The 115,343-nt window shown below is 32.6% G+C and carries 102 protein-coding genes and 1 tRNA gene (2 of these 103 cut by a window edge); 38 read left to right on the top strand and 65 right to left on the bottom strand.

The window, feature by feature from the left end; all coding sequences use genetic code 11:
* A protein-coding gene (locus tag RH82_RS16275; RefSeq protein WP_034062367.1) for a hypothetical protein crosses the window boundary here: on the top strand, nucleotides 1-200 show its 3' portion. The gene continues 289 nt to the left of window position 1, outside the view; only the last 200 of its 489 coding nucleotides appear in the window; its start codon lies off the left edge, out of view; its stop codon occupies nucleotides 198-200.
* An 80-nt stretch (nucleotides 201-280) separates the two neighbouring features.
* On the opposite strand, the gene RH82_RS16280 is transcribed toward RH82_RS16275, so the two are convergent.
* A complete protein-coding gene (locus RH82_RS16280; protein ID WP_034062368.1) occupies nucleotides 281-1,825 on the bottom strand; it encodes a hypothetical protein in 1,545 nt (514 codons plus the stop codon).
* 149 nt (nucleotides 1,826-1,974) lie between these two features.
* Here RH82_RS16280 and RH82_RS16285 point away from each other — a divergent pair, with 149 nt between their 5' ends.
* From RH82_RS16285 to RH82_RS16305, 5 genes are all read left to right on the top strand, one after another.
* The gene (locus RH82_RS16285; RefSeq protein ID WP_081979285.1) at nucleotides 1,975-3,150 is read left to right on the top strand and encodes a 2-isopropylmalate synthase; all 1,176 of its coding nucleotides are present in this window, start codon (nucleotides 1,975-1,977) and stop codon (nucleotides 3,148-3,150) included.
* Nucleotide 3,151: 1 nt separating this feature from the next.
* Nucleotides 3,152-4,552 (top strand): 3-isopropylmalate dehydratase large subunit, encoded by a 1,401-nt coding sequence (leuC, locus tag RH82_RS16290; protein ID WP_034062369.1) that lies wholly within the window; start codon nucleotides 3,152-3,154, stop codon nucleotides 4,550-4,552.
* Nucleotide 4,553: 1 nt separating this feature from the next.
* Entirely contained in the window at nucleotides 4,554-5,135 is a 582-nt protein-coding gene (gene leuD / locus RH82_RS16295; protein WP_034062374.1) for a 3-isopropylmalate dehydratase small subunit, read from the top strand.
* Between the two features lie 164 nt (nucleotides 5,136-5,299).
* Complete coding sequence (gene leuB, locus RH82_RS16300; protein WP_034062375.1) at nucleotides 5,300-6,418, top strand: 3-isopropylmalate dehydrogenase; 1,119 nt, start codon at nucleotides 5,300-5,302, stop codon at nucleotides 6,416-6,418.
* Nucleotides 6,418-8,997, top strand: coding sequence for a phosphoenolpyruvate carboxylase (locus RH82_RS16305; RefSeq protein WP_034062377.1), 2,580 nt, complete (start codon nucleotides 6,418-6,420; stop codon nucleotides 8,995-8,997). Before leuB ends, RH82_RS16305 begins: the two co-directional genes overlap by 1 nt.
* A gap of 138 nt (nucleotides 8,998-9,135) precedes the next feature.
* Here the strand turns inward: RH82_RS16305 and RH82_RS16310 are convergent, their stop codons facing one another.
* The 3 genes from RH82_RS16310 to RH82_RS16320 all read right to left on the bottom strand — a co-directional run bounded on the left by RH82_RS16310 (nucleotide 9,136) and on the right by RH82_RS16320 (nucleotide 11,807).
* Nucleotides 9,136-10,377, bottom strand: coding sequence for an ammonium transporter (locus RH82_RS16310; protein WP_034062379.1), 1,242 nt, complete (start codon nucleotides 10,375-10,377; stop codon nucleotides 9,136-9,138).
* A 5-nt stretch (nucleotides 10,378-10,382) separates the two neighbouring features.
* Nucleotides 10,383-10,721 carry a P-II family nitrogen regulator gene (locus tag RH82_RS16315; protein ID WP_034062380.1) on the bottom strand — a complete coding sequence of 113 codons (339 nt, stop codon included), beginning with the start codon at nucleotides 10,719-10,721 and terminating at the stop codon, nucleotides 10,383-10,385.
* A gap of 102 nt (nucleotides 10,722-10,823) precedes the next feature.
* Nucleotides 10,824-11,807, bottom strand: a complete 984-nt coding sequence (locus tag RH82_RS16320; RefSeq protein WP_034062383.1) for an outer membrane beta-barrel protein — start codon at nucleotides 11,805-11,807, stop codon at nucleotides 10,824-10,826.
* 441 nt (nucleotides 11,808-12,248) lie between these two features.
* Between RH82_RS16320 and gltB the strand changes: the two genes are divergently transcribed.
* Both gltB and RH82_RS16330 read left to right on the top strand, forming a co-directional pair.
* The gene (gene gltB, locus RH82_RS16325) at nucleotides 12,249-16,748 is read left to right on the top strand and encodes a glutamate synthase large subunit (RefSeq protein WP_034062386.1); all 4,500 of its coding nucleotides are present in this window, start codon (nucleotides 12,249-12,251) and stop codon (nucleotides 16,746-16,748) included.
* Nucleotides 16,749-16,751: 3 nt separating this feature from the next.
* Nucleotides 16,752-18,218, top strand: a complete 1,467-nt coding sequence (locus RH82_RS16330) for a glutamate synthase subunit beta (protein ID WP_034062387.1) — start codon at nucleotides 16,752-16,754, stop codon at nucleotides 18,216-18,218.
* Nucleotides 18,219-18,304: 86 nt separating this feature from the next.
* Here RH82_RS16330 and RH82_RS16335 read toward each other — a convergent pair whose 3' ends face one another.
* The 7 genes from RH82_RS16335 to ilvD all read right to left on the bottom strand — a co-directional run bounded on the left by RH82_RS16335 (nucleotide 18,305) and on the right by ilvD (nucleotide 27,732).
* Nucleotides 18,305-19,774 carry a hypothetical protein gene (locus RH82_RS16335; protein WP_034062388.1) on the bottom strand — a complete coding sequence of 490 codons (1,470 nt, stop codon included), beginning with the start codon at nucleotides 19,772-19,774 and terminating at the stop codon, nucleotides 18,305-18,307.
* Nucleotides 19,775-19,926: 152 nt separating this feature from the next.
* On the bottom strand, nucleotides 19,927-20,724 hold the full coding sequence (gene proC, locus RH82_RS16340; protein ID WP_034062391.1) for a pyrroline-5-carboxylate reductase: 798 nt from the start codon (nucleotides 20,722-20,724) through the stop codon (nucleotides 19,927-19,929).
* A 105-nt stretch (nucleotides 20,725-20,829) separates the two neighbouring features.
* On the bottom strand, nucleotides 20,830-22,098 hold the full coding sequence (gene ilvA / locus RH82_RS16345; RefSeq protein WP_034062392.1) for a threonine ammonia-lyase IlvA: 1,269 nt from the start codon (nucleotides 22,096-22,098) through the stop codon (nucleotides 20,830-20,832).
* Nucleotides 22,099-22,141: 43 nt separating this feature from the next.
* On the bottom strand, nucleotides 22,142-23,641 hold the full coding sequence (gene ilvC, locus RH82_RS16350) for a ketol-acid reductoisomerase (protein WP_034062393.1): 1,500 nt from the start codon (nucleotides 23,639-23,641) through the stop codon (nucleotides 22,142-22,144).
* 13 nt (nucleotides 23,642-23,654) lie between these two features.
* Nucleotides 23,655-24,185, bottom strand: a complete 531-nt coding sequence (gene ilvN, locus RH82_RS16355; RefSeq protein ID WP_034062394.1) for an acetolactate synthase small subunit — start codon at nucleotides 24,183-24,185, stop codon at nucleotides 23,655-23,657.
* Nucleotides 24,186-24,300: 115 nt separating this feature from the next.
* The gene (gene ilvB / locus RH82_RS16360; protein WP_034062396.1) at nucleotides 24,301-26,037 is read right to left on the bottom strand and encodes a biosynthetic-type acetolactate synthase large subunit; all 1,737 of its coding nucleotides are present in this window, start codon (nucleotides 26,035-26,037) and stop codon (nucleotides 24,301-24,303) included.
* 15 nt (nucleotides 26,038-26,052) lie between these two features.
* Nucleotides 26,053-27,732: a dihydroxy-acid dehydratase gene (ilvD, locus tag RH82_RS16365; protein WP_034062398.1), complete on the bottom strand. Its 1,680-nt coding sequence runs from the start codon at nucleotides 27,730-27,732 to the stop codon at nucleotides 26,053-26,055.
* A gap of 283 nt (nucleotides 27,733-28,015) precedes the next feature.
* Here ilvD and RH82_RS16370 point away from each other — a divergent pair, with 283 nt between their 5' ends.
* The 3 genes from RH82_RS16370 to RH82_RS16380 all read left to right on the top strand — a co-directional run bounded on the left by RH82_RS16370 (nucleotide 28,016) and on the right by RH82_RS16380 (nucleotide 32,260).
* Nucleotides 28,016-29,425, top strand: coding sequence for an FAD binding domain-containing protein (locus RH82_RS16370; protein WP_034062399.1), 1,410 nt, complete (start codon nucleotides 28,016-28,018; stop codon nucleotides 29,423-29,425).
* Nucleotides 29,418-31,742, top strand: a complete 2,325-nt coding sequence (locus tag RH82_RS16375; RefSeq protein WP_081979286.1) for a xanthine dehydrogenase molybdopterin binding subunit — start codon at nucleotides 29,418-29,420, stop codon at nucleotides 31,740-31,742. Before RH82_RS16370 ends, RH82_RS16375 begins: the two co-directional genes overlap by 8 nt.
* Nucleotides 31,743-31,885: 143 nt before the next feature.
* Nucleotides 31,886-32,260: a hypothetical protein gene (locus RH82_RS16380; RefSeq protein ID WP_206420439.1), complete on the top strand. Its 375-nt coding sequence runs from the start codon at nucleotides 31,886-31,888 to the stop codon at nucleotides 32,258-32,260.
* 122 nt (nucleotides 32,261-32,382) lie between these two features.
* Here the strand turns inward: RH82_RS16380 and RH82_RS16385 are convergent, their stop codons facing one another.
* The 4 genes from RH82_RS16385 to RH82_RS16400 are packed head-to-tail and all read right to left on the bottom strand — an operon-like array spanning nucleotide 32,383 to nucleotide 35,924.
* Nucleotides 32,383-32,868: a nucleoside-triphosphatase gene (locus RH82_RS16385; RefSeq protein WP_034062405.1), complete on the bottom strand. Its 486-nt coding sequence runs from the start codon at nucleotides 32,866-32,868 to the stop codon at nucleotides 32,383-32,385.
* A complete protein-coding gene (locus tag RH82_RS16390; RefSeq protein WP_034062406.1) occupies nucleotides 32,865-33,872 on the bottom strand; it encodes a hypothetical protein in 1,008 nt (335 codons plus the stop codon). Before RH82_RS16390 ends, RH82_RS16385 begins: the two co-directional genes overlap by 4 nt.
* Before the next feature lie 25 nt (nucleotides 33,873-33,897).
* Nucleotides 33,898-34,677 (bottom strand): xanthine dehydrogenase accessory protein XdhC, encoded by a 780-nt coding sequence (gene xdhC / locus RH82_RS16395; RefSeq protein WP_052158398.1) that lies wholly within the window; start codon nucleotides 34,675-34,677, stop codon nucleotides 33,898-33,900.
* Nucleotides 34,678-34,682: 5 nt separating this feature from the next.
* Entirely contained in the window at nucleotides 34,683-35,924 is a 1,242-nt protein-coding gene (locus RH82_RS16400) for a cation:proton antiporter (protein WP_034062408.1), read from the bottom strand.
* 380 nt (nucleotides 35,925-36,304) lie between these two features.
* On the opposite strand from RH82_RS16400, the gene RH82_RS16405 reads away from it, so the two are divergent.
* From RH82_RS16405 to arsM, 7 genes are all read left to right on the top strand, one after another.
* Nucleotides 36,305-36,529, top strand: a complete 225-nt coding sequence (locus tag RH82_RS16405) for a hypothetical protein (protein WP_034062409.1) — start codon at nucleotides 36,305-36,307, stop codon at nucleotides 36,527-36,529.
* Nucleotides 36,530-36,660: 131 nt separating this feature from the next.
* Nucleotides 36,661-36,996, top strand: coding sequence for an arsenosugar biosynthesis-associated peroxidase-like protein (locus RH82_RS16410; RefSeq protein WP_034062410.1), 336 nt, complete (start codon nucleotides 36,661-36,663; stop codon nucleotides 36,994-36,996).
* A 148-nt stretch (nucleotides 36,997-37,144) separates the two neighbouring features.
* Nucleotides 37,145-38,212, top strand: a complete 1,068-nt coding sequence (gene arsS / locus RH82_RS16415) for an arsenosugar biosynthesis radical SAM (seleno)protein ArsS (RefSeq protein ID WP_034062413.1) — start codon at nucleotides 37,145-37,147, stop codon at nucleotides 38,210-38,212.
* A 16-nt stretch (nucleotides 38,213-38,228) separates the two neighbouring features.
* A complete protein-coding gene (locus RH82_RS16420; RefSeq protein ID WP_034062414.1) occupies nucleotides 38,229-38,771 on the top strand; it encodes a rhodanese-like domain-containing protein in 543 nt (180 codons plus the stop codon).
* Between the two features lie 52 nt (nucleotides 38,772-38,823).
* Complete coding sequence (locus tag RH82_RS16425; RefSeq protein WP_034062416.1) at nucleotides 38,824-39,438, top strand: TIGR04282 family arsenosugar biosynthesis glycosyltransferase; 615 nt, start codon at nucleotides 38,824-38,826, stop codon at nucleotides 39,436-39,438.
* Nucleotides 39,431-40,243, top strand: coding sequence for a purine-nucleoside phosphorylase (locus RH82_RS16430; protein ID WP_034062417.1), 813 nt, complete (start codon nucleotides 39,431-39,433; stop codon nucleotides 40,241-40,243). The genes RH82_RS16425 and RH82_RS16430 overlap by 8 nt, the downstream gene beginning before the upstream one ends.
* 79 nt (nucleotides 40,244-40,322) lie before the next feature.
* On the top strand, nucleotides 40,323-41,291 hold the full coding sequence (gene arsM / locus RH82_RS16435; RefSeq protein WP_034062418.1) for an arsenosugar biosynthesis arsenite methyltransferase ArsM: 969 nt from the start codon (nucleotides 40,323-40,325) through the stop codon (nucleotides 41,289-41,291).
* A gap of 75 nt (nucleotides 41,292-41,366) precedes the next feature.
* Here arsM and RH82_RS16440 read toward each other — a convergent pair whose 3' ends face one another.
* A complete protein-coding gene (locus tag RH82_RS16440; protein ID WP_034062419.1) occupies nucleotides 41,367-41,852 on the bottom strand; it encodes an Mpo1 family 2-hydroxy fatty acid dioxygenase in 486 nt (161 codons plus the stop codon).
* Nucleotides 41,853-41,940: 88 nt separating this feature from the next.
* On the opposite strand from RH82_RS16440, the gene RH82_RS16445 reads away from it, so the two are divergent.
* From RH82_RS16445 to RH82_RS16455, 3 genes are all read left to right on the top strand, one after another.
* On the top strand, nucleotides 41,941-42,840 hold the full coding sequence (locus RH82_RS16445) for a sterol desaturase family protein (RefSeq protein WP_034062420.1): 900 nt from the start codon (nucleotides 41,941-41,943) through the stop codon (nucleotides 42,838-42,840).
* 14 nt (nucleotides 42,841-42,854) lie between these two features.
* A complete protein-coding gene (locus RH82_RS16450; protein ID WP_034062421.1) occupies nucleotides 42,855-43,730 on the top strand; it encodes a DUF547 domain-containing protein in 876 nt (291 codons plus the stop codon).
* Between the two features lie 92 nt (nucleotides 43,731-43,822).
* On the top strand, nucleotides 43,823-44,512 hold the full coding sequence (locus tag RH82_RS16455) for a TIGR04283 family arsenosugar biosynthesis glycosyltransferase (RefSeq protein ID WP_034062422.1): 690 nt from the start codon (nucleotides 43,823-43,825) through the stop codon (nucleotides 44,510-44,512).
* 101 nt (nucleotides 44,513-44,613) lie between these two features.
* Here RH82_RS16455 and RH82_RS16460 read toward each other — a convergent pair whose 3' ends face one another.
* The 5 genes from RH82_RS16460 to RH82_RS16480 are packed head-to-tail and all read right to left on the bottom strand — an operon-like array spanning nucleotide 44,614 to nucleotide 49,349.
* A complete protein-coding gene (locus RH82_RS16460) occupies nucleotides 44,614-45,876 on the bottom strand; it encodes a BamA/TamA family outer membrane protein (RefSeq protein ID WP_034062423.1) in 1,263 nt (420 codons plus the stop codon).
* Nucleotides 45,876-46,604, bottom strand: coding sequence for a hypothetical protein (locus RH82_RS16465; RefSeq protein ID WP_052158399.1), 729 nt, complete (start codon nucleotides 46,602-46,604; stop codon nucleotides 45,876-45,878). The genes RH82_RS16460 and RH82_RS16465 overlap by 1 nt, the downstream gene beginning before the upstream one ends.
* On the bottom strand, nucleotides 46,601-47,608 hold the full coding sequence (locus RH82_RS16470; protein ID WP_034062557.1) for a glycoside hydrolase family 113: 1,008 nt from the start codon (nucleotides 47,606-47,608) through the stop codon (nucleotides 46,601-46,603). Before RH82_RS16470 ends, RH82_RS16465 begins: the two co-directional genes overlap by 4 nt.
* Nucleotides 47,609-47,654: 46 nt before the next feature.
* Nucleotides 47,655-48,578 carry a hypothetical protein gene (locus RH82_RS16475; protein WP_034062424.1) on the bottom strand — a complete coding sequence of 308 codons (924 nt, stop codon included), beginning with the start codon at nucleotides 48,576-48,578 and terminating at the stop codon, nucleotides 47,655-47,657.
* Between the two features lie 54 nt (nucleotides 48,579-48,632).
* Nucleotides 48,633-49,349, bottom strand: coding sequence for a DUF547 domain-containing protein (locus RH82_RS16480; RefSeq protein ID WP_034062426.1), 717 nt, complete (start codon nucleotides 49,347-49,349; stop codon nucleotides 48,633-48,635).
* Between the two features lie 245 nt (nucleotides 49,350-49,594).
* Between RH82_RS16480 and RH82_RS16485 the strand changes: the two genes are divergently transcribed.
* The 9 genes from RH82_RS16485 (at nucleotide 49,595) to RH82_RS16525 (ending at nucleotide 60,232) form a co-directional block, all read left to right on the top strand.
* The gene (locus RH82_RS16485; protein WP_034062429.1) at nucleotides 49,595-50,938 is read left to right on the top strand and encodes an NAD(P)/FAD-dependent oxidoreductase; all 1,344 of its coding nucleotides are present in this window, start codon (nucleotides 49,595-49,597) and stop codon (nucleotides 50,936-50,938) included.
* A 65-nt stretch (nucleotides 50,939-51,003) separates the two neighbouring features.
* Nucleotides 51,004-52,626 carry a 4Fe-4S binding protein gene (locus RH82_RS16490; RefSeq protein ID WP_034062430.1) on the top strand — a complete coding sequence of 541 codons (1,623 nt, stop codon included), beginning with the start codon at nucleotides 51,004-51,006 and terminating at the stop codon, nucleotides 52,624-52,626.
* Between the two features lie 156 nt (nucleotides 52,627-52,782).
* Complete coding sequence (locus tag RH82_RS18490) at nucleotides 52,783-53,763, top strand: toxin-antitoxin system YwqK family antitoxin (RefSeq protein WP_052158400.1); 981 nt, start codon at nucleotides 52,783-52,785, stop codon at nucleotides 53,761-53,763.
* A complete protein-coding gene (locus RH82_RS16500; protein WP_034062431.1) occupies nucleotides 53,760-54,452 on the top strand; it encodes a glycosyltransferase family 2 protein in 693 nt (230 codons plus the stop codon). Before RH82_RS18490 ends, RH82_RS16500 begins: the two co-directional genes overlap by 4 nt.
* A gap of 56 nt (nucleotides 54,453-54,508) precedes the next feature.
* A complete protein-coding gene (locus tag RH82_RS16505; RefSeq protein ID WP_052158401.1) occupies nucleotides 54,509-55,942 on the top strand; it encodes a cellulose synthase family protein in 1,434 nt (477 codons plus the stop codon).
* A gap of 138 nt (nucleotides 55,943-56,080) precedes the next feature.
* Nucleotides 56,081-57,508, top strand: coding sequence for a mannosyltransferase (locus RH82_RS16510; protein WP_034062432.1), 1,428 nt, complete (start codon nucleotides 56,081-56,083; stop codon nucleotides 57,506-57,508).
* A gap of 409 nt (nucleotides 57,509-57,917) precedes the next feature.
* On the top strand, nucleotides 57,918-58,547 hold the full coding sequence (locus tag RH82_RS16515) for an acyl-CoA thioester hydrolase/BAAT C-terminal domain-containing protein (protein WP_052158402.1): 630 nt from the start codon (nucleotides 57,918-57,920) through the stop codon (nucleotides 58,545-58,547).
* A 316-nt stretch (nucleotides 58,548-58,863) separates the two neighbouring features.
* Nucleotides 58,864-58,989, top strand: coding sequence for a hypothetical protein (locus tag RH82_RS19035; RefSeq protein WP_262494888.1), 126 nt, complete (start codon nucleotides 58,864-58,866; stop codon nucleotides 58,987-58,989).
* A 244-nt stretch (nucleotides 58,990-59,233) separates the two neighbouring features.
* A complete protein-coding gene (locus tag RH82_RS16525) occupies nucleotides 59,234-60,232 on the top strand; it encodes an SAM-dependent methyltransferase (protein ID WP_034062435.1) in 999 nt (332 codons plus the stop codon).
* Between the two features lie 109 nt (nucleotides 60,233-60,341).
* Here the strand turns inward: RH82_RS16525 and RH82_RS16530 are convergent, their stop codons facing one another.
* The 7 genes from RH82_RS16530 to RH82_RS16560 form a co-directional block, all read right to left on the bottom strand.
* On the bottom strand, nucleotides 60,342-61,196 hold the full coding sequence (locus tag RH82_RS16530; protein ID WP_034062436.1) for a pseudouridine synthase: 855 nt from the start codon (nucleotides 61,194-61,196) through the stop codon (nucleotides 60,342-60,344).
* A gap of 122 nt (nucleotides 61,197-61,318) precedes the next feature.
* Nucleotides 61,319-62,269 (bottom strand): carbon-nitrogen hydrolase family protein, encoded by a 951-nt coding sequence (locus RH82_RS16535; RefSeq protein WP_034062437.1) that lies wholly within the window; start codon nucleotides 62,267-62,269, stop codon nucleotides 61,319-61,321.
* On the bottom strand, nucleotides 62,269-63,174 hold the full coding sequence (locus RH82_RS16540) for a geranylgeranylglycerol-phosphate geranylgeranyltransferase (RefSeq protein WP_034062440.1): 906 nt from the start codon (nucleotides 63,172-63,174) through the stop codon (nucleotides 62,269-62,271). The genes RH82_RS16535 and RH82_RS16540 overlap by 1 nt, the downstream gene beginning before the upstream one ends.
* 65 nt (nucleotides 63,175-63,239) lie before the next feature.
* On the bottom strand, nucleotides 63,240-64,169 hold the full coding sequence (locus RH82_RS16545; RefSeq protein ID WP_034062441.1) for a mevalonate kinase family protein: 930 nt from the start codon (nucleotides 64,167-64,169) through the stop codon (nucleotides 63,240-63,242).
* 29 nt (nucleotides 64,170-64,198) lie between these two features.
* Entirely contained in the window at nucleotides 64,199-65,281 is a 1,083-nt protein-coding gene (locus RH82_RS16550) for a diphosphomevalonate/mevalonate 3,5-bisphosphate decarboxylase family protein (protein ID WP_034062443.1), read from the bottom strand.
* Between the two features lie 308 nt (nucleotides 65,282-65,589).
* A complete protein-coding gene (locus RH82_RS16555; RefSeq protein ID WP_034062444.1) occupies nucleotides 65,590-66,126 on the bottom strand; it encodes a DUF1697 domain-containing protein in 537 nt (178 codons plus the stop codon).
* A gap of 91 nt (nucleotides 66,127-66,217) precedes the next feature.
* Entirely contained in the window at nucleotides 66,218-67,426 is a 1,209-nt protein-coding gene (locus tag RH82_RS16560; protein ID WP_034062447.1) for a BaiN/RdsA family NAD(P)/FAD-dependent oxidoreductase, read from the bottom strand.
* Nucleotides 67,427-67,649: 223 nt separating this feature from the next.
* Here RH82_RS16560 and RH82_RS16565 point away from each other — a divergent pair, with 223 nt between their 5' ends.
* Nucleotides 67,650-68,456 carry a hypothetical protein gene (locus RH82_RS16565; RefSeq protein WP_034062448.1) on the top strand — a complete coding sequence of 269 codons (807 nt, stop codon included), beginning with the start codon at nucleotides 67,650-67,652 and terminating at the stop codon, nucleotides 68,454-68,456.
* A 280-nt stretch (nucleotides 68,457-68,736) separates the two neighbouring features.
* Here the strand turns inward: RH82_RS16565 and RH82_RS16570 are convergent, their stop codons facing one another.
* From RH82_RS16570 to msrB, 6 genes are read right to left on the bottom strand one after another with little or no spacing between them, the layout of a single operon-like run.
* Nucleotides 68,737-69,954, bottom strand: a complete 1,218-nt coding sequence (locus RH82_RS16570) for a bifunctional alpha/beta hydrolase/OsmC family protein (protein WP_034062449.1) — start codon at nucleotides 69,952-69,954, stop codon at nucleotides 68,737-68,739.
* A gap of 9 nt (nucleotides 69,955-69,963) precedes the next feature.
* Nucleotides 69,964-70,500, bottom strand: a complete 537-nt coding sequence (locus RH82_RS16575) for a peptide-methionine (S)-S-oxide reductase (RefSeq protein ID WP_034062450.1) — start codon at nucleotides 70,498-70,500, stop codon at nucleotides 69,964-69,966.
* A complete protein-coding gene (locus RH82_RS16580; RefSeq protein ID WP_034062453.1) occupies nucleotides 70,479-70,727 on the bottom strand; it encodes a glutaredoxin family protein in 249 nt (82 codons plus the stop codon). The genes RH82_RS16575 and RH82_RS16580 overlap by 22 nt, the downstream gene beginning before the upstream one ends.
* Nucleotides 70,727-71,218 (bottom strand): peroxiredoxin family protein, encoded by a 492-nt coding sequence (locus RH82_RS16585; protein WP_034062454.1) that lies wholly within the window; start codon nucleotides 71,216-71,218, stop codon nucleotides 70,727-70,729. Before RH82_RS16585 ends, RH82_RS16580 begins: the two co-directional genes overlap by 1 nt.
* A gap of 29 nt (nucleotides 71,219-71,247) precedes the next feature.
* A complete protein-coding gene (gene msrA, locus RH82_RS16590) occupies nucleotides 71,248-71,790 on the bottom strand; it encodes a peptide-methionine (S)-S-oxide reductase MsrA (protein ID WP_034062456.1) in 543 nt (180 codons plus the stop codon).
* A complete protein-coding gene (gene msrB, locus RH82_RS16595; protein ID WP_034062458.1) occupies nucleotides 71,780-72,241 on the bottom strand; it encodes a peptide-methionine (R)-S-oxide reductase MsrB in 462 nt (153 codons plus the stop codon). The genes msrA and msrB overlap by 11 nt, the downstream gene beginning before the upstream one ends.
* A 179-nt stretch (nucleotides 72,242-72,420) precedes the next feature.
* On the opposite strand from msrB, the gene RH82_RS16600 reads away from it, so the two are divergent.
* Entirely contained in the window at nucleotides 72,421-73,611 is a 1,191-nt protein-coding gene (locus tag RH82_RS16600; RefSeq protein ID WP_034062459.1) for a Pycsar system effector family protein, read from the top strand.
* A gap of 22 nt (nucleotides 73,612-73,633) precedes the next feature.
* Here RH82_RS16600 and RH82_RS16605 read toward each other — a convergent pair whose 3' ends face one another.
* From RH82_RS16605 to RH82_RS16615, 3 genes are all read right to left on the bottom strand, one after another.
* On the bottom strand, nucleotides 73,634-76,006 hold the full coding sequence (locus RH82_RS16605; RefSeq protein ID WP_034062461.1) for a GAF domain-containing protein: 2,373 nt from the start codon (nucleotides 76,004-76,006) through the stop codon (nucleotides 73,634-73,636).
* 150 nt (nucleotides 76,007-76,156) lie between these two features.
* A complete protein-coding gene (locus tag RH82_RS16610) occupies nucleotides 76,157-76,351 on the bottom strand; it encodes a hypothetical protein (protein WP_034062463.1) in 195 nt (64 codons plus the stop codon).
* Nucleotides 76,352-77,511: 1,160 nt separating this feature from the next.
* Nucleotides 77,512-77,997 carry a YybH family protein gene (locus tag RH82_RS16615; RefSeq protein WP_034062561.1) on the bottom strand — a complete coding sequence of 162 codons (486 nt, stop codon included), beginning with the start codon at nucleotides 77,995-77,997 and terminating at the stop codon, nucleotides 77,512-77,514.
* A 566-nt stretch (nucleotides 77,998-78,563) separates the two neighbouring features.
* Between RH82_RS16615 and RH82_RS16620 the strand changes: the two genes are divergently transcribed.
* Entirely contained in the window at nucleotides 78,564-79,607 is a 1,044-nt protein-coding gene (locus RH82_RS16620; protein WP_034062464.1) for a hypothetical protein, read from the top strand.
* Nucleotides 79,608-80,187: 580 nt separating this feature from the next.
* Here RH82_RS16620 and RH82_RS16625 read toward each other — a convergent pair.
* From RH82_RS16625 to RH82_RS16725, 21 genes are all read right to left on the bottom strand, one after another.
* Nucleotides 80,188-80,373, bottom strand: a complete 186-nt coding sequence (locus tag RH82_RS16625; RefSeq protein ID WP_034062466.1) for a hypothetical protein — start codon at nucleotides 80,371-80,373, stop codon at nucleotides 80,188-80,190.
* Between the two features lie 687 nt (nucleotides 80,374-81,060).
* Nucleotides 81,061-82,101 carry a DUF481 domain-containing protein gene (locus RH82_RS16635; RefSeq protein WP_162182469.1) on the bottom strand — a complete coding sequence of 347 codons (1,041 nt, stop codon included), beginning with the start codon at nucleotides 82,099-82,101 and terminating at the stop codon, nucleotides 81,061-81,063.
* A gap of 168 nt (nucleotides 82,102-82,269) precedes the next feature.
* Nucleotides 82,270-82,962 carry a hypothetical protein gene (locus RH82_RS16640; protein ID WP_034062469.1) on the bottom strand — a complete coding sequence of 231 codons (693 nt, stop codon included), beginning with the start codon at nucleotides 82,960-82,962 and terminating at the stop codon, nucleotides 82,270-82,272.
* 1,969 nt (nucleotides 82,963-84,931) lie between these two features.
* Nucleotides 84,932-85,987, bottom strand: a complete 1,056-nt coding sequence (locus tag RH82_RS16645; protein WP_034062470.1) for a formylglycine-generating enzyme family protein — start codon at nucleotides 85,985-85,987, stop codon at nucleotides 84,932-84,934.
* Nucleotides 85,988-86,106: 119 nt separating this feature from the next.
* Nucleotides 86,107-86,268, bottom strand: coding sequence for a hypothetical protein (locus tag RH82_RS18495; RefSeq protein ID WP_156112519.1), 162 nt, complete (start codon nucleotides 86,266-86,268; stop codon nucleotides 86,107-86,109).
* Nucleotides 86,269-86,518: 250 nt separating this feature from the next.
* Complete coding sequence (locus tag RH82_RS16650) at nucleotides 86,519-87,250, bottom strand: porin family protein (RefSeq protein WP_034062471.1); 732 nt, start codon at nucleotides 87,248-87,250, stop codon at nucleotides 86,519-86,521.
* Between the two features lie 200 nt (nucleotides 87,251-87,450).
* Nucleotides 87,451-88,260: a hypothetical protein gene (locus tag RH82_RS16655; RefSeq protein WP_206420440.1), complete on the bottom strand. Its 810-nt coding sequence runs from the start codon at nucleotides 88,258-88,260 to the stop codon at nucleotides 87,451-87,453.
* 100 nt (nucleotides 88,261-88,360) lie between these two features.
* Nucleotides 88,361-88,483: a hypothetical protein gene (locus RH82_RS19040; protein ID WP_262494889.1), complete on the bottom strand. Its 123-nt coding sequence runs from the start codon at nucleotides 88,481-88,483 to the stop codon at nucleotides 88,361-88,363.
* Nucleotides 88,484-89,021: 538 nt separating this feature from the next.
* Nucleotides 89,022-90,368 carry a BatD family protein gene (locus RH82_RS16660; RefSeq protein WP_034062474.1) on the bottom strand — a complete coding sequence of 449 codons (1,347 nt, stop codon included), beginning with the start codon at nucleotides 90,366-90,368 and terminating at the stop codon, nucleotides 89,022-89,024.
* Nucleotides 90,362-92,065, bottom strand: coding sequence for a VWA domain-containing protein (locus RH82_RS16665; RefSeq protein WP_052158405.1), 1,704 nt, complete (start codon nucleotides 92,063-92,065; stop codon nucleotides 90,362-90,364). The genes RH82_RS16660 and RH82_RS16665 overlap by 7 nt, the downstream gene beginning before the upstream one ends.
* Nucleotides 92,062-93,057, bottom strand: a complete 996-nt coding sequence (locus tag RH82_RS16670) for a vWA domain-containing protein (RefSeq protein ID WP_034062475.1) — start codon at nucleotides 93,055-93,057, stop codon at nucleotides 92,062-92,064. The genes RH82_RS16665 and RH82_RS16670 overlap by 4 nt, the downstream gene beginning before the upstream one ends.
* Entirely contained in the window at nucleotides 93,050-93,541 is a 492-nt protein-coding gene (locus RH82_RS16675; RefSeq protein ID WP_034062477.1) for a DUF4381 domain-containing protein, read from the bottom strand. Before RH82_RS16675 ends, RH82_RS16670 begins: the two co-directional genes overlap by 8 nt.
* Nucleotides 93,542-94,474, bottom strand: a complete 933-nt coding sequence (locus RH82_RS16680; RefSeq protein ID WP_034062479.1) for a DUF58 domain-containing protein — start codon at nucleotides 94,472-94,474, stop codon at nucleotides 93,542-93,544.
* 29 nt (nucleotides 94,475-94,503) lie between these two features.
* Nucleotides 94,504-95,472: an AAA family ATPase gene (locus RH82_RS16685; RefSeq protein WP_034062480.1), complete on the bottom strand. Its 969-nt coding sequence runs from the start codon at nucleotides 95,470-95,472 to the stop codon at nucleotides 94,504-94,506.
* A gap of 240 nt (nucleotides 95,473-95,712) precedes the next feature.
* Nucleotides 95,713-96,219 (bottom strand): hypothetical protein, encoded by a 507-nt coding sequence (locus RH82_RS16690; protein ID WP_156112520.1) that lies wholly within the window; start codon nucleotides 96,217-96,219, stop codon nucleotides 95,713-95,715.
* A 326-nt stretch (nucleotides 96,220-96,545) separates the two neighbouring features.
* The gene (locus RH82_RS16700) at nucleotides 96,546-97,571 is read right to left on the bottom strand and encodes an HAD family hydrolase (RefSeq protein WP_034062485.1); all 1,026 of its coding nucleotides are present in this window, start codon (nucleotides 97,569-97,571) and stop codon (nucleotides 96,546-96,548) included.
* Nucleotides 97,572-97,641: 70 nt separating this feature from the next.
* A complete protein-coding gene (locus tag RH82_RS16705; RefSeq protein WP_034062487.1) occupies nucleotides 97,642-98,274 on the bottom strand; it encodes an outer membrane beta-barrel protein in 633 nt (210 codons plus the stop codon).
* A gap of 88 nt (nucleotides 98,275-98,362) precedes the next feature.
* The gene (locus tag RH82_RS16710; protein ID WP_034062489.1) at nucleotides 98,363-99,910 is read right to left on the bottom strand and encodes an arylsulfatase; all 1,548 of its coding nucleotides are present in this window, start codon (nucleotides 99,908-99,910) and stop codon (nucleotides 98,363-98,365) included.
* Between the two features lie 166 nt (nucleotides 99,911-100,076).
* Entirely contained in the window at nucleotides 100,077-100,742 is a 666-nt protein-coding gene (locus RH82_RS16715; protein ID WP_034062491.1) for a hypothetical protein, read from the bottom strand.
* A gap of 293 nt (nucleotides 100,743-101,035) precedes the next feature.
* Nucleotides 101,036-101,773 (bottom strand): DUF3575 domain-containing protein, encoded by a 738-nt coding sequence (locus RH82_RS16720; protein WP_034062494.1) that lies wholly within the window; start codon nucleotides 101,771-101,773, stop codon nucleotides 101,036-101,038.
* Nucleotides 101,774-102,314: 541 nt separating this feature from the next.
* Nucleotides 102,315-102,396 (bottom strand) — tRNA-Leu (locus tag RH82_RS16725).
* Between the two features lie 102 nt (nucleotides 102,397-102,498).
* Here RH82_RS16725 and RH82_RS16730 point away from each other — a divergent pair.
* The 5 genes from RH82_RS16730 (at nucleotide 102,499) to RH82_RS16750 (ending at nucleotide 109,642) form a co-directional block, all read left to right on the top strand.
* Nucleotides 102,499-103,887, top strand: coding sequence for a dipeptidase (locus RH82_RS16730; protein WP_034062495.1), 1,389 nt, complete (start codon nucleotides 102,499-102,501; stop codon nucleotides 103,885-103,887).
* Nucleotides 103,888-103,983: 96 nt separating this feature from the next.
* On the top strand, nucleotides 103,984-104,877 hold the full coding sequence (locus tag RH82_RS16735; RefSeq protein ID WP_052158406.1) for a DMT family transporter: 894 nt from the start codon (nucleotides 103,984-103,986) through the stop codon (nucleotides 104,875-104,877).
* An 86-nt stretch (nucleotides 104,878-104,963) separates the two neighbouring features.
* Complete coding sequence (locus RH82_RS16740) at nucleotides 104,964-105,335, top strand: BlaI/MecI/CopY family transcriptional regulator (protein ID WP_034062497.1); 372 nt, start codon at nucleotides 104,964-104,966, stop codon at nucleotides 105,333-105,335.
* A gap of 89 nt (nucleotides 105,336-105,424) precedes the next feature.
* Nucleotides 105,425-108,397, top strand: a complete 2,973-nt coding sequence (locus RH82_RS16745) for a M56 family metallopeptidase (protein WP_081979288.1) — start codon at nucleotides 105,425-105,427, stop codon at nucleotides 108,395-108,397.
* 144 nt (nucleotides 108,398-108,541) lie between these two features.
* Nucleotides 108,542-109,642 carry a DUF4407 domain-containing protein gene (locus RH82_RS16750; RefSeq protein WP_034062499.1) on the top strand — a complete coding sequence of 367 codons (1,101 nt, stop codon included), beginning with the start codon at nucleotides 108,542-108,544 and terminating at the stop codon, nucleotides 109,640-109,642.
* A 51-nt stretch (nucleotides 109,643-109,693) separates the two neighbouring features.
* Here the strand turns inward: RH82_RS16750 and RH82_RS16755 are convergent, their stop codons facing one another.
* The 7 genes from RH82_RS16755 to RH82_RS16790 all read right to left on the bottom strand — a co-directional run.
* Nucleotides 109,694-110,272, bottom strand: coding sequence for a PhnA domain-containing protein (locus RH82_RS16755; RefSeq protein WP_034062502.1), 579 nt, complete (start codon nucleotides 110,270-110,272; stop codon nucleotides 109,694-109,696).
* Between the two features lie 62 nt (nucleotides 110,273-110,334).
* Entirely contained in the window at nucleotides 110,335-110,700 is a 366-nt protein-coding gene (locus RH82_RS16760; RefSeq protein ID WP_034062504.1) for an MmcQ/YjbR family DNA-binding protein, read from the bottom strand.
* Between the two features lie 390 nt (nucleotides 110,701-111,090).
* Nucleotides 111,091-111,705, bottom strand: a complete 615-nt coding sequence (locus tag RH82_RS16770; protein WP_034062506.1) for a DUF4230 domain-containing protein — start codon at nucleotides 111,703-111,705, stop codon at nucleotides 111,091-111,093.
* A complete protein-coding gene (locus tag RH82_RS16775; RefSeq protein ID WP_034062507.1) occupies nucleotides 111,705-112,451 on the bottom strand; it encodes a cyclase family protein in 747 nt (248 codons plus the stop codon). Before RH82_RS16775 ends, RH82_RS16770 begins: the two co-directional genes overlap by 1 nt.
* 344 nt (nucleotides 112,452-112,795) lie before the next feature.
* Nucleotides 112,796-113,923 carry a radical SAM family heme chaperone HemW gene (gene hemW, locus RH82_RS16780; protein ID WP_034062571.1) on the bottom strand — a complete coding sequence of 376 codons (1,128 nt, stop codon included), beginning with the start codon at nucleotides 113,921-113,923 and terminating at the stop codon, nucleotides 112,796-112,798.
* Nucleotides 113,924-113,938: 15 nt separating this feature from the next.
* Nucleotides 113,939-115,192 carry a hypothetical protein gene (locus RH82_RS16785; protein ID WP_034062510.1) on the bottom strand — a complete coding sequence of 418 codons (1,254 nt, stop codon included), beginning with the start codon at nucleotides 115,190-115,192 and terminating at the stop codon, nucleotides 113,939-113,941.
* Nucleotides 115,167-115,343: the end of a KAP family P-loop NTPase fold protein gene (locus RH82_RS16790; protein ID WP_034062511.1), read on the bottom strand. Its footprint extends 744 nt past the window's final position; only the last 177 of its 921 coding nucleotides appear in the window; its start codon lies beyond the right edge, outside the window; the stop codon is at nucleotides 115,167-115,169. Before RH82_RS16790 ends, RH82_RS16785 begins: the two co-directional genes overlap by 26 nt.

Raw genomic sequence — 115,343 nt, forward strand, 5'->3', positions numbered from 1 at the left:
TTTTCTTAGGAGCAGATTTAGGATACGGTTTCGCCAGATCTGGAGATGAAGATGACAATGGGTTTTATTATAGGCCTGAAATAGGTTATCACGATAATAATTGGAATATTTATGGTTTTTACCAAGGCATATCTTTAAATGAATTAAATCCATCTTCTATAGGAATTGGAATCAGTTTTAATATTGTTAGAGGTAGCTAATAAATATTAAATACTTAACAGAATGAAACAAAAACACAACTACAAAAAATGCATTTAAAATAAATCATATTTTTGTTCTATCATGTTTTTTTTGCTAAATATTTAGCTCTAATTATAGTGCTTACTGGCTTGTTTTCAATCTTACTTTCTAGCCAAGAAATAATATCCAAATACAAAAAAGCACGACGCTCGTATGGGTGATTTTCATATGTTTTCAAAGTATCGCGTAAGGCTTTAAATGCATTTTTTAAGTCTTGAGGATAAATATCCTGCAAACCTTTAATAAATTTTATCATTTCCTTTTGTACTTCATGAAGGTCATTCATCTTTATTAAAAACTTGTAAGTACTTCTTAGCAATGTGTCTAAATGATAATCTAATCCTGCTTCGTAATGCGCAACCAAATTCAATACTCTAGAAAAACATAACAAATCTTCACGCATGGAAAGCGATTTATTAGAAATAATTTTATCTAAATACTTTATACATTTTTTATTATTACCAACTCCAAAATGCAAACTTGCAAACTTGTAATAGAATATCATTTTATGATGCTCATCTACTCTACTTTCAAACTGGATTAAATCTTTTTCAATTTGTGGAATTAATGCTAGTCCATCTTCAAAACTGCCATCTATAAAATGCTGGTTAATGCCATGAAAATTAAGATATAGAAAAGATAACGACTGCACATTTTCGTCTTTTGGAAAATTTGAACCTTCAATTCTAGATTTCAATTTTGAATACGTTTCCAAAAATTTTGGTTTATTATTTACAAAAAAGATAGATTCAAGCAAATAGTTATTCCCTTTTAAAAAGAACACAGGATTCAAGTTGACCATATCTGGATACTGATAAAACAAATCCACCCATTTTGATGCATATTTATAACAATTTAAAAAATCTTGCATTAAAAAGTTGTACCATAAATGCGTTTTATAAAACCATAATTTCTCTCTAAAACCTACTTTAGACAGTTCAAATTCCGGTAATCTATCCTTAAAATATTTAGTTACTTCATTACTCTCTATTTCATTTTTTACATAACCAGTTTTTAATATTATACCATATAATTGAAGTGAAAGATTAGACAGTTTACTGGTAATCACATTTAGTTCGCTTAACTCTTTTGCTTGAATGGTAAGCTCATCTGCTCTAGTACTTATACTTCTAGTTATGTATTGTGCCTCAATAATTTTCTCTAACTCTACAATTTCAAAAGCTAGATTTTTTTCTTCATTCGTAATTGCAACATCTTTAGCTCTATCTAAAATTTTCAAGCTTTGCTTATAGAGTCCTTTATGATATAATATTGAAGCAAAATCTAATTGCTCTCTAATTTGCAATCTAATATTTTGATGAGAAGGGTTTAGTTTTAAACTAATAAGAATCTGCTTATACAAATGTGCTTTTACATTTGCTAACTGCTGCTTTTTAATTTGGGTTGACATTAATATAGAAACCTCATCGTAATTCTTGAGCTTATCCAAAACCGTAAATAGGTTTAAAAATTTAGAATCTGTGTTTACACCCAATCGACCAACGTACAATTTAAATTGGCGTTTTTCCGACTTGTTTAACGATTTAACTAAGGCGAATAAATTATCTTTTTGGTCTTTAGTCATCAACTAATGATTAGTTTAAATACTTGATTTTTAGATTTTTATGTCCAATTTCAAAGATTGAACATCGTAACACTTTAAATAGTGCTTACTAGTAACGAATAACCAAAGTATAAATTAGTCTTTCAATAGAAAAATAAAACACTCTTTAAATGTCAAATAATAACATACAAATTTTCGATACAACGCTTCGTGATGGAGAACAAGTTCCTGGTTGCAAATTAAATACTGAACAAAAAGTAATCATCGCAGCACAATTAGATTTATTGGGAGTGGATGTTATTGAAGCAGGTTTTCCAGTCTCTAGTCCAGGCGATTTTAAATCTGTTGAAGCTATTTCAAAAATAGTGAAAAATGCAACAGTTTGCGGATTAACAAGAGCTGTTGAAAATGATATAAAAGTCGCTTCGGAAGCATTAAAATATGCAAAAAAACCTAGAATACATACTGGAATTGGCACTTCAGACTCACATATTATACACAAATTCAAATCTAATAGAGAAACAATTATCGAACGTGCTTTTCAAGCCGTAAAATACGCTAAGTCCTTTGTTGAAGATGTAGAGTTTTATGCAGAAGATGCAGGACGTACAGACAACGAATATCTTGCTAGAGTTTGCGAAGCTGCTATAAAAGCTGGCGCCACAGTATTAAATATTCCAGATACAACCGGTTACTGTTTGCCTAGCGAATATGGTGCAAAAATTAAATACTTAAAAGAAAATGTAAAAGGCATTGAAAAAGCTATTTTATCTTGTCACTGCCATAACGATTTAGGTTTGGCAACTGCTAATTCTATTGAAGGCGTAATACATGGCGCAAGGCAAATAGAATGTACTATTAATGGTATTGGAGAACGCGCAGGAAACACCGCTCTAGAGGAAGTTGTAATGGTTTTAAAACAGCATCCTTATCTTAATTTAGATACTAATATCAAAACAGAAATGCTGTATGGAATGAGCCAATTGGTTTCAGAAAGCATGGGTATTTACACGCAGCCCAACAAAGCAATAGTAGGCGCAAATGCTTTTGCTCACAGTTCTGGGATTCACCAAGATGGTGTAATTAAAAATCGTGAAACATACGAAATTATAAACCCTAAAGATGTTGGTGTAACAGATTCTGCTATTGTACTAACCGCAAGAAGTGGTCGCGCTGCATTAGCTTACAGGGCTAAAAATGTAGGTTACGAATTAACCAAGCTGCAATTAGACGATGTCTATTCTAATTTTTTAAATTTTGCAGACAGAAAGAAAGAAGTAAACGATAAAGATATTCACCAAATTATCGAAACTAGTAATGTCTATAGACAAATAATAAGCGCATAGTATGAGTAAAAAAACATTATTCGATAAAGTTTGGGATGCACATGTGGTCGATAAAATAGAAAATGGTCCACAGATACTTTATATAGACAAACACTTAATACATGAGGTAACAAGTCCGCAAGCTTTTAATGAATTAGAAGATCGCGGAATTCCTGTTTATAGACCTAATCAAATTGTGGCGACTGCAGATCACAACACACCAACAGAAAATCAGCATTTACCAATTGCGGACTTACAGTCCAGAAATCAATTAGAACAACTCTCTACAAACTGTAAGAAAAACAATATTACACTATACGAATTAGGCCACAAATACAATGGTATTGTCCACGTTATGGCTCCAGAACTAGGCTTTACACAACCAGGAATGACAATGGTTTGTGGAGATAGTCACACCTCAACTCATGGCGCATTTGGCACTATAGCTTTTGGTATTGGAACAAGTCAAGTCGCACAGGTTTTTGCAAGCCAATGCCTATTACTTACAAAACCTAAAAGCTTAAGAGTTACGGTTAATGGCAACTTAAAAAATGGCGTACTACCAAAAGACGTTATTCTTTACATTATTTCAAAATTAGGCACCAATTCTGGAACTGGTTATTTTTGTGAATATGCAGGAGATGTGTTCGAAAACATGTCTATGGAAGGCAGAATGACCGTTTGTAATATGAGTATTGAAATGGGAGCTCGTGGTGGCATGATTGCTCCAGATCAAACTACTTTTGATTATGTTGAAGGAAGAGAATACGCTCCAAAAGGAGAAGCATTTAGCAAAAAAGTAGCCTATTGGAAAACGTTACCAACAGACGAAGGCGCAGCTTTTGATAAAGAATATACTTTCGAGGCTGAAGACATAGAACCGATGATTACCTACGGCACAAATCCGGGTATGGGAATTAAAGTTTCGGAGAATATTCCAAATAATAAAGATGCTTCATTTGTAAAGTCTTTAGAATATATGAATTTTGAAGCTGGCGAAAGCCTAATCAACAAACAAATAAACTATGTGTTTATTGGTAGTTGCACCAATTCTAGAATTGAAGATTTTAGAATTGCCGCCAAATATATAGAAGGCAGACAAAAAGCAGATAATGTAATTGCTTGGCTGGTTCCTGGAAGCAAACAAGTAGAAACTCAAATTATAGAAGAAGGCTTAAAGGACGTTTTTGATGCTGCTGGTTTTGAGTTGCGCCAGCCTGGTTGCTCAGCTTGTTTAGCAATGAACGACGATAAGATTCCGGAAGGCGAATATTGTGTGTCAACTTCGAATAGGAATTTTGAAGGCAGACAAGGTCAAGGCTCAAGAACCATTTTGGCAAGTCCGTTAGTAGCCGCTGCAACAGCAGTTGCTGGAAAAATAGTAGATGTAACAAAAAATATTGAAACATTAGAATTCTCATAATATGGAAAAATTTACAACATTAACATCAAGAGCAATTCCTTTAGATATTGCGAATGTAGATACAGACCAAATTATTCCTGCGCGTTTTTTAAAAGCAACTGATAAAAAAGGCTTTGGTAACAACGTGTTTAGAGATTGGCGTTATAACAAAGAAGGTTCTGAAAACACAGCCTTTGCTTTAAACAATAAAAATTATTATGGAAGCATATTAGTAGCTGGAGATAATTTTGGCTGTGGCTCTAGTCGTGAGCATGCTGCTTGGGCTTTAGTTGACTATGGTTTTAGAGTAATCGTTTCTAGTTTTTTTGCAGATATTTTTAAAGGCAATGCATTAAATAATGGTTTATTGCCTGTTCAGGTAACCGCACCTTTTCTAAATGAACTACTAAATACCATAAAAAATAATCCGGATACAAAAATTATCGTTAATTTAGAATTACAAACGATTTCTGCAGGTGATAAATCTGAATCTTTTGACATTGATTCATACAAAAAAACATGTATGATTAATGGTTACGACGATATAGATTACTTGCTAAGTAAAAAAACAGAAATTGAAGCCTTTGAAAACGCACTTGGCTAGTTAGCGCGTTAATGATAGAACGGTATGTTTGAGCTTCTCGAAGAGAGCGAGTAGAGAAAGCCTGACCTTTAGGTAACGCCCAAAAAATAAAATAAATATAAAGAGATTTCCATAATTTACACTGAGCGCAGTCGAAGTGCGGAAACAAAAAAAATAAGTATAAGATGAAATTAAATATTGCAGTTTTACCAGGTGATGGTATTGGTCCAGAGGTAACCAAACAAGCTATTAAGGTTTTAAAAGCGATTGCTTTAGAATTTGACCATACGTTTTTATTCAAGGAAGCTTTGGTTGGTGCAATTGCTATAGACACACATAATAACCCGTTACCAGACCAGACTTTAAAGTTGTGCAAAACGAGTGATGCCATCTTATTTGGTGCCATTGGCCACCCAAAATACGATAACGATCCTAGTGCAAAAGTAAGACCAGAACAGGGCTTACTAAAACTTAGAAAAGAACTAGGCTTATACGCAAATGTTAGACCTGTAAAGGCTTACGATACATTATTAGATAAGTCTCCTTTAAAAAGAGAAATTATTGAAGGCACAGATATTAGCATTTACAGAGAGCTTACTGGCGGTATTTATTTTGGCGAAAAGAAGCTTAGTGACGACGGAAATGTGGCTTCAGATTTATGCGAGTATTCTCGTGGAGAAATCGAACGCATTGCACATTTAGCATTTAAAGCTGCGCAAAGCAGAAGCAAGAAAGTGACATTAGTGGACAAAGCAAATGTTTTAGAAACTTCTCGCTTATGGCGAAAAGTAGTCACAGAATTAGGAACACAATATCCAGATGTTACGCTTGACTTTTTATTTGTAGATAATGCAGCCATGCAAATGATCTTAAATCCAAAACAGTTTGATGTTATTTTAACCGAAAACTTATTTGGCGATATTATTAGCGACGAAGCTAGTGTTATTGGTGGATCTATTGGCTTATTAGCTTCGGCTTCGGTTGGAGACAAGTATGCAATGTTCGAGCCCATTCATGGTTCTTATCCACAAGCTACAGGAAAAGGGATTGCCAATCCTGTTGCATCTATTTTAAGTGCTGCTATGCTATTGGAGCATTTTGAATTATTTGACGAAGCTGACTTAATTAAAGAAGCTGTAGACAAATCTTTAAAGCTTAATGTTATAACACCAGATTTGAATACAATTTACGATAACGTTTCTACTTCTAAAGTCGGTGATTTTATTGCAGATTTTATAAGCAACCCAAAAGATTCAAATCTTAATTTTACAAACATTCACTTAGGACAATCCACTATAATTTAATGCCTATACAACCCAAACTAAAACGTTTTAACCAAAATGTTTTATCGAAGTATCAAATATACAATAGTATATTTATGACACTACCTTTTGATACCATTACAAAAACAGGTACCCTTTTACCGCTTTTTCATGAGACTTGCAAAAAAGGATTTGCAAAGCAAGACAACCCAACAACTATTGTTGATACGTTTTTTAAAAAATACCAATCGAGTCGTTCTCAAGAAAGTCAGACCAATTTATTATTTAGATTTATTCAATATATAGAACGTCAGGTAGTGTTGTTTGATGCCATTGAAGATGCTGCTTTTCCCGTGGTTAATAATATGGATGGTATTGGAACATTGCGTAGTTTAAAAGAAAGCGCAACAGCAGAAAACAAACTAGAAACACTAAAAGAATATCTTGAAGAATTTAAAGTGCGAATTGTTCTAACTGCACATCCTACTCAGTTTTATCCTGGTTCGGTTTTAGGTATTATTACAGATTTAACCGCTGCCATTAAGGGAAACAATTTGCTTCAAATAAATGATTTGTTAGCGCAATTAGGAAAAACACCATTTTTTAAAGATAAAAAACCAACACCTTACGATGAAGCCGTAAGTTTGATTTGGTATTTAGAAAACGTGTTTTATAAATCCTTCGGAACAATTTACGATTACATTCAGCAAAATATTTTCGATGGAGAACACATCGATAACGACATTATAAATATTGGTTTTTGGCCAGGAGGAGACAGAGATGGAAATCCATTTGTTACTCCAGAGATTACACTTAAAGTTGCGAATAGATTACGTGAAACGATTATTAAAAACTACTATCGTGATGCCAGAAGATTGAGAAGAAAACTAACTTTTGAAGGTGTAGAACATCGTATTGTTGCTCTAGAAACAGAGCTATATAAAATTATTACTAACGAGAAATCAAGCTTAACTTTAGAGTCTTTCACCTCAGAATTAAAAAGTATCAAACAAACGATAATAGACAAACACCAATCGCTTTATGTCACTGAAGTGAATAGTCTATTAAACAAAGTACATCTCTTCGGATTTCATTTTGCAAATCTTGATATTCGTCAGGATAGCAGAAAACACGAACAGTTTTTTAATGATATGGTGAATACCATAATAGAAAATGGTAGCACTATATTCCCAAAGAACTATCATGATTTATCAGAAAACGAACAAGTGCAACTACTCTCTAAAGTTGAAGGTGAAGTGGATTTATCTTTAATTAAAGATGAAGAAACTTTGAAAGCTTTAAAAACGATGAAAGTTATAAAAACCATTCAAACTACAAATGGTGAGGTAGCTGCAAACCGTTATATAATTAGTAATAACCAAACAACTTTACATGTTATGCAGTTATTTGCAATGCTAAAATTAGTAGCCTTTCAAGATAAATTAACTATTGATATAGGCCCTTTATTTGAAACCATTACAGATTTAGAAAACGCACCTCAAGTCATGGAAGAGTTATATACTAATCCAGAATATGCTGCACATTTAAAATCTAGAGGAAATAAACAAACCATTATGCTTGGTTTTAGTGATGGCACAAAAGATGGTGGTTATTTAATGGCAAATTGGGCAATCTATAAAGCAAAAGAAAACCTTACAACCGTTTCTAGACAATACGGGATTACTGTTATTTTCTTCGATGGGCGTGGTGGACCTCCAGCACGTGGTGGTGGGAAAACACATAATTTTTATGCCTCTTTAGGCCCAACAATTGAAGACAAAGAAGTACAATTAACCATTCAAGGTCAAACAATTTCTTCTAATTTTGGAACCTTAGATTCGTCACAATATAACTTAGAGCAACTAGTTAGTTCTGGTATTTATAATAGTTTAAGCGATAAAAACTCAAACATGCTTGCAGAAAATCGAGAAGTAATGACAGATTTATCTGAACGTAGCTATAAAGCCTATTCAGCTTTTAAAGCGCATCCTAAATTCATTTCGTATTTAGAGCACATGAGTACTTTAAAATATTATGCAAAAACTAATATTGGTAGTCGTCCTTCTAAACGTGGAAAAGCAGAGGGCTTGGTTTTCGAAGATTTAAGAGCCATTCCATTTGTAGGCTCTTGGAGTCAATTAAAACAAAACGTCCCAGGATTTTTTGGTGTTGGTACAGCACTTAAACATTATGAAGATATTAACGAGTTTGAAAAAGTACAGCATTTATTTAAAACATCAGATTTCTTTAAAACACTAATTGAAAACAGTATGATGTCTTTATCTAAATCGTTTTTCGATTTAACAAAATACATGAGCGACGATCCTGAATATGGCGGATTTTGGAATGTTATTTATAAAGAATACGAAACTTCAAAACGCCTACTTTTAAAGCTAACTGGTTATACAGAACTCATGGAGGAAGAACCTGCTGGAAGAGCATCTATAGCTGTAAGAGAATCTATTGTTCTACCATTGATAACGATTCAGCAATATGCCTTAAAGAAAATTCAGGAGCTAGAAAAAGCACCCGTTAGAGATGATGCTCAGATTGCTATTTACGAGAAACTAGTAACACGCTCTTTGTTTGGAAATATTAATGCGAGTCGTAATTCGGCATAGAATACATACATCGTTTAACATTACGACCTGTCAATTTATAAAATCCGACAGGTCTTCTTATAAATAAAATTGAGATATTAACCAAAAAAACTTAAAGCCAAAGCCTTGAGGTTTCTCTAAATAAAAAATAATTATAAACTAATGTTCATTCAATCTAAAATCTGGATAAGCATCCATACCATGTTCATGAGCATCAAGACCTTCTAATTCCTCTCTTTCAGAAACTCTAATTCCTACTATTTTCTTCAATGTAAAAATGATTAAAAATGAAGATATTATGCAAAGTATCGCATAAGATACAACACCAATTAACTGGCTAAAAAATTGTGCGCCACTTGCCAATCCTCCAAAAACACCAACTGCTAATGTGCCCCAAATACCGCATACTAAATGCACAGCAATTGCTCCAACTGGATCGTCTAATTTTAATTTATCAATTAATGAAACGGCAAAAACAATAATTACTCCTGCAATTGCTCCAATAAGAATAGCATCTGTTGGACTCATTTGGTCTGCTCCTGCAGTAATACCAACTAATCCTCCTAAAATACCGTTTAAAAACATGGTTAAATCTAAGTTTTTATATTTTAAGAATGTAACCAATGCTGCAACCACACCTCCTGCTGCGGCAGCAAGGCAAGTTGTTACTAATGTTAATGATGTTAATCCTGGATCTGCAGACAATACAGAACCACCATTAAATCCAAACCAACCTAACCATAGTATTATAACTCCAGCAGTTGCTAAAGGAATATTATGTCCCGGAATGGCTTGAGGTTTTCCGTCTTTATATTTTCCAATTCTTGCACCAAGTAAACAAACTGCAACTAAAGCCGCCCATCCACCAACTGAATGTACTAATGTAGATCCTGCAAAATCGTAAAATGGTGTTTCTAATGTTTGTAAAAAACCGCCTCCCCATTTCCATGAGCCAGCTATTGGGTAAACTAATCCTACATAAATGATTGTGAAAACCATGAAAGGTCCTATTTTCATGCGCTCTGCAACTGCTCCCGAAACTATTGTCGCTGCAGTAGCTGCAAACATACCTTGGAATAAGAAATCTGTCCAATACGTATACCCTTCATTATAAGCTAAATCTAAACCTCCAGCTGCTGTAAGTGGTGCATCTAAACCGAATCCTGCGAATCCTAAAATCCCCCAATCTTCAGATTCAAAACCTGGATACATAAGATTAAAACCTACTAAACAGTATAATAATAAACCCACAGTTATTATAAATATGTTTTTAAATAATATGTTTATTGTGTTTTTTTGTCTTGTTAACCCAATTTCTAAAAGCGCAAATCCTAAGTGCATAAAGAAAACGAGTGCTGTACAGATCATCATCCATACATTATTTGTTGTAAGTAATTCCATGCTTGTTATTTTAAAGTGTTTCCTCCTTTTTCTCCTGTTCGTATTCTGTAAACTTCATCTATCTGTGAGACGAATATTTTACCATCTCCAACTTCACCTGTTGAGCCAGCTTCCAAAATGGCTTTTATGGTTACGGCTTCAAAATCGTCGTTTACAACAATCGACAAATAGCGTCTTTGTATATCGCTGGTGCTGTAAGACACACCTCTATAAACATGACCTTCTTTTTCGTTACCTAATCCCGTAACATCCCAATACGAGAAGAAATTAACACCTACTTCATGTAGTGCTTTTTTTACTCCAGAAAATTTAGATTTTCTGATAATTGCTTCAACTTTTTTCATGTGTTTATATTTATTGTTTATTTATGGTCACATGCTGTTCACAATTAATCATTTCCATTAGTGATTAAATGCTTCACATACTCGTTTCATAATTCGTTTTAGTTAAAATTTATATATAGCTGCAACTACAAAAGAACCTAAGCTCTTTGCAGCTATTAAATCTGTGTCAATAAATATATCCTCAGACCCACTGTCCAATCTTAATTCCGGCTTGATTATTAAATTATCTACTTTATAACTTCCTGTTAATGTCACTGCGAAAACACTTGTATCATCAACTACAAAATCACTCTGAGTTTGAAAGTATTCTCCTCTAAGTCCTAAACTAAAAGCTTCGCTTAAAGTATATTGCGGATAAAGATCTACTCCATAAAAACCTTCACTTTCGTTATTTGCATACGCGGCATTAATACCAATAAAGAAATCCTCAGTAGCATCAAAACCACCCGTATAATCTACCTCAAAACCTAATCCTGCGTCATCGTATAGTAAGTTGAAGTATTGATCACCATAACCTAACTGCGCTCCTACTGCGTAACTTCCATCTGGATTGAACTCGGTAACATCTGTTTGATTAAAGACTCCAAGCATTAAGCTAAAGTCTTCAGATAATGTAAAGTCTACTTTAATACCTGTGTGAGAAAAAGGCCCGCTTGAAAATAAATAAGACGTACTGTAATTAAAGTTTCCAACAGGAGAAATAACTTCATACCCTAAAAAGGTGTTGAATTTTCCAAAAGTTAGTTTTGTACTTTCACTAATATTATAAAAAGCGAATAACTGATTTAACACTGTAGTGCTTGCCGCTTCTCCTCTTGGGCCAAAAACTAAATCTGCAACTGCTCCAACTTTTCCTTTTTCGAAACACGCAATAATATTCCCCATACCTAATGAAAATCCTGCAGTATCTACAAACGAGGTTGCAGGAGCAATTTGATCTGTGTCATTTGGTGCAGTAAAATTGGAACGATGATATACATCTACACTACCTTCAAAGGCGAATTTCTTTTCTGGATTTTCGGCTGTATTTTGAGCGAAAATAAATGTCCATACTAATAACATAATAGTCAGTGAAATAGATTTCATAATTTGTTTGATTTTTGATTGATGATGAAGTCAAACCTATATTATATTATTTATAACCCTGTAAAAAATAGGGTGTAAATTGTAATTTTTATCATATTATATAATTATACCCTAAATAATTAAGGGTTAATATTTTTTATGGTATTTTTATAAACATTTAACAATCTAGCATTTCAATATTCTTCATTTTTTAAACAATTCAATGCATTATTTTTAACAAATATTACTTTTCGCAAACGTTTTCGTAATAATTATGCCATTATTAATAAAATATCCTTACTACCTATTATGCATTATTCTTCTTTATAATTGCTAAATTTTCTTTTAGAACAGCCTTAATTATCGATATCGAAAAAGTGTTTCCTTCTTTTTTTTTATCAAATTATTGCATCTATATTACAGATGTAATAAGGTGTAAAAAGCCTTTAAATTTTCTGAATTATGCTGAAGAAACAAGGATTATATTTGCCAGAATTTGAACACGATAATTGTGGTGCAGGCTTTATATGTAGTTTAACTGGAAAACGGTCGAATGATATCATACATAAGGCGCTCGAAATATTAGTGAAATTAGAACATCGAGGCGCTGTAAGTTCCGATGGCGTAACAGGTGATGGCGCAGGCATCTTAATTGACATTCCACACAAATTCTTTAAAATATTTTGCGAATTCGATTTACCTGAAGCTGGAGACTACGCAGTGAGTAATGTCTTTCTTCCTAAAAAAGAGAACCAACGTCAATATTGTATTGCTATTTTTGAAACTGAAATTAAAAAACAAGGTCTTAAACTTATAGGATGGAGAGATGCACCAGTTAATAACGAAGTATTAGGTCAAGTTGCCAAAGTGACTGAACCTTTTGTTAAGCAAATTTTTATAGGGAAGACTGACGAAAAACAAACTGACAGAGCATTTAACTTAAAATTATTTGCAGCTCGAAAAATTGCTGAACATACTATATACGATTCAAAATTATCTGAAGCACAGTTCTTTTACCTTCCCAGTCTATCAACCAAAATTATAATTTTTAAAGGGCTATTAAAACCAGAACATATTAATGAGTACTATCTGGATTTATTTAATTCGGCTTTAGATACGCGATTAGCATTGGTTCACCAACGTTTCTCTACTAACACATTTCCAACTTGGGATTTAGCCCAACCGTTTAGATACATTTGCCATAATGGCGAGATTAACACTTTAAGAGGTAATGTATCGCGTATGTTTTCTCGTGAAGAAATCATGGAAAGCCCATTATTTGGAGACGATATTAAAAAGATAATTCCAACAATTTTAAAAGGGAAATCGGATTCAGCAACCCTAGACATGGTTGTAGAGTCGTTATTAATGACAGGTCGTTCGCTTCCAGAAGCCATGATGATGCTCGTACCAGAAGCTTGGGAAAAAAACCCAAACATGTCTGATGCTAAACGTGCTTTTTATGAATTCAATTCTTGCCTTATGGAACCATGGGATGGACCGGCTTCAATCCCATTTACTGACGGTAATTTTATTGGTGCAGTTTTAGACAGAAACGGTTTACGTCCATCACGTTACACAGTAACTAAACAAGGTAATGTGATTATGTCTTCAGAAACTGGCGTAGTTGATATCGCTCCAGAAAACGTAGAGTACCATGGTCGTTTAGAGCCTGGTAAAATGTTTTTAGTAAACATGAGTGAAGGTAGAATTGTTAACGATGAAGAAATAAAAGAAGAGATTGCTTCAAGACATCCTTACGGAGAATGGTTAGATAAAAACTTAATACACCTTCGAGATCTAAAAGCAAAAAAAGGACCTATTAAATACCAGGAAGTTGAATTAAAAAAGCGTGAAGTTATTTTTGGATATACTCAAGAAGACCTAAACACTATTATTCGCCCAATGGCACAATTAGGCAAAGAGCCTATTGGGTCTATGGGAAGCGACACGCCTATTGCTATTCTATCTGAGCGACCACAATTAATTTACAACTACTTTAAACAATTATTCGCTCAAGTTACCAATCCACCTTTAGATGGAATTCGTGAAGAACTAATTACAGATATTAGTTTAACTCTAGGCAGCGATGTTAACTTATTCGACATTAATGCTGAGCATTGTAAGAAGCTAAAAATCCAGAACCCAGTTATTTCAAAACACGATTTAGATAAGATTAGAGATTACGATACTAATCCAGATTTTAATATTGAGTCTATTTCCATGTTATATGATGTAAATCGAGGTTTAAATGAATTGGAAGTTGCGCTTGAAAATTTAGTTACTAAAGCTTCGAAAGCTATTGATGATGGTGCAAACATTATTATTCTGTCAGATCGATTTGTAGATAAAGAGCATGCGCCAATTCCAGCACTATTAGCATGCTCCTATTTAAATCATGCGTTGCACAAATTAGAAAAACGCTCCCGCATAAGTTTAATTATAGAATCTGCCGAACCTCGAGAAGTACATCATTTTGCCTTATTATTTGGTTTTGGAGCAAGCGCAGTGAATCCTTATATAGTAAATGAAATAGTTCAGGAACAAATAAACAATTCAGACGTTACAGATTTAGAATATTTAGCCGCCATTAAAAATTACAATAAAGCGGTTGGAAAAGGCATCTTAAAAGTGATGAACAAAATCGGAATTTCAACATTAAATTCTTATCGCGGCTCACAACTATTTGAATGTATTGGCATCAACACGACAACAGTTAAAAAATATTTCCCAAATACACCAACTCGAATTCAAGGTATTGGTTTAAGAGAAATTGAACAAGAAATTGTAAAACGTCATAAAAGAGCATTTCAAGTAAATGAAGCAAATATAGATATTGAAATTGGCGGAGAATACAGATGGAGACGTGGTCAAGAAAAGCACATGTTTAACCCACTAACAGTTGCTAAACTTCAAGAATCTGTTCGCACTAATAAAGCGTCAACTTTTAAGGAGTATTCAGATTTGGTTAATAACCAATCTGAGCAATTAATGACAATAAGAGGATTATTTGAATTCGACCAATTCGACCCTATTCCTTTAGAAGAAGTAGAACCTTGGACAGAAATCGTGAAACGTTTCAAAACCGGAGCCATGTCTTATGGTTCAATTAGTAAAGAAGCACACGAAAATTTAGCAGTCGCAATGAATAGAATTGGAGGTAAATCTAATTCTGGTGAAGGTGGTGAAGATCAAGAACGATTTTATAAAAGCTCACAAGGCGATTGGAAAAATTCTGCAATCAAGCAAGTCGCTTCAGGTCGTTTTGGTGTAACATCAAACTACTTAACAAGTGCAAGTGAAATTCAGATAAAAATTGCACAAGGTGCTAAACCTGGTGAAGGAGGACAATTACCTGGACCAAAAGTAAATCCGGAAATTGCTAAAACCAGAAACTCTACACCTTATGTAGGTTTAATTTCACCTCCACCTCATCACGACATTTATTCTATTGAAGATTTATCCCAATTAATTTACGATGTAAAATCGGCTAATAGAGCTGCACGAATTAATGTGAAATTAGTATCAGAAATTGGAGTAGGAACTGTTGCAGCAGGAGTTGCAAAAGCAAAAGCAGATGTTATTTTAATAGCTGGATTTGATGGCGGAACAGGAGCAACGCCTTTAACCTCACAAAAACATTGCGGTTTACCGTGGGAATTAGGAATTGCTGAAGCGCAACAGACTTTAGTAATGAACGATTTAAGAAATAGAATCGTTTTAGAGTGCGATGGTCAATTAAAAACAGGCCGAGATGTTGCTATTGCTTGTTTATTAGGAGCAGAAGAATTTGGTTTCGCAACTGCACCTTTAGTCGCTTCCGGTTGTATTATGATGCGTGTTTGCCATTTAAATACCTGCCCAGTTGGTATTGCAACTCAGAATCCCGATTTACGTAAAAAATTTAAAGGCAAGCCAGAACACGTTGTTAACTACATGTATTTTGTAGCGCAAGAATTACGCGAAATCATGGCTAAACTTGGATTTAGAACTATCAATGAAATGGTAGGTCAATCTCAAAAATTAAATAGAAATAAAGCAATAGAACATTACAAAGCTTCAGGTCTAGATTTATCACCAATTCTTCATAAAGTGGATGTCGCAGACGATGTGAAATTATATAACACCTATTGTCAAGATCATAACTTGATTGTCCATTTAGATTTCAAGATTATTAAACAAGCACATCAAGCCTTATTTAGAAGACAAAAAACAAATCTAGAAATGCCTATCACAAATATAGATAGAGCAGTTGGCGCAATAGTAAGTAATGAAATTTCTAAAATTTATGGTGCTGAAGGCTTACCAGACGATACCATTAATATAGATTTTAATGGTTCTGCAGGACAAAGTTTTGGGGCCTTTGCAACCAAAGGGTTATCATTTACAGTGCACGGAAATACAAATGATTACCTAGGAAAAGGCTTATCGGGAGCGAAATTAATTATTAAAGTACCAAAAAAATGCACCATAGTTCCTGAAGATAACATCATTACAGGAAATGTAACATTGTACGGAGCAACAGCTGGAGAGGTTTATATAAATGGAAAAGCAGGTGAACGTTTTTGTGTTAGGAATTCCGGAGCAAAAGCAGTAGTAGAGGGTATTGGAGATCATGGTTGTGAATACATGACTGGTGGAATTGCAGTTATTCTTGGTGAAGTAGGCCGAAATTTTGGAGCTGGAATGAGTGGCGGAATCGCTTATGTGTTAGATAAAGACAGCAAGTTCGAACAAAACTGTAATGCTGATGATTTAAACATCGATCCAATAGACACTATAGACGATGGATTACAACTAGAACAACTTATAGACAATCATTTTCAAGCAACTGGTAGTCCATTAGCGAGACGCATTTTAGAGAATTGGAAAACCTATCTTCCAAAGTTTAAAAAAGTATTACCAGAAGAATACAGAAAAGCCTTAGTGAGATTAGAACAAGAACAATTAGAAACAGCTTAGATTATGGGAAAGATAACAGGGTTTTTAGAGCATAAGCGTCAAGACGAAAGCTATATAGCGCCAGAAAAGCGTATTGAAAATTACAAAGAATTTACAATACCGTTAAAAGAAGAAAAGCTAAAAGATCAAGGTGCGCGTTGTATGGATTGCGGCATTCCGTTTTGTCATAGTGGTTGTCCGCTTGGAAATTTTATTCCAGATTTTAATGATAAAGTTTATAAAGGCAAATGGAAAGAAGCTGCTGAAATATTACATAAAACCAATAATTTTCCAGAATTTACAGGTCGATTATGTCCAGCACCTTGCGAAGAAGCATGTGTGCTAGGTATTAATGAAGACCCAGTAACGATTGAGAATATTGAAAAAAACATAATCGAAACTGCTTTTAATGAAGGTTGGATTGTTGCAAATCTACCAAAAGTAAGAACAGAAAAAAAAGTTGCCGTTATTGGTTCTGGACCAGCAGGTTTAGCTACCGCACAACAATTAAATCGCGCAGGACATATTGTTACTGTTTTTGAACGAGATTCGAAAGTTGGTGGTTTATTACGTTACGGTATTCCCGATTTTAAAATGGAAAAAAACGTAATTGATAGACGTGTTAAAGTTTTAGAAGAAGAAGGTATCATTTTTAAAACCAACGCACATGTTGGGCATAATATTGAAGCCAATGCAATAAAAGAGGCGTTTGATGCCATTATATTATGTGGAGGCGCAACTGTTAGACGAAGTATTCCAATTCCTGGATCAGATTTAAAAGGCGTAACACAAGCCATGGATTTCTTAAAACTAAATAACCAATATGTTGATGGTTTAGTAGATTTTAAAGATGTGATATCAGCAGAAAACAAAAACGTGATCGTTATTGGTGGTGGAGATACAGGAAGTGATTGTATTGGAACCTCTAATCGCCATGGCGCAACATCAGTAACTAATTTCGAAATACTTAGCAAACCCTCTAAAGGTCGCCCAGCTAATCAACCTTGGCCTTATTGGCCTATGAAGTTAAAAACGACATCGTCGCATAAAGAAGGTGTGGAACGATTTTTTAGCGTATCAACCAAAGAATTTATTGGTGACAAAAAAGGAAACTTAACAGGTTTAAAAACGGTAGAAGTAGAATGGGTTTTTAAAGCTGGAGAACGACCGGAACTAAAAGAAGTTGAAGACTCAGAAAAGGAATGGAAATGTGATTTAGCACTACTAGCTTTAGGTTTTACCGGTGCTGAAAAAACCTTAGCAGACCAGCTCGGTTTAGATATGGATTTTAGAACAAATATTGAAGCGTCAACAAAAAATTATGCAACTAATATCCCTGGAATATTTGCTGCCGGAGATATGCGTCGTGGACAATCTTTGATTGTTTGGGCAATATCTGAAGGGCGACAAGCTGCACATCATGTCGATGTTTATTTAACGGGAGAATCGCACTTACCTTTAAAGGATGATAATGATTTACCAAGGGTCTAAAGATGAGAAACAGTCAATTTTTATTGATTTCAATCAATAAAAAAGCACCTTTCTCGAGGTGCTTTTTTATATGTCCGAAAGGACCTTTATTTTAATGATTTTATATAAGTAGCCATTTGTTTTTGCTGCTTATCTTTCAATGTATTAATTTCTACTTTAGTTTTACCTTCATTTTCAGATTTAATATAAGCATCAAAAATATGACTTATATATATTGGCGAATATGTTGCTGGACTTGAAAAACTACTTCCACTATGACAAGAAAAGCAATTTGCTAAATTACTTACGTTAATTTCTGAAATATCCGCGTTAAAAGTTTGTGTAAATGTTTCCATAGAGACATTAGCGTTATTTAAAGAACCTCTAGTTTTAGACCCTGATAGAGCACTACCAGTTTTACCTTTTTTTGCTAAATCTACAATAAGCTTTGCTTGCTGTTTTGGCGACATCTCATCTGTATCTAACCATATAGAACCATTGTAGAAATAGTTTGCCCAAACATCTTTTAAATTGCTAGCGACACTTTTATTTATTTCTTTAATATGATTAATGTTTGCAGGTTCAGATTGACTTGTTGCCATTGGAGTTCCTGTTGAATCTAATGGCACACCATACTGAAATAAGTCGTATGCTTTGTGTGGTGCCTTAGGGCCTACGTTTTTTGTATATGTAATTCCATTTAATCCCGTTGTACTCCCTTTGCTAAATAATAACTTTTCGGCTGTAGAAGTTGCTTCATTAGCTTTCCAATCATAATTTGGAGCGATATCGTTATGCTCGAAAGTTGCCCAAATAAATTCTGGATGATTTTCTACAACACCTACTACATGCATTCCTAATAATGCCACTGTAGTATTTGTATAGGTCTTTCCTCCATTATTACTTAATGCTCCCATGGTTGTATAATAATTTGCTCTTTTATTAGACGGAATCGCATTTACATCTACCCAAGAGACTTTCAATTCTAGAGACCCTACAGGAAAAGTTGCAAAATTATTTTCTTTTAATTTCCCAGATGCCAATGCTTCTTTGAATTCATCAGCCGCAGTTAACATCGTTTTACTAACATGTATTGAATAGTGCACTGTATACTCTTGATTAGTAATAGAGTTGTATTCTGGATTCGTTTTTAAAACCCCATTTACAAAGCCTGCTTGTACTGTATCTGTTAATACAACTTTTGCACCTGTTTGTTGGGCTACCACTTTCATATCATCGGCTACTTGTATAATTTGCGATTGATTCAGAAATAACGGCGTATCTCCATCTGGTTTAGTTACCCATAAAAACTTCTGCCAAGACCATTGGTGAAAAATGCAGTTTGTCGTTTCACTTACATCAAACGGACTCCCTTTTCCTTCATCAGGCGCTGGTGTTTGACTGTGCGGAAACCAACTCGATTCAGATAAACAAGGGACCACAGTTGCTGCTAGAACATTATAAGTAGTTTCTTTTTCAATTTCTGGAGTCTTACTTTCATTTTTACAAGACGTAAAACATAAAAATAATACAACCAGGGACACTAGGATTCCTAGAACTTTAGTTTGATTTTTCATTTTTTGTTGGTTTAATTAGTTTTGAGCTTAATGCACCAACAAATATGAAGATTAAAATGCTTAGATAATAGAGTACAAATACGTGATTATACTTAACAAAATAGAAAATCTACCCTTTTAAAGATACATTTTCCATTTTAATCTAATCTAGACTACGTTCTTTTCTTAATCCCATCAATTTTTTCAAATGAAGTAACCATTCCTCTAATAAGCGAAGAACTTAAACCTTGATGCTCCATTTCGTTTAAACCCTCAATAGTGCATCCCTTTGGCGTGGTTACTTTATCTATTTCTTGTTCTGGATGATTACCCGTTTTAATCAATAAACTCGCTGCACCTTCGGCTGTATGCATTGCTAATTGTTGTGCTTCTTTAGCATCGAATCCTAATTGTATTGCAGCTTGTGTAGTTGCTCGAATTAAACGCATCCAAAAGGCAATTCCACTAGCACAAACCACTGTTGCTGCTTGCATTTGTTTTTCTGGAATCACTAAAGTTGTGCCTAATAAATCGAAGATTTTTATTGCTGTATTTAATTTTAATTGTGCTTTTTCATTGCTACAAATACAAGTCATAGATTTTCCAACTGCAATGGCAGTATTTGGCATTGCACGAATAACTGAATTTTTATCACCAATAATGCCTTCAATTTTTTCTATAGAAAAACCTGTTATTGTTGAGATTAAAGTATGTTTTGGTGTAATAAATTGCATATTTTTTCTCAGTACTGCCGCTAAATGATTAGGCTGAACAGCAAAAATAATAACATCTGAATTTGAAATTGCCTCTCCATTATCATTCGTAATTATTACTTTTTTATCAGATTTTAAACCTTCTAATGAATTAATATGTCGTTTTGTTAAGTATAACGACGAAGTGATATTACTTGATAATAATCCTTTTGCTATAGACAATCCTAAATTCCCTACTCCTATTATTGCTATTTTCATTTAAAACTTATTTCGTTAATTCCACAAAAATGAGAATTAAAATTTAATTTACCCTTGTAGGTTTTCAGAATAATAATGAGATTTTTTGCTCCACTCTGAATCACACTATACTAAAAACTGAAATAAATCTGGTTTATCATTTAGGTAATCTCCATAAAAATTATGTAGCTTCATTTTAGTTATTAATGGTTCTAAATCATTTGTTGATTTTAACTGTATACCAACTACCGCGACATCATTTTCTCGGTTAGCTTTTTTGGTGTATTCAAAATGTGTAATATCATCATTTGGTCCTAGAATATCCACTACAAAATCTCTTAAAGCTCCTTTACGTTGCGGAAACTTAACGATGAAATAGTGTTTTAAATTCGCATACAATAGCGCACGCTCTTTTATCTCTGCAGTACGTGTGATGTCGTTATTGCTTCCGCTAATGACACAAACTACATTTTTACCTTTTATTTCTTCAGAAAACTGTTCTAAAGCAGAAAGACTCAAAGCTCCAGCTGGTTCCACTACAATAGCATCCTTATTATATAAATCTAATATAGTCTGGCAAACCTTACCTTCATCTACTGAAACTACACGATGTAAAGTCTCTTTGCAAATCGCAAAGTTTAAATCACCAACCCTTTTAACAGCGGCTCCATCCACAAAGCTATCTATGGTTTTTAACGCCGTGTTTTTATTATTTCTAATAGATGTTAACATAGAAGCTGCTCCTTTTGGTTCTACGCTAATAATTCTAGTTTGTGGTGATAACATTTTAAAAATAGATGACAATCCTGCCGCAAGGCCACCACCACCAACAGCGACAAAAACATAATCGGCGGGATGCGCTTTCGCCTGATTAATAATTTCTAAGCCCACCGTAGCTTGACCTTCAATTACTTTTTTGTCATTAAAAGGATGAATAAACGTTTTCTTTAATGCTTCGCATTGTTCGATTGCAGCATGATAAGCATCGTCAAACGTATCACCAATTAAAACCACTTCTACAAAATCTTCGCCAAACATTTTTACCTGTTCAATTTTTTGATTAGGTGTTGGAGCAGGCATAAAAATGGTGCCTTTTATTTTTAAAAGTTTACATGAAAGTGCGAAACCTTGCGCATGATTTCCGGCACTAGCACATACAATCTCATTTTCAATTTGACATGCACTTAAAGATGATATTTTATTGTAAGCACCACGGATTTTATAAGAACGTACTTCTTGTAAATCCTCTCTTTTAAAATATATATTTGCTCCAAATTGCTTAGAATAGCGAGTGTTTTTCATCAAAGGCGTTACAGATGCTATACCTTTTAGATTTTCTGAAGCAGCTTCAATGGCCTCTAATGTTGGTCTGTATGTTATTTTTGTATCTTCCATGTATAATGAGATCCTAAATCTATTTCAGGATGACAATAACTAATTATGCTAAAACTGGATTTTGTTCGGTTTCCGTTTTTACAGTTTTCATAGCTGTCATTGCAGCTCTTAAACGTTGTCCAACTGCTTCAATTGGATGATTTCTAATCGCGCCGTTTGTTGCAATTAATTCAATATTATCTACTGCATTTGATGCCGAAAACGACTTACCAATAATATCAGTTTTTACTGTTTTTATAAAATCGGTTAACAAAGGCTTACACGCATGATCAAATAGGTAACAACCATATTCTGCTGTATCTGAAATCACGCGATTCATTTCAAATAATTTCTTTCTAGCGATTGTATTTGCTATTAATGGTAATTCATGTAAAGATTCGTAGTAAGCAGAATCTTCAACAATTCCTGCACTTACCATTGTTTCGAATGCTAATTCTACTCCGGATTTTACAAAGGCTACTAATAAAACACCATGATCAAAGTACTCTTGTTCACTAATATGTTCTGATGTCAATGTTGTTTTTTCAAATGCTGTTTCACCAGTTGCAGCTCTCCACTTTAATAAGTTAACATCGTCATTTCCCCAATCTTCCATCATGGTTTTCGAGAAATGACCAGAAATAATATCGTCCATGTGCTTTTCAAAAAGCGGACGCATAACATCTTTTAATTCTTCAGATAATTCGTAAGCTTTTACTTTTGCTGGATTGGATAAACGATCCATCATATTAGTAATACCACCATGCTTTAAAGCTTCAGTGATTGTTTCCCAGCCATATTGAATTAATTTTGCAGCATAACTAGCCTCAATACCTTCTTCAACCATTTTGTCAAAACTTAATATCGCTCCTGTTTGTAATAGACCACATAAAATGGTTTGTTCTCCCATTAAATCACTTTTTACTTCAGCAATAAAAGAGGACTCTAAAACACCAGCCTTATCGCCTCCAGTAGCTACAGCATATGCTTTCGCTTGAATCCAACCTTTATTTTCTGGATCGTTTTCTGGATGTACAGCAATTAATGTTGGCACTCCAAAACCACGTTTGTACTCCTCACGAACTTCTGTTCCAGGACATTTTGGTGCGACCATAATTACCGTTAAATCTTTACGTATTTGCATTCCTTCTTCAACAATATTAAAACCATGAGAGTAACTTAATGTTGCTCCTTTTTTCATTAAAGGCATTACCGTTTTAACCACATTTGTGTGCTGCTTATCTGGAGTTAAGTTTAACACCAGATCTGCAGTAGGTATTAACTCCTGATAAGTACCTACTTTAAATTTATTAGACGTCGCATTTTTATATGAATCCCGTTTTTGATCGATGGCTACTTGGCGCAATGTATATGAAATATCAAGCCCAGAATCGCGCATATTTAATCCTTGGTTTAGTCCTTGAGCACCACAACCAACAATAACGATTTTCTTGCCTTTTAATGCATTCACGCCATCTTCAAATTCTGAAGCATCCATGAAACGACATTTCCCTAATTGCTTTAATTGTTTTCGTAATGGTAATGTGTTGAAATAATTTGACATTTCTTAGTTGTTTTTAATGTTGTAATGCTTTTAGCATTGTAGATATTTGCATTTCGTCTTTAGTAACCGCAATGCGTCCTGAACGCGTAAATTGCATGATTCCAAAAACAGTTAACTCTCTATGTAATAAATCTATTTCTTCTTTTCTACCTGATTTCTCAATGACAAAAAAGGCTTTATTTACAGTAACAATTCTGGCATTACTTTCTTTTATTATATTCTGGATTTGTCGCTCGTTAAATAGCAAGTCAGATTTAATTTTAAACAGACATGTTTCTTGGTAAATCGTTTCGTCTTCGGTGTGATAATAAGCTTTGATAACTTCGACTTGCTTTTCAATCTGACCGATAATTTTTTTCATTTGTTCTTCGGAAAGCTTAACCACCATAATCCATTTGGTAACATTTTCAATTTCTGAAACCGATGAATTAATACTTTCTATATTAATATGGCGTCTTTGAAAAATTGCCGAAATACGGTTTAGTAACCCGATGTTATTTTCGGTGTAAATCGATACTGTATATAATTTGTTTTCTTGACTCATTCGTTGTTATATTATAGATAAAAGAGGATACAAAAGAGACTTGTACGCGATTGAATTCTATTTTTTTTCCACATTTACCTTTTCTCTTTTCTCTATGCTCTGTTTTCTTTTTAATTTACTCTAATCTCATATCTGAGACACTTGCTCCTGTGGGAATCATAGGAAATACATTACCTTCCTTTTCCACTCTTATCTCTAAGAAATAAGGACCGTCACTAGCAATCATTTCTTCAACGGCAGCCTTTAAACCTGTTCTAGTTGTAACTTTTTTTGCATCAATATAATAGCCTTTAGCTATGGCTACAAAATCTGGATTTACCATTTCTGTAGAAGCATATCGTTTATCGAAAAATAACTCTTGCCATTGGCGAACCATTCCGAGGAATTCATTATTTAAAACCACAATTTTTACAGGTACTTTCTGCTGAAAAATAGTCCCTAATTCTTGAATGGTCATTTGGTAACCACCATCACCAATAATAGCAACAACTTCGCGATCTGGAGCAGCCATTTTTGCGCCAATTGCAGCTGGCAAAGCAAAGCCCATTGTACCTAATCCACCTGAAGTAATGTTACTTTTAGTTTTATTAAATTCCGCATAGCGACACGCTATCATTTGGTGCTGACCAACATCACTAACTATAGCTGCATCACCTTTGGTTTGTATATTGATTTCTTTCAATACTTCTCCCATTGTTAAGCCCTCTTTTGTTGGATGCAAGTCTCCTTTTATAACTTTATCGTATTCAATTTTATATAAATCTTTAAATTTTTGATGCCATTCTGCATGTTTATTTTCCTTTAGTAAAGGAAGAATCGCTGCCAAAGTTTCCTTTGAATTACCCATTACAGCAACATCAGTTTTTATGATTTTATCTACTTCTGCTGGATCAATTTCAAAATGAATCACCTTTGCTTGTTTTGCATAGGTTTCAAGATTTCCTGTAACACGATCGTCAAAACGCATTCCAACAGCAATTAAAACATCACATTGATTGGTTAATACATTTGGTGCATAATTACCATGCATTCCAACCATACCAACATTTAAATCGTGAGCAGTTGGCAATGCAGAAGCCCCTAAAATAGTCCAAGCCGAAGGTATTCCTGCTTTTTCAATAACTGCTTTAAATTCAGCTTCAGCTTCACCCAAAATCACACCTTGCCCCCAAACTATTAGTGGTTTTTTTGCGGTGTTTATTAATTCGGCAGCAGCTTTTAATGAATTTTCATCCGTTTTTGGCACTGGCACATAACTACGTATTCCTGTGCATTTTTCATATTTAAAATCGAATTCTTCAAATTGTGCATCTTTAGTAATATCGACTAAAACAGGTCCTGGCCTTCCGCTTTTAGCAATATAAAAAGCTTTCGCCATGACTTCGGGTATTTGCGATGCTTTGGTAATTTGATGATTCCATTTGGTTACTGGTGTAGAGATACCGATAATATCAGTTTCTTGAAAAGCATCTGTTCCTAATAAGTGCGAACCTACTTGACCAGTAATGCAAACCATTGGTGTAGAATCTATTTGCGCATCTGCAATTCCTGTTATTAAATTAGTAGCTCCAGGACCAGAAGTTGCTATTGCGACACCAACTTTACCAGAAATCCTAGCATAACCTTGTGCAGCATGTGTTGCACCTTGTTCATGACGCGTTAAAACGTGGTGAATTTTGTCTTGATACTTATATAATTCGTCGTAAACTGGCATAATTGCACCTCCAGGATATCCATAAAGAATATCAACACCTTCGGCTAGTAAACATTTTATAATAGCTTCACTACCTGAAACGCGTTCTGTGGTTTGCGTATTTTGTGAGTCTTTTTGTATAGTTTGAGTTTCTTTCATGCTTAAAACATCTGTTTAAAATTCATCAGTTACGCAACCTTTTGAGGCTGATGATACTGTCTTTGCGTATTTATATAAAACACCACGTTCAAATTTCAACTTTGGTGCTTTCCATACTTGTCTTCTTTTTTGCAACTCTTCTTCGGAAACCTCCACAGAAATAGAGTTAGTTTCTGCATCGATAGCTATAATATCTCCATCTTTAACTAAAGCAATTGTTCCGCCTTCTTGAGCTTCAGGAGTAATATGCCCAACTACAAAACCATGCGTTCCTCCAGAAAATCTACCATCCGTAATTAATGCCACCTCTTTACCTAAACCTGCTCCCATAATGGCTGCTGTTGGTTTTAGCATTTCTGGCATTCCCGGACCTCCTTTTGGGCCTTCGTAACGAATAACGACTACATCTCCTTTTTCTACTTTCCCATCTCTTATTCCATCATTGGCAGCATATTCACCTTCGAATACTTTTGCTTTTCCTTTAAAAGCCAAACCTTCTTTTCCTGTAATTTTAGCCACACTTCCTTCGGTTGCTAAATTTCCGTAGAGCATTCTTAAATGTCCAGAGATCTTAATAGGATCTTCTATTGGTTTAATAACGTTTTGACCTTCTTTTAAATCTGCAACATCTAATAAGTTTTCAGCTAATGTTTTTCCTGTAACGGTTAAACAATCACCATGTAGCATTCCTTTTTTAAGCAAGTATTTCATAACTGCTGGAATTCCACCAACGGCATGAACATCTTCCATTAAGTATTTACCGCTTGGCTTTAAGTCGGCCAAAAATGGTGTATTGTCACTAATATCTTGGAAATCTTTAAGCGTGAAATCTATTTGTGCAGCTCTTGCAATCGCTAAAAAGTGTAACACGGCATTTGTTGAGCCACCTAAAATTGTAACTAAGCGCACTGCGTTTCCCAGAGATTTCCTTGTAATAATATCACTCGGTTTTATGTCTTTTTCTAAAAGCAATCGCAAAGCCTCACCAGCTTTTACAGACTCTTCTTTTTTAGCTTCGCTTAATGCAGGATTTGAAGAATTAAAAGGCAGTGTCATACCCAAAGCCTCAATTGCAGACGCCATCGTGTTTGCTGTATACATTCCTCCACAAGCTCCAGCTCCAGGACATGCTTTTTGAACAATGCTTTGGTATTCTGCTTCATCCATTTTACCTGCTACTTTACTTCCCCAAGCTTCGAAAGCAGAAACGACATCTAACTTTTGACCATTATGGCAACCAGAATCTATTGTTCCTCCATATACTAAAATACTTGGACGATCTAAACGAATCATTGCCATTAAAGCACCAGGCATATTTTTATCGCATCCAACAACAGTAATCAAACCATCATAACTCATTGCTTGCACAACTGTTTCCATAGAATCTGCAATAATATCTCTTGAAGGTAAAGAATAACGCATTCCTGGTGTTCCCATAGAAATACCATCACTAACACCAATGGTATTAAAAATTAATCCGATAATGTCTTCTTTTTTTGTTCCTTCCTTAACTAATTTAGCCAAGTCGTTAAGATGCATATTACAAGGATTCCCTTCGTAACCGGTACTTGCTATTCCAATAATGGGCTTAAAAAAATCTTCTTTTGTTAACCCAATTGCATGCAACATGGCTTGTGCTGCTGGCTGAGTTGGATCTTGAGTTACTGTTTTACTGTATTTGTTTAATTGGTTCATATTTTTATTTGCTAAATCTAAAGTACTTGTTTACATTTTTTTGACTATAACTATTAATTAATTTTTCGCTAAAGCCAACCCTTAAAATACTGATTCAACTAACTAAATAACAATAACTTAAACACCTTTCTCTATGATGTTCAAATCTATTATTTTGTTGTATAAAAAAAGATACTAAATCAAGAAAAGCCAAAATTAATTCCTATTTTTAATTCATTAAAATAAGAAACAAAAATAACTTTAAAATGTTATATTAGATATTTGGTACTTATTAATAAAATATATGACAACCTTCATTCTAAATAACAAAATCATTAAAACACCAGAACATTCTGGAATTACATTATTAGATTTTGTTCGTTATCAGCAACGCCTTACAGGAACAAAAATTGGTTGTCGTGAAGGCGATTGTGGTGCTTGCACAGTTTTAGTTGGCACCTTAACAAACGATACTATGAAATACCAAAGTATCACATCGTGTATTTCGCCATTAGGAAATTCGCATGGCAAACATATTGTAACGGTAGAAGGCACTAACCTTAAAAACAAATTAACTATCGCTCAAGAGGCTATGAAAGCAAATTACGCAACACAATGCGGATTCTGCACGCCAGGTTTTGTGGTTGCTTTAACAGGTTTTGCGTTGTCAAATTCTGAAAATAATTATAGTAATGCTATTGATGCCATTAGTGGTAACATTTGCAGATGCACAGGTTACAAAGCAATTGAAAAGGCTGCACATCAAGTGGTTAAAAAATTAGAGAGCCAAGAAAAAAACTCTTTTAAATGGTTAATTGAAAATGAATTTATTCCTGAATATTTTAAGAATATACCTCAGCGTTTAAAAGATATTGACGTTAAAGATTTAAACCAACCTAAAGGGAAATATGTTTCTGGAGGGACAGATTTATATGTACAACAAGCGGATCATTTAGCAGATAATGATGTGTATCTTATTGCCGAAAAACACTATTTAAAAGGTATCACAATTGAAAACAAAACGTGTACCATTGGCACAAATGCAACGGTTTCAGATTTATGGAATCATACAGAATTAAATAGCATTTTACCAAACTTACGACAACACTTAAAACTGGTCTCTTCAGAACACATTAGAAATATGGCTTCCATAGGCGGAAACCTTGTAAACGCGTCACCTATTGGAGACATGACCATATTTTTTTTAGCTCTTAATAGCAATATTACAATTACAAATGAAGACCAAAAAGAGCGCACTATTTTGCTCAAAAACTTCTACCAAGATTATAAAAAATTCGATTTAAAAACCGGAGAACTTATAAAAAATATCCACTTTAAATTACCCAATAAATGCTCGTTTTTTAATTTTGAAAAAGTCTGCAAACGAACACATTTAGATATTGCTAGTGTGAATTCTGCAATACATATTTCTATTGAAAAAGAAACAATTCTAGAAGCACACATTTCTATTGGTGGAGTTTCTGCAATTCCTAAATACCTGCATAAAACTTCGGATTTCTTAATAGGGAAACCATTGACTTTAGAAACAATATTAGAAGCTAATAAAATGCTTCAAAAAGAAATTACACCAATTAGCGATGTTCGCGGCAAAAGTGACTATAAACGTTTGTTGGCCAGACAATTGTTTTTTGCACATTTCATGGAGTTGTTCCCAAATAATTTCACCCTAAACGATTTTGTTAAGCATGCATAAAAACAAAACCAATAAAGTCTTAGATAGTAAATTAGATTCCGTTTCTATTGCCCTAAAACGCAGTATTAAAAACTTAGATTCTTACACACATGTTCGCGGAGAATCGTTGTATGTGGACGATATAAATATTAGACAAGGTACATTTCACGCTGTCGTTTTTGATTCACCAAAAGCCCACGGAAAAATTAAGCGTATTGATTATTCTAAAGCGGAGGCTTTGGAAGGTGTTGAGAGAATCTTTACTTATAAAGATATTCCTGGTGAAAATGAAATTGGAGGCATCATTCCTGATGAACCTTTGTTTGCTGAAGACGAAGTTCATTTTTGGGGCATGCCAATTGCTTTAATTGTTGCAGAATCTGAATTTATTGCCAGAAAAGCGAGACAATTAATAGCCATTGAAATTGAAGAATTACCAGTAATTACCACTGCAAAAGAAGCCAAAGCAAAAGGCAACTTTATTAATGCACCAAGATCCTTTAGTTTAGGTGATACTGAAAAAGCATTCCAAGATTGTAAGTATGTTTTTGAAGGTGAAACGTTTTCAAACGGACAAGAACATTTATATATTGAAGCACAAGGTGCTTATGCCGAACCTTTAGAAAATGGAAATATAAAAATCACATCATCTACCCAAGGCCCAACTTCTGTTCAAAAAACAATTGCTCATGTTCTTGGTATTGCTATGCACAAAATTGAAGTAGATGTTACGCGCCTTGGTGGTGGATTTGGTGGTAAAGAAGACCAAGCAACACCTTGGGCTGTAATGGCTGCTTTAGCAACGTATCATTTAAATCAATCCGTAAAATTAATACTAAATCGACATGATGATCTGCGCATGACTGGAAAACGTCACCCTTATGAAAGCACCTATAAAATAGGCCTTTCTAAAGACTTAAAAATTCTAGCGTACCAGACTGAATTTTTGCAAAATTCTGGTGCCGCAGCAGATTTATCGCCTGCAATTGCTGAACGCACATTATTTCATGCTACTAACAGCTATTATGTACCAAATGTCACTACAAAAGTGATAAGTTGCAAAACCAACTTACCACCAAATACAGCATTTCGAGGTTTTGGTGGACCACAAGGCATGTTTGTTATTGAGTCTGCTATTGCAAAAGCGGCACATGAAATTGGAGTAAGCACAAGACAAATTCAAGAAGTCAATTTATTAGATGAAAACGACACGTTTTCTTACGGACAAATTGCCAAGAAAGTAGAAGCCAAAAACACCTGGAATTCTGCAAAAAACATATTTAATAGTGAAGCTTTAGAACAAGACGTTAAAGATTTTAATAAAAACAACAAAGCATTTAAAAAAGGATTGGCTTTTATGCCGATAACTTTTGGAATTTCATTTACTAATACACCTATGAATCATGCACGTGCTTTGGTTCATATTTATTTAGATGGTAGTATTGGGATTAGTACTGCTGCTGTAGAAATGGGACAAGGTGTCAACACCAAAATGATGCAAATAGCTGCTGATGTGTTTTCAGTCTCAATCGAGAAAATCAAGATTGAATCCACTAATACAACCAGAGTTGCAAACACCTCTCCTTCAGCCGCGAGTTCTACTGCAGATTTAAACGGAAAAGCAACTTTAATGGCTTGTAATTCACTTTTAGAACGCTTGAAAACTGTAGCTTCACAAGACTTAAATGTTTCCGAAAGCAGCATCTGTTTAAAAGATGAATGTGTTTATGTTAATGATAAAAAATCCGAATTATTATGGACAGCACTTATAAGTAGTGCCATGTTAAAACGTGTCGCTTTATCTGAGAACGCACATTACGCGACACCAGAAATTCACTTTGACAAAACGAAAGAAAAAGGACACCCTTTTGCATATCATGTTTACGGAACAGCTATCACTACCACAACTATAGATTGCATTCGAGGTACTTACGAATTTGATTACGTAAAGATTGTACATGATTACGGGAAAAGCATGAGTGAAGGTATTGATTTAGGCCAAGTGGAAGGTGCGTTAATTCAAGGCATTGGATGGATGACGATGGAAGAAATTGCGTATAATAAAGACGGGAAATTATTGTCTAATGCATTGTCAACCTATAAAATTCCGGATATATTTTCAGTTCCAAAAATCGTGGAAGTGATTCCTGTAGAAACCGAAGGAAATGATATGGCTATTTTAAAATCTAAAGCCGTTGGCGAACCACCATTAATGTATGGCATTGGTGCTTATTTTGCACTTCAAAATGCCATTAAAGCATTTAATTCTAAATACGAGTTAGAGTTTCATGCGCCAATGACACCAGAAAAAGTACTTATGAGTTTATATAAAAAATAAACAGTATCAATTAATATAAAAATATACTTATCGCACTCCATTACAAAAAGCAAAACATTCTTAAAGGTGCACTTATTTATAGTGCTGGTGATACTATTGCAGCCTTATTACTCCATGAGTTTTCTTGGTATCGTTTACTAGGAATGATATTTATTGGCGCCTCTTTTTACGCCTTTGAAATTCCAAATTATTTTGATTGGATTGTAAAAAAGACACAATATTTAAAAGGCAGTAAAGCGACATTAACCAAAACTGTTTTGGCAATAGCGTATTTTAATCCGCTATGGATTGCTAGACATTTATTGTTTATAAAATTATTTTCTGGTCAGTTTGATAAGATTGGCTTTAATCTTATAGAAATTGCCTTTTGGTCCTTTTTAGTAAATATTCCTATTTCATTTATAGCGAATTATATTATTCAAAACCGATTTAAACTGAAGTGGCGTTTTTTAGGAAGTGCCGTTTTTTCTGGAATTATGGCTATTTATTACGCTTTGAGTGAAATCATTTTTGGGTAATTAAATTCTTTACTTTTCAAAGTAGATTCCGCATCAAGTGCAGAATGACAAATCCTATAATAATTTTTAATTAAAGGTTCTAACGCATTTCTATTGCTCTAAATGTGACACTGCCTTTACTGTCAAATTATTCTTTTCAATGCTTCTTTGTTTATAATTTTATACTCAGAAATTGCATAATGTTTCAAAACGTCTTCAAGCAAATAATCACGTACCACCAAAATTAAATGCTGATTTGCATTATGCATGTGCTTCGGAATTAATTTTTCAGATGAAAGATGCAAGCCTTCATTCTTTAGTTCCAGCTTACCTATTTCATCAATAATGAGATATTGATCTTTAGTTTCTAAGGCAATCAAAATCAGGAATTCATGCGCCTTTTTAAATGCAGATTTCAAAAACTTGAAGCTTCCTATTTCAATAACTTCTTCATTGTTACTTTCAACTTCAAGTTCAAATACTTCTTTATCTTTTACTTTCAAAAAGTATCGTTTTCCTTCTTCATTATCTGGACACAACAAACCATCAACATCAATTCTAGTACTAGACCAATCTAACAAAGCTGTTGTTTTCCCTGTTCTAATTGCACCTGTAAGGATATAAATCATTCTGAAGCAATTTTAAAATGCACACAATTAGAAATACTATTTGCCATAAAATATTGAAATCTCGTATAACCTTTTAAATGCCTAGTTTCTTTCCAAGTAAATGAAATGATCTGTCTGAAATAAGGAAATAGATCCATCGCATTTGTAATATCTTCTTGGTATTTAGATTCTTTTTTATGAAGATATCTTCTAACTCCTTTTAATAAAAAAGGACCAATAACTAAATACCAAAGCATTAAAATTAAGAAGCTTCTCAATACAATGTAAATTGCTTTTTGCCATCCAAAAAGTGTACTTCCAAACACAGAAAACGCCAAGACTATTATAGCAACTGTGAGTAGCCAAATCCAAATAATTTTTATTTTAAAGGATACTTTCTTATTTTGATTTTCAACCGTACTCTTTTCTATTTTAAGATAAAAATCGGTTTCTGGTTTATTTGAAATAATTATGATTATACTTTTTATAAAAAGCCCTGCTAAGATTCCACAAACGCCATAGACAAAAAGATACGTCGTCACTAAAACCGAAGTTGCAGAGGTTTCGGACATAAAATTTAATTTATTCTGAACCCATGCTCCATAGATATTAACAGCTTCCCAAAAACCTGTTCCGTAAACAATAGTCAGTATTATTAATTTTTGAAGTGCAGATTCTAAAAATGTCACCATGCCTAAAACAATTATAGTTGCACTTTTCCATGTAAAATTAGAAAACAAAAACGCACCTAGAACAGCTTGAAAACTTACTGCAACATAAGCTCCAAATGGAGAATACGGACTTACTGCCATTTTTATAATTAAGACAATGACCAAAGCTTTCAAAACAGCTTGCCATTTATTTTTAGCATAAAAAGAAATCAAACTAATGAGTAAAATGGAAACACCTCCAACTATTAATCCTGTAAAGGGTGAATTAAACACATGTAAAAAACCACCTAAACCAGACTCATTTAAAGCCCAGAGCGCCGTTAATTTATCTATGATCGATTTATTATTTTTCATGTTGACTTCCTGCAAAAACAGGAATCTATTTTACTTCAAGTTTGTAATGCACTTGCAGTAATTGTGCAACAACGCTAATAGCAATTTCTTTTGGCGTATCGCCTCCTATATCTAATCCTATTGGACAAACCACATTGTCCATGCCTTCTGGTATATTCATCTCTTTAATAAGCATATTACTAAATCGAGCTTTCTTGGTTTTACTTCCTATTAAACCCAAAAATTTGGTCTCATTTTCCAAAGCGTGAGCAATAATATCAAAATCGATGGCATGATTATGCGTTAGCACTAAAACATAACAGTTGTTTCCCCATTTCACAACATCTTTAAATGTTTTAAAATCAGTTTCGGTAGTTTGATGCTTGGTAACACTGTCGTCTAACTCCAAATTAGAAAACCAGTCATTACGAGAATCTATAAGATTAACCTTAAAAGATGTATCGACCAACAATTTGGTAATTTCAACACCAATATGCCCTGCTCCAAATAAAAATAATTCTGGTGATTGATTCATCGGTTCTATAATAAATTCTACTTTTCCACCACAACACTGTTCAAATTCGGGTCCTAAAGTATAATTAGATTCTATAATTCTGTTTTCTTCTAGCGCAGTAATAGCGTCGTCAATTGCTTTAAACTCCAACTTCCCTCCGCCTATTGTTCCGTGAATTTGCTTATCTTTAGTGACTAGCATTCTAGAACCAACTCCGCAAGGTGTTGACCCTAAACACTTGGTTACAGTTACAAAAGCAACAGGTATTTCTTGTTGTTTAAATTCCGCTAAAAGGATAATCCAGTTTTGCATAAAAATTATTTCACTTCAAGTTTTTTAATGAGCTTACCAACTGTTAATCCTTGAAATAATATAGAAAACACAACAACTACATACGTGATTACTAAAAACAAATCACGTTCCATAACTTGCGTAAGACCTAAAGCTAATGCAATAGAAATTCCGCCACGTAAGCCTCCCCAAGTCATAATTAAATTAGTCTTTGGTACAAAGTTTAATTTCTTCTCAAAGAACTTTATAGGTACTAATAATGAAAGATATCTACAAATTAATAGTAATGGTATTGCTATTAGACCAGCCAATAAATACTCCATTTTAAAAGTAAGTACTAGCATTTCCATTCCTATTAATACAAATAGAATAGTATTCAAAAGGATATCTATTAACTCCCAAAATTTATCTACATAGACCTCTGTGGTTTCTGACATCGCATTATCTCTAACCGTATCGTTACCTACTACTAATCCAGCAGTAACCATTGCTAAAGGCGCAGAGATGTGCAGTTTTTGCGCCAAAACAGTTCCCGCCATAACAGCTGCTAGCGTTATAATTACTTCAATGTCATAGTCATTTATAGATTTCATTAATCTATAAGTAATCCATCCTAAAATCAACCCTAAGATAATGCCACCAATAACCTCTAAGCCAAACAATTCCAGAACCTCTAAGGCACTCACATTCTCAATACCTAAGTCTGCTATTTTATAAATGGTTAAAAATATTACAACACCTATACCGTCATTAAACAAGGACTCTCCTACAATCTTGGTTTCTAATCTTTTTGGTGCTCCAGCTTTCTTAAGAATCCCCAAAACTGCAATAGGATCTGTAGGTGATATTAAGGCTCCGAATAACAAACAGTAAATAAAGTCCACATGCAGCCCAACAATCGGAAGCGCATAAAACATGACCAAACCAACTAAAAACGTAGATAGCAAAACGCCTAATGTTGCAAAAACTAAAACTGGCCAACGTTGTACTTTAAGTTGTTCAAAATTAGTATGCAATGCTCCTGCAAAAAGTAAAAAGCTCAGCATAACGTCCAGTAAAACTGTCTTAAAATCTATTTGCGTGATAATAAACCGCTCTGCATTAAGCAAAGAATCATCAAAATAACTTAGTATAAATACCGCAAATGTAAATATAATTGTAATTAGCATTAAGCCAATGGTATTGGGCATCTTTAAAAATCGCACATTTAAATAGCCAAAAACCGCAGCCATGAGCACTAATATAGAAGCGATTACAAAATAGTCCATAGAAAAATATATTTCTTGCTAAATTAAAGAATTATATCTTTTAACTATCATTAATTCTTTATTATGAAAAGACTTATATCGATTTGCAATATCAGCCTTTTTAATATAAAATAGTATCGATTGACTAAACAAGAATGAGACTTTCATTACACTTTTATGGGTGAGAGTATTTCGTTTCTCGTATCATTGTTTAAATAAATTGAGTTTTTTCCTCAACTTACAATGCTAGTCTTGCTTTAACTTGTCAATATTTGTTTTTAGTGAAAAAAATAACATATATTAGTTTTTACAATTAGTCAATCGATTTTTATTATGAATAATTTAAGGAAAATCGATTTCGATTAATTATTTTGGGAATATTAATAAAAATAAAGAATTTTATGGAAACGTTACTTATAGAGGCTCAAGAATATGAAGATATGAAAATGAGCAATATGTCAACTAGTGATCGTGTTAAAGCCTCAAGAAAAGGGAAAGCAATAATTCTAGGTTTAAATGAGTTTTTTAAAGAGAGTAAGGATGAAAAGATTATGGATGTTATGAAAAGGGTAACAGAGAAAAAGCAGAAAATCGAAAAACGTCTTAAAGGAAGACCTTCGTCTTAATAAAAGAAACTAGTAAATTTACAAATGGATTTGACTTTATCTAAAAGTTAAATCCATTTTTTTGTTAGGAATAGGATTTCCGTCCGACAATCAATTATAGTATTTACATACTATTATAAACAAGCATTATAATGAGCAAAACGTATTACGATCCAGCAGATCTAAGGAAGTTTGGAAAAATAAGTGAATGGAACCAAGAATTAGGTGATAAATTTTTCGATTATTACGGAAAAGTATTCGAAGAAGGCGCACTAACTGCAAGAGAAAAATCACTTATAGCACTCGCTGTAGCACATACAGAACAATGTCCTTATTGTATTGACGCCTATACTAAAGACGGATTACAACGTGGTATTACAAAAGAAGAAATGATGGAAGCCTTACATGTAGGAGCTGCTATAAAAAGTGGCGCAACTTTAGTTCATGGTGTTCAAATGATGAACAAAGTGAATAAGTTAGAAATGTAAGCAGAGAATCAATTTTCGCAAAAGCGAAAACTATGTGAATCGCTATTTTGAGACTATCGATAGATCTCTGAAAGCAATTTTGGTATTTAGTAGAATCACACGAAACTAAAACCTTAAATTTCACATAAACATACAGTTACAGTTAACAATGGGTAAATTAAAAACACAATCTTTACAAAAACGCGATAGCGATTTAGCAAATAGCAATAGACAGTTAGAGATTTTATCTAATGGTATTTTTGCAGATGGTGAATTACCAACTTTTAAGACTAAAATATCCGAAACTAATCAGTTTCCATTAAAGGCCAAAAAACTTGAAATCCTTCAAATTAATGTTGGTTATATGTGCAATCAAGTGTGCGAACATTGCCATGTAGATGCAGGTCCTGATAGAAAAGAGATTATGACGCGTGAAACCATGCAACAAATCTTAGATGTTATTAAAACTACTGGAGCACATACTTTAGATTTAACAGGTGGTGCACCAGAAATGAACCCAAACTTTAGATGGTTTGTGGAAGAAGCTTCTAAAATTGGAATAAGCGATTTTATTGTCCGTTCTAATTTAACTATTATTCGAGCTAATAAAAAACATTACGACTTACCCGATTTTTTTAAAAAACATAATATACATGTTGTCTCTTCTATGCCGCACTGGACCAGAGGAAAAACTGACAAACAAAGAGGAGAAGGCGTATTCGATATGTCTATAACAGCATTACAAGAATTAAACAAACGCGGTTATGGCATGCCAGATAGCGGTTTAAAATTAGATCTCGTTTATAATCCTAATGGCGCTTATTTACCTGGCGACCAAGTAACAATGGAGAAAGATTTTAAAAAGGCTTTATTAGAAGATTTTGATATTCAATTTCATAATTTATTTGCGATTACTAATTTACCAATTGCTCGTTTTTTAGATTATTTAATCGCTTCTGAAAATTACGAAGATTACATGTATTCTTTAGTTGAAGCATATAACCCTGCTGCTGTAGAAAACGTAATGTGTACTAATACACTTTCTGTAAGTTGGGATGGGTATTTATTTGATTGCGATTTTAACCAAATGTTAGCATTACCAGTTAACAGTAAATCCAAACATATTAGCGAATACAAAGAAGAATTGTTAGAAGGAAGAAATATCGTGATTTCACAGCATTGCTACGGTTGTACTGCAGGAGCAGGAAGTAGCTGTCAAGGTGTTGTTACAGATTAACTTTAATAGCATACATATGAAATATATCTTCATTTTAATATTTGCATTTATTTCTACAAATGCGCTCGCGCAAAAAACATTAGATGATTTACTTAAACAGCACAACGATAATGGAGTGCCCTACATCTCTGTAGAAGCATTAGCAATGCCAAAAACCAAGACCACAATTTTCGATACGCGGGAACCAAAAGAGTATCAAGTCAGTCATTTAAAAAACGCGATTTGTGTTGGATATGATAATTTTGATATTGATTCAATTGAAAACCTTTATCCTAATAAGGACGAAAAAATAGTGGTGTATTGCTCATTAGGGATTCGTTCTGAAACTATTGGAGAGAAACTTAAAAAAGCGGGATACACAAATGTTTACAATCTATATGGTGGCATTTTTGAATGGAAAAATAAAGGTTTTAGCGTAATAGATTCCGAAGAAAAAGAAACCAATAAAGTACATACTTTTAATAAAGCTTGGAGTAAGTGGCTGTTGAAAGGTGAAAAAGTTTATGAAGTAGAAACACAGAAAAAAGACAAAAAAAAAAAAAAAAAAAAAACGGAATAACATTTTTAAGGCTCAGTAATAACTTTATAGCTTACTAAAACAAATGATACAAATGAATTCTAAAAACCTCATCATAACATTCACTCGCAATCCAGAATTAGGACAATGCAAAACCCGTTTAGCTAAAACGGTTGGTGATGAAGCTGCTTTGCGTGTTTACAAATACCTACTGCAACATACAGAGCAAGTTATAAAACAAATTGAGGCAGATAAAGCTGTATACTATTCTGTGAAAATTAGAGATAATGATATTTGGGATTCGAGAATTTTTCAAAAGCATCAACAAATTGGAAAGGATTTAGGCGAACGCATGCAAAAGGCATTCGAAAATGGTTTTAATAGACACTATGAAAAAATTATTATTGTTGGTAGCGATTTATTTCATTTACATCCTAATCATATAAATAAAGCTTTTACAGCTTTAAACGAAAATGAAATTGTTATTGGCCCTGCAGAAGATGGTGGTTATTATCTTTTAGGTATGAAAACCATGCACGCTTCAATATTTAAAAATAAAAATTGGGGAACGGAAACTGTTTTTAACGACACGATTCAAAATTTAAAAAATTACAAAATTCAGGTACTCGAAACCTTAAATGATATTGATATATACGAAGATTTAGAACACATTAAACCATTACAAAATATAATACAACAGAATGATTAAATACATAAACGAAACAGCAGAATATTTGCAAGGGAAAGGGTTTAAAAATCCTGAAATTGGCATTATTTTAGGAACAGGCTTAGGTAAGCTTGTCGATGAAATTGAAATCATTTCTGAAGTAAGCTACAACCAAGTTCCTCATTTCCCAACGGCGACAGTAGAGTTTCATAAAGGAAAATTAATTTATGGAACACTAGAAGGCAAAACAGTAATTGTTATGCAAGGTCGTTTTCATTTATACGAAGGCTACTCATTACAAGATGTTACTTATCCTGTTCGTATAATGGAAAAACTAGGCATTAAAACTTTATTGGTTTCAAATGCTTCTGGAGCCATTAATTTAGACTTTAAAAAAGGTGAATTAATGATAATTGAGGACCACATTAACTTACAAGGTAGTTCGCCATTGGCATTTAAAGGTGTCGAGACATTAGGTGAACGTTTTACAGACATGAGTGCGCCTTACGATTTAGAGATTAACGCAAAGTTTAAAGCTATTGCCAAAACCAATAACATTGTTCTACACGAAGGCGTTTACGCTAGTGTTGTTGGACCACAACTAGAAACTAGAGCAGAATACAGAATGCTTAAAATTTTAGGTGCAGATGCCGTTGGTATGAGTACTGTTCCAGAAATTATAGTTGCTAACCACTTAAATTTAAAGGTTGCTGCCGTTTCTGTTTTAACAGACGAATGCGATCCAGAACACCTTAAACCTGTTGATATTGGAGAAATTATCGCCATGGCAGGAAAAGCAGAACCAAACATGATTACTTTATTTAAAGCATTAATAAAAACACTTTAATAGTTGGCAGTCTTCAGTGCGAAGTCTTCAGTCTTACTGTTACTCCATTGAATACTGCTCACTGAATACTAAAAAAAACATGAGCTATTTAGACGCTACAAACGATTTATACAAAGAAGCTGCATTAACACCAGATGTTGGATTATGCTGCACAACCAATCCTATATGGGAATTACCGGGTTTAAAAATCCCACGTATTATGCAGGAAATGAACTATGGTTGTGGCAGCACAGTAAACGCTCGCGATTTAACCAATAACCCAAAAATGCTTTATGTTGGTGTTGGCGGTGGTATGGAATTGTTGCAATTCGCCTATTTTAATCGTCAAAAGGGAGGTGTTATTGGCGTAGATGTTGTTGATGAAATGCTAGAAGCCTCTCGTAAAAATTTTATTGAAGCCGAAGCACAAAACGATTGGTTTAAAAGTGAGTTTGTAGATCTTGTAAAAGGAGATGCTTTAAACCTAAATGTTGAAGATAATTCTATTGATGTTGCAGCTCAAAACTGTTTGTTTAATATTTTTAAAGCTGAAGATTTAAAGAAGGCCATAGACGAAATGTATCGTGTTTTAAAACCTAATGGCAAATTAGTAATGAGTGATCCTACTTGCGAACAACCAATGAACGACACTTTACGTAATGATGACAGATTGCGTGCTTTATGCTTAAGTGGAAGCTTACCTATTGCCGAATATGTAAAAGCGTTAACAGATGCTGGTTTTGGCACTATAGAAATTCGTGCTAGAAAACCATATAGAATTTTAGATCCTAAAAATTATCCTACAGATGAGTTAATCTATATTGAATCTATAGAAATTGCTGCTATTAAAGATCCAATGCCGGAAGATGGCCCTTGTGTTTTTACAGGGAAAGCTGCTATTTATTTTGGAAATGAAGATTATTTCGATGACAAAAAAGGACACATTTTATTAAAAAATCAACCCATTGCTATTTGTGATAAAACCGCAGGTGATCTATCAAATTTAAGCAGAGAAGATCTTTTTATTAGTGAGTCGACCTATCATTATGATGGTGGTGGTTGCTGTTAAAACAACGGCATAATTAAAACAGGAAGCCCAATATAATTCATATTGGGCTTCCTGTTTTTAAGGTTTCTAGAACTTTTAAAATTTAATTTTAAGTGCATCGAACAAATGGCTCATTGTCCACGCTGGACCAATCATTAAAAACTGAATATCTTTTAAAAATGATGGTTTCTTTCCTTCATGATTATGACCAATAAATTGCACAATCCAGGCAATCACAAAAATGGCTACCATAATTACCCACAGTGGCGCGATGTTTAGCACTTCAATTTTATGTATTCCAAAAAGGACGAGTGCCGAAAACAATAACATGCCTACAAATAGTGTAAACGAAAGCCTTAGGTAATATATTAATCCAAAAATAATTAACGGTGTTCCATAATGTATATAAGGTGCCATCCAATGCGGCAAAGGATACTCAAAAAAACCAATAGTAGGAATACTTGCTAATAAACCGATAAGACTAAAAAATATAGCTGGCACACAAAAATAATGTATAATTTTATTCAACTTAGTTTGGTGACTTTCTCCGTATTCGCTTAATAAGCTATCTATTTTACGCATTGCTTTATATATTAAATGTATCCCTAAGATTAAATTTTACTGTAAAAATATGTTATTTTTACAGTAAAAATACGACTTAAGATTTTAGATGGACAAATATATAGATCTCATTAAAAATTCGTATTCCGGGTATTGGAATTATCTTAAAAATGAAATTATCACAATTAATCATTGGGATAATTATTTCTATGGCTTAATTGTTATCTCTTTTTTAGTTTGGATTTTGGAGATTGCATTTCCATGGCGAAAAAACCAATCTGTTTTTAGAAAAGATTTTTGGCTAGATACTTTTTACATGTTCTTTAATTTCTTTTTATTAAACCTTATTATCCTTATCGCCTTAACAGATACCTTTGCTGCGTTTTTTAATGATATTCTTGGGCTGGTTGGACTTTCAATTTCAAGTTTTAAATTGTTTGATGTCGATACGCTACCACTAGGATTAGGCTTATTAATCTTTTTTATTGTTAGTGATTTCACACAATGGAATACACACAGATTATTACATCGTATTCCAATGCTTTGGGATTTCCATAAAGTGCATCACAGTGTTAAAGAAATGGGTTTTGCTGCTCACTTACGCTATCATTGGATGGAACCTATACTTTACAAATCTTTACTTTATATTCCCATTGCAATTATTGGTGGTTTCGATGCACAACACGTTGCAATCGTTCACTTTTTTAGCATTACCGTTGGTCATTTAAATCATGCCAATTTAGGTTGGGATTATGGTGTTTTAAAATATGTTTTTAACAATCCAAAGATGCATATTTGGCATCACGCAAAAGCATTACCTGAGCATGAAAGTTATGGTGTTAATTATGGACTAACCTTAAGTATTTGGGATTACCTATTTAAAACTAGTTATGTACCGAGCAGTGGAAGAGATATAGAACTTGGTTTTGATGGTGACGAAAAATTCCCTACAGATTTTATTCGTCAAGAATTATACTTGTTCTCGCGAAAGCAGAAACCTCATGAATAAAAATTAAATTTCACATGAAATACCTTTCAATAATAACAATAACATTAATACTATTGTCATGTTCTGGAGCAAAACAAGTAGTAGAAAATACTACTAAAATAAAAACCGACGTTGAAGTTGAAACTCTAACAGAAGTTACATCAGAAGAAATAGAAACTCTTACTGAAGCTGAAGTTGAAACTGTAACCTCTTCTGAAACAATAGAAATTACTACAGAAATTGAAACAGATAGCATATTTTATGTAAACCCTATTGTGTCGCATGATACGTGGGACGGTTTATTAAAAAAACACGTCTCGAATGAGGGCAATGTAAATTACAACGGTTTCAAAAAAGATCGAAAAGAATTAAAAAGTTACATTGAATTTTTATCTGGATATTATAATGATGAATGGTCTTACGAACATAAAATTGCCTTTTGGATTAATGCGTATAATGCCATGACGGTAGATTTAATTATTAGAAACCACCCAACAAAAAGCATTAAAGATATTAAAAACCCTTGGGATCAACGGTTATGGAAAATAGACAATAAATGGTATAACCTAAATGAAATCGAACACAAAATACTACGTAAAATGAATGAACCACGTATTCATTTTGGTATTGTTTGCGCTTCATTTTCTTGTCCTAAATTGCAAAACGAAGCGTTTACTGCTTCAAAATTAGACCAACAACTTACAAAAGCAGCTAAAGAATTTTTAGCAGATAAAAAGAGAAACAATATTTCTAAAAATGCAATTGAATTATCAAAAATATTCAAATGGTTTAAAAAAGATTTTGAACACGATGGAAGCCTTATTAATTTTATAAATAAGTATTCTGAAATAGAAGTGTCTTCAAATGCAAAAAAGAATTATAAAGCTTATAATTGGGATTTAAACGATTAATACTTTGTCATTATTACATAGGATAGAACCCACAAATTAAAAAACAGATTACCATAACTTCTAAATAGAAGTTTCACAATGCCAACAGAAGCATGATTTCTATAGTTATCCCAGTATTAAATGAAGCTGAAAATATTGAAAAACTCCTTTTTCATTTAATCGATAATGCGTCATTACAAAACATTCAAGAAATTATTGTTATCGATGGTGGTAGTGTAGACGGTTCTCAAGAAATTGTTAAAAAATTAGATTTAAAAGTAAAGCTCATTCATTCTAAAAAAGGAAGAGCGAGACAAATGAATATTGGAGCAAGTGCTGCAAAAGGTGATATTTTATATTTTTTACACGCCGATTCTTTTCCACCAACACATTACGACAAATACATTATAGAAGAAATAAAACAAAATAATCAAGCTGGATGTTTTCGTTTAACTTTCAACAATAACCATTGGTGGTTACGTTTAGCAAGTTGGTTAACACAGTTTTCTTGGAGAGCTTGTCGTGGTGGTGACCAAAGTCAATTTATTACCAAAGCTTTATTTGAAGATATTGGCGGTTTTGATGAAAGTTTCACCATCTATGAGGACAACATTTTAATTAACGAACTTTATAAGCGTAAACAGTTCGTGGTGATCAATAAAAAGATAAAAACGTCTGACAGACTCTACAAACGTCACGGTATTTGGAAACTACAATACCATTTTTGGACTATTTATGTAAAGAAATGGTTTGGTGCAAGCTCAGAAAATTTACACGCCTATTATTTAAAACATATTGCCTAATTATAAAGTTTTAAAACTTTTCTTATGAGATCCCAAACGGTATTAATTAATTCTACTTAAAAAACTCTTTCGAGCAAAGCTCTTGCGTATTTTGAATCTCACTAAAAATACTGTCCAATACCAAAAACGAGACCTTGTGGTTCACCACTAGTAATACCAAAACCATAATCGATTCTAAAAATAGCATTAAAAATACGTTTATGAATAAAACGTAAACCAAGACCTGGAAATACTCTTATATTATTAGAGTTCGTGAAATCACTTAATTCTCCACCTGGATTTCGCCAAGAACCCGCATCAATAAAAGCATTACCTTGAAGCACAAACCAGCTTTTCTCATAAACTGTATGCCTATATTCTGTATTAATAACAACTGCTCCTGTGCCTCTATCGATAGTGTTTCCAACACCTCTTAAATTTACATTATTATCTACAGAAAACGGCGCAAAAGGTGTATCGTCGTTAGAAGAAAAACCAACACGTAATCTACTTGCCCAATTGCCTTTATCACCTACTCTTTTATAATAATGAAAGTCGTTCCAGCCAATTACAAACTCTGGTAAATCATCACTCGTAGAAGTAACGTATTGCAGGTTAAGCATACTTTTAAAACCTGATACATATTGGTAATTGTAATCTAGGTTGTTAAACTCATAGATACCTTTATACAAAAGTTTTTTTACTGATAATTCTTGAGGCACGGAAGGATTTGTTGCGCCTCTTAAATAATTATATTCTTCAAGAAAATAATTTACTCCAAATTCAAAACGATTTTTAAAATTGGGTTGATACAATGCTAAAACTTCAAAAGACTTGTTTCTATATTTGTAGTCTGATGTTGTATTATCAAAAAAAACAGGTTCCTGTGTATTCAAATCTTGATGATTTATAGCTAAACCAAGTTCGCGATTGAACAAAAAAGGCGCTCTAAAGTTTACACCATAAGAACTAAAAATATCTTTCTGATAAAACCCACCAAATGCGATGTTTTGTCCAAGTGCATTAAATTCATATAATCCCAAACGGTATGCAAACTCGTCATCGTTAGTTGTATAAATATTTATAGCTGGAATAATAGTAAAATTCTCTTCAATATTATAAAACACATTATAATTGTTATCGTGAGAAAAGAACACTTGGTAGTATGCGTGTGCAACTGCTGGCAAGCGTTTTAACCGCTTTATATCTTCATCTAAAAGTGTTGAATCTAAGACCGTTCCTGCTTCTGCCTTTGATAATTTTTTAACAAAAGACGACTTCAATTTTTTATTACCTTGAACTTGTAAATCTAAAATCACTTTGTCTTGAGCAAAGCTTGAATTCATAAAAAGTCCAAATAAAAAAATAAAAAATACTCTATTCATCATTGTGTATTAAAAACTACTTGAGACACTAAATTAACCCAATTATCTATGCTAACATCCATTAAAGTAAAATTATAGTTAGTATTATTTTCCAATTGTGGAAAACCTTCGGTTATATTTAGAATCACATTTGAAGTATTGTAAAATTTGAAGTTGTTTTCGTAAGTATATGTCCCGGAAATAAAATCGTTGTTTTCTTTTGAAAGTACTTGAAAATAAATAGCATTATCACCAACTGCATTTGCTTCCCAATTAAAAACTGGCATTAAAGCATTTGTTTGATTGACGGTAACTGCATCATTCCAAACCGAAGGTTTCGAAATTTGTTTTGTACGAATTGGATTGGATATCTTTATTTCATTATTTAGCTCATAAGTCACAATTATCCAATGCTCGCTCAACTCTGCAGTTGTAAATTTCCTCAAATAGCCATTAAAAAATGGTTCGCTAGAAATAGCTTTAAAACTATATTTTGAATAGTCTAATTTTTCAATCTCAGTAGTTTCGCTTTCATAAAACCTAATATTAATCGCATTGGTTTTTGGATAGAAAAATGTTAGAATAGCAGTATTATCCTCATTACTTGATGCACAAGCTATAATAGCTCCAGTTTCGGTAATTTGATTCTCGATATACTCTGATAACAAATTTGAAACAGCACTATTTTCATCATCATTGGAACATGACAAAAGAAATAAAGTTAATAGTAAAATTGTTAATTGTTTCATTTTTGATTTTCAAAATGCGCTTTTATTATTTGTTCTACCGGTTTGTTTTGTGGTGTAAACTGACTATCATTCTCGCCACCAACTTTATCATCTTCAATAAACCATTTCCATATAAACCCACCAGCAAACCACTCTTCTTCCCAAAAAGTTTCAAATAAAGCTTTGGTTGTGTTATTCTGTGCCTCAAAGTTAACAACATTCATACTCCTTTCAGATTTCCAAGGTTCTTTTCCCGCATAATCAACACTTCTGTAACCGTATTCAGTAAACAGAATTGGTTTTTTATATTTATCGGCAAGCCCTTTTATCACAGGTTTATGTACTTTCCAACCTTCCAAACATTCTTCAATAGTTGGTGTTTTACTTTCGCCAACAGGAAAATAAGCGTCTACTCCAATATAATCTAATTGATTCCAAAATGGTGTGCGTTTAAACTCATCCCAATTTGCTGCATAAGTCAACTTTCCTTTATATACTTTTTTTATCTCAGAAATCAATCTATTCCAATACTCTGGTCTATTGGTAACAAATTGTTCTAATTCTGTACCAATACAAAAAATATCAGCATTAATTTCTTGAGCTAAATCTGCATATTCTAAAATAAAACTAGAATAAGATTTTTCAAGTTTTTGCCAATCGTCTTCCGTTTCCATTTTAATATAACCAGTAAACTCACCACGCCAAACCCAAATTTGAGGTTTAATCATTATTTTTATGCCTTTAGTTTCTAAACTTTCAGCATATTGCTTCACTCCAGCTCTAGATTCTCCAAACCACTGTCTGTCTGTATTGTGAATAATTTCCGGGTTTTTTAAATCTTTAATAAACCCAAAAGGCATAACAGTTGCATAATTGGCATTAATTTCTAAAACAGGATTTACATGCTCATCTGTAACAGGAATTCCTGCTGCAACAAAGCTTATACCATTAATTTTTGAAGTCTGCCCAGAACAAGACTGTACTAAAACAAAAAGGCATAAAAAAAAGAGCTTATTGTATTTCATTTTCATATTTACAATTAAGCTCCTAATTTACTACTAAATATTATTTCTAGAACAATGCTCTTACTCCAATACTAAAAGTATTTCCTAATCCTTGAAAGTTATTTCCTCTTACAATTTTACCATAAGATGCTTCAAGGTTTAATGTATTAGTAATTTGGTATTTACCACCAAAACCTAATGTTGTGGAGTTTTGAGCAAAATCATTACCCAAATCAAGTAAAAAAGCTTGTTGTGCATTTACAAAAATTGTAGATTTTGAACTTGGAAAATAACTTAAAAAAGCACTAATAGGAAGCGTTAAGCTATTGTTTGCAAATCTTTCAGATGAGTTTTCATCTGCATCTGCTTCATCATCTCCAAAGTTGTATTTAAAATCGACTTCTGTAAATACTTGCCATTTATTTTTTCCAAAAGTTTTATCATAGAAAAACTTTGTTTCCCAAGCGTAGCTTCTTAAATCTAAATAAGAGAACACATTATCGTTTACAGTATCTGCTTTATCTGCAAAAACAGGAATATAAAATGTACTTGTTAATGAGAAGTTACTAATATTTTTAAAAGGCTGTATTCTAATTGATGGCGCTATTGTCGTTAAACCCGATCTTAAATCGTTACCATTATCCTTGAAACTAAAAACATCTGAAACAGATTGACCTCCAAGCGTATTAGAACGTATTTGAAATACAAGACCTACATTAATTCTTGAGTTCTCGCTTACACCTGTATAAATTTCTGTAGTATTTGTGAAAAAATTTTGTCTATCAATATCAAACGATTTCCCTGTTCCTTCACCTGTTTGCTTTGTTTGGGTATATAAACTATTAAAAAATTTAATATCCCACTGTCCTTTGTTTAATAATTTTGAAGGTGTAAACTCTTGTACATTACTTCTTGTAGATTCTTCATCTTCCTGTGCAAACCCTATAAAGGACACTGCAACCATTACTACTAATGCTAATATTTTTTTCATAATTGTTGATTTTGATTCTGTTGGAACAGAAACTTTTAGATTAAAAAAATTTTATTATTGTTTGTTCACTTTCCAATTATAAGAAAAGTAAGATAGTTTAGATTTTAATGATACTTTTTCTGTCCTATACTTATTTATAAAGTCAATTTCTGTTGTGCCATTCATTATAAAATCTTCTTTATACCATTCCATAATTTGAGAAGCTTGTACGCGTTTCTTTTTTACATTTACTTTTAAAAAAGAGCCATTTAGAGCAATTATAGTCTGCGCTTCTAGTTGTTTATTTAGAGTGTTTGGCATATACGCTTTGTTAATTAATGGTGGACAACCTAATGCACCACAAACTAATACAAAGTGAAAACGAGCATCTTTAAAATTACCTCTTAATAACTTATGCTCTATGTCGTTTAAAGTAATTTGTTTCCCTGCTAAACTATAAGTTGTTTCTTCAAAAAAACCTTTAGTATCTAACGGTGAATTTGTTGGATATACATCAATAACACCTTTAATAACAGATAGATTATATGCATTTATCCAAAAAGCTTGATAATTATTAGCATCACTTTTCACTACTGTAATAGATTTAGCTGTATTTAGCACTTCATTTAAGGCTGTTTCATCTTTTTTAATTGCATTGTAGGCTACTTTTCCGTTAGTAACATGCGCTTTAAAAAAAGCATCGGCTTGCTTTAAAAAGGTATCTAAATTTTGTGCTTCTGCGGAAAAACTTCCGACGAAAATCATTATTAATATAAGTATTCCTTTTTTCATAATTATGATAATTTTAATTATTAAAGTCTTCAGAAAGTATAATTACATTTCTCTATAACTTTGGCTTCAGTCTGAAATATGTCACCAAACTTTCAAAAAATATTAAAAATTTTTCACGTCTCATTGTTATCACAATCCTTACAACCAATCGTAATTTAAATCTATTCTAAATACCTAGTTCTAAATTAAGTTTTTATCTTGTATCACGACTTAACCACAAGAGTATTCAAAAACCAAACCACAATATGGAACATATAGTTATTATAGGAAATGGCATTTCGGGCGTGACTGTTGCAAGACACATCAGGAAAAATTCTGATAAAAAAATCACTATCGTCTCTTCAGAAACCGATCACTTTTTCTCACGTACTGCACTAATGTACATATATATGGGGCACATGAAATATGAACACACGAAACCTTATGAAGATTACTTTTGGGAGAAAAATCGTATTGAACTTAAAAAAGGTTTTGTAAAAACAATTGAAACACAATCTAAAACGCTTCATTTTGCAGAAGGCGGCACACTACAATACGATAAATTAGTTATTGCAACTGGAAGCAAACCAAATAAGTTTGGATGGCCAGGACAAGATTTAGATGGTGTTCAAGGACTATATAGCAAACAAGATTTAGATACTTTAGAGCGTAATGCTCCAGATAATAAAGCATGTAATCGCGCTGTGATTGTTGGTGGGGGCTTAATAGGTATTGAATTTGCCGAGATGCTTGTAAGTCGAAAAATCCCAGTCACTTTCCTTGTAAGAGAAGACAGTTTTTGGAATGGCGTTTTACCAAAAGGCGAAAGCGAAATGATTAGTAGACACATTAAAAGCCATCATATAGATTTGCGTTTATCTACTAATTTAAAAGAAATTAAAGCTGATAAAAACGGACGTGCAAAATCTATAATTATTACTGAAACTGGAGAAGAAATAGACTGTAATGTTGTTGGTTTAACAGCTGGAGTTTCACCTAATATTAATTTTATAAAAGATTCTAATATTGAAACAGATAGAGGTGTTTTAGTAAATAGAAACCTAGAAACTAACATTCCAAATGTTTATGCTATTGGAGATTGTGCACAACAACGTGAAGCTATTGGAAATCGCAGACCAATTGAAGCCGTTTGGTACACAGGACGTATGATGGGAGAAGCTTTAGCACAAACCATTTGCGGTAATACTATGGAATACAATCCGGGTCATTGGTTTAATTCGGCTAAATTTTTAGACATAGAATACCAAACTTATGGTTGGGTCTTTGCAGAACGCGGTCGACCAGAATACGAAAGACATTTCCATTGGATTCACAAAGATGATGATAAATGCATCACGATAGCATACCATAAAGACACCAACGTGTTTTTAGGTATCAACACCTTTGGTATTCGCATGCGCCACGAATTTTTTGACACTATTTTAACCCAAAAGTGGACAGTCGATAAAGTTATTGAACATCTTGCAGCAGCAAATTTCGATCCCGAATTTTACAAACTCCATGAGAAAGCGATTGTATCTCAATTCAATACTGAAACAGGAAGTACTATTAGACTTAGTAAAAAAGGCTGGAGGAAAATTTTCGCATAAATACTAATTAAAATTAAATATTACCGCACGCTATTTTAAAAGCAGTGAAATCAAAATATAAACACATGAAAGCAATTAAATATATAGGCTTAGTCATTTTTATTATTGCCATAACCATTTTTACAGGCACACTTTTTACAGGTTCTTTTGGCCTAACTAAAGCTGAAGTAAACGAATACGTAGAAACACAAGGTTATAAAAGTGAAGTAATAAAACAAGAACTTGAAAAAGCAACGGTTACAGACGAGGAACTTTCAATTTTCGAATTTTCAAGTCGTGTGCGAGATGCATATCAAGCATCAAACAATCATTATGATGATTTAATAGCGAAATATGATGCCGATAAAAATTGGGATAAAAAAGGAGAACAATTTCAATATAAAATATATGGAAAGCCACATACATTAAGCTACAACTTAGCTAAAAAAGCAGGCTCTGGTTTTGTAAAAGAAAACGCTGGACTCATGTGGTGGCTTACTTTTGGCTTAGGTAGTATTGGTGCTTTATTATTTATTTTACCAAATCTTATTTTACTTGGAGCTCCTGGTATTAAAAACGATGGCATTTTCCATAAGGCAGCAACCAATCGTGGTTGGATTGCGTGGTTGGTTCTAATTTATTTAGTGACTTTCTACCTGGCTCTCTATTTTAGAGCAGATTATGTGGTGAATTGGACATTTATCCTCGATCCAATTAGTGAATTTCTAAATGGTGGTGAAGCAAGCCAGTGGTTTGTTTACGGATTCTTATATTGTACAATAATGAGTGTTATGGCTGTGCGTATGTACATAAAATACCGTCATAACAAGTATCAAATAATGCGTACAACTTCGGTGTTATTCTTTCAAATAGTTTTCGCTTTTTTAATTCCCGAAATTATGACCAGCCTAAATATGCCTGGTTACGATTTTAAAAATGCCTTTCCTTTAGATTACGATTTTTTCTTCGAATGGAATATTAAAAGCCTCACTAAAAGTGGTGGAATTGGAGTTTTTATTCTCGTTTGGGGTACAATTTTAACCCTAGTTATCGTGCCATTAATGGTTTATTTCTTTGGAAAGCGCTGGTATTGTAGTTGGGTTTGTGGTTGTGGTGGTTTAGCCGAAACTTTAGGTGACCCTTACAGACACTTGTCCGATAAAAGTCTAAAATCTTGGAAACTGGAACGCTGGGTTATCCATTCGGTTTTAGTTATTTCTGTACTCATGACAGTGGTCACATTATATTGTTATTTTTCTGGTGCCGAATCCCTTTTAGGTATTAACTCGCAATGGATAAAAGACACTTATAGCTTCTTAATTGGTGCATGGTTTGCAGGTGTAATTGGAACTGGTTTTTATCCTATTTTTGGTAATCGTGTATGGTGTCGATTTGGTTGTCCTTTAGCGGCCTATTTAGGTCTAGTACAACGTTTCAAATCGCGTTTTAGAATTACAACAAATGGAGGACAATGTATCTCATGTGGAAATTGTTCTACCTATTGCGAAATGGGGATTGATGTGCGTGCTTACGCTCAAAAAGGAGAAAATATAGTGCGCTCAAGTTGTGTTGGTTGCGGCGTTTGTAGTGCTGTTTGCCCAAGAGGCGTGTTAAAATTAGAAAACGGTAGTATGGATGGCAGAATTAATCCAACTGAAGTTTTATTAGGAAACGATATAAACTTGATGGATTTATTAAATCAGAAATAAAAAGAGTTAGCACTATTCAGTACTTACTCAAATAATTACTGAACGTAATATTAAATTAAACTCTATTGTAAAAAAAAACACACTGAGTTTAGCAGAGACTCATTGCACCTCAGTGTAATAATTAAAATAAAATTTTCCCTTTAGCGGAAAGTAAAAATGAAAAACATACTCTTCATATTAGTTTTTACAATAAGTTTCAGCACCTCTGCGGAAAAAATATACAAAAAAAACTATTATAATAATGGTGCTTTAAAATCTGAAGGTTGGATAGAAAACAAACTAAAAACTGACTATTGGAAATTCTATTACCAAAGTGGAAGCCTCGAAAAATCTGGAGAATTTAATAACAATTTACACACTGGATATTGGGAATTTTATTACAAAAATAAGAACCTAAAAGCGGAAGGTTCTTTTACCAATGGAAAACGATCTGGCTATTGGACTTATTTTTTCGAAGATAGAACACTAAATAAGGTTGGTCATTTTGAAAAAGGAAAAGAAGAAGGCTTCTGGAAAGAGCACTTTACCAATAGCAAACTTATGCGAGAAGGTATATATAGCAATGGACGTTTTAGTGGTTACTGGAAATTCTTTCACTTTAATGGTAAACTAAAAAAAGAAGGTAACTTTGTAAACGGAAAACAAATAGACTATTGGAAAAACTTCCACAATAATGGCTACTTAAAATCTGAAGGTGTTTTTAACAACGGAAATGCAGATAGTTTTTGGAAGACCTATTACAATAATGGAAACCTTCAAAAAGAAGGCCGTTTAACTAACGGAAAAGAAATAGGGTTTTGGATTTATTATTTCGATGATGGACAACAAGAAAAATCCGGTTATTTTAAATCAGGATTAGAAACCAAGTTTTGGACTTTCTTTAGAAATAATGGCACTAAAGAAAAAGAAGGTCATTTTGTAAATGGTAAAAAAACCAATTGGTGGACGTTTTATAATATAAATGAAAAAATAGATCATAAATGCCAATTAAAAGACAATAAAAAAAACGGGTACTGTTTAGAATATAAAAACGAAAAACTAGTCTCTGCTAGTAAATTTTCCAATGGTAAAAAAATGAAGACGTGGACAGATTTAGCCACATTTAAAAAAGAAAATAAACTTAGAGATCTTAAATGACCAAAATAAAAGTCATCATTCCTGCTTATAACGAGCAAGATTCTATTGCGAATGTTATTAATGATATTCCTAAAAACGTTGAAGAAGTTATTGTAATCAACAACAACTCAACAGATAACACAGTAGTAAATGCCAGAAACGCAGGTGCCACAGTACTTACCGAAAACAAAAAAGGCTACGGTTATGCCTGCTTAAAAGGTATGGATTACATAGCCAAGCAAGAAAATAAACCAGATATTATTGTTTTTTTAGATGGCGATTATAGCGATTACCCTGAAGAATTAACCGATTTAGTCTCACCAATACTAAAAGATAATATAGATTTTGTAATTGGATCCAGAGTAAAACGACTACGTGAAGGTGGTTCGATGACGCCACAACAAGTTTTTGGTAATTGGTTAGCCACATTTTTAATGTCCCTATTTTTTGGCGCTAAATTCACAGATTTAGGTCCGTTTAGAGCGATTAAATACGATAAACTTGTGAGCTTAAACATGGAAGATAAAACCTATGGTTGGACAGTAGAAATGCAACTTAAAGCATTGAAACAGAAACTATCTTATATAGAGATTCCTGTACGTTACAAACAAAGAATTGGAGTATCTAAAGTATCAGGAACAATAAAAGGGACTATCTTTGCAGGCTTTAAGATATTAGGTTGGATTTTTAAATACAGTTTTAAAAAGTGATATATTTAAATATAGTTATTATAGTTATGTACTCAATAGCGCTTGTGCTAATATTTATGTATTCACTAGCGCAATTAAATTTGCTTTTTAATTACCTATCTGCGCAAAAAAAGCAAATAAAAACACCTCCATTAGATTTTAATAATCCAAACGAAGTGCCCTACGTCACCATACAACTACCTGTTTTTAACGAGGAATATGTTATGGAACGCTTACTCGAAAACATTGCGCTGATGGAGTACCCAAAAGAGAAATTGGAAATTCAGGTGTTGGATGATTCGACAGACGAGACTGTAAAAACCACATGCACTCAAATAAACCATTTAAAGAAACAAGGTTTAGACATTGTACATATTTGTAGAACCAATCGCGAAGGCTTTAAAGCTGGGGCTTTAAAAGAAGGTTTAAAAATTGCAAAAGGTGAATTTATCGCCATTTTTGATGCCGATTTTTTACCTAAAAAGGACTGGCTTAAAAAAACCATTCCACATTTTATAGACCGTAATATTGGTGTAGTACAAACACGGTGGGGACATATAAATAGAGATTATTCTACACTTACAAAAATTCAAGCCTTTGCCTTAGACGCGCATTTTACACTCGAACAAGTTGGCAGGAATAGTAAAGGCCATTTTATAAATTTTAATGGCACAGCAGGTGTTTGGCGCAAACAATGTATACTTGATGCTGGCAATTGGGAAGGCGATACCTTAACCGAAGATTTGGACCTTAGTTATCGTGCGCAACTTAAAAACTGGAAATTTAAATATCTTGAAGACGTTATAACACCAGCCGAATTACCTGTCGTTATAAGTGCTGCACGCTCACAACAATTTCGTTGGAATAAAGGAGGAGCAGAAAACTTTAGAAAGATGATGTGGAAAGTTTTGAAAAGCAAAAACATTTCATCGAAAACAAAACTACACGGCGTACTACATTTACTTAATAGCACTATGTTTTTAAACGTACTTATTGTTGGTGTATTAAGCATCCCAATGCTCTATATTAAAAACGAATATGCACACTTAAAACCCTACTTTTATGTATTGAGTTTCTTTGTTATAAGCACCATCATTTTCTTTATCTGCTATTGGTCCATGTATAAACGCACCTACGGTGGAGGTATCAAAAGCTTTATCCAATATATTGGTATGTTCCTAACCTTTTTCTCAATAGCAATGGGCTTTAGCCTACACAATTCTATTGCAGTTTTAGAAGGTCATTTTGGAAAACGAAGCGACTTTGTGCGCACACCAAAATTCAATATTAATAGTATAAAAGACACTTGGAAAGGCAATAAATATATCGCTAAAAATATCTCTACAAATGTGATTTTCGAAGGAATACTGATGCTTTATTTCGCATTTGGAATGTATAGCGCATTTATTGTTGGCGATCAAGGTGGCGATTTCGGTTTGTTCCCATTTCACCTCATGCTATTTTTAGGCTTTGGCTTTGTGTTCTTTAAATCCTTAACTTCGAAAGCATAATTATTATTTGGGCGTTACCTAAAGGTCGCGCTTTCCGCTATATCTTTTTTGCTTTTAATGGCAAAAAAGGATGCCGCATCAATCGCTAACGCTGGCCTGCCAATGTTAAGTTCTTAAATAAAACTTATAAATTTATTCGTGTTCAATTCAGTACTATTAAAATCAAAAAATAGACCACTTTTATTAGTCATAATAAGTGCTATTCTATATTTTGGTTTTGCTTATAGTCTGGAGCGTACCGAATATCTTAAACTTGTTTTAATTTACACTTTACTATTTATTTCATTTTTTCTATTGCTTAAAAACAATACAAAAAACATCAAATTCCTTACAGCAGTCGCCTTTCTATTTCGTGCTATTTTTATTTTAGCAATTCCAAATCTTTCACAAGACTTTTATCGGTTTATTTGGGATGGACGCATGATTCTCGAAGGTTTTAATCCCTATTTACACACACCAGAATCTTTTATTACTAAAGCCGAATTTCCTGTTGCTCAAGCTCAAGAATTATACGTTGGCATGCGCGAACTTAATGCCAGCCACTTTACTAACTATCCACCAGTAAATCAACTCTGTTTTGCTATTGCTGCCTTGTTTGCAGGTAAAAGCATTGTAGGTTCTGCTATGGTCTTAAGATTACTTATTATAGCCGCAGATTTTGGAACGCTCTATTTTGGTAAAAAGCTATTAGAAAAACTAAAACTACCAGTACACAATATCCTCTGGTATATTCTCAATCCGTTTATAATAATTGAACTCACAGGCAACCTACATTTTGAAGGAGTTATGATTTTCTTTCTCGTGTGGAGTTTATACTTACTACAGTCTCAAAAATGGAAATGGGCAGCAGTTATTTACGCCTTATCTATTGCTACTAAATTAGTTCCACTTATGTTTTTGCCTTTGTTTTTTTGGTGGTTTTATAAACAAAGAAATAAAATTAATGAGATTACCACATTTCCTCTACACTCAGTGCTGGCTCAGCAAACTCCTCGCAATGTCGTATGGACAGGAATCATGAAACTAGTCGCATTTTACACTATTGTAATAATTACAACACTTTTACTTTTCGCTTCCTTTTTCTCAACCCAATTTATAGATAACTATGCCACAACCGTAGGTTTATGGTTTGGGAATTTTGAATTTAACGCCAGTATTTATTACTTAGTTAGAGAAATAGGTTTTTTGTTTAGAGGTTGGAATGAGATTGCTATTATTGGCAAAGTGCTTCCTGTTATTACTATACTTTATATTTTATTCTTATCGTTGTACAGGAAAAATACAGACCTTAAAAAACTAATTATTGTCATGCTATTTAGCTTTACCATCTATTTATTTTTAAGCACAACTGTGCATCCTTGGTATATTGCAACCATTCTCATTTTAAGTGTGTTTACAAATTATAAGTTTCCTTTGGTATGGAGCTTTATGATTATTTTTAGTTATCTCGCTTATGCAAACTCTGAGAATACCGAGAATCTCTGGATTATTGGCATTGAATACTTGGTAGTATTTAGTATCTTTATTTGGGAGGTTTTTATAAAAAAAAGGCAAAGTTTACAGTAAATAATGATCCATTAGATAGTGCATTAAAATAATTATCTTTACGTAATAATAGTAAAATGTAAGTACTATAATCTGGTTTAATTGCTGGATAATGGTACTAAAAACGACTACAAAACATATGCTACATAATTGTTTAGAATTATGTAGCATTATTTCGGGACGGATTACCTAAAGAGAATGAAGAAACACAAAAGTATATTTTTGCGATTGGAATAATATCACTGCTACTTGTTGGATATTTAGTTGCCGATACTATACTTTTCAACGGAATAAAACCTAAAACCATAAATGAAAATGGTTTTCAGGCCAATTATTTCGCTAAAGATGCTACCAAAGTAAAACGACAGTTGTATTAATAGGTGGAGGACAATGGGGAGACTATTGGGCACAAGAATTTGCCAATAAAGGAATGGTTGGATTATCATTGCCATATACACGAAAAGAAGGCTTACCAAAATTACCAGAAGAAATTGATTTAGAATACTTTGAAAATGCAATAAAGTGGTTAAGCAATCAAAAAGAAGTTAACCCTCATAAAATAGTTGTAATGGGAGCCTCAAGAAATGTAGAATTGGCACTAGTGGTTGCTTCAATTTTCCCGGAAATTGTAAGCGGAGTTATTGCATATGCACCAAGTTCTGTTACTTGGTCAAATACTGTTCTACCCTATAATTCAAATGAAATGAAAGCAAGCTGGAAATACAATGGAAGTAACATTCCGTTTATACCAATGGATAAAATTTCAGGAAACGACTCGGGCAAAATTAAAATGATAGAATATTGGAAGAATGGTTTATCAAAAACAGCTTTTGTAAATAAAGCCACTATTAAAGTAGAAAAAATTAATGGTCCTATTTTGCTTTTTTCTGGAAGTGATGATAAGGTTTGGCCATCATTAATAATGGCTAATATGATAGAGAAAAGATTGAAAGAAAATAATTTCAAGCATCCTTTTCATAATATCGTATATAAAAATGCCAAGAAAGACGCAAAAATAAAGTTAATAGAATTCATAGAAAAAAATATAAACCTTGTATAAATCAGTCGATAGTACTGCATATCGCACATAAATCAATAGCGTAAAATCAATTTTAACGTTCAGATATATTTCAGAACTAGACCTTTTGAAATAAAAAAAAATTAGACATGAATAATGGAGAAATAATCGCTTTAACCTTTTTGATATCGGCTATGTTTGGTGTAATATTCCATTTGTATTTTAAACAAAGAAGTCATCGACACAAAAGTTCGTTGCCATTAAACTGGAGAAAATTTGAAAAGTCAATCATTCTTAATGACATTAAAGGAATTAATCATTACGGAGACTTAGTGCTATGGAATGAACATTTAGATGCATGCATTTAGAAAAAATTATTACAAATTTAAAACCATTTACAAGTAAATATTCTGAGCTTAATGAGTTAAGAAATTTAGCACTAAATAAAAAGTTGGATTGGAACAATCCGGGAAAGAAATTTTAGTAAAAGCTATAATAAAACCTATTCTACAACCTGATTATACTATTGAACAAAACAATAACAAACGAAAGTCCATAATTAATTACCTCATGCGTGTATAATCAAGCATTTGGCTTGTGACTATTTGTAAAATTACTTTTTAATTATCTCTAGCCCGTATTTGTTTACTAATTTAGTTGCTAAATAACGCAATTAACCAAACATTAAATTGGCAATAATTTGATGAAGAAATTTTTAAATACAACCAATGATCGAAAAGGAAACAATTACTTACATTAAAAAATTCACAACTGCAATACAGGAAGATTCATTAACTCAAGAAGAAGTAGAAAAAAGTCTTAATGAAATTCATACTTACTTTCTAAAAATCACTGGAATTACCGGATTTGATATGAAGATTGAATATCTGGCAGCAATTCCTGCTGCTAAAGGTAAAGCACTTGGACTTAACCACGCAGCACAATGCTTATTAGACTATAGCAGAACTGTAAAATTCTTAAAGGCCATTGTTACCGTAATCTTAGAAAAACAAAAAAAGCAACCTGGTAAATTGATAACTATATTCTACGCAGGGTGCGGTCCATATGCGCCATTTATAACTTTAGTGGCTCCACTTTTTAAACCTGAAGAAGTACAGTTTTCATTGCTAGAAATTAATAAAAATTCACATGATTCTGCTAAAAAATTAATCGATTCACTGGAACTATCTAAGTACCTTAAAGACTTTTATATAGCAGATGCGGTGACCTTTAAAGTTCCAAAGCCGAACACTTTCGATATCCTTATTAGCGAAACACTGGATGCGTTATTATATCGCGAAAGCTATGTCCCAATTTTATTTAATTTGCTCCCTCAGTTTAGTAAAAACGTCATTTTATTCCCAGAAAATGTAGTTATAAATCTTTCTTTATTAACACACCATAAGAAAGATATAGGTTATGAAGAATATGAAATGGGAAGTGTACTAAATGTGCGTGAATCTATAGCATCCTGTTCCAATTCAGATGCTATCCCTTCACAATTACGAGATAAAAAAATTAACTTGAGTTCCTTAGATATGACTATTTATGAAAATATTTTATTGGATACCAAAGTTCATATCCATGGTGATATTTGGTTGTATAGAAACGAATCGTCCTTGACAATACCATTTGAATCTGCATTGAAAAAGCCATTACAGAATAGCTCACTTATTTTCACCTACTTTATGGAGCCTGAAGTAGAATTAAAATACAGGTTTGAATAATTACAAAACTAATTAAAATTAAAGACTAATAAAAGAAATACTAATAGTGTTAAACAAAAAAAAATCGAGCATGCTCGATTTTTTTGTTACCTCTTATATTGTAATAGAACTACATCATCATCAACGTTTGTAATTCCTGTTCTGTTAATATTTTCCAGTTACCTCTGGGAATATCCTTTTTAGTTAAGTGTGCTATTTGTACGCAATCTATTCTTACCAATTCATGCTTAAAATAATCGAAAATAGTATGTAGAATAGTGTTACCTGTATTCTTGATTTTTATACCTATTTCGTTTTTCTTGTCATTTACGTAGTCAATTTCTTCAACTGTAATTAGTTTACCTTCAATACGTACGCCTTCACGAATCTTTTTTAAATCATCTAGTTTTAAGTTATTATCTAATTCTAAATGAAATAAACGTTCTACACCCTTATTAGAACTTGTAAAACGAGACACTATTTTTGCATCGTTTGTAAACAATAATAAACCTGTAGAGTTTCTACCTAAACGGCCAATTGGCTTTATACGAGAAGGTGTAGCATTCGCGACTAAATCCATAACGGTTCTTCCTTTATGCTCACTTGTAGTTGTTGCGAAACCTTTTGGTTTGTTCAATAAAACATAAGCTTTTTTCTCAGGGTTAATTCTTGATCCATCGTAACGTACTTCATCTTCTAACTTCACTTTATAGCCCATTTCAGTGACTATTTTTCCGTTTACACTTACTAAACCTGTTGAGATATGCATATCTGCATCACGACGAGAACAAACACCAGAGTTCGCTATGTATTTATTTAAACGAATCTCGTCTGAGGTAGACACTTTATTAGGCTGAGCTGCTTTCTTCCCTTTAGAACTTGGGCTTTTTACGCCATCAGAATTATTTGAAAAATTATTTTTGTATGCTCTTCTACCTCCATTTGGAGCAGATTTTCCTTGTCGTTGTCCGCCTTGTTTACTCATTTCTTGTTATTTTATCCTCAACTATTTTTGAGGGTGCAAAGATAGGTTATAATTTAACATGTGCTATACTTAATTAATGCTTTGTTTATTAAGCACTTCGCTTCTGCTAATGTCGACAATAATTAATCATTGAACTCCACTGTAGATTGCCTTTCTCTATTGACTATCAGCTTTGTAACATCTGGACGTGAATAATGACCAACAGGATCAAAATTCTGGCGTTCTTCGTAGACGCGATTAAAATCAATTTCTTGTATAATTAATCCTTCTTCGTGTAATACTGGTTCAATAATCCATTCGCCATCTGGACCTGCAATACAGCTTCCGCCATTTGCTAAGACCTCTGGACAATTTTCTAATATTTTATCAAGATGCGGTGTGCTTTTCGGAAACAGTTCTTTAGTCATTAAAGTAGAAACTGAAACTACAAAAGAGCGCGATTCTCTTGCTATAAAACGCGTAATATCTTTTGTATTATGGTCGCTTCCTGGCCAAACTGCAATGTGGAGGTTTTCGCCCAAACCATATAATGCCGCTCTTGGTAATGGCATCCAGTTTTCCCAGCAATTAAGACCACCAATAGTAAATTGTTTTAAACTATGTACTTTTAATCCATTCCCATCTCCTGGAGACCAAGTTAATCTTTCGTCATAAGTAGGCTGTAGCTTACGATGTACAGATTGTATTTCACCAACTTCATTAATATAAACAAGTGATGCATAAATTGAATGTCCTCCTCTATTTTTAGCACGTTCTATAATACCTAAATACACCGCTATATTATGTTGTTTAGCTAATTCACAAACTGAATCTAGCTCACCAGACTCTATTTGAATGGAGTTACGCACATATTCAGCATGTAACTCTTTATTAACTTTTGTATTCCATTCTGCTCCACCTGTTAAAGCTAACCAAAATGGATAACCTGGCACTAAAGCTTCACCAAAAACAATAAGCTCACACTCTTTTTTACCAGCTTCAGCAATAGAATGCTCAACCTTTTTTAATGTTTCGTTTTTATTCAAAAGCACAGGAGAAATTTGTGCCATTGCAATTTTTAGTGTGTTTTCCATTATAAAATACGTTTAAGAACTAAGTCTACATCTATTAACAAGATACTAAATACACCTGCTACAATAATAACTTTAAGAATATTATGTAAAATTACATAGTGCGTTTTGGTGGTTGAGTTCCAAAGTAAAAAAAGAAAAATTATTAGTAAGGTCACTGCACCATAAAAGTAATAATTCATGTGCCCAATTTGAAATCTATTAATTAACAAATACAGCGGAATAAGTGTTAAACCAATTAAAATAGTAATCATTTTTTTAGATGTTTGCTCACCATAAACCACAGAAACAGTTCTATAGTTTAATGCTAGATCGCCTTTCATGTTTTCTAAATCTTTAGTAAGTTCTCTAATAGCAATAACTAAGAATAAAAAAGAAGCATGCACAAAAATCACAGTATCGAAATTTTTGTAGTAGATGAAAATGGCAAAAAATGGCGCTATGGTCAAAAGTGCCGACACAATATTACCAACTACAGGTCTTTTTTTTAGTTTATGCGAATAAAACCAAATCGCAAATATATAAGCTGAAAAGAATAGTACAGGATTAAACGACACATAACTCGCCATTACGATTGCAGAGAAATTTAACACAAAATAAAAAGATAATTTTGTGTTCTGACTTACCAACTTATCTAACATCGATTTGTTAGGTCTGTTGATTAGATCTTTTTCCGAATCGTAAAAATTATTGATGATATAACCTGCTGCAACTACTGATGCTGATGCTAAAACAAGCATAAGTAAATTAAAATCTAATAATACTTTTTTTGCTGGTTTATCGTGTGCAAATATGTAAACAGACGTTAGATATTGTGCAATAACAATAATAAGAATATTGTAACCTCGAACAACAGAAAACAGACTAAAGAACTTGAGTAGAATGTGTTTTTGTTTTCTGGTGAACATAAAAGAATTCTAAATTAATGAGGTACTAGGTTCCCCTGATTTTGCGACAATACAAAAGACAATGTCTAGAAATTATAAACCACTTCTAGTTTATAATCTTTAAGCGACTGTTCCGCTTTGTTAATGTCTTGAGTAAAGCCTAAAATATAACCTCCTCCTCCAGAGCCACAAAGCTTAAGGTAATAATCGTTAGTTTCAATACCCTTTTGCCAAAGCTCATGAAATTGTTGAGGGATCATTGGCTTAAAGTTATTCAATACGACTTTAGATAATTGTTTTGTATTACTAAAAAGAGACTTTATATCGCCTTTTAAAAAATCTTCAACACAAGCATCTGTATGTTTTATAAATTGTGTTTTTAGCATATTACGAAAACCTTCTTGCTTCATGTTTTCCATGAAAATATTAACCATTGGTGCTGTTTCACCTGTAATACCACTATCTAATAAAAATACTGCACCTTTTCCCGTTGTACTTTGGGTTGGTATTCCTGTAGCTTCAATATTATCTTTAGAATTGATAAGTATTGGTAAACTTAAATAACTATTTAATGGATCTAATCCTGAAGATTTACCATGGAAAAAAGATTCCATTTCAGAAAAGACGGCCTTTAATTTAAGCAATTTTTCACGAGTTAAATTTTCAAGCACTGTAATTTTGTCTAGTGCATATTTATCATAAATAGCAGCAACTAAAGCACCACTACTTCCTACACCATAACCTTGAGGAATTGAAGAATCGAAATACATTCCTCCATCCACATCTGCTTTTAGTTTTTCAATTTCAAACACCACTAAATCTTCACTTATCTTGTTTAAATATGAAGTAAACGCCATTAAACTCTTGTTAGATTTTATAGCTACTTCAGACGGGTTTTTATCAGTCTTTAAAGCACCATTGAAAAAGTTGTATGGTATTGATAATCCTTTAGAATCTTTAATGATTCCATATTCCCCGAAAAGAAGGATTTTTGAATAGAAAAGTGGACCTTTCATAATAGTATTAAATTCTTGGTTTTATAAATTTACAATTGTTTTGCACCAAAACCAATTCTATCGCAAATATAATGACCGTTTTGACAATATGCAACTAACTCTGTCTTAATGAATTCAATAATAGCTTCAGTTTCATTTTCAGGGTACAAAATATGAACATTTGCACCTGCATCTAAAGTGAAACTAATATGCAAGCCTGTTTCTTTTCTAAAATTCCAAATTTTATTAATTATTTCAAGCGTATTCGGTTTCATTAAAATAAAATAGGGCATACTCGTCATCATCATAGCATGAAGCGTTAATGCTTCACTTTCAACGAGCGCAATAAATGCATCTAAATCTCCAGATTCAAAAATGTCTTTAATTTTTGTAATATTTTCTTCAGCTTGTTTAAAACGTTCTTGAGCAAATGGGTGTCCATGCATTAAATTATGGCCTACAGTACTGCTCACTTGCTTTTCGCCTTTATCTACTAGCAAAATAGTGTCTTGATAATTTTTGAAATTCTCGTGAACTTGGTTCGGATATTTTATACCAAACAAATCACTACTGCCTTCAATATTTTTGTGTTTTCCCCAAACCACCAAATCGCCTTCAAGACTTCTACAGGCACTTCCGGAACCCAATCTTGCTAAAAACGAGGCTTTTTTAATGAATTCTTTATTAGTTATTTCTGGTTTTAATTCTTTTTCAATACTCATTAAACACAATGCTAAAGCACTCATTCCAGAAGCGGAAGATGCTATACCTGAACTGTGTGGAAAGGTGTTTTCTGTTTCAATTTTAAAATGAAACTCTTTCAAAAAAGGCATGTAATTTTCAATTCTAGCAAAGAAAATTTTAATTTTTGGCTCGAAATCTGGTTTGTGAATTTTATCTAAAAACACTTGAAAAGAGTACTCTGTACTAACCGTTTCTTTTCTAGTGTAAGTTAATTTAGTTATTGTTTTACAAGCATCTAGAGTAAAACTAATAGATTGATTTTCTGGTATTTGATTTTCTTTTTTCCCCCAATATTTCACTAAAGCAATATTGCTTGGTGAAGACCATGAAGCCACACCATTTATATCTTTTTTTGATAAATTTATAGGAATAAACTGATTTGTAGACATGCAAAAATAAATTTACACAAATATAGTTTTTAATTCTATTTAAAAACTTCTATTTTAACCTAACAATAGAACCTTCATAAGGTTTAATGCTCTTTATCGGTGGAATTTAAATTAAAAACACACTAGAGTATTCTAAAATTTCTTTTTAATAAAATAACATTAGCTTTAGATATCCCTTAATTCTCTGAAAACTAAGCTATAAAAAGCACTTTAGAAATAGAGTTATCTGTATAATGACCAAAATAGAGAATTATGCTTACAACGCTTAAACCACGAGTAGAACAAGATGTTCATGTAACTCCTATGTTTCAAGTTGCTAAAGCAAGCTCTAATAATTTCTTGATTGTATTGTAGTTTCTTGACGTTGCATTTACTTCAAGTTTCTTCTCGAAACTATTCATATTAAATTTTGTACGACCGTATCCTGTTGAAGAATAAAAGTAAAGACACTTATTTACAATCCTGAATTCTTCATTTTCAAAAGTAATCGCATGTATTTCCTTTACGATATTAGGATCTGGTATTTGATCTAATAAAATGAAATAACTTTTTGTTTTTTTATCTTCTGAGAAAATACACGCATCGAAAATTACTTGGAGTTCTTCTTTAGTTTTTACAATAATAGGCACTAAAAAGCCAAAATGAGATTCCATAATTTTTTGAATGGTTTCCTCAATCGTTTTACTATTATTTTCTAAAGATTGAAAAACTATATTCCCACTTTGAATGTATGTTTTCACAGCTTTAAAACCTGCATTATTTAATACATCGCGTAAGATTGCCATTGGCACTTTTTTATGGCCACCAACATTTATTCCTCTTATTAAGGCTATATAAGTTTTCATGTATTTCTATTTATTGTTTTTTAACGGTTACATGCTGTTGGGTATTAATAATTTCTTCTATTAATTAAGTTTTAATATGCACGTTTCTTGTTTAAAAAATATTTCGTGACACAATATAGGCTCCTGTCCACGCATTCTGAAAATTAAATCCTCCTGTAACCGCATCTATATTTAAAACTTCACCTACAAAATAGAGATTTTCGTGTAACTTACTTTCAAAAGTTTTAAAATTGACTTCTTTCAACTTTACACCTCCTGCCGTAACAAATTCTTCTTTAAAGGTGCTTTTACCATCAACATTAAAAACCGCTTTAGTAAGCTGATTTGCTAAATTCTCCGTTTGAATTTTTGTACAATCTGCCCAACGTGTTTCTAAATCAATTCCTGATGCTAATACTAATTGATGCCATAACCGTTTTGGTAAATCGAATTGTGCATAATTAATAATTTTCTTTTTATTTAACTCTTTCTTTATATCACTTAATCGTGATATTACAATATCAAAACTCATACTAATAAAATTAACTTCAATAGCAAATTTATAAGCTCTTTTAGCTAGTTCTAAAGCACCAAAAGCAGAGAGTTTTAGAATAGAAGGTGCGCTCATTCCCCAATGCGTGATCAATAATGGTCCATCGGATTCCAAATTTGAATCGACAACTTTTATACTAACGTTTTTTGCAACTACTCCAGGAATATGCTTTATCCGGTCATCCTTAATATTAAAGGTAAAAAGCGAGGGAACAGGTGAAGTTACTGTGTGTCCTAAATGTTCCAATACATTCCATATTTTGGGGTTACTGCCGGAAGCAACAATTAGCTTTTTACACGTAAAACTATCTGTTTTTGTATTCACTATCCAATTATTTTCTTGATGTTCTAAACTAACAACCGGTTGCCCCATTAAAACCTCAACATTATGCTTATTTGCTTCAGAGAGAAAACAGTCTATTATAGTTTGCGAGCTGTTAGATACTGGAAACATACGTCCGTCTTCCTCAATCTTAAGCGCTACTCCTCGTTCTTCGAACCAAGCGATTGTATCACCTGTCATAAATGTATGGAAAGGTCCTAATAATTCTTTTTCTCCTCTTGGATAATTTGTAGCTAAATCCTTGGGAATAAACTCTGCATGAGTAACATTGCATCGTCCTCCTCCAGAGACTTTTACTTTTGTTAATACTTCTTTTCCGCGTTCAAGAATTGTGACTTTTATATCCGGATTTTGTTCTGCTATATTTATAGCCGCAAAAAAACCTGAAGCACCTCCTCCTACTATTATTACATCCTTTTTATTCATAATCCATCGTAGAAATCGCTAATTACAGCCTTGAGTTTTAATATAGTTAATTAACCGCATTGTTTTCAATGCTACCTAAAAACCTTTTAATTCAATATTATGGATACATTAGCTATCGTTCCACTATTCCCGAATTATAAAAACCTTGACATTTTAATAATAGTTTATAATTTAATTAATAATTTTGAGTTACTATTTACATTACAAATATAAATTACAATTTATGACATTTACATTAAAACCCTTATTCATTTTAAGTTTACTATTCTTTTCATGTAATACCGGAGAACTAGAAGTTTTGGCAAATATTGACAACTCATTAGAAGAGGTTTCTGCAATAGCTTTAGTAAAAAACTCTAATCTATATTGGGTGATTGAAGATGCTGGAAATAAAAACAAATTATATGCTCTTGATAGCAAAGGAAATATTGAAAAAACAATCACTATAACCAATGCAAAAAATATAGATTGGGAAGAATTAACAACGGATAATGATAACAATATTTACATTGGAGACTTTGGAAACAATAACCACAAAAGGAAAGCATTTACTATCTATAAAGTTTCAAACATTGAAAATAATGAGAAAGAAGCTATAGCTGGAATAACAACTTTCACATTACCTGAAAACACAAAATCTCAAGATTTTGAAAGTTTCTTTTTATGGAATAATTACTTTTATCTTTTTACTAAAAACCATAAGCATACTGATGTATATAAAGTAGAAAACAAAATTGGCAATCACGTTGCGCAACTAATCACTACTCATAAGTTTAAGGGAAAGGATAATAGAATTACGTCTGCTGATATTAGTAAAGATGGCAAAACTATAATTCTATTAAATCATGATAAAGCATGGCAATTAAGCAACTTTAAAAATGAAGCCTTTTTTGAAGGAACTGTTAAAGCATTAAATTTTAATCATAATTCGCAAAAAGAAGGCGTACTATTTCTAAATAATAAAACCATTATAATTAGTGATGAAACCAATAAGCATGATGGTAAAATTTATAGTTATACCATAAAATAATAGTCTATAAAGGTGCGTGAATATTTTGCTAAACGGGAATTCCCAATATAAATACTATGTACAAATCATCGCCACTAGTACATGTTGAAATATTAGCGATCATCATTTTTGCCATTGTTACAAAACATCAACTCCAATTGATGTATTCCAATCGTCCGAATGAAAATACTAAGTTATAATTAAAAGCTTGCAGATACACCATTATTTAAAGGGCAAACTGTCCTCCATAAGAATTGTTAGTGCACATCGGACGGTGAAATGCAACTTCATATATCCTATATTACACAAGCTCTGTATCGATTAAAACTTCGCTTTGGAGTGTTCTGTGAACTGGACATTTAGATGCAATTTCTTTCAATCTTTGTTTTTGTTTATCGTCTAGATTTCCAACACATTTTAATTTCTTTTGTAAATGATCAAAACGCGCTGGTTTATCTACCGCTATCGTTAAATCGTCACTATGTTTTTTAGAATAGGTAATGTAAACAAAAACCTCTTGTAAATCCCATTGTTTTCTTTCAGCATACATTTTTAATGTCATTACTGTACAAGCAGCCAATCCAGCACTTAAAAAATCATATGGTGAAGGACCAAAATCGTCACCTCCAACATTTATGGGTTCGTCTGCCATGAAGGAATGTTTTTTAGTTTGAATAGACGTTGTAAAATTATCCTCTAAAAGGTTTAAATGCGCTACTAATTGTTCTCCATCAGAAGAAATCATCGTGTTTTCTTTGGGCTCAAAATAACGTTGTGCCCAGGTTCCAATTATATTACCAGCATATATGCTGTCTTTAGGCTTAGATAATAAGTGATCGGCATCATCTAAACTTACAAAACTTTTAGGGTGATGTGCATTATGGTAAAGTTTCTGTGCATTTTCAATACCAACAATACTATCAAAAGGAGCATGCATCACTAGAATGGGTTTACGTAATTCTTTTGTTATTAATGGCAAGTCGGTTTTACTAAAATCTGAAACAAATTCTTCATTTATTTTAAATGGCCTTCCTCCTATATTTACCTCTACTTCACCTTTCTCTGACACCTCTTCAATAGCATGAGAAAATAAATGTGTTACATGATTTACCGTTGCAGGAGCTCCAATTGTTGCCACAGCTTTAATGGTCTCTAATTGAGATGCTGCTACTATAGCAGCCGCTCCACCTAAAGAATGGCCTACCAATAATGATGGTGTACTATAATGAGACGTTAGGTAATCGTTTACATCTAAGAGGTCACTTACATTTGCTGAGAAATGACTTTCTGCAAACTCGCCTTCACTTTTACCTAAGCCAGTAAAATCAAAACGTAACACACCAAAACCATGATTGGTTAGGGCTCTACTTATATTTTTTACTGCACTAAGTGTACTATTACAAGAAAAACAATGCGCAAAAATAGCATAGTAAATTGGTTTCTGATTTGCGGGCAACTCTAAATAAGCTTGGAGTTTTAGACCTTTTCTATTTGGAATATTAAGTTTAGTTGTCTTCATAGTTTCTGGTTATACTTGAGTTGAATTTAAATGAGATAGTTTTGAAAGATCTGCGTATTCAAAAAACTCTTCAAGCAACTGTTTTAATTTAGGGTTAATAAAGGTTTCGCAAAAAGGTTTTTTAGGATCTTTTTGATAGTAATTCTGAAAAGCATCACTGGAAGGTTTAAATTCAGAAAAAGGCAATACATTGGTAATTAATTTATTCTTAAATACATTTTGAAAATCAAGAAGTAAATCTTCGCAATTGAGTCGCTGTTCTTCTGAAAATGTATATACCGCAGAACGGTATTTTTCTCTCATAGAATGATTGGACGTACTTTTATGTGTACGTAAATGAACTTCTAATAACGTTTTAAGTGCTATTGTTTCACTATCAAAATGAACAATAACAGCTTCAGAAAAATCACTATATTTATCTACTGATGCAACAAAACCTTGATCAACCTTTTCAACACCTTTAAGCGATTGAAAAACAGCTTCTGTGCACCAATGACAACCTCCTCCAAAGCCTATTTTACTTTTTATTTTAGTTTTTCCAGCCATTTATCTAGATCTTTATCTGATGGATTTCTTAACTTTTTATTCCCAATGGTAATGGTTGGGAAATTAAGTTTTCTGTTTTCATATAAGACTCTCAATACTTCTGCAGATTCAGTATCAAGTTCAACATCAAGAAACACAAAATCCAATCCTTTATTTTTTAAAATATTTTGGTAGTATTTAGTTTTATGACACCTTTCGGCACCATAAAGTTTAATTTGTTTTTCCATTAACTCAATGTTTTAAGAAACGCAATAGCTGCATCCGAATTTAAATGAAAATCACTAAAAACCACGTTATCATGTTTATCGATAAATAAAAACCAAGGTGTTCCACCGGTTTGATAATTAGTCATAATATTAGATCGTGAATTATCATCATCTCCTGCATCATGCCCAAATGGAATTTTTAAGTCATATTGCTTTTGAGTTTCAATCATCTTGTTATAAGTGTTCTCATTATGACCCTCAAAAACCGTTTGAATAGCCATAAACACAATATGATTATTGTCTTTTAAGCCTTCTACCATTTTCTTTAAATCCGGCAGACCTTTACTATGACATCCTGGACACCAATTCTGAAAACAATACACGATTTTAAATTTACCATTAAAATCTGATAGTTTTAGTGCATCTGTTTTTTTTCCTTGAGCATCAACCCAATGATGAACTTGAAACTCTGGAGCTTTAAACACTTCTTTCTGCTCTATTTGATCTGACATTATAATTGTCTTTCCTTTTTATGTTAAAATCATTTCAGTTTATCGGCATGTAACTTTCTAAGTTTTGCCAATTTAGGTGCAATTACAAAACTGCAATAGCCCTGTCCTTGATTACTCTTATAAAAGTCTTGATGCTCCTTTGTCGCTTCATAAAAAACATCTAAAGCACTTACTTCTGTAACAATAGCGTTTTCGTAATAAGGCGCCATTTCTTTTACAACAGCATCAGCTATCTCTTTCTGAGAATCGTCTTGATAATATATCACTGATCGATATTGCGTGCCTCTATCTGCGCCTTGCTGGTTTAAAGTAGTAGGATCATGAGTGGTCATAAAAACAACTAAGATATCCACAAAAGAAATTACCTTAGAGTCAAAACTAATTTGAATAACTTCGGCATAACCAGATAAACCAGAACAGATCTCTCGATATGTAGGATGCCCTGGAACTTTACCTCCAGAATAACCTGAAACTACTTTTTCTACACCTTTTACTTCTTGGAATACAGCTTCTGTACACCAAAAACAGCCACCACCAAAGGTGGCTAATTTTAGATTTTTATTAGTATTCATTAGCCTCTTCTTTTTCTATTTGAATGGATTCTGAGTTTATACAATAGCGCAATCCACTGGGCTCTGGACCATCAGGAAAAACGTGTCCTAAATGAGCATTACAAGTATTACATATTACCTCAATGCGAATTATACCAAAAGCTGCATCTTTTTCATACTTGATGGCATTTCCTTTTATAGGTTGTGTAAAGCTTGGCCAGCCCGTGCCAGAACTAAACTTAATAGCAGAATCAAACAAAGGTGTATTACAACAAATACAGGTATACATACCTGCATCATAAATACTACATAACGCTCCGCTATGCGCACGTTCTGTACCTTTTTGTCTAGTAATTCTGAATTGCTCTGGAGTTAATTGAGCTCTCCATTCATCGTTTGTTTTCTCAACACGTCTGTTTGGAGTTGGGTTTCCTTTTACAGAAAATTTGATAATGTCTTTCCAAGTAAGCATACTTTGGTTCCTTTCTTTGTTAAATTAGTATTATATGCTTTTTGAATCCTTATAGTCGCATTAATCTTTAAATCCTTACAGCATATCATTTTTGCTAATCAATGAAAGTAAATTTAGAATTTACGACAAATCGTTTATTAATTAAAGTTTAGTATTTTTACTGAAAATCATCATTTTTTATGAATAACCTCATTATTGAAGCTGAAAAACATGTTATAAGTTATTTAAATAAAAACTTAGACTCAACGTTTGTTTATCATAATTTAGCACATACACAACGTGTTGTTGAAAAAGCAAAAGAATTGATTGAAGACAGCAACTTAACGGAGGATGAAAAAATTGAATTATTAGTAGCTGCTTGGTTTCATGACACAGGATTTACCAAAACTATTAAAAACCATGAGAAAGAAAGTGTAGCTATTGCTACTCATTTTTTAAAGTCTCAAACTGTTTCTGAAGAAAAAATAATAGCCATCTCTAACATTATCATGTCTACTAAAATGGGCTACAAGCCTAAAAATAAACTAGAAGGCATCATTAAAGATGCAGATTGCGCTCATATTTCGAGCAAAAACTATGACGAATATGCGTCGCTTCTTAAGAAAGAATGGGAGCTTACTCAAAATAAAAAAATCAGTAAATCAGATTGGATTGAGGATAATATTTCTTTTTTAAGTACTCATACATTTCACTCAGACATAGCTAATAAAAAATGGGAAAAAAGAAAAGGAAAAAACCTAGCCAAATTGCTTCAACATCAAAATAAAACCACAGAAGACACTGAAAAACTAATACAAAAAAGGGCTGAATTAAACTTTAAAAAAGAAAAATCAGACTTGCCAGAGCGAGGTATTGAAACTATGTTTAGAGTGGCGCTAAAAAATCATATAACTTTAAGTGATATAGCAGATACTAAAGCCAACATATTACTTTCTGTTAATGCTATTATTATTTCGTTAGTGCTTTCAAATCTGGTATCTAAGTTAGATAACCCGTCTAATCATTATTTAATTTGGCCAACAGTTATTTTCACTCTATTTACCGTAACATCAATTGTATTATCGGTTTTAGCAACGCGACCAAATGTAACTAGTGGAGCATTCACTAAAGAGGATGTCGCTAATAAAAAAGTGAATTTATTATTTTTTGGTAATTTTCATAAAATGAAACTCGATGAGTTTGAATGGGCAATGTCGGAAATGATGCAAGATCGCGACTACCTCTATGGATCACTTACCAAAGATTTATACTTTCTAGGCCTCGTTTTAAACAGGAAATACCGTTTATTAAGAACGACTTACACCGTTTTTATGGTAGGCATTATAATTAGTGTTCTTGCTTTTGGTATTGCATTTAAAATATCTGGTTAAAATTCACCTATAATGAAAGCGCTTATTTAAGCGCTTTCATTAAATCATCATACGTATAAAACTCTTTATCGTTTTCATCTTTATGGTAAAGCACACTTGCTCTTATCGCTTTTAATCCAGTAACCGCTTGTAAGTCTTGTAACTCAACGATTTCAACATCAGTATCTAAATATTTTTTAGATTGTAAAAATTCCACATACCTCAAGTACTCTATCTCGTCTTGTTTTTGAGAGTAGATAATACTTATTTTCCCTTTTTGGGTTACCCGTTCCGTTGTTCCTTTTATATACGCTTTATCCACACGTTTTTTTACAATTTCGTAACGTGCGTTGTAAGTGCCATCTACGTCAAACTGCTTTTCATCCATTCTAAAACTAATAGATAAAGGCTGACTAAAAACTAAAATCATAGAAGCTACATCTAGAGCCACTGGAAAGTCGCCTTGCATTTGGTAATAGGTGTTTTCCATTTCACACATAACCTGTAATTGCCATAATCTAAGATTATAGAGATAAATAGAACTAAAACTATTTTCCTTAGTAATAGACTCTCCTATATACATGTTGTGCTCTACGCCATCTGTTTTAAAACGCTCAAAGTAATGAGGGTACATTTTTTGGGCTTCAACTTGCTTTCTATCTAAAAGCGAAGCCATTTCTTTATTAATTAAAGCAATGGTGTCGTCGTATTGTTTTCTGTGTTTATAAAGTACGTTTACCTCATCATCTATAGTATTGGAATAATCATCTATTAAAATTTTAAGCTCTTCATTTTTATATAAATGCTTAAAAATCGATTCTATATCTTCTGTGAAAAATGAAGCAATTTGTTGTTCACTATCTACTTGGAAATTATTTTTTAATCCGTTTAAAAAACTATCTATTTGAAAAATGTATTGCTCATAGATTGGTAAAGGTTCTAAGCTAAAAGCCTTCACTAACACCTCTTTAGCTGTACTGAGTTGTAACTGTAAATCCTGTTGTGTTGCCCAATTTCTAGCTTCAGAAGAGCCTTTAATGTCTATCTGTCCATATAAAGGGTAAATATTATCGAAAGCTATTTTATTAAAACTCGGTTTCTTTCCGTTAAGTTGATCTTTAATAAAATTCTTTGCTTCTGTTTCAAATTTCCAATTCACACTTGGATGAATAGATGTGCATTCCTGTTGAATAATAGCTTCAATTAAATGCGCTTCTTCAGTTTTAGAACGCTCAACAGCAGCAATAATAAATGGCATGACATACACTAATTTATTAGCATTAATACTATTTAGAACCTTAGGTTGGTCTGAAACAATTTCAATAATACCCATCAAACCTTTATCATTAGCAATAGGTGCAAAAATCGCGCTTTTAATACCTTGTTCATGAAGTACACATATATGCGGAGCATGACCTTTAGATTTCTTGTAATCACGCTCAACATCTGATACTGAAAAATATTTCACTTCCTTAAGTAATCTATTATAAGACCAAGAGCATAAAGCATCTGAACATTTAGAATTTTCTAAATCGTTTAATAAAAAGCTATTCATACCTGCTCCATGAACACGTTCAAAACTATCCTCTTCTTCATTAAATATTGAAAAACCAACTCTAATATCTTTAAGTCCAAATAAGGATCGAAATATTTCATGAAAATCTTCAATAAAGCCTTCATCATTTCTCTTATCTTCTCCTATTAATTTAGATTTAATATTAGATATAGATTGATCATCTGTTACATTAAAAATATTTGAAATTACAAAGCCTTTAAAAACATAGCTATTAGGCGGGAATTTCTCTTTCCACAAAGCAATATTCTCAAAATTATCTAATAGAATATCCACATCATTTTGTGTGATTTTTGGAGCATTATCTGTGGGAATAATTTCTGTAAAATCGCCATTATACAAAATCTTATAAAATTGCATTATACCATTAGCATCGGGGATTTCGTAATAAAAAGGACGTTTAAAATCAATATTTATACCATAACAATAGACTAAAATTATGGTACAGGCCATAATATAGGCGTCATCTTCAGGCATGTTTTTAATACTCAATTCGAAATCTTCTCCTGCAACTTTAATAATATCTTTAAAGCGTTCTGAAGCATTGAAAATTAAATCATGAAAAGGTACTGAAGCCGTTTTAATTTCATTTTTAGTTAAAACAGGACTAAACGAATCTTGAAGAATGACACTAATTACTTGCTCTCTTTCTTTCAAAATTGAAGGATCAATTATACCTTCTCTTAAATCGGGGAATTCATTTGCTGTTTCTAAAACACGCTTTGCCTTCGCGGCAATAAATTCATCATCACTTGTAACAAGTTCCTCATAATGTTTAAGTAGCTTGTTAAAGCTTACCATCAATTTAAAAGGAAACTCTATATTTTCGTTTATATCTCGCATAACACTTATCTACTTTATACAAATTTACAATTATTTTTGTTTAGTCGAAAAAAGACAAAAGTCTTAACAATATTATATAATCTCTCTGTTAGATTACTCCCATAAAAACGGAACTATAAAACTCTTATTTCTATACTATTTGACTAATAATTATATAGCGTTTAAAACACTCCCTTTTAACACCTTTATCTGATTGGAATGGACCACCCCAAAAAGGAAACTATCGCTATCTTTCACATAGTATCCTACAGCTTTAATATGTAAATAAATGACCATTATACTCTTTACTTTTAACAAAGGAAACCCATTAGAAAGCGCTCCAATAACATCGGTTCTGGTATTCATTTTAAGCCTATGACTTAAAATAGATTTTCCAGGACGAGAGCTAAACTAACTGGCCCTAAAAAAACGTAAAGAACACCTTTTAATAAGATGTATTTGTAAAGCAAATAGTAGCCCTTGTTTTCTTGACCACCCTCTAAAAGACTATTGTTGTTAGTAAACAAATAAGCTATCATCGAAAACAAAACAATGAGCTGTAAATCAGTAGTTATTGAGATGTACTTTTTCCTACCAATATTATATTTTGTTTCACTAGTTTTGCACAAACTACATCGACTGCTATTCATCCCTATATGACTCTTTTGATAACAAGTATAATTTGTATTAATGTGAACATAATTATTTTAATAATTGATTATTTCGACTGTTGCCCTCTTTTTATATTTTAAAGCTAATTACTTATCATTTTAACTTAAGACCTTATATCTGCATGATAACGCAAAATAACTGTTGCATGGTGTTACTTAAGGAAATTACAGCAAGTACTATGATATGGAATAAAAAGGATATGACATCCTAGATATCCAAAATCTAAATTTCATTTATATTATTTATTTTCTTCAATAAAACGAAGGTATTGATTTAGCCACTCGTCATATTTTTGGTATGTGTGTGTGTAATGCCCCCATTACTCCAAACAGAAAAAGTAACAACATAGGTTATCGCAGTTGAAACGAAGCAATAGCTCAATACGTGCATTCGCCTTTCCATGTACCTTGTTGCCGCACTTATTGGAATCCTTATGTTACAATAAGCCTGAATATTTATAGACATCATAATAGTTGCCATAGTCATGGAGCTACAACTGTAGTTATTAATAACCAGAACAGTAACAACATTAGACACAACTCTGTTGCCGTAAATAATAATATTAAAATGGGGAATTTGAAAACGTCGGGTCAAAAATAATCTCAACCTTCACTTCAACTGGGTAGTCTGAGAATAATTCAGATAAAAACAAGATCCTAAAACGGACAAGGTGTCGATAGGCTATTCACGATATAAAAACCCAGCATCAAAATATTTATTATCTAGAACGCTGAAATAACGCTCTTTTTCTAATACACGCCATTTAGGAAGGACAGAGTGAGGCAGTAACAAATATCTCATATAAAAAAGCCTCATTTTAAATAAAATGAGGCTTTTCATATTCTTTTAAGTGTCTATTCAATAGACATATCAGAGGTGCTCATATCTCTAATACACACATACTTACCATCTCTTTTTTCAAATAAACTCATATAGTGCCCTGTTTTTATAGCAGTATTAATAGAATCGATTACCGTGTAATATCCTATTTCCAAAACTTGAATACCCTCTTTAGATGGAAACACTTCAGTTGTAGTAAATGAAATTTTGTTTGTATTTGTAGCGAGATCTGTTTTAAAAAAATCCTGTCTTTGTTTTTTCGTCCGTATAGGAGCCATGTTTTGATGAAAAGTAATGGCATCATCTGCATAATAACCAATCTTTTTTTGCTTTCCACTATTATATATTTCAGCAAATTGATTCTCTATAGCTTGAATATCTATTTTTACTTGTTCTTTATCAATCACTACCACTATTGACTTTTCTTCATTTGTATTACAAGACGTCATCAATAAAAATAAACAACCTAATACCATTCCTTTTACAAATCTGTTTTTCATAATCATCCTTTATTAAAAAAAAATATTTTATTAATGTATCAAAAGTAATATAAAAATGACACTTTATATACATCCAAAAATATTTTTATTAAATGCTTCGCAGAGGTATAAGTTAATAATAATTGATACGAAAAATAAAAATCAAAGGCCTTATGACAAACAAAGCTGCCTTTATTAAAAAACCAATAGTAATCACTTTTAATTGTCTTTACTGCGGTTAAAATCTCATAACGGAAAGTCCAAACTAAAAGCGCTTAAATTTTAAAACTATATAAACAAGCGTTAATCTTAGTTAACTTATTTATGGAAAGAGCGCAAACATAAAGAGCGACTCAAAACAGCCTTTATTGGATTAAAAGAATACAAACACTAATTAACGCGATAACAAATTGACAAGTTTTAGAAGATAGGTGAATTCAATTATTTCAAAAAAAAAAAACGAAATATAATTAGAAATCCTATATCTTTGTTATCATATAAATATTTATGCTTTGGCAAGACGTATTATAAACCATAACAAAATATCATTCTCCGATATTAATCTGTAGGAAAACAAAAAAAATATTATGAAAAATAGATGTTTATCAATATTACTACTAACAATTAGTTTAATTAGCTTCTCTGCTTTTTCTCAAACAGAGAATGAAGAGCCATTATTAGGATTACCTGGTGATGACCTAGATCTTTATGCCGTGTTAAATATTTTTCAACAGTCAAAAACCATTGAGGATTTTGAAAAATCGTTGAATGATGAAAAAGAAGGCATTGTCAATTTAGATCTGAATAATGATGGAAAAGTTGATTTCCTTAAAGTTGTAACCGAAAAAGAGGGCGATGATTTCTTATTTATTCTTCAAGACCCAATAAGTGAAAAAGAAACTCAGGACGTTGCTGTAATGGCCGTATCAAAAGATACTGAAGGTCAAATTTCTATGCAGATTATTGGAGATGAAAAACTATACGGTAAAGATTATGTTGTTGAACCAAGAACAGAAGCTACAAAATCAGTGACATCTAATCCGGCATATGTAGGCGATGATCCGGTTACAGTAACTGTTCCAGCAACCACAAAAATTGTGGTCGTTGAATCTGCACCAATAGTTCAATACGTGTATTCCCCTATTTACAGACCTTATCTACCACCTTATTATTATGGATACTACCCTGTGTATTGGAACCCTTGGGCCGTAATAAGTATTGGTGTTTATCATCATTACCATTACCATCATCACTACGGATATCATGGTGGTTATTACGGTCATGGAAATACAACAGTCGTTATTCGTAATCATAATAGTTACAACAACTACAATACCAATAGAAGAAGAAGCTCTAATACTGTAAATAGGAATATTAGAAATGGAAATTTCAAAACATCAGGTCAAAGAGGATCGCGACCTTCAAATAGGACTACATTAAACAGAGCATCAACAAACAATAGAACGTCAACAAACAATAGAGCATCAACAAACAATAGAGCATCAACAAACAATAGAGCGTCAACAAACAATAGAGCATCAACAACTAGGCATTCTGGCTCTAGAACAATGGGATCATCTCGTTCTTCAGGTGTAAGCCGCTCACGTATTGGTGGTCGTCGAAGACGGTAAATTTTTCGGAAAATAATCTAACAAAAAAGGAGGCTATTTTATTTGAGATAGCCTACTTTTTTAAATTTGCAATATATCTCTGATTAATTATACAACGACTAATCTTTACTAAAACTAAAAATGTTTATTGATAAATGTGTCTGTTTTTGATGTATAACCTAATATTGGCAATACCAAACTCGATAGCGTATAAGATTATCTGAAGTTATTGAAGTTGTTATATTTAATAAAAGTATTTTGAAGCCATCTTCATCGCTTAAACAAGTTTTTTGAGTGTCTTGATAATAGCATTTTACAACTTTATTTTAGCCATAAGCTATCTTTGTAATTTCAGCTCTACAGAATAATAGCAAAACGATCTTTCTAATTATTACCATTTAATATTTCATTCTAAGGCACGCATTATAGCTTAATCTTTAAACCGCCATTAATCAAACTAGCTAATATTCTCACCTAAATAGAGTCTCTAATGATATTTTGCTGCACTTAACTTTTAGTGTTAAAAAAAAATCAGTATCCCTATTTCACCATGACGCAATTTTGCAATAGACTCTCTTTTTTTAGCTGGACCTATATGTTGTTATATTTTAAATAGTGTATTATTATCCTCCATAACAATACCGTCAATTTTAAGAATACTATCCCCTCCTATTAGAACTTTGGATTCCTTTATATTAGTAATTATATAATCACCTTGTAAACCAAACAAACCCTCAGTTCCTTTTAAGGCGCATTGGTGATGAGTAAACAGAGCTCTCGGGTACATTTAAAACAGTGCTTTTCTCACCGCCAATTAACATAGACTCTAGACCTATCCAAACACTTACATCTTAATTTCGTTGTTTTTAACAATCTTAGATAACATTGCAAATCAGATGCCGTGAAGCCCTCGAGATTCAGTATATATTCTCCTTATAATTCCAATCACTTCTTCTTTCAAATTAAACATGAGACCACTAAATTTTTCACGATTAACTGGGGCATCAGTTTGAAGGAGTTCTATTTCAATAAAATTGTTAATTAAATGCTCTGGGTGATAAAGTCCAATTAAATCCAAGTCGATAGTGATTGTTTAAATTCGTGTGGTGGTACTAAAGCAAAAACATCTTCTCTAATTTCTGTTTTATCAGAGTCTCCTTTTTTTTAAAATTGAAATTTGAATTCTATTTTAAAGGAAGCAATACCTACTTCAGGATTATAGGAAAATGCCACGTCAACTAATCCTGCTTATTAAACAACATGAGTAGTAATATAAATAATCACCTCATTAGCCATAAACAGATCTGAACCTAAAGAAGCTTCGGTCATCATTCAAATTTTCCCATCAAGACTTTGAGAAGACACTTTTAAAACTTTAATTAGAACAACCGACGATTTTACTTCATTCTATAATTTAGTTGATATTTGCAAAAAACTCGAGACTGAATAAACAGAAAGATTATTATAAATTTAATTAATTAAATGACCAACCGAATCCACTAGTAAAGATATAATCTACTTCACTACCTGAAAATGCTGGTTTGTTATCATAATTTAAAGAGAACCCTAATTTTATATAAAAATCGAGAGGCAAATTATATTTTAAGGATAAGTTATAGTCCGTTCTAATACGTCCTCTTTCAGAGATACTTGGATAAAACTTTATATCCGTTTTAAAATCAAAATCTTTCAAATCATAAATATTAAACGTTGAAGTTATAAAAACTTCACTAGAACTTTTATCCAAAGTAGCATCTGTATAATTCTCAATATTTAGTGTAAATCCTGAAGAAAGACCTAGATAAAGTTTATTGGTACTAATTACAAATTTCCCAACTCCAAAACTTGGACTTATACGCGAATCAATGGCCTGTTCTGTATTTGAAAGAAAAGGAATTTCAATTATAAAATATAACTTTTTTCGCAATAATCTAACGAGCTCAATATTTGCTTCTGTTCTTCTGGTTAACTCAGCATTCTCTTGATTAGTCTTGAGACTAGAAATATTGGCTTCAAATCGCCATAACTCACTGTTGTAATTAAGCTTACCAGTAACAGAGAACTGGTTTGTTTTATTCGCTTTTGCAAAATTATAACTCAAGTCAATTGCTCCGGTAAACCTTTGAATGAAATTTTCTCTGACCTCTTGAAGTGAGATTATCTCGGAAATCGCATATTCCTCTTGTAAATTATTATCTAACGTTATTGTTATTTTTTGTTTTGCATTAGATTTTATAAACCCAAAACGTCTGCGAGCTTTAGTTAAAATAATTAAGCATTTACGTTGTATGACAAGCTTATTTACTTTATTGAATTCTATCTTAAAATCCGTATCACTATATGCCGTTTCTATAGCGAGGACTCCTTCAGAAATCAATTTAATTTCACCTGCTAGGATATCTCCACTTTTAAGCGTTATGGTATCATTTTGAGCGTTTACAGAAAAGCTTATAAATACACTAAATATCAAAATTAGTAAAGAGCTTTTTACTGCTATTATCTTAATTATTAGCATTTTAAATAAAACTAGACTACGAGGCCTTTTCATTAATTAATTATTATATAAAGGTTTAATTAAAAATCACAATAACAAAAGATAGCACAACAGAAATAGCAATCATTAATTTAAAGGATGCTATCCTTTTTTAAACTTTTTATAAGTAACGGTATTTATTACTTCTAATTATTTTTCAGACACCTCTAAATGCTTAATCATTAGATTAACGTATTCCTCTGCGGTTTTATGAGCTTCTTTTGGATCTTCTAAATTAGTAGTAATAACAGCTACCAATTGGCTCTCCGCTTCTTCATCCAAGTTGTAAGCTACAGTTTCTAAAACATATTCTGTGTCATAACTCGTTGTTGTCGACGTTGGAATATAGCCGCCAAATGAATTATAATAAGATCCATAAGCATAAGGATAACTGTAATAATTATAGAATCCACCATAATGAGCTGGATAGTAGTTATTGTATGTTGCGCCCAAATAAACACCGTTTGTTGCAACACGTTCAGTAACTTTTTTGTCTTTAATTACCGTTAAAACAATAGCATTAAACCCTTCACTTTTCAATAAGGATTTCATGAGATTTAGCCGCTCTTCAGACATTTCTTTATTTGGATGTAGATTTGGAGCTTTATTATAACTTTCGGTAGCTTTAATCCCTCTTTCTCGCAGGGCATTAGCGATTTCTTTCTCAAAAGCAAAACGCGCACTATTATTAGCCGTTCGTGCAATAACAAGAACATTCTTTTTCTTGAATAGGTCAACTACAGATGGTTCGGCTTTCCAAGCATCTAATACTTTGGTACTAGAGCAGTTTTGAAAGAATAAAGTAATGATTATTAGTAATAATACTTGCTTAATATTTTTCATATTGTTTGTTTTCTTTAATTGTTTACTGTCTGTTTTAAAGTCACTCACTTATTGCGTAACCTTGAACTTGTTTCGGGATCTCGTAATAGAGATTTAATTTACATAAATATAAAATTCTGAAACGCGTTCTGAATGGCGCACTTTTTATCATTATTATGACACATTACTTGCTAAAGAAATTGCTTATTATATTTTCTTTAGCCCTATAAATTAGTTGGTAATGTAATATAGTGCAAAAATACATTTCTTTATTTTAATATAAAATTATAAAATGGTCTCAAAAGGTATAATCAAAATTTAATCCATGGTATTCACCTATAACAGACATTAGACTAAAATTTTAGTTTTTAAACAATGTATTTATATAAAAAAAAGGCATAAGAAACCCAGATAGAGACCCACTAAACATCCTGTTATTACATCTGTTCAAGAATACTATCCAGGTCTTACATGCAAATGACCTATTAAAAAAGCAGCTGCTCTGATTCTCCAAAACACAGCACGTTATAAACCGAATTTAGATGCTAATCATCATAGATTCTAGCTAAAAAAAATAGCCTCGTCCATTCCAAACCAGATTAAATCCAATACTAAAAAATATTAACGACCTTAGATACATTTACCGGTTTTCTCAATTATAAACTGATTATCTTTAGCACCGGCAATAGATGTGTTTTTGTAATCTAGTAAAACCTCAACGAACTGCTAAAAACAGCAGAGGAGATACTTGAATCTCTAATTGAAAGTTAACATCTTTCTTGAAATATTCTTCAGTTACAGTATCTAATATTGCGCTACCAGTTCCCTAAAATCATCTAGAGTCTAATCAAAAGAAACAGTCCCATTTTTCGACTAGATTATTTGAGTAGAAATAGACACTTGGTTTAATAAAAATTTATAATCTTTATTGTTTGTATAATGTGCTCCAAAACCCATTGTAGACGGCCTTAATTTAGGCTTTTATTTTAGTATAAAAACACCGAAAGACCCAATTATGGTTGGGTTTCTAGTGACTAAAATACATAAAGGCATCCGCTAAAACTAACGTTCTAAATTTTAGAGCAGTCCTGATTCCTCACTAAAACAGTCTCAATAGCAGCCTTTCCATTCTTTGAAGAACTTAGAAAAGGAAGGGTAATTAATAATACAAAGCCCTTTTTTATTTAAAATATATTCATTTTTTCAATGAATGAGAATAATTAACCTCTGATCTAAATCTACTATCTATTTATATTTTCTAATACAAAAATCAGTATAATACTATTTCTTGAAAAGCATAGACCAGCGCTAAACAAAAGAGTTCAAATCTTCTCATTCAACTTTTATAGTTTGAGAGTATATAATTGATAATTTTACCAATTGTTATTTATTCGAGACGAATCCAGTTCTTTCATAGGTTGCATTTCACTAATGATGACACATTCCTAATTGATAACAGAAAATGAAATAATTTCACATAAAGTTAATCCTCTTTTCATTAAAGCTACTATAAAATAGAAAAATCAACCGTAATGACACACCAAATAAAGTCGCTCGCGATAAGACATAACATATTTCACATTTCTTTAGGCTCCATACTTCAACTATCGAAAAACAAATAAATTAAGAGGCACCACAAGATAATTATGCATATAAACTATTAAAAACGAATAATTTAAAAATTAAAAAACGAATAAACACACCTAAACTAGCGAATTTTCAACCACCGCTAATGAGGTAAAAGCATTAAATAACACAGCGTTTAAGGCTGAATATGGCATCTTACCCTAACATTAATTGACCGCTAAGTATCGCCAAAACCAATGCTCACTACTTTAATCCCCAAAGGAATTGGCATCTGCGTCTAGTTTAGACAACTTGCGTAAAGATTGTAATTCCAATAAACAAAATGAGGCGACATATTAAAACGGTTCATTTTAAATTATTAGGACTCCCTCGTTTACTTCATTTATTCTAATAAACTTATGCGCTATTTGTTTTTTACACATCTAAAACCTAAATGAGACATGCCTGTATCTACAGAACTACCTTCTCGAGAGCTCGGTCGATAATTATAACAATACGAAACATGACATAAATAAGAACCTCCTTTAGTAACTCTTTCTGTTGCATATGAATCTCTAGGATTATAACTTTTTTTGGCTCCAACAGGATTCTTACAAATTGTACCTACAACATCTTTGTAATAATTTTCATCAAACAAGTCTGAAGTCCATTCCCATACATTTCCAGCCATATCATAAAGCTCATAACCATTTGGTATAAAAGCCATAACAGGAGCAGTTCCTGTATAATTATCTAATGCAGTATTGCTATAAGGAAAACTGCCATGATAGATATTTGCTAGATCTCCTCTGTTTTTAGGCTCTTCATTTCCCCAAGTATATTTTTTATTTAATAAACCGCCCTTTGCAGCAAATTCCCATTCGGCTTCTGTAGGTAATCGCTTGCCTGCCCATGTCGAATAGGCTAAAGCGTCTTCGTATGCAATATGAACTACTGGATGGTTCATTTTATCTACAATAGAACTATTGGGACCTTGCGGGTGTTTCCAATTAGCACCAATAGTCCAATACCACCAATTATTAAGGTTTTTTAAACTTACAGGCTGATTTGAAGCTCTAAAAACTAATGAACCAGGCCTTAATAAACTGTCATGTGGTTTAGGAGTATTTGGAGGGAGTTCTTTCTTTAATTGCTCCCAATCTACTATTTTTTCAGCGACTGTTACATATTTGGTAGCTTCAACAAACGTTTTATATTGCGCATTACTAACCTCATGATTGTCCATCCAAAAGCCATCAATATCTACTTGATGTGCAGGGTATTCTCGTCCATAAAACCCTTTAATATGAGCACCCATTTGAAAATTACCGCCTTCAATCCAAATCATTTTAGTCTCTGGAACAACAACCTCTAAGGTTTTTATTACCTCTTCTTTTAAAACAGTATGCTTTTTCTTAGCGTTTTCATTGCAGCTAGAAAAAGCAAAAATAAAGAGCATTAATCCTGTAATTTTATTCATTTGTATATCTATTTAAATTTAATTTTTTGGTTTTTAAATTTAAAAACCTGTATTAACATCTTTATAATTTTCTTTCGTTTGCAAGTTTAAAACTTCTATGCTGGTTACTTCGTAAAAATTCAACCACTAAAATCGACCACTGCATACTCATCTACTCTAGCGAATATGCTATATACATTTAGAGAAGGAAATATACAAACATCAGGACGAATATTGAATACTGAAGCTCTTGAAGTCGTTTTATTAAAGCGTATAATATCATCTAGAAAAGAGTTCTCCATTATTAAACTCTACCTGTAAGACGTCAATTAAAGCATCTAAATAATAAACACACCTGGATATAATGACAAGCCAAAACCTAGACCGACAACTTTTTGTTCTAAATCCGTTAACAAATAAGGATCAATATTTATTCTTAACGTTTCATTTGCTATTTCTATATTGAAATATACTTATGAAAAAGCGAAGCTACCCAACAGAAAAAGCGCACAAACTAAAATAATAATTTTAGGTTTCATAGGATGCTTTTTGTTAATCTTCTTCTAAATTCTTGTTAGCCAATTCATCTGTTATAAAAGGAAGAGTAAGATGTAAAGAGAAATAACTGTTTCTATTTGTAGAAGTACTTACAATATCTTTAAACACATTATTAAAACCGTAATAATAGCGAGCGTGAAGATACACGCCTTTGCCTTTATGTGCCTTCCCTAAAACATATCCAAAATCTACAACCATACCATAATCTACATCCTCCATATAATCAGCAACGTTTTGCTTGAATTCACCTTTCTCGTTTGCATAAACTGCTCTAGATTTTTGCAAAAGTGAAACTTGCGGAGCTAAACTGAAGCGGTACTTTTTATTATTGGTTTGATAAGTAACTAAAATTGGGATATCAATGTAATTTAGTTCTATCTCTGCAGTTGTATTAGAAAACTGAGCATCTAAACCAGCATCACCTGTTGCCAATGAAAAATTGTTAAACGTCGTATTTCTTTGTGCAAGAAAATAGATATTTGGACTGACGAACCAGTTTTCTGAAAGTTTCACGTTTCCGCCAATACCAAAATTCAATCCAAATTTACCATTATCATTAAAGTCTAAATCGGAATAAGAAGAAAAAGCGCCTCCAATTTCTAAACTAATATTAAAATTTTCTGAAGCGACCTTATCTCCAAATAATAAGGCAAAAATGGCTGCTTGTGCCGTAAGTGTTTGCACACTAAAAAAAAGAGTAATTAATAGTGCTAAGTGTTTTTTCATACTTTAATTTTCAAATCAGGCCTACTCTTTATGGTTTTGAGCATATCCTATTATAGTTTTATTAATTACATGTGAATATTACAAACTCTCTTTTTCAAAAATTAAAGAGCATTACCTTATATCAAAACACACCTCTAAGGGGCAAACAGATTTTAAAACTGTCATGTAATCGCGTTTAAATTATAATATTTGTTAATTATTTATTTAGGAAATAATAAAACTAGAGTAGCTCGAATTCCCCATTCTGGATTAAAGGGGTTGTTACCATAAAACACTTTAGGTCCAGCACTAAGTTGCACCATTTGCTTACCAAATTTAGTTACTTTGCTATAATAAGCTCCTACAAATCCACCAAAAACACGGTTATCCCAACTTTGTGTATTTTCCGACGCAAGGCTAAAAGAAGCACCTGTTTTTGTAGCATACGTCATAAAAGGTTGAAAAAAAGTAGCATTTACATCGTTTATTCCACTTCCGCCTATAGACCAAACGTGATTTACCAAGGCACCGTAAGTCAATTGTCCACTAATTTTTAAAACCAAAGCATTCGGGCCAACACTCCATTTATTTGCTCCAAGAAAATCATCAGTTGCTGTTGGCAATACAAAGACAGGGCCAACACCCAAAACGAGTCCATTTTTGACTTTTTTAGGAGAAAAGAATATGCTCTGCGCAATGTCACCAAGTCCAGTTTCATTGTTTCCTTTTCCAGTAACATCATTTTGAGATACAATAGGAATAATTGTTCTACTAATCATATTCCAATTCTCGTTTAATGATACTGGAATAACGGGCTGTAAGTTTAAATTGTATCTAAAGCCATCAAAAGGTCCCACTCCAAAATCAAAATTAGTTTGAAATGGTAGACTAATCAGGGAAGATACAGGATTTGCTAATTTTTTAGCTAGATCTTCTGCCGAACTTGTTGGCTCTTGGGTTTCTTCTGTTTGAGCAAAAATCACCCCAATTGAAAATAAGAATAAAAGCAGTAATAGATTATTTTTTTTCATTAATTGATATTTATTTGTTCGATTTATAAGTAAGATGTTACCCTCCTATTGAAGCCTCGTACATTAATCCGCCTCAAATTGGTGGAAAAATAGCAACTCCTCAAGAATAAGATAAATCTGCAGATATACCTTTTTTGATCCCTACTCCCGAAGCTTGTACACCAAATTTAAGCTTTTCGTTTGTGAATATATCGAAAGCCACTTCGTTTTTAAAGAATACCACCTCAATATATTGTTAACCCACTAATTGCAAACCAATTGAGGCTTGCTTAAGTTTTGACGACCAATAACGTTTCCGTTTTTACAACCAACGCAATGGTCTGCCGCTCCTCCAATACCAATCCCTGATTTGGTAACCTTAGGAAAAACGCAATAGGCATAAGCATGGTTTTTAAATCTTTCAAGTTTTGATGTTTTCTATACGATATTAGATAAAGCGTCATCAGTATTCTCTTTCAGTTCTGGATTCCACACTCCAGTTTGCGCATTAATTGATAAAGTAAAAATAAGACCAGGGATAACTATTATTTGTTTTATGTTTTCTTTAATCTAAAACTCATATAAATCGAATATTAATTCATTTGATTTTTATCATAAATATTTAAACCATCTCACTTTCCTCCAAAAGCTTTGGAAAACTCAATGCCTAAAAGAAAGTTGGGAAGGCATCAATTTTTATAATCGTAAACTAATGCAAAAACAGAATTATAATTTATAGAAACCAATGCATCCCTGAAAATATTCGGGTTGCACGTTTTTATTTACAATCGCGTTGGGTTTAACCAATCTTTGTTGTTTGTATTCCCATGTCTTTTTACTTCCTGATCTTTTAGGTACTTTTTCCGAACAATTATTAATTCTTTCTTCATCCCTATTATACACGTATTATCGTTCTCCTTTTTATTTCTAAAAAGGTTCTCGTTTATTGCTTTGAATCTCTTTTTTAAATCATTATTACCGTAATCATTTATCATATGAATTAACGTTGAATAAGGGCTATCAAGTTTGCTTAACCAAACACGGACTGCTTTTGAAAACGCGGTGTAATTATTGTTTCCAATAGCCTTCAATACCTGATTAAAAGCGCGTTTTTCAGACTCCAAATAACAATGATACGCTCTTTTAAAATAAGCAAAGATCCCTTTTAAAATTTTAACAAAAACCACTAAAATAAACAAACCAATAATGAGATATACAAAAAATGTTTTAGGTGTTAATCCAAAAATTAAAAACGGATTTTTTTCTAATGCTTCAACCTCTTCTCTTTGAAGGGATTTTTTTAAACTTTTTAACATTACCAAGTCTACATTTGGCTTTACAAAAACGGTAATAGAATCTATTTGCTTTTTATATATTTTTTTTGATGACGAATTCCAATACACGTAGTTGATGATAGGAAAAACAACTTCGCCTTCTTTTTCAAATAAATAGCTAACTGTTTCTGAACGTTTTGCAGACACTGTAGTTCGTGATTTGTTAGTGCTAACTTTTGGCCTTTGGGGATAAATGCTCACTCCATTTATAGCATCCCATTGTGTAGCAGGAATAAACTCCGTTAGCGTTCCGTCTGCAAAACGATTAATAGTGCGTTCAACAACATCGCCAACTTTAATATTTTTAAGAGGCATTGACCATTTTTGATTAAGCGCTAAGCTATTTGCAACCAACCAATTTTGTGGTTCGTAACCTAAAGGAACTGGTTTTACTGAAATGGTTTTTGGTTTGGTATTAAGTGTTCTTTTTATGCCTTTATAACCGCCCTCTTTTGGCGTTTCTACACGAATTACCAAACTTGGAATGGTTATTTGTCCATCTTTCGTAGGAAATACATTATAATAAAACTCAACGCCTGCATATTTTTTACCATTGTGCTTTTTAACACTACTTACCGAACGAAAGTACACAGTCAATGCATTGTCTACTTGAATATTTTCGATATCAATTCCAGATGTAAACCAAGTTGTTGTATAGACGTGAACCTTTAATTGCACAGGTTCTCCAATATACGGGTTGTTTTTATTTAGAGTAACGTAACTCATTAAACCTTGCCCAAACGCATTGCTAGCAATCAAGTAAAATGTCGCTAATATGTAAAACCGTTTTACCATTTATGAATCGTTTTTTCGGTTACCACTTGCTTTTTTCGAACTTGATAGCTAAATTTTTTAGTGAGAAATAGTGCCGGGTCATCATCTACTTTTCTTAATAAAATATTTTTAGGCAACTCGCCATTTCCTGATTTAAAATCATCTGGCAACTCGTCGAGTTCTTTGCCTTTGCGCACGTCTGTTTCTTGAGTTTCTTCTTTGCGTTCTTTTTCCATGTCTTTTTTAGTGGCTTCTTGTCCACCTCCACTTAAATCTTCTGGCGAATCATTTTGGCTATTTTCAGCTTTATTACCTTCTTCATTTGACACTGTTTCAATATCCATTTGTTCTAACTCTGCTATTGCACCAGTTAAATGATCAATATTATTAGAAGCATTGCTATTATTTGGATCTTGTTCTAGCACTTTCTCAAACATAATTTTTGCTTGCTCTAACTTTCCTAGTTTAGCATAAGTTAATCCCAAATTATAAAGTCCGGTTATTGTCGTATCATTTTCAAAAGCTCTTTCAGCACTTAAATAATCACCAGATTTATAATAGGCTATACCTTTTCTCAATGGATCTAAGAAGTCTTGAGCTGCGTTACTATAATCCTCTTGATTATAGGCTTGTTGTGCCTGATACTCTTTAGTAAACCACAAATCCTTAAACACAAAATTACTTGACTCTAAGCTTAAATTACCAGAACAAGAATTTAAAGTTATCATAAGCAGTATAATACATAAAGACCAACCTTTTCTAAAACTAAAAAGGAATACAAAAACCAATGGAATCAACAACCAATAGCCATTATCTTGCCAGTCTTCTTGATCCTCTTTACTTTGATCATCAAATAGAATAGTATCACTTATAGCCTCTGCTAAATCCTTTACATCACTATTATCTAATGTTATTTCAAGTATTTCTAACTTCTGCATCGCATTTAAACTATTCAATTTCTGAAGGTTTAATGATGATTTCTCTTTGGTATTAGGAATAAAGCTACCTATTTGTGTAGCAAAAGGATACAGATAAATTTTTACATTATTTTGTTGTAAAAAGTTACTTACGGTTTCAATTGATAGGTCTTCTAAATCGTCTGTGATGAGCAACACTTTTCCTTCTGCTTTGTTATTTGTAAAGAGCGTATCTATTTTACGAAACAGACTATTAAATGCAGTCCCTTGGACTGGCATCATTCTAGGTTTTAAACCCTTAATTTGATCTTCGATAATTCGATAATCTGTTGTAAATGGAATTGCAGTATGAGTGGATCCGGCAAAAACCAATAGATTAGTTTCTGCTCTAGGGTTTGCACTTAAAAAATCATATATTTTAAACTTAGCACGTTCTAATCTACTTGGCGAAACATCTGATGTCAACATACTCGTTGAAAGATCTAGGGCGATTATTAATTGTGATTTTATCTTCTTTTCAGGTGATTTTACCTGATTCCAAGTTGGCCCTAAAAAGCTCACACTTCCAAGAACAAACATTAGTATCACTGATAATTTAATCAAACGAGGTTTCCATGAAGTTCCTTTTTGAATAACATAAGGCTGTAAATGCTTGGCAATACTTTTTTTCCATGCATTAGATTCACGGTAAAAAAAGAAGCCAATAACTATTAAAACTATACTTATACAAAGTACTTTAAAATGTTGATCTCGTAGAAAGTGAAATTTCTCCAAATCAATATGTGTGACTTGCTCTATCATTGTCTATTGCGAATACGTTTAATAATTTGCAGTATTGTATTTACAGTAACAGCTATAAAACTTAGTATTAAAGCGAGTCCAAGTGGATAATAATACAATAATGTTTTTGATACGTATCTCTCCTCTTCGTACTCTACAGGCTGAAGTAATTCTAGTGCTTTATAAATGTTTTCTAGTGCTTCAGAATCTTTCGCTCTAAAGTATTTTCCGTTTGTACGTTTAGCAATTTCAATAAGTGTTCGTTCATCCAAATCAGAAGAGTTACTACCAGGATTTCCAATTCCAATAGTATAAATAATGACATCATTTTCTTTTGCAATAGCAGCTGCATCTAATGGTGAAATACTTATACCTGCATCTACACCATCTGTCAACAGTAACATTACTTTGGTTGGTATGGTATCCCGTTCAAACATGTCCATTCCTTTTATAATCGCTTTTCCCATATTGGTCGATTGGCCAGCCATACCGACATCTGCTTCATCCATCATGGTTTGAACAACCTCTAGATCTGTTGTAAAAGGCACTTGTATATATGCGCTACTCGCAAAAAAAAGGAGCCCCATTTTATCACTCTTACGTTCAGTGATAAAATCTTTCATAATACCTTTTACAGCATTCCATCGTGTAGTTCGCTTTCGATCTACAATCCAGTCCTTATTTGCCATACTAAAGGATAAATCTGCCAGAATCAAAAAGTTTCGAGATGTCTTAATCGTTTTTTCTGGTTTACCTACCAACTCAGGTGAAGACAAGGCTGTCAATAACAATAACCAAATGGTGTACAGTATCAAAAATGAAAACCAACTTTTCTTTTTGACATAAGCCGCTTTTTGTGGTTTATTTTTAGAGACCTCAGCAGTGCGTTGAAAATAAGGATATACCAATGCCGATGTTCTATTTTTAATCGCCGGCAGTAACCAGTAAATAAAAATAGGTAATGGTACCAAAAGAGCAACATACACATAGGCTATATGAAAATTTTCAGGCATGTGTTTTTATCCATTTTATACTTGATTTAACAAAATCGCTCCTATTAAACAGACTTGTTTCATCTAATTTATTATTATACAAAGCGCTAGTGATTATATTTTCATTCTTCGAAAAAGACGTCGTATTCCCTTTTTTATCTAAAAACCGAAGCCATTCTATGCCTTTTAATGACGCTACTTCTGTTCTGTTATAAGTCTGTAATGCCGTTTGCTTTAGCTGAAACATTGTTTCTGAAATTAGAGACACATCATTACTTTTATAAAGCTCTGCTAAGTGTTTAATCTTAAGAACTGCTTCACGCTTGTATGCCTTTTTTTTATAAGCGGTATAGTACCTATACAAAAACCACATAGTGACCAATATTAATATTCCAAAAAGAATCTTCCAGCCCAGAGTGTCCATAGTAAATGCTACTGGGCTTGCTTCAAGCAAAGCACCTAATTCAACCGTTTGATTTGATATGTTCGCTGGTTCGTTTTGCATTTATACATTATAATTATTAAACAGCTCTAAGAGTTGATCTTCGATAGCATCTACTGTGTTAATTTTAAATATCGTCGTTCCTAATGCTCCTAATTTTGATTCAAAAGTTTTATAATTTTTTTCAAAATCAACCTGCAATTCTTTTTGTAAATTTTTATTTTTTCCATTGATGCTTATTTGACGTTCCTTATCAGATAACACAATTTTTTGTGATGGTATTACTTCTTCCAATGGATCATATATCTTTATTAACACTACATCATTATGCAATGCTAACTGATTGATGTATTGTAAGACATTATCATTGTATCTATGAAAATCACTTATAATAAACACCAAATAATCATGGGTAATGACATGCTGTAATCTGCTCATTACTTCTGTTAAAGACGATTCTAAGTCAAAGGGTTTTTGCTCATATATGTGTTGATTTGCTTGGACTATTTTTTGAAAAAAATGAATACTGTTTTTAGTATCTCTTTTAGGAGTTACAATATCATAATCTTCTACAGAATAGACCATTCCGCCTATTCTATCTCCGCTTTTTTTAATCTTATGTGCAAGAATGGCTGCCAATTCTCCAGCGACAACGGATTTAGTTTTATGCTGTGATCCAAAACCCATTGACTCTGATTGATCCACAAAGATAAACGCAGGTTTTTCTTTTTCTTCCGTAAATACTTTCGTGTGTGTTTTTCCAGTTTTTGCTGTAATTCTCCAATCAATGTTTCGAATATCGTCACCCATTACATAAGGCCTAGCTTCTTCAAAATCTAAACCTCTTCCACGTAATTTTGAAGAATAGTTACCAGACAATACACTATTAGACTTTTGTTTTCCAGTTTTCAAATTCAAAACCGCACTAAATTGCTCCAGATTCAAAAGATGATCTAGAGTGAGAAATACATTAGGATTTTTATTTTCGGTCTTCATGAATTATTAATTCCATAAAATTCATGAAGTTACGCAATAACGGCAACCACTTGAATCAATTTATCTATAATAGAATTGGTTGTAATACCTTCTGCTCTTGCTTTGTAACTTAATGCTATTCTGTGACGCAATACGTCTTTAATAACTTCCTGAACATCATCTGGTGTTACGAAATCTCTATTTTGCATCCACGCATGTACTCTACTGCAACGATCTAATGCAATGGTACCTCTTGGGCTTGAACCAAATTCAATAAGCTTTGCAAATCCGAGGTCAAACTTTTCTGGATATCGCGTTGCAGATATGAGACTTACTATATACTTCTCAATATTTTCTGTCACTTTAATTTTAGCGATTTCTTTACGAGCGTCAAAAATAACTTGTTGAGCAATTGTATTGGTTGGTGCCATACTTTTTTCTTCTGACGCCTCTGCCTTGTTCAAACGCATAATAGCTAGCTCTGCATCATCGTTTGGATAATCGATAATGGTATGTACAAGGAATCGATCCATCTGTGCTTCAGGTAAGGGATAGGTTCCTTCTTGTTCAATAGGATTTTGTGTTGCCATGACCATAAACAGTTTTTCCATTTGATAGGTTTTACCTGCTACAGTCACTTGCCGTTCTTCCATTGCTTCTAAAAGAGACGATTGCACTTTTGCAGGCGCTCTATTTATCTCATCTGCAAGAATAAGATTACTAAAGATCGGACCATTTTGAAAAACAAATTTTTCCTTTCCATCTGGAAGGTATATCTCTGTTCCTGTTACATCTGAAGGCAATAGATCGGGTGTAAACTGAATACGACTTAAGCCGCAATCCAAATTATTTGCTAAAGATTTAATAGCTCTTGTTTTTGCTAAACCTGGCACACTTTCCAACAGCATATTACCATCTGCAAGTAAGGTTAATATGATGCGATTAATCAAGGTTTCTTGTCCAATTATAGACTGAGACATTTGTTCTTTTAAAACTGTAATCGATTCAAATGGTGTCATATTTTTTATAATTATAATATATTACTTATTTATTTTCAAATAGTATAAACGCCTTTTTTAATCATTTACAAGCGAAATAACAAATTTGTTATTTCGCTATTATCCATATAATAACAGGCGAATTAAATATGCAAAATAAGTTTATGCATGTCTGTTTTGCACCGTTTAATTTAACTATTGAATAAAACCCTTAAGCTGTATTAAAATTAATTAAAATACAGATGACACCCATATATAGAATTAGAACTTTTTCGCGATTCCAATACCGAGGTTAAAACTATCATATGCTTCAAAAATTAGATCATAGTTAAATGCAAAAATCACTTCCATTTCTTTCAATGGAATTTCTATACCATATTCTGCTCCAAATCGCGCAACTGCAAAACTCGCGTTGGCTTCCCATTCTATACCAAGGCCAATACCAATTCCGAAACTTTCTGATAGTTTATAAGAACTAACAAGAAGTGCAGATAAGGGGAATTCACGTTCCAATATTTCCTCGTTAGAGTCTTGGCGTTCTACTACAAACTCTTCAATAATTAGATCGGTGTGCAAACCAAGTGCCCATTTATGATTGAAACTATAATTGTAATTTATGGCAAATGAAGGGACTATTAACAAATCCTTATTACCATCTGACACGCCTTGACCTATAAAACTATGTGTTAGAAACAAGGCTACGGAATGCTTTTTAATCGCCTCAACATGTTCTTCATCCGCTTCTTGTTTTTCTTCTTGACTATACATTATCACGCTGCTAATCAGCATCAATGTTAGCGTAAGGTGTTTTTGTTTCATCATCGTGATTTCAATTTAATAAAATTCATTCTATATCTTCAAGCACTTCTACACCATCTTTTCCCAGCAGAACTAGATGTTAACTAGTAGCCCAATCATTATTTGTGATAAAAAAACATTTACCTGTAAAAAGACAGATACTCAAATCGAGTTGACCACCTATAGCATCCTTAAACTTAGGATTATGTTCTGATTTTGTTGTACTATCTTTATCGATTTCCTGAGCATACAGTATAAAAAAGCACACTAAAGCATCGTGTTGTTCTGATAATACTCTAATTTCTCTGAAAAGGATAAATAACCTTCCAATCTTTTGCCATATCAATTACAGACCAACCGTCTTTATTAGCTTGATCTAAACCCTTATCCAGTTTTCCGATATGAGAATCTCTATCATATGCCCATTCACGCACTGCATCGGTATGATGAAGATAGAGCATAAAACTTTTATGAGTATTAGATGCTGTCCATTGCATCATTTGCAAATCTCCGTCGGAATTTCCGGAAGCGAATACAGGTTTTTTACCAATTATTTTTTGAATATTTAATGGCTTCCCTTCTTTATCGTCATTATAATCTAGACCAGCTGTGCGTATAATTCTTGGATGACCAGCATTATAATCAAATTCCGTTGTAATTCTGCTTCCTATAATTTGTTCAGAAGGTATTCCATACACTGGAGACACAAATGCTCTCATAAAGTCTACACCACCGCCTGAAACTACATAGGTCTTAAAGTCGTTCGCTCTCAAATAGCCTAATAATTCGAGCATTGGCTGATACACTAGTTTATCATAACCTACCTTTTTAGTTGGATGTTTTGCAGTGCTAATCCACTCTTTAACGAGAGCATCAAATTCTTCCGTAGTATTTCCAACATGCGTTGTCATTAATAATTGACCAATGCCTTTCATACCAGATTTGATTACGGTTTCCATATCATCTTCTAGAACAGCTTTAAAGGGCTGTTGTTCTTTCCACTCCGGATGCTCCTTTGCCATTGCTTTAATTCTATCTAAAACAAAATACAATTGAAAATAGACAGGTTGCTCACTCCATAAATTACCATCATTATCAAAGGTTGAAATACGGTCGGCAATTGGAATAAAATTGTCGCTTCCTGTTGAAGTCACATCGGTAACATAGGCAATGATTGCGTCTTTAGTATTCGTATCATTCCAGGATGGTAATGGATCGACAACATCTGCAGTTCCTGTTTTAGGTGTTTCTTTTGAGTCTGTGATATCTTTACAAGCAACAAGCAAAAATAAAACAAGTAGTAAGCTTAGTATATTTTTCATAATTTTTAGTTTGGATTAATTTTGATTCCATTTTTGTAAGAACCAATTACTATAAAACTCCCAATTAAATTTAGTTGGTATCAATCTTAAATACGAGCCCTCCACTAAAGCCTCCAAAGATTAAAGTAGAACCAGTGTTAACGCCAGCTCCCCCTGAACCAAAATAAAAACCCCCATAATTTACTGGAAAAAAAAGATTCCCTTGAAGGTTGATCCCTACGATATCTGTAAACATATAGTTCACACCAGCTTTAAAACTAAATGCAAACCTTGTTTCACTACTAAAACTGCTATTCACAATATCTAAATTTTCATTTTCAGGACTTATCAACACCATTCCTAGGCCTGCACCTACAAAAGGTTTTAAAGGACCTTGTTTAAAATAGCGTGTTGCACCAATAAGAAACCAATCAAGGTTTAAATCTGTCAAACGTCGCTCAAATGGCGCGATAAAAACATCTCTGATTCTGGTTTCAGAGTTCATATTGTAATATGATACGTCTAACATCATGCTTGGTTGTAATTCAAAGGCAAGGTTAATACCAAATTGGCCACCATCTTCCATCTTAATATAATTAGGGCCGTAGTTCAGTTTGGTTCCAAACTGATACCCATATGACGGAGTAATTTCAAAAGATTGTGCACTAGCGTAGCTAGAAAATAATGCAATAAAAATTAAAAAAAGTAGTCGTTGTTGTTTCATAATTTTCCATTTAGCTATAATTATCAAATTCAATATAAAAAAAAGGGATTGTGTTAAAAAAACACAATCCCTTATAAGGTTTTAAAATTTATTTAGAACCAGAACCCTCTTCGAGAGCTTTCATTGTATCTCCTAAATTAAAACTTGCCGCTTTCATTCTTGGAGGATATGCCTTAAATGTAGCAATAAATTGACCTACATATTCAGAAGCTGGCAACAATAGAAAGACATGATCAAGATACCAATCCCAGTACGTATTAGATGTTGTAGTAGCCAACTCATAAGGATCTTGTCTTAAATTATAAAGCCAAGGGATTCTTGTTGTAACCATAGGTTTGGACCAAGTATCTAAAGTTCCTTGAGACGGTTGGTGCATAAAAGTCACTTTCCAATCATTAAATCGCAACGCCATTAATTCGCCATCATCAGAAAAATAAAACAATTCTTTTCGTGCGCCTTTTTTCTCTTTTCCAGTTAAAAACGGTAACATATTATACCCATCTAAATGTACTTTATAAGAACGTCCATTTTCTGTAACACCTTTCAATAAATTTTCTTTGATGTCTGGATTTCCAGCTGCAGCTAAATACGTTGGAAACCAATCCATTCCTGACATGATTTCATTTGAAACAGATCCAGCCTCAATTTTACCAGGCCATCTAACCATTGATGGGGTTCTCCAACCACCTTCCCAATTGGTATTTTTCTCACCTCTAAATGGGTTAACACCTGCATCTGGCCACGTATTTTTGTGTGGTCCATTATCAGTACCATATTGCACAATAGTATTATCTGCAACACCTAATTCATCTAATAAATCTAATAATTCTCCAACGTGCATATCGTGTTCAACCATACCATCGCCATATTCATTTTGTCCTGAAATACCACGTTTTGAATCTTTCACATGGGTTCTAAAATGCATACGTGTACCATTCCACCACACAAAAAAGGGTGTGCTCGATGATACTGCCTCTCTGATGAATTTTTTTGCTGCAGCAAGTGTTTCATCATCCACTGTTTCCATACGTTTTTTTGTTAATGGACCTGTATCTTCAATTTTCCCATCTGAATATGAATGGATGACACCACGTGGGCCATATTTTTTGGCAAAACCTGGATATAAAGCCGGATCTGGATAATCTTCTAATTCGGGCTCTTCTTCCGCATTTAAATGATATAGATTACCAAAAAATTCATCAAAACCATGATTTGTTGGTAGCATTTCGTCAAGATCACCTAAATGATTTTTTCCAAATTGTCCTGTTGTATATCCTAATGGTTTTAGCATCTCAGCAATAGTAGGATCTTTTACATTAATTCCTCCTGATGCACCTGGCATACCAACTTTACTCAAGCCAGTTCTCAATACACTTTGTCCCAAAATAAAAGAAGAACGTCCTGCTGTACAACTTTGTTCGGAATAATAATCTGTAAAAATCATACCTTCTTTTGCTACGCGATCAATATTTGGTGTTCTGTAACCAACAAGTCCCATAGTATAGGCACTTATGTTAGATTGTCCAATATCGTCTCCCCAAATCACAAGGATGTTTGGTTTTTTATCCCCTTGTGCATGGGAAAAAAAACTAGCTAATAAAAGTATAGCTAAAAATTTAATGGCTTTTAATTTCATATTTTTTTGTTTTTAGTGAGTAATTATATCAAATATAGTTTAAAAAAAGGTGTCATTAGCTATAACTACTGATCCTTTACGCCACTTATTTCGTTTTCTAACTGACCATTATGATGAGTGTTTTTAATACTCATCAGTTTGTTAGTAAACCCAATAGGTAGTGGTTTTATTTTTTATTAAAACTTTTAGCAATTGCTTTCACGTATTCTTTCGCTATTGCAGACGCATTTTCCGGCTCTTCAATTCTTGATGTTAAAACGGTTACCAATTGTTTTTCACCTTCTTCTTCTAAATTATAAACTACAGTTTCTAGAATATAGTTTGTTGCAGTATATGTCGTAGAGGTTTCTGGTACATAATTACCATAAGTAGAATACGACATTGGATTACGGTAGTAACCATAAAACCCTCCATAATATCTTGGATAATAACCATAATAGTTCCCTCCAACATAACCACCACCATCGCTAACTGTTTTAGAAAGTTCTTGAGTATCTTTAATTACAGTTAAGACAACACCATTAAAGCCTTCTTTTTTTAGCATGGCTTTTATCATTTTCTGTTTCTCTTCATCTATTTTTTGATCTGGATTTAGTTTAGGGAACTTTGTAAAACTAGCTGTAGCTTTAATTCCTTTTTCTTGTAATTGCTTTACAATTTCGTTCTCAAAAGCAATACGAGCAGATGTATTATCTGTTCTAGCTATAACTAGCATATTATTATCTTTTACTGAGCTTACATTTTCTGCTTTCCAAGAATTAAGAACCTTAACACTGGAACATGAGGTAAATGACAGTGCTATTAAACAAATAATTAAGTGTGTTTTTTTCATTATAAATTATTTTAAATATTAAATTATTAAAAGTGAATTATTATTAAAAGTGAATATTTACTGCAGTTGCAAAACTAGCAGTTGTTGATTCTAAGCGGAAACCGTCTTTTTCACAATCAAGAGTACAGCCGTTTAAACCTGTAAACTAGGCGTTTGGTGTCATATTAAATTTACATATAGAGTTAAGCGATTCGTTTTCTAAATCCCTTTGAGAAAAATCGTCAAATGAAAAGTAAAAAAGAAAGCGGAATAGTAGTGTGTTTTTCATATTTTAAAATTCTTGCAAAATTTATTTAAAATGAATAGTTTAGAGAGATACCATATCTAAAAGATGGCAATATAAATTTAGATTTTTCATCTGTAGCTTTAAATCTAAAATCGCCATCCAATAAGTCAAACAAACTGTATTGATCTAAAGCATCATTAAAATCATCATAAAACTCGTCAGGGAGACCTTGGGTGTTTTTTAGAGAAAAATTATAAGTACCAACACCGGGTCCTGCAATTAAAAAGTCTATGGCAAATCGTTTACTTATGGCCCATTTGTAACCAACCATAAAGCCTACAGACGTTACTTTAATATCGGCATCAAAAGCTATCGTAAAATTATCGCCTACATCATTACTATAAGTGCCATCTAAGTCCGAATTAAAATTACTATATTTTAGGTAGACTCCAAAATAAAAACCATCCATAGCATACTGTTGGGTTCTATTAAGATAATAACGTATTTCAGGAATTACTTTAAACCCTGAATAGGCAATATCACCTGTTTTTAGTTGTTCTCTATCTAAACCAGATAGTTTAATGATGCCCTCTTCGTCTTTTATTCCTATACCTAAACCTACAGAAATATGTTTCCCCAATAAGCGTTCGTATTTTAATTGTATCGTACCATCAATGATATCGGAAATTTCTATTCCAATTTGATTTTTAAACTGGTTTACTTCAGTCGCTTTTTCTTGAGCTGCAATTTTAATGGTAACGAGTAAAATAATGCTAAAAATTATCGCCTTTTTTTCAAAACTCATTATTCATTTTTTAACGTCTCTCTTCTTTTTAACAAAAACAGCAAAGGATTTGCATACAAAAATATTACAATAATTTTAAATAAAAAAATAATTAGTATTATCAAACTTTTCATCATTAAAAATTGTGTGTACTATTTTTTTGAGTTGAAACACGAAATAATCTTTGGATAGCCTTTCTCTAATAAAGAACAATCATGGTCTAAGAACCCTTTTTAACAACATTTTTAACAATCAACATCTTTCCAGAAATGGCTTTCGTTTTCACACCTTACTATTCCATTTAGAATAAGACGCTTTCACAAGATAACAATTAGCCATATCTAAAGACTCTGCAAGTTAGGAGGAGGTGTTTTATTTACAATTAAAGCTATTGTTTGATACTATAATTTCAAAATATTATTTTTTTAACGCCTCAATACTGTAAAGCTTATTTTGTAATAAGAAGAGCAATTAAAAGCAGTTATAAAAAATTTAGATTATAAAAAAAATGACCATTATACATAAAAAAAGCCAACTCGTTAAAGTTAGCTTTCTCTTGAAGTACGGGCGGAGAGACTCGAACTCTCACACCTCGCGGCACTAGATCCTAAGTCTAGCGTGTCTACCAATTCCACCACGCCCGCAAAATAGATGGCAAATATACAAATAGTTTCAACATTCAAACAATTCTTTTCTACAAAAAGTTTATCTCTTTTTGTACTTTTACTAAAATTCAATAAAATACTATGAAAAATATTCAATCTTACATTGAAAAAAACAAAGATAGATTCCTATCTGAATTGATAGAATTACTTAAAATTCCATCAATAAGCGCAGACTCTGCCTATAAGAATGATACCATTAAAACAGCAGATGTTGTTGCAAAAAGCTTGACAGACGCTGGTTGCGACGTTGTAGAAATTTGCGAAACAGAAGGCTATCCAATTATATACGCTCATAAAATAATAGACAAAAACCTTCCTACCGTTTTAGTCTATGGTCATTATGATGTGCAACCACCAGATCCATTAAATTTATGGACATCTCCTCCTTTCGAGCCTGTAATTAAAGAAACCAAATTACATCCAGAAGGTGCAATATTTGCACGAGGTGCCTGCGATGATAAAGGACAAATGTATATGCATGTTAAAGCAATGGAATACATGACGAGCACAAATACGCTGCCTTGTAATGTAAAATTCATGATTGAAGGCGAAGAAGAAGTAGGAAGCGTAAACCTAGCTAAATTTGTTAAACAGAATCAAGAGAAACTGAGTAACGACGTCATTTTAATTTCCGATACAGGAATGATAGCAAAAGACACTCCTTCAATTACAACGGGTTTACGTGGCTTAAGTTATGTAGAAGTTGAAGTTACAGGACCAAATAGAGATTTACACTCTGGTTTATATGGTGGCGCAGTTGCAAACCCAATAAACGTATTAACAAAAATGATCGCATCGCTTCACGACCAGAATAACCATATTACTATTCCTGGTTTTTACGATAATGTCGAAGAATTATCAAAAGAAGAACGCGCACAAATGGCAAAAGCACCTTTTTCTTTAGAAGAATACAAAGAAGCTTTAGATATAGACTCTGTTTATGGAGAAGCTGGTTACACAACAAACGAGCGTAATTCTATTAGACCAACATTAGACGTTAATGGTATTTGGGGAGGCTATACAGGAGAAGGTGCAAAAACGGTAATTGCAAGCCAAGCCTTTGCAAAAATCTCTATGCGCTTGGTACCTAATCAAGATTGGGAAAACATAACAGAACTCTTTAAAAACCATTTTGAAAGTATAGCGCCCAAAGGAGTGACCCTAAAAGTAACACCACATCATGGCGGACAAGGCTATGTAACTCCTATAGACAGTATTGGTTATAAAGCAGCGAGTAAAGCTTACTCAGATACTTTTGGCAAAACACCAATTCCACAACGTAGTGGTGGCAGTATCCCTATTGTTTCATTATTCGAGCAAGAACTAAAAAGCAAAACTATTTTAATGGGCTTTGGCCTAGATAGTGATGCTATCCATAGTCCAAACGAACATTTTGGCGTTTGGAACTATTTAAAAGGCATTGAAACCATTCCAGGTTTTTACAAGCATTTTACAGAAATGTCTAAATAAAATTAGGGTGTAACCACCTTTTGCTTTTAAAGAGCAAAAGGTGGTCGCGTCATCCGCTATATCTTTATTTTGCCATATATGGCAGCAAAATAAAGGATGCCACTACTACCACTTACACAACCAACCAAAGTGAAAGACCAACATCTTAAGCAGGTTTTAGAACTCACATTTGCTACTTTACTAATAAGTACATCTGGTGCTTTAGGCAAGTTTATAGATATGCCAGCTCCAGTAACAATTTGGTGGAGAAGTGCTTTAGGGATGCTATTTCTACTCCTTTTTTGTAAGTACAAAAACATAAATCTTAAAATCCAATCTAAAAGAGATTTAGGAGCTTTTATATTTAGCGCCTTATTTATGGCGTCACATTGGATCACTTATTTTATAGCCTTACAGCTCTCTAGCGTAGCAATAGGAATGTTATCTTTGTTTACTTTCCCTATAATGACAGCGTTTTTAGAACCTGTATTTACTAAAACAAAATTCGATTACATACATCTTCTTTTAGGCGCAATGGTGCTTTTAGGTATTTACATATTATCGCCAGCATTAGATTTTGAGAGTGATTCTGTAAAAGGTATTCTGTTTGGTCTATTTTCAGCATTTTGTTATGCCATGCGTATATTAATCCTTAAACAATATGTAAAACAATATCATGGCAGTAGTCTTATGTTTTTTCAATTACTAATTATGAGTATTGTTTTAGTACCAACATTATTCTTTTTAGACACCTCAAACATTAGCACTCAATTTCCGTATGTTATCATTCTTGCATTGGTAACCACGGCAATTGGTCACACCCTATTTATACAAAGTTTAAAACATTTTAAAGTAAGCACTGCAAGCATTATTGGCAGCACTCAACCTATTTTTGGGATTCTTATTGCCTTTTTCTTTTTAAACGAAATCCCAACATGGAACACTTTTTTTGGTGGTTTACTAATACTATCGACAGTAGTTATAGAAAGTCTACGCTCAAGAAAACACTAATCGCTTATTAAAATTTTATTCCTCTACGTTTGTAGAATTGAATTATATGCTCTACATTTGTAGAGAACAATCTAAACTTGTAGAACATGCAGCTTTCAAAAACCGAAGAAGATTTAATGAATTACCTATGGAAACTAGAAAAAGGGTTCATGAAAGACTTACTAGAAGCGTATCCAGAACCAAAACCTGCAAACACAACCGTTGCTACACTTTTAAAACGCATGAATGACAAAGGCTTTATTGCCTATAACTTATTTGGAAATTCTCGCGAGTATTATCCGTTAGTAAAGAAAAAAGACTACTTCTCTAAACATGTAAACGGACTCATTAAAAACTTTTTTAACGATAGCAGCTCACAATTTGCCTCATTTTTCACAAAAGAAACCAATCTGTCAAAAGAAGAACTGCAAGAATTACGAACCATTATTGATACAGAAATTAAAAACAAACCGCAGTAGTCCTATAATTTCAAACAGAGAATTAATCCTAATCTACAAGGTTAAATGAGACAAATAACAAAGAATAAAAACCAACGCATTAAATAAATATGGAACTCTTAATCTTAAAATCGGCAGTATGCCTAGCGATATTAATGGTTTTCTACAAACTATTTTTAGAACATTTAAGCATTCATAAGTTTAAACGCTTCTATCTATTAGGTGCTTTAGTGGCTTCAATAGTTATTCCGTTTATAACATTTATAGAATATGTAGAGCCTGTCTACTATGCAGAAAATAACGCTGTTTTTGTGGACACTGCCGCCTATTTACCTTCAGATGTTGTTATAAATAATGCAGAACCAACCAACTATTTAGCCATTATTCTTTGGAGTATTTATGGTTTAGGCGCTTTACTATTTGCAACTAAATTTTGTGTCAACTTATTTGGTATTATTTCAAAAATTAATAAAAATGAAAAACAAAAATATAATAATTATATCTCCGTTTTATTAAACGATTTAATAGTACCACACACCTTCTTTAACTACATATTTTTAAACAAAACAAAGTTTGAAGCAAAAGAAATTCCGAAGGAAGTACTGCTACACGAACAAACACATGCAAGTCAAAAACACTCGCTTGACGTATTATTTATTGAGGGTTTACAAATTGTATGTTGGTTTAATCCATTACTCTATTTTATAAATAAAGACATTAAACTTAATCACGAATTTCTAGCAGACGACGCTGTTTTAAAACAAGGTATAGACTCATTTACTTACCAAGAAACTTTGCTTCAATTTACTTCGACTGCGAATGAAATTCCATTGGCGCATGCCATCAATTATTCATTAATCAAAAAACGATTTACAATTATGAAAACAAAAACCTCGAAAAAAGCCATATGGCTTAGAAGTTTATTATTACTGCCTCTTTTAGCTGGATTACTTTTTAGCTTTAGCGGAAGAGAACAAGTAGAGAAGGAGATTGTTCCTGCTATGGAAATTAGAACTAATTCAAATATTGAAAAATATGAAGAAAGCATGTTTAAATATCTCGTAGAATTAGATAACTATAAAGAAAACGGAAAAACGAATGTATTGAGAAAAAAAGTAGTGGCTACTTATATGTTGATGATTGAAGATTATTCTAAATTAACTTCAGACGAAAAAAACAACACAGATAAACCTCAATCATTATCTATAGAATTTAGAAACGATCTACCAAATGACATAAAAACTAAAATAAATAATATTCCTTCTTCATTAGTAAACCCTCTTTTAGAAGTTAAATTAAATCCAACTAAACTTTACTTGAATGGAAACCTTACTAGCTTAGATAATTTAGAAAAGGAATTCAATCAGGTTACTAATAATAAAAAGTCAACCATCCATTTAAAATCTGACAGCACTCTTGAGAAAGATTTTATTCAAGAAATAGGAAAAAAACTAGGCGAAAATTTACAAAATATTACAGTTGCTATTGGTGAAACCAAAGTCAAAGGCAAGTTAACAGAACGTGAACAAAAGCTTATCGATATTCAAAAACCAATCCTTACAATAAACGGAATTTTTTGCGATGGTTGCAAACTCAGCCTTTCTAAAAAAGGAGTTGAAAAAATGATTTTAGGCACAACAACTGGAGATAACATTTTAGCTTTTAAAGTAAAATTTCCAGGTAACCCAACAGAATCTATCAAAGGAGACGCATTAAACGCTAAAGCTTTAAATTATTTAAATAAAAGCAACCTTGGAGTTACAGTAGCACTATTCGATATTAAAACTGTAAACAAAGAAAAACTATCTCCAGTTTTCATTACACTGGTAGATAAAAACGATAAAAAATATTCACGTTCTCCAAAGGTCGTAAAAGGTAAAAAATCAACTTTACCGCCACCGCCACCACCACCAACAAAAGCACCTCAATACGTAAAGGGTAAAAAATTATCCTTAAACCAAATTATTGAGAAGACACCAAAAGGCATAGAGTCAGGTTACGAGATGCTAAAAAACGGAGAATCCCACTATTACACTGTGTATCAAGGCAGAAAAACGTATTATAACAGCGATGGATTTATTACTAATAAAGAGGGAAAGGTTTTACCGCCACCACCGCCACCGCATGCAAAAGTAGTAAAAGGTGAAAAATCTAAATTACCACCGCCGCCACCGCCAACAAAAGCACCTCAATACGTGAAGGGTAAAAAATTAACCTTAAACCAAATTATTGAGAAGACACCAAAAGGCATAGAATCGGGTTACGAGATGCTAAAAAACGGAGAATCGCACTATTACACTGTGTATCAAGGCAGAAAAACGTATTATAACAGCGATGGATTTATTACTAATAAAGAGGGAAAGGTTTTACCGCCACCACCGCCACCGCCTGCAAAAGTAGTAAAAGGTGAAAAATCTAAATTACCACCGCCGCCACCGCCTCCAATGTCTTCATCGGACTATGTAGTACATATGGCAAAAAAAGGCGCTTCATTTTACTACAATGGAGAATCAATTAGTTCTGACAAAGCTCTTGATATTGCAAAAAACAATTCAGAAATTAATATCTCATCCTCTACAAATAATGGAAAGTCTATTATAAAATTATCTACAGAGCCAATTACTGTAGAAAACGGTAGAGTTAAAGCAATAGAGAATAGAAAAAAAATTAGTGAAGAGCGGAAGAAAGCTACTGAACAAAGAAAAAAAGAAAGAGAAAAAGTATTACAAATTAAACAAGAAGCAATAAAACAAAAAAGAGAAGCTCTTAAAGAGGAAGTAAAAGCTAAAAGAGAACGATATGAAGCAAGTAAAAATGAAGTAGCAATGAGTTTCACTTTTTCATCTCTTAAAAATGCAAAAAAAATAGAATGGAACAAAAAGTTAATAGAATCTTTTGGTAAAATTACTAATATAAAAAGCAAAGACTCAATAAGAGTTGTTTTAGAGATTGATGATAAGGTATTGTTAGGTAATAATATTTTAGAAAAATTCTCAACAGGTATTACTGGAACATATGGTAATATTGATACCGTTTATAAAAAAATACAGCAAATAATTAACGCCCTGGAGCCAGTAAAATAAAAACCTTAAATTAATAATTCGAAAAATTTCTACTCAGACCTGTCAGGTTTCAAAAACCTGACAGGTCTTTTTTTGTTAAAATAATGTAACAAAAAGCATGTTTTAACGTTCTAATAGTCTAATCATCAATCAAAATCAATCATCATGCTTAAACAATTCTTTATCATCTGCTCTGGAGCAGATACAGATATTCTTAAAAACAGTGCCAATGGCGAACAAAACAAATATGCTGGCATTGGTGCTACTGTATTTTTTACTGCTGTAATGGCATTTATAGCCTCTAGCTATGCTCTTTTTACAGTTTTCGATAACCTATTCGCTGCTATTGGTTTTGGGTTGGTTTGGGGATTATTAATATTTAATCTTGACCGTTTTATAGTGTCTACAATTAAAAAAAGAGACACTATTCTAGACGAAATTCTCCAAGCCTCTCCACGATTAATTTTAGCAGTTATTATTGCAGTTGTTATTTCGAAACCATTAGAATTAAAGATTTTTGAGAAAGAAATTAATCAGGTTTTATTGGAACAAAAAAATGAATTAACGTTGGCTAATCAAGACCAAATTGCACTTCAATTTAATCCAAAAACCGAAGCGCTTGAACAAGATATTACTGCGTTTCAAAGTGAAATTGCAACTAAAGAAACAGAGGTAAATGCGTTATATAGCACATATATTACTGAAGCCGAAGGCACATCGGGAACGAATAAATTAGGAAAAGGACCTGTTTATAAAGAAAAAAGAGAAAAACATGATGCTGCACTTGCAGATTTAAAACTGCTAAAAGAAACAAATACAGCAAAAATTGCTACTACTGAAACGGCGATTGCAAAACTAAAAACAGATTATGATACTCAAGTTGCGACTACACAACCAATAATAGATGGTTTTGATGGTTTAATGGCGCGTGTTAACGCTTTAAACACTTTACCTTGGCTACCTTCATTTTTTATTTTCTTGTTATTCTTAGCTATTGAAACGTCTCCAATTTTCGCGAAGCTATTATCACCAAAAGGTGAATACGATTTTAAATTAGAAGACCAAGAAACTGCTATTAAATCTTTAGTAGATCAAAAAGTACAAGAACGAAAATTAGCCTTGAAAGCAGATTTTGCTATTAATAATAAAGTCTATACAGCTATTGCAGAAGAAGATGAACTTTATGCGTATAAACGAAAAAAAGCACGAGAGCTCATGCAATTACAAGCGGATGCTTTTTATAATGGACAGAAGAAATTATTATAAACAAAAGAGGCTTACCAAATTGGTAAGCCTTTTTTTATAATTGAGTATTATCTATAATTTCTTAACGTATTCTGTAATAATAACTGTTAGCGTTGGACCAACCTTACCTTCAATAAAAGTTTCATTTTCACGATCTAAACGAATGTTTCTAACTGCTGTACCTTGTTTAGCAACTTGGCTAGATCCTTTTATTTTAAGATCTTTTATTAAAACAACAGAGTCTCCAGTGTTTAAAATAACACCATTTACATCTCTGTGAATTACTTTTCCTTCTTCATCTTCACCTTCTCCTGTTGATTTCGCAAATTCTAAAACATCCTCTTCAAGATACATCATGTCTAACAAATCTTGTGGCCAACCTTCTTTTCTTAAACGAGACAACATTCGCCATGCAACTACCTGTACTGCTTGGTGTTCACTCCACATACTATCATTTAAACAACGCCAATGATTAGCATCTGTAGCTTCTGGGTCTTCAATTTGGTCCACACATGTTTTACAAGCTGTAAGTGTTTCTTTTAAGCTTTGATCCTTTCTAGGCGCTAAAGTATGTAGTTGTAAATGCTCTTCGTTTTGGCATAATTCGCACTTACCATCTGCACGTTTATTTAATTCTCTTTCTAAACTCATAAGTATGTTATATGAGGCAAAAGTAAGGAATATTCTTTAGAAGATTTTCAGTTAAAGATAGTTTATAAATTCAAGCTATCACGCAACTTTTTAGTCATCCCTTTTACAACCATATCGTAAGAATGGTCTATTAATTCCATAATAAACTTGGATGATAATTCACCTTTGTAGATATAAATAGAATTCCAGTGTTTTTTATTAGAATGCCAGCCCCCAACAATACTTTCGTATTCTTCTCGAAGTTCTAAGGCGTAATCTGGATTACATTTTAGGTTTAATGAAGCTAAGCCTTGTTCCCATTTATCTAAAGGAGCTAATGCAAACATTTTTCCGGCGACTTTAAAGACTAGTGTACTTTGGTCGAAGGGGAAAGTTTCCTCCGTATGTAATTTACTAAGACAATAATCTCTAACTTGTTCTATGTTCATTTTAGCAGACGTTCCATTACTTTTTCGGGTTGCATAAGTTTGTAGTAACCAAATAAGCTATATAAACTGCAAGCATATAATATTTTTAACATCCAAACGTTACAAGGTTGAAATTTCGGTTCATTATTTATTGCCCTCATTCGTTTTTTTGAATAGCCGTTTCCTCTCTATTTTGACAAAATAAAAACGTCCATTATATAAGTAAAAACCAGCTAATCTGTAACTATGCGTGCAAAACCAACTTGTTTGTTGTCGAGATACACACCAAAACAAAAAGAATGTTATATTGATGTTTTAACAGCCTCAAGACTTCTTCGTTTAGACCAATACGCATTTGTTAAAAACTCATAAATTAAATTTAAATCTAGACGCGTTTTATCTGTTGATATCTCAATCGTTTTTCAACCTCTTTGTCTCTTCAGTATCAATCAATAATGCCGAATAATCCAGTTTCCAACCAATAGTCTGCACCATACCTTCTATAATTAATATTGAATCTAAAGCTTCTTTTTGAGCCATTTGAAACAAACCACTTTGTGGTACTTTATCTCTAATATGAAGCTTAGCTTCGTTATGTAAATCTGTTAAATCTTCCGCTTGAAACTTATTAAACATCCCATCTTGTTTATCGTAATATTTTAAATTTGTTTCTATGGAAAGAATTTCCGCAAGCGGAAAATGTTTTAAAGTCACCATTTTAGTTTGCGGATTGGCATCCATTAATATTTTAGACAAATCGAATCCAACATGTGCTTTAGCGTCAATAATTACTAATGCTTTCTTCTTACTTGAAACCAATTTTAAAAAACGTTCCTTAACATCTTCATAATGGTAAATTTCTGCAAAATCACCTTCTACACTAATAATTTTACAGACTCTTTTAATCTTATCTAAAAGGATAACAGATTGCGCATTTGCCAATTGTTTTCCTTTTATATGTTTTATATAGGTTCCAACACCTAAAGTGCCTAAAACCCCAAATATGATTGCGAAAACTATATCCATTATTCTATTTTATAAAGTACTGGTTTACTGGGTGTCGCATCATTCTCGAAAGGCGCAATTTGAAGGTTTAAAACATAACTTCCATCTTCCACTTTATTTGGTACATAGATAAATTCTGTAATTGTAGCTTCCGTTCTTATTTTTCTATTAACATCCCAAAAGGCTTTGTGTGCCAATAACTGACCATCATCTTTTTCCTTATCCACACTAGGCAAATCTATTAATAAATGTAGGATGCCTTTTTCTCTTATAAAATGCGCTGCTTCTTCTGTTAAGTAAGGCCAATTGGTATGAGAATATTGCTTCGCTTTTTTATCTTTAGTATTCGGCATTGTACGTATAACTATTGCTTCTGGCGATTTCCGTTTTAATAAATACTCAATTTGGTTTTTAGAAATCACCCGGTCTTCTCCAACCACTTCTGGAGCAACAGATATTACTTCTGCAGTAAACATAAAGCGTTTTAAGCATTTATTTATGCTATAAAATTTCTCGGTAATATGTCCAACACATTCTGTGTGCGTTCCGTGCGCATGCGGATTAAAATAGATATTATTAAAGTTAACAGCTGCGCCTTCTTTTACGCTTGCAACCCAATCATCTATAATTACAGGTTCAATTTTTGGAGGCTCTAAATACCATGCATTTGCATTACTCGTTAAAGCACGCAAAGGCATAGAAATGTCTAAAGGCTTGGATAAATCTATTTTAATTCTTTTTGAATTTACTTGTATTATTGTATTCATTTATGCCGAACTTGTTTCAGTAACTTTTGAAGATTAGTTATAAGTCTAAATATAAGTTTTTTAAATCTGGATTAAGCAAATTAATTAAATTCACTTTTCCAATTTTTAATCTGTTTCTCTCTTTTAAAAACCATTGGATATTCAGAAAGTTTTTGGAAACACATTAACTCATTAATATTATATCTCTTAGTAAAGTCGGTTGCTCTAACTTCCATATGCAGTGCACTCCAACTTTTAAAACACCTGTTGCTCCAACTTATAAAACAGTTTTATTTTTATTACTTAAAATATACATAAAACCTGTTTTTATATTGAAAATTTTGATTCTTTGAAAGATACTGAAACTAGTTCAGCATAAAAAGGTCTGAAGCAATACCATCGCTTAAAAACTTACCTTTTTTAGTTACTTTTAATTTTTTATCCTCAATATACAACAAATGTTCATCAATATGTTTTTGTGCTTGTTGCATCATGTAGTTTTCAAAAACAATGCCAAAACTAACTCTTATTTTTTCTATCGAAACTCCCCAAACGGTTCTCAAGCCTGTCATTACATACTCGTTATATTGATCGGTTTTTGTTAAGGTTTCAGTTTCAATTGGCAATTCGTTATTTTGAATAGCCTTTATATATTTTGTGTTATTTCTCACATTCCAACCACGTTGCTTCCCATTAAAAGAATGTGCAGAAGGACCAATACCTAAATAAGCTTTTCTTTGCCAGTAAGCCGAATTGTTCCTGCTAAAAAACCCTTCTTTTCCAAAATTAGACAACTCGTAATGCACAAAATTATTAGCCTCTAATGTATCTATTAAAATATGAAATTGCTCTTGCGCTAAAGCATCGTCGACATTATCAATAACACCTTTTTCTATAAAAGAAGCTAAAGCTGTTTTTGGCTCTACAGTAAGCGCATAACTTGAAATATGGTTAACACCAAAACCCAAAGCAATGTCTATATTCTCTTGCCATTCTTGGTTTGTTGTGCCTGGAATACCATAAATTAAATCGAGAGAAATGTTCTTGAAATGCTTTACCGCTTCTTCTAAACTCTGTTTTGCTTCTTGTTTATTGTGCGCACGATTCATGAGTTTTAAATCTTTTTCATGAAAAGATTGAATACCTATTGACAATCGATTAACTGGACTTTTAGAGAGTTCGAGTATTCGATTATTAGATAAATCGTCTGGGTTAGCCTCTAAAGTGATTTCTGGGCTTTCTGAAACTTTATAGTTTTTGTAAACAGAATCTATTATTCTATTTAGTTCTTCGGAAGTTAAAAGCGATGGTGTTCCACCTCCAAAATAAATGGTTTCGACTGTTGTGTTTTTAAATTCGCTTTTTCTAATTTCTATTTCTGAAATTAAGGCATTGATTAACTCGTCTTTCTTTTTCAATGATGTTGAAAAGTGAAAGTCGCAGTAATGGCAAGCTTGCTTGCAGAATGGTATGTGGATGTATATTCCGGACATTTTTTCGGTGCTCAATTATCTAATATCAATCGTTTTTGACTTTTCTAATTTATACCAATAAATAAATTGTTCTGAGTTTTCTTGAATAGAATTTTCATCCATATCTGAGATTTGATAATTATTTATTTCCACACTGTCTACTATAGAATGATTATACTCTTTTATTTTATTAAAAAGAAAATCAACATCTATTAATTTTTTCATGTATTCATAATTATCCCTTGTTAATCCTCCAAAAAACTCATTATTCCAGAAGGTAGGAAAATTCCTAATAAATAATTCCACTGACTCTACATTCACTAAACTTTCCTCTATGTTTTTTTTGTAATCTTTTGGATTATGTTTTTTCCAATAATGCATAATCATTTTATTAGAGATATTCTTAACATCATAATAAAATGGACTATCACTAATATTAAACTCTATTTTTGAAACAATTATTTTTTCTAATTCTTCTTTATATACTTTTTCGTCTTTAAATTCCCTAGTAAAATGACACAATTTGACTACATCCATTTTATTAGCCAACTCTATTATAAATTTACTTTCCGTAGCATCATCACTACTTAGTTTTTTTGCAATATTTTCAATTATTCTAATTGAATTACTATATCCGTAAATGTCTATTCCATAATCAGGGATAATATTAAGGTTATCAATTATAAATTCATAAAAGAAATTCCTACCGTCTTCAACTGAAACATTTTTAACTAAATCTTCAATTTTATAATATGCTCTATGTCCAGCTATTTGTTGAAAAAAATCTTCAAATAATATTCTTAATTCATCTGAATCCTCTTCTTTTATTCTTTGCTCAATAATTTTCAGTTTCACATTAGACACTTTTCTAAATGAATGGTAAGTAAAATACTTATCATAATGTAAAACAGAATTGATTTTCAAGTTTTGATCTAATTCCTCTGCATCTATTTTATTACTCAATGGAAAACTACCATCATTAACAGGGAATAAAAGGTTAAAAATCATAAAGGACTTCTTATGTTTATCTAATATAGATTTTCTAGTACCATTTATAGGTAAAGGATTACTTGAAGCTTCATCATTAAAATCTATATTAGAATTCAAAAAATTAAAAGAATGTTTTTTTAATATGTTATATAATTCTTCATCTTTCACTTTCAAGCTTTCAATCCAAAATAAATCTATAAGATTTACTTCGTCTCCTATAGAAAAAGCTCCAATCAAAAAAGAATTTAAAACTTTCAAAATCTCTCTTGGACTATTAAAAAAAACGGCCTGAAAACTCATATAGAATTAATATAAATTCCTCTTCTTTATTTGTCTTAAGCTTTTTAAATAAACTCTTCTTTATTAAATCAAATTTTGATTCAAAAAAGTATTTCAAATCTTCCTCTTCAATTCTAGGCAAGTGAATTGGTATATTAATTATTTTCTCTAA

Origin of the sequence: Lacinutrix jangbogonensis (assembly GCF_000797445.1) — a bacterium.
GTDB classification, from domain to species: Bacteria; Bacteroidota; Bacteroidia; order Flavobacteriales; family Flavobacteriaceae; genus Lacinutrix; species Lacinutrix jangbogonensis.

Coding starts and splice junctions, on each gene's coding strand:
- RH82_RS16760 (WP_034062504.1), bottom strand. CDS start 110,700: ATGAACATAGAACAAGTTAGAGATTATTGTCTTAGTAAATTACATACG.
- RH82_RS16660 (WP_034062474.1), bottom strand. CDS start 90,368: ATGGTAAAACGGTTTTACATATTAGCGACATTTTACTTGATTGCTAGC.
- RH82_RS16450 (WP_034062421.1), top strand. CDS start 42,855: ATGAAATACCTTTCAATAATAACAATAACATTAATACTATTGTCATGT.
- leuD (WP_034062374.1), top strand. CDS start 4,554: ATGGAAAAATTTACAACATTAACATCAAGAGCAATTCCTTTAGATATT.
- RH82_RS16565 (WP_034062448.1), top strand. CDS start 67,650: ATGACATTTACATTAAAACCCTTATTCATTTTAAGTTTACTATTCTTT.
- RH82_RS16545 (WP_034062441.1), bottom strand. CDS start 64,169: ATGAAAGGTCCACTTTTCTATTCAAAAATCCTTCTTTTCGGGGAATAT.
- RH82_RS16705 (WP_034062487.1), bottom strand. CDS start 98,274: ATGAAACAACAACGACTACTTTTTTTAATTTTTATTGCATTATTTTCT.
- RH82_RS16650 (WP_034062471.1), bottom strand. CDS start 87,250: ATGAAAAAACACTTAGCACTATTAATTACTCTTTTTTTTAGTGTGCAA.
- RH82_RS16730 (WP_034062495.1), top strand. CDS start 102,499: ATGAAAAATATTCAATCTTACATTGAAAAAAACAAAGATAGATTCCTA.
- leuC (WP_034062369.1), top strand. CDS start 3,152: ATGAGTAAAAAAACATTATTCGATAAAGTTTGGGATGCACATGTGGTC.
- RH82_RS16530 (WP_034062436.1), bottom strand. CDS start 61,196: ATGAGTAAACAAGGCGGACAACGACAAGGAAAATCTGCTCCAAATGGA.
- RH82_RS16315 (WP_034062380.1), bottom strand. CDS start 10,721: ATGAAAAAAGTTGAAGCAATTATCAGAAAATCTAAATTTTCTGGAGTA.
- RH82_RS16385 (WP_034062405.1), bottom strand. CDS start 32,868: ATGATTTATATCCTTACAGGTGCAATTAGAACAGGGAAAACAACAGCT.
- RH82_RS16600 (WP_034062459.1), top strand. CDS start 72,421: ATGAATAACCTCATTATTGAAGCTGAAAAACATGTTATAAGTTATTTA.
- RH82_RS16505 (WP_052158401.1), top strand. CDS start 54,509: ATGTATTCACTAGCGCAATTAAATTTGCTTTTTAATTACCTATCTGCG.
- RH82_RS16610 (WP_034062463.1), bottom strand. CDS start 76,351: ATGAATACCAGAACCGATGTTATTGGAGCGCTTTCTAATGGGTTTCCT.
- RH82_RS16770 (WP_034062506.1), bottom strand. CDS start 111,705: ATGGATATAGTTTTCGCAATCATATTTGGGGTTTTAGGCACTTTAGGT.
- msrB (WP_034062458.1), bottom strand. CDS start 72,241: ATGCTTACTTGGAAAGACATTATCAAATTTTCTGTAAAAGGAAACCCA.
- RH82_RS16585 (WP_034062454.1), bottom strand. CDS start 71,218: ATGTCAGATCAAATAGAGCAGAAAGAAGTGTTTAAAGCTCCAGAGTTT.
- RH82_RS16370 (WP_034062399.1), top strand. CDS start 28,016: ATGACAACCTTCATTCTAAATAACAAAATCATTAAAACACCAGAACAT.
- RH82_RS16645 (WP_034062470.1), bottom strand. CDS start 85,987: ATGAATAAAATTACAGGATTAATGCTCTTTATTTTTGCTTTTTCTAGC.
- RH82_RS16455 (WP_034062422.1), top strand. CDS start 43,823: ATGATTTCTATAGTTATCCCAGTATTAAATGAAGCTGAAAATATTGAA.
- RH82_RS16775 (WP_034062507.1), bottom strand. CDS start 112,451: ATGAATACAATAATACAAGTAAATTCAAAAAGAATTAAAATAGATTTA.
- RH82_RS16305 (WP_034062377.1), top strand. CDS start 6,418: ATGCCTATACAACCCAAACTAAAACGTTTTAACCAAAATGTTTTATCG.
- RH82_RS16605 (WP_034062461.1), bottom strand. CDS start 76,006: ATGCGAGATATAAACGAAAATATAGAGTTTCCTTTTAAATTGATGGTA.
- RH82_RS16430 (WP_034062417.1), top strand. CDS start 39,431: ATGATTAAATACATAAACGAAACAGCAGAATATTTGCAAGGGAAAGGG.
- RH82_RS16405 (WP_034062409.1), top strand. CDS start 36,305: ATGGAAACGTTACTTATAGAGGCTCAAGAATATGAAGATATGAAAATG.
- RH82_RS16700 (WP_034062485.1), bottom strand. CDS start 97,571: ATGAAAAATATACTAAGCTTACTACTTGTTTTATTTTTGCTTGTTGCT.
- RH82_RS16285 (WP_081979285.1), top strand. CDS start 1,975: ATGTCAAATAATAACATACAAATTTTCGATACAACGCTTCGTGATGGA.
- RH82_RS18495 (WP_156112519.1), bottom strand. CDS start 86,268: ATGGAGAACTCTTTTCTAGATGATATTATACGCTTTAATAAAACGACT.
- RH82_RS16550 (WP_034062443.1), bottom strand. CDS start 65,281: ATGTCTACAAATCAGTTTATTCCTATAAATTTATCAAAAAAAGATATA.
- RH82_RS16475 (WP_034062424.1), bottom strand. CDS start 48,578: ATGAAAAAAATATTAGCATTAGTAGTAATGGTTGCAGTGTCCTTTATA.
- RH82_RS16410 (WP_034062410.1), top strand. CDS start 36,661: ATGAGCAAAACGTATTACGATCCAGCAGATCTAAGGAAGTTTGGAAAA.
- RH82_RS16620 (WP_034062464.1), top strand. CDS start 78,564: ATGAAAAATAGATGTTTATCAATATTACTACTAACAATTAGTTTAATT.
- hemW (WP_034062571.1), bottom strand. CDS start 113,923: ATGTCCGGAATATACATCCACATACCATTCTGCAAGCAAGCTTGCCAT.
- RH82_RS16500 (WP_034062431.1), top strand. CDS start 53,760: ATGACCAAAATAAAAGTCATCATTCCTGCTTATAACGAGCAAGATTCT.
- RH82_RS16420 (WP_034062414.1), top strand. CDS start 38,229: ATGAAATATATCTTCATTTTAATATTTGCATTTATTTCTACAAATGCG.
- RH82_RS16720 (WP_034062494.1), bottom strand. CDS start 101,773: ATGAGTTTTGAAAAAAAGGCGATAATTTTTAGCATTATTTTACTCGTT.
- msrA (WP_034062456.1), bottom strand. CDS start 71,790: ATGAATACTAATAAAAATCTAAAATTAGCCACCTTTGGTGGTGGCTGT.
- RH82_RS16615 (WP_034062561.1), bottom strand. CDS start 77,997: ATGAAAAACAGATTTGTAAAAGGAATGGTATTAGGTTGTTTATTTTTA.
- RH82_RS16460 (WP_034062423.1), bottom strand. CDS start 45,876: ATGAATAGAGTATTTTTTATTTTTTTATTTGGACTTTTTATGAATTCA.
- RH82_RS16670 (WP_034062475.1), bottom strand. CDS start 93,057: ATGCCTGAAAATTTTCATATAGCCTATGTGTATGTTGCTCTTTTGGTA.
- RH82_RS16785 (WP_034062510.1), bottom strand. CDS start 115,192: ATGAGTTTTCAGGCCGTTTTTTTTAATAGTCCAAGAGAGATTTTGAAA.
- gltB (WP_034062386.1), top strand. CDS start 12,249: ATGCTGAAGAAACAAGGATTATATTTGCCAGAATTTGAACACGATAAT.
- ilvC (WP_034062393.1), bottom strand. CDS start 23,641: ATGTCAAATTATTTCAACACATTACCATTACGAAAACAATTAAAGCAA.
- RH82_RS16560 (WP_034062447.1), bottom strand. CDS start 67,426: ATGAATAAAAAGGATGTAATAATAGTAGGAGGAGGTGCTTCAGGTTTT.
- RH82_RS16715 (WP_034062491.1), bottom strand. CDS start 100,742: ATGAAAAAAACACACTTAATTATTTGTTTAATAGCACTGTCATTTACC.
- RH82_RS16535 (WP_034062437.1), bottom strand. CDS start 62,269: ATGGAAAACACACTAAAAATTGCAATGGCACAAATTTCTCCTGTGCTT.
- RH82_RS16555 (WP_034062444.1), bottom strand. CDS start 66,126: ATGAAAACTTATATAGCCTTAATAAGAGGAATAAATGTTGGTGGCCAT.
- RH82_RS16470 (WP_034062557.1), bottom strand. CDS start 47,608: ATGAAATACAATAAGCTCTTTTTTTTATGCCTTTTTGTTTTAGTACAG.
- RH82_RS16570 (WP_034062449.1), bottom strand. CDS start 69,954: ATGAAGACAACTAAACTTAATATTCCAAATAGAAAAGGTCTAAAACTC.
- RH82_RS16320 (WP_034062383.1), bottom strand. CDS start 11,807: ATGAAATCTATTTCACTGACTATTATGTTATTAGTATGGACATTTATT.
- RH82_RS16680 (WP_034062479.1), bottom strand. CDS start 94,474: ATGAAGACCGAAAATAAAAATCCTAATGTATTTCTCACTCTAGATCAT.
- RH82_RS16665 (WP_052158405.1), bottom strand. CDS start 92,065: ATGATAGAGCAAGTCACACATATTGATTTGGAGAAATTTCACTTTCTA.
- RH82_RS16375 (WP_081979286.1), top strand. CDS start 29,418: ATGCATAAAAACAAAACCAATAAAGTCTTAGATAGTAAATTAGATTCC.
- RH82_RS16575 (WP_034062450.1), bottom strand. CDS start 70,500: ATGGCTGGAAAAACTAAAATAAAAAGTAAAATAGGCTTTGGAGGAGGT.
- RH82_RS16525 (WP_034062435.1), top strand. CDS start 59,234: ATGATCGAAAAGGAAACAATTACTTACATTAAAAAATTCACAACTGCA.
- RH82_RS16480 (WP_034062426.1), bottom strand. CDS start 49,349: ATGAAAAAAGGAATACTTATATTAATAATGATTTTCGTCGGAAGTTTT.
- arsS (WP_034062413.1), top strand. CDS start 37,145: ATGGGTAAATTAAAAACACAATCTTTACAAAAACGCGATAGCGATTTA.
- RH82_RS16445 (WP_034062420.1), top strand. CDS start 41,941: ATGGACAAATATATAGATCTCATTAAAAATTCGTATTCCGGGTATTGG.
- RH82_RS16675 (WP_034062477.1), bottom strand. CDS start 93,541: ATGCAAAACGAACCAGCGAACATATCAAATCAAACGGTTGAATTAGGT.
- RH82_RS16655 (WP_206420440.1), bottom strand. CDS start 88,260: ATGAAAAAAAATAATCTATTACTGCTTTTATTCTTATTTTCAATTGGG.
- arsM (WP_034062418.1), top strand. CDS start 40,323: ATGAGCTATTTAGACGCTACAAACGATTTATACAAAGAAGCTGCATTA.
- RH82_RS18490 (WP_052158400.1), top strand. CDS start 52,783: ATGAAAAACATACTCTTCATATTAGTTTTTACAATAAGTTTCAGCACC.
- RH82_RS16685 (WP_034062480.1), bottom strand. CDS start 95,472: ATGACACCATTTGAATCGATTACAGTTTTAAAAGAACAAATGTCTCAG.
- RH82_RS16640 (WP_034062469.1), bottom strand. CDS start 82,962: ATGAAAAATATTAAGCAAGTATTATTACTAATAATCATTACTTTATTC.
- leuB (WP_034062375.1), top strand. CDS start 5,300: ATGAAATTAAATATTGCAGTTTTACCAGGTGATGGTATTGGTCCAGAG.
- xdhC (WP_052158398.1), bottom strand. CDS start 34,677: ATGCAAAACTGGATTATCCTTTTAGCGGAATTTAAACAACAAGAAATA.
- RH82_RS16390 (WP_034062406.1), bottom strand. CDS start 33,872: ATGAAAAATAATAAATCGATCATAGATAAATTAACGGCGCTCTGGGCT.
- RH82_RS16540 (WP_034062440.1), bottom strand. CDS start 63,174: ATGTTCACCAGAAAACAAAAACACATTCTACTCAAGTTCTTTAGTCTG.
- RH82_RS16635 (WP_162182469.1), bottom strand. CDS start 82,101: ATGCTAATAATTAAGATAATAGCAGTAAAAAGCTCTTTACTAATTTTG.
- ilvA (WP_034062392.1), bottom strand. CDS start 22,098: ATGGAAGATACAAAAATAACATACAGACCAACATTAGAGGCCATTGAA.
- RH82_RS16735 (WP_052158406.1), top strand. CDS start 103,984: ATGCCACTACTACCACTTACACAACCAACCAAAGTGAAAGACCAACAT.
- RH82_RS16330 (WP_034062387.1), top strand. CDS start 16,752: ATGGGAAAGATAACAGGGTTTTTAGAGCATAAGCGTCAAGACGAAAGC.
- RH82_RS16625 (WP_034062466.1), bottom strand. CDS start 80,373: ATGTACCCGAGAGCTCTGTTTACTCATCACCAATGCGCCTTAAAAGGA.
- RH82_RS16425 (WP_034062416.1), top strand. CDS start 38,824: ATGAATTCTAAAAACCTCATCATAACATTCACTCGCAATCCAGAATTA.
- proC (WP_034062391.1), bottom strand. CDS start 20,724: ATGAAAATAGCAATAATAGGAGTAGGGAATTTAGGATTGTCTATAGCA.
- RH82_RS16310 (WP_034062379.1), bottom strand. CDS start 10,377: ATGGAATTACTTACAACAAATAATGTATGGATGATGATCTGTACAGCA.
- RH82_RS16745 (WP_081979288.1), top strand. CDS start 105,425: ATGGAACTCTTAATCTTAAAATCGGCAGTATGCCTAGCGATATTAATG.
- RH82_RS16440 (WP_034062419.1), bottom strand. CDS start 41,852: ATGCGTAAAATAGATAGCTTATTAAGCGAATACGGAGAAAGTCACCAA.
- RH82_RS16485 (WP_034062429.1), top strand. CDS start 49,595: ATGGAACATATAGTTATTATAGGAAATGGCATTTCGGGCGTGACTGTT.
- RH82_RS16710 (WP_034062489.1), bottom strand. CDS start 99,910: ATGAAATTAAAAGCCATTAAATTTTTAGCTATACTTTTATTAGCTAGT.
- RH82_RS16380 (WP_206420439.1), top strand. CDS start 31,886: ATGATATTTATTGGCGCCTCTTTTTACGCCTTTGAAATTCCAAATTAT.
- ilvD (WP_034062398.1), bottom strand. CDS start 27,732: ATGAACCAATTAAACAAATACAGTAAAACAGTAACTCAAGATCCAACT.
- RH82_RS16490 (WP_034062430.1), top strand. CDS start 51,004: ATGAAAGCAATTAAATATATAGGCTTAGTCATTTTTATTATTGCCATA.
- RH82_RS16580 (WP_034062453.1), bottom strand. CDS start 70,727: ATGGAAAAACAAATTAAACTTTATGGTGCCGAAAGGTGTCATAAAACT.
- RH82_RS16750 (WP_034062499.1), top strand. CDS start 108,542: ATGCTTAAACAATTCTTTATCATCTGCTCTGGAGCAGATACAGATATT.
- ilvB (WP_034062396.1), bottom strand. CDS start 26,037: ATGAAAGAAACTCAAACTATACAAAAAGACTCACAAAATACGCAAACC.
- RH82_RS16280 (WP_034062368.1), bottom strand. CDS start 1,825: ATGACTAAAGACCAAAAAGATAATTTATTCGCCTTAGTTAAATCGTTA.
- RH82_RS16465 (WP_052158399.1), bottom strand. CDS start 46,604: ATGAAACAATTAACAATTTTACTATTAACTTTATTTCTTTTGTCATGT.
- RH82_RS16755 (WP_034062502.1), bottom strand. CDS start 110,272: ATGAGTTTAGAAAGAGAATTAAATAAACGTGCAGATGGTAAGTGCGAA.
- RH82_RS16690 (WP_156112520.1), bottom strand. CDS start 96,219: ATGTATAGTCAAGAAGAAAAACAAGAAGCGGATGAAGAACATGTTGAG.
- RH82_RS16400 (WP_034062408.1), bottom strand. CDS start 35,924: ATGGACTATTTTGTAATCGCTTCTATATTAGTGCTCATGGCTGCGGTT.
- RH82_RS19035 (WP_262494888.1), top strand. CDS start 58,864: ATGCATTTAGAAAAAATTATTACAAATTTAAAACCATTTACAAGTAAA.
- ilvN (WP_034062394.1), bottom strand. CDS start 24,185: ATGAGTCAAGAAAACAAATTATATACAGTATCGATTTACACCGAAAAT.
- RH82_RS16335 (WP_034062388.1), bottom strand. CDS start 19,774: ATGAAAAATCAAACTAAAGTTCTAGGAATCCTAGTGTCCCTGGTTGTA.
- RH82_RS16515 (WP_052158402.1), top strand. CDS start 57,918: ATGGTTGGATTATCATTGCCATATACACGAAAAGAAGGCTTACCAAAA.
- RH82_RS16740 (WP_034062497.1), top strand. CDS start 104,964: ATGCAGCTTTCAAAAACCGAAGAAGATTTAATGAATTACCTATGGAAA.